General features: G+C 38.5%; 85 protein-coding genes and 1 pseudogene (1 of these 86 running past the window's edge). 80 read left to right on the top strand and 6 right to left on the bottom strand.

The window, feature by feature from the left end:
* On the bottom strand, positions 1 to 267 hold the 5' end (the start) of the coding sequence (locus CLW00_RS08060) for a thymidylate synthase (RefSeq protein WP_106133170.1). 528 nt of this gene lie to the left of the window's left edge; the window shows 267 of its 795 coding nt (coding positions 1–267); it begins with the start codon at positions 265 to 267; its stop codon lies beyond the left edge, outside the window.
* 211 nt (positions 268 to 478) lie between these two features.
* Here CLW00_RS08060 and CLW00_RS08055 point away from each other — a divergent pair, with 211 nt between their 5' ends.
* Positions 479 to 2731 (top strand): efflux RND transporter permease subunit, encoded by a 2253-nt coding sequence (locus tag CLW00_RS08055; RefSeq protein WP_106133169.1) that lies wholly within the window; start codon positions 479 to 481, stop codon positions 2729 to 2731.
* Here CLW00_RS08055 and CLW00_RS08050 read toward each other — a convergent pair.
* Complete coding sequence (locus tag CLW00_RS08050) at positions 2725 to 3804, bottom strand: endonuclease/exonuclease/phosphatase family protein (protein WP_106133168.1); 1080 nt, start codon at positions 3802 to 3804, stop codon at positions 2725 to 2727. The two genes, CLW00_RS08055 and CLW00_RS08050, sit on opposite strands and share 7 nt — an antisense overlap.
* 214 nt (positions 3805 to 4018) lie before the next feature.
* On the opposite strand from CLW00_RS08050, the gene CLW00_RS08045 reads away from it, so the two are divergent.
* Positions 4019 to 5845, top strand: coding sequence for a DUF3857 domain-containing protein (locus CLW00_RS08045; RefSeq protein WP_106133167.1), 1827 nt, complete (start codon positions 4019 to 4021; stop codon positions 5843 to 5845).
* Between the two features lie 3 nt (positions 5846 to 5848).
* Positions 5849 to 7792: a DUF3857 domain-containing protein gene (locus tag CLW00_RS08040; protein ID WP_106133166.1), complete on the top strand. Its 1944-nt coding sequence runs from the start codon at positions 5849 to 5851 to the stop codon at positions 7790 to 7792.
* Positions 7793 to 7934: 142 nt separating this feature from the next.
* Here the strand turns inward: CLW00_RS08040 and CLW00_RS08035 are convergent, their stop codons facing one another.
* Positions 7935 to 9278, bottom strand: a complete 1344-nt coding sequence (locus CLW00_RS08035) for a M24 family metallopeptidase (RefSeq protein ID WP_106133165.1) — start codon at positions 9276 to 9278, stop codon at positions 7935 to 7937.
* A 582-nt stretch (positions 9279 to 9860) separates the two neighbouring features.
* Between CLW00_RS08035 and CLW00_RS08030 the strand changes: the two genes are divergently transcribed.
* The 23 genes and pseudogenes from CLW00_RS08030 to CLW00_RS07920 all read left to right on the top strand — a co-directional run bounded on the left by CLW00_RS08030 (position 9861) and on the right by CLW00_RS07920 (position 37411).
* On the top strand, positions 9861 to 10436 hold the full coding sequence (locus CLW00_RS08030) for a DUF2911 domain-containing protein (protein ID WP_106133164.1): 576 nt from the start codon (positions 9861 to 9863) through the stop codon (positions 10434 to 10436).
* Positions 10437 to 10565: 129 nt separating this feature from the next.
* Complete coding sequence (locus CLW00_RS08025; protein WP_106133369.1) at positions 10566 to 12995, top strand: penicillin acylase family protein; 2430 nt, start codon at positions 10566 to 10568, stop codon at positions 12993 to 12995.
* Between the two features lie 3 nt (positions 12996 to 12998).
* Positions 12999 to 13373 (top strand): hypothetical protein, encoded by a 375-nt coding sequence (locus CLW00_RS08020; protein ID WP_106133163.1) that lies wholly within the window; start codon positions 12999 to 13001, stop codon positions 13371 to 13373.
* Positions 13374 to 13536: 163 nt separating this feature from the next.
* Positions 13537 to 14043, top strand: a complete 507-nt coding sequence (locus tag CLW00_RS08015; RefSeq protein ID WP_106133162.1) for a transcriptional regulator — start codon at positions 13537 to 13539, stop codon at positions 14041 to 14043.
* Between the two features lie 214 nt (positions 14044 to 14257).
* Positions 14258 to 16843, top strand: coding sequence for an SLBB domain-containing protein (locus CLW00_RS08010; RefSeq protein ID WP_245917198.1), 2586 nt, complete (start codon positions 14258 to 14260; stop codon positions 16841 to 16843).
* Positions 16844 to 16870: 27 nt separating this feature from the next.
* Positions 16871 to 18661 (top strand): ABC transporter ATP-binding protein, encoded by a 1791-nt coding sequence (locus tag CLW00_RS08005; RefSeq protein ID WP_106133160.1) that lies wholly within the window; start codon positions 16871 to 16873, stop codon positions 18659 to 18661.
* Entirely contained in the window at positions 18658 to 19743 is a 1086-nt protein-coding gene (locus CLW00_RS08000) for a DegT/DnrJ/EryC1/StrS family aminotransferase (RefSeq protein WP_342747905.1), read from the top strand. The genes CLW00_RS08005 and CLW00_RS08000 overlap by 4 nt, the downstream gene beginning before the upstream one ends.
* Before the next feature lie 11 nt (positions 19744 to 19754).
* Positions 19755 to 20897: an HpcH/HpaI aldolase/citrate lyase family protein gene (locus tag CLW00_RS07995; RefSeq protein WP_106133159.1), complete on the top strand. Its 1143-nt coding sequence runs from the start codon at positions 19755 to 19757 to the stop codon at positions 20895 to 20897.
* Positions 20897 to 22243: an MmgE/PrpD family protein gene (locus CLW00_RS07990; protein ID WP_106133158.1), complete on the top strand. Its 1347-nt coding sequence runs from the start codon at positions 20897 to 20899 to the stop codon at positions 22241 to 22243. Before CLW00_RS07995 ends, CLW00_RS07990 begins: the two co-directional genes overlap by 1 nt.
* 19 nt (positions 22244 to 22262) lie before the next feature.
* Positions 22263 to 23156: a peptidase gene (locus tag CLW00_RS07985; protein ID WP_106133157.1), complete on the top strand. Its 894-nt coding sequence runs from the start codon at positions 22263 to 22265 to the stop codon at positions 23154 to 23156.
* Position 23157: 1 nt separating this feature from the next.
* Positions 23158 to 24204: an Ldh family oxidoreductase gene (locus CLW00_RS07980; RefSeq protein ID WP_106133156.1), complete on the top strand. Its 1047-nt coding sequence runs from the start codon at positions 23158 to 23160 to the stop codon at positions 24202 to 24204.
* Positions 24191 to 25438 carry an ATP-grasp domain-containing protein gene (locus CLW00_RS07975; protein ID WP_106133155.1) on the top strand — a complete coding sequence of 416 codons (1248 nt, stop codon included), beginning with the start codon at positions 24191 to 24193 and terminating at the stop codon, positions 25436 to 25438. The genes CLW00_RS07980 and CLW00_RS07975 overlap by 14 nt, the downstream gene beginning before the upstream one ends.
* A 377-nt stretch (positions 25439 to 25815) precedes the next feature.
* Positions 25816 to 26130 (top strand): annotated as a pseudogene (locus tag CLW00_RS21840) (CatB-related O-acetyltransferase); the annotation flags it as partial.
* A complete protein-coding gene (locus CLW00_RS07965) occupies positions 26123 to 27466 on the top strand; it encodes a class-II fumarase/aspartase family protein (protein ID WP_106133153.1) in 1344 nt (447 codons plus the stop codon). The pseudogene CLW00_RS21840 and the gene CLW00_RS07965, both read left to right, overlap by 8 nt.
* Before the next feature lie 5 nt (positions 27467 to 27471).
* Positions 27472 to 28485 carry a cyclase family protein gene (locus CLW00_RS07960; protein WP_106133152.1) on the top strand — a complete coding sequence of 338 codons (1014 nt, stop codon included), beginning with the start codon at positions 27472 to 27474 and terminating at the stop codon, positions 28483 to 28485.
* Between the two features lie 14 nt (positions 28486 to 28499).
* Positions 28500 to 29444: a glycosyltransferase gene (locus CLW00_RS07955; protein WP_170073190.1), complete on the top strand. Its 945-nt coding sequence runs from the start codon at positions 28500 to 28502 to the stop codon at positions 29442 to 29444.
* Positions 29445 to 29448: 4 nt separating this feature from the next.
* Positions 29449 to 30555 (top strand): glycosyltransferase family 4 protein, encoded by a 1107-nt coding sequence (locus CLW00_RS07950; protein WP_106133150.1) that lies wholly within the window; start codon positions 29449 to 29451, stop codon positions 30553 to 30555.
* A complete protein-coding gene (locus CLW00_RS07945) occupies positions 30533 to 31648 on the top strand; it encodes a glycosyltransferase family 4 protein (RefSeq protein ID WP_106133149.1) in 1116 nt (371 codons plus the stop codon). Before CLW00_RS07950 ends, CLW00_RS07945 begins: the two co-directional genes overlap by 23 nt.
* Entirely contained in the window at positions 31629 to 32690 is a 1062-nt protein-coding gene (locus CLW00_RS07940) for a GumC domain-containing protein (RefSeq protein ID WP_106133148.1), read from the top strand. Before CLW00_RS07945 ends, CLW00_RS07940 begins: the two co-directional genes overlap by 20 nt.
* Positions 32691 to 32739: 49 nt before the next feature.
* Positions 32740 to 33792, top strand: a complete 1053-nt coding sequence (locus tag CLW00_RS07935) for a glycosyltransferase (RefSeq protein WP_211300170.1) — start codon at positions 32740 to 32742, stop codon at positions 33790 to 33792.
* Position 33793: 1 nt separating this feature from the next.
* Positions 33794 to 35056 carry an O-antigen ligase family protein gene (locus CLW00_RS07930; RefSeq protein ID WP_106133146.1) on the top strand — a complete coding sequence of 421 codons (1263 nt, stop codon included), beginning with the start codon at positions 33794 to 33796 and terminating at the stop codon, positions 35054 to 35056.
* Positions 35043 to 36131: a glycosyltransferase gene (locus CLW00_RS07925; protein WP_106133145.1), complete on the top strand. Its 1089-nt coding sequence runs from the start codon at positions 35043 to 35045 to the stop codon at positions 36129 to 36131. Before CLW00_RS07930 ends, CLW00_RS07925 begins: the two co-directional genes overlap by 14 nt.
* Positions 36128 to 37411 carry a TolB-like translocation protein gene (locus CLW00_RS07920; RefSeq protein WP_106133144.1) on the top strand — a complete coding sequence of 428 codons (1284 nt, stop codon included), beginning with the start codon at positions 36128 to 36130 and terminating at the stop codon, positions 37409 to 37411. The genes CLW00_RS07925 and CLW00_RS07920 overlap by 4 nt, the downstream gene beginning before the upstream one ends.
* On the opposite strand, the gene CLW00_RS07915 is transcribed toward CLW00_RS07920, so the two are convergent.
* The gene (locus CLW00_RS07915; protein ID WP_245917197.1) at positions 37408 to 38754 is read right to left on the bottom strand and encodes a pectate lyase; all 1347 of its coding nucleotides are present in this window, start codon (positions 38752 to 38754) and stop codon (positions 37408 to 37410) included. The genes CLW00_RS07920 and CLW00_RS07915 overlap by 4 nt on opposite strands.
* A 17-nt stretch (positions 38755 to 38771) precedes the next feature.
* Between CLW00_RS07915 and CLW00_RS07910 the strand changes: the two genes are divergently transcribed.
* From CLW00_RS07910 to CLW00_RS07760, 31 genes are all read left to right on the top strand, one after another.
* The gene (locus CLW00_RS07910; RefSeq protein ID WP_106133142.1) at positions 38772 to 40433 is read left to right on the top strand and encodes a capsule assembly Wzi family protein; all 1662 of its coding nucleotides are present in this window, start codon (positions 38772 to 38774) and stop codon (positions 40431 to 40433) included.
* A gap of 134 nt (positions 40434 to 40567) precedes the next feature.
* Positions 40568 to 41356, top strand: coding sequence for a glycosyltransferase (locus tag CLW00_RS07905; RefSeq protein ID WP_170073188.1), 789 nt, complete (start codon positions 40568 to 40570; stop codon positions 41354 to 41356).
* Between the two features lie 96 nt (positions 41357 to 41452).
* Positions 41453 to 42850 carry a UDP-glucose 6-dehydrogenase gene (locus tag CLW00_RS07900; protein WP_106133140.1) on the top strand — a complete coding sequence of 466 codons (1398 nt, stop codon included), beginning with the start codon at positions 41453 to 41455 and terminating at the stop codon, positions 42848 to 42850.
* A 202-nt stretch (positions 42851 to 43052) separates the two neighbouring features.
* Positions 43053 to 43448 (top strand): sugar 3,4-ketoisomerase, encoded by a 396-nt coding sequence (locus CLW00_RS07895; RefSeq protein WP_106133139.1) that lies wholly within the window; start codon positions 43053 to 43055, stop codon positions 43446 to 43448.
* Complete coding sequence (locus tag CLW00_RS07890) at positions 43445 to 43876, top strand: sugar 3,4-ketoisomerase (protein WP_106133138.1); 432 nt, start codon at positions 43445 to 43447, stop codon at positions 43874 to 43876. The genes CLW00_RS07895 and CLW00_RS07890 overlap by 4 nt, the downstream gene beginning before the upstream one ends.
* Entirely contained in the window at positions 43854 to 44405 is a 552-nt protein-coding gene (locus tag CLW00_RS07885) for an acyltransferase (protein WP_106133137.1), read from the top strand. Before CLW00_RS07890 ends, CLW00_RS07885 begins: the two co-directional genes overlap by 23 nt.
* Complete coding sequence (locus CLW00_RS07880; RefSeq protein WP_106133136.1) at positions 44402 to 45511, top strand: DegT/DnrJ/EryC1/StrS family aminotransferase; 1110 nt, start codon at positions 44402 to 44404, stop codon at positions 45509 to 45511. Before CLW00_RS07885 ends, CLW00_RS07880 begins: the two co-directional genes overlap by 4 nt.
* A complete protein-coding gene (locus CLW00_RS07875) occupies positions 45504 to 46976 on the top strand; it encodes an O-antigen translocase (protein ID WP_106133135.1) in 1473 nt (490 codons plus the stop codon). Before CLW00_RS07880 ends, CLW00_RS07875 begins: the two co-directional genes overlap by 8 nt.
* 75 nt (positions 46977 to 47051) lie before the next feature.
* On the top strand, positions 47052 to 47966 hold the full coding sequence (locus tag CLW00_RS07870; protein ID WP_106133134.1) for a glycosyltransferase family 2 protein: 915 nt from the start codon (positions 47052 to 47054) through the stop codon (positions 47964 to 47966).
* Between the two features lie 21 nt (positions 47967 to 47987).
* The gene (locus tag CLW00_RS07865; protein WP_106133133.1) at positions 47988 to 49109 is read left to right on the top strand and encodes a glycosyltransferase family 4 protein; all 1122 of its coding nucleotides are present in this window, start codon (positions 47988 to 47990) and stop codon (positions 49107 to 49109) included.
* Positions 49109 to 49912, top strand: a complete 804-nt coding sequence (locus CLW00_RS07860; protein WP_106133132.1) for a glycosyltransferase family 2 protein — start codon at positions 49109 to 49111, stop codon at positions 49910 to 49912. The genes CLW00_RS07865 and CLW00_RS07860 overlap by 1 nt, the downstream gene beginning before the upstream one ends.
* Positions 49913 to 50047: 135 nt before the next feature.
* Positions 50048 to 50977, top strand: coding sequence for a glycosyltransferase family 2 protein (locus tag CLW00_RS07855; protein ID WP_106133131.1), 930 nt, complete (start codon positions 50048 to 50050; stop codon positions 50975 to 50977).
* 5 nt (positions 50978 to 50982) lie between these two features.
* On the top strand, positions 50983 to 52179 hold the full coding sequence (locus tag CLW00_RS07850; RefSeq protein WP_106133130.1) for a glycosyltransferase family 4 protein: 1197 nt from the start codon (positions 50983 to 50985) through the stop codon (positions 52177 to 52179).
* A gap of 367 nt (positions 52180 to 52546) precedes the next feature.
* The gene (gene rfbA / locus CLW00_RS07845; protein WP_106133129.1) at positions 52547 to 53425 is read left to right on the top strand and encodes a glucose-1-phosphate thymidylyltransferase RfbA; all 879 of its coding nucleotides are present in this window, start codon (positions 52547 to 52549) and stop codon (positions 53423 to 53425) included.
* 271 nt (positions 53426 to 53696) lie between these two features.
* Positions 53697 to 62345, top strand: coding sequence for a PKD domain-containing protein (locus CLW00_RS21745; protein ID WP_170073187.1), 8649 nt, complete (start codon positions 53697 to 53699; stop codon positions 62343 to 62345).
* 138 nt (positions 62346 to 62483) lie between these two features.
* Entirely contained in the window at positions 62484 to 63323 is an 840-nt protein-coding gene (locus CLW00_RS07835; protein ID WP_245917196.1) for a polysaccharide biosynthesis/export family protein, read from the top strand.
* 5 nt (positions 63324 to 63328) lie between these two features.
* On the top strand, positions 63329 to 65770 hold the full coding sequence (locus tag CLW00_RS07830; protein ID WP_106133127.1) for a GumC family protein: 2442 nt from the start codon (positions 63329 to 63331) through the stop codon (positions 65768 to 65770).
* A 350-nt stretch (positions 65771 to 66120) separates the two neighbouring features.
* On the top strand, positions 66121 to 67338 hold the full coding sequence (locus tag CLW00_RS07825; protein ID WP_106133126.1) for an O-antigen ligase family protein: 1218 nt from the start codon (positions 66121 to 66123) through the stop codon (positions 67336 to 67338).
* Between the two features lie 14 nt (positions 67339 to 67352).
* On the top strand, positions 67353 to 68276 hold the full coding sequence (locus CLW00_RS07820; protein ID WP_170073186.1) for a glycosyltransferase family 2 protein: 924 nt from the start codon (positions 67353 to 67355) through the stop codon (positions 68274 to 68276).
* A gap of 4 nt (positions 68277 to 68280) precedes the next feature.
* Positions 68281 to 69504, top strand: a complete 1224-nt coding sequence (locus tag CLW00_RS07815; protein WP_106133124.1) for a glycosyltransferase family 4 protein — start codon at positions 68281 to 68283, stop codon at positions 69502 to 69504.
* Positions 69485 to 70642, top strand: coding sequence for a glycosyltransferase family 4 protein (locus tag CLW00_RS07810; protein ID WP_106133123.1), 1158 nt, complete (start codon positions 69485 to 69487; stop codon positions 70640 to 70642). The genes CLW00_RS07815 and CLW00_RS07810 overlap by 20 nt, the downstream gene beginning before the upstream one ends.
* Before the next feature lie 29 nt (positions 70643 to 70671).
* A complete protein-coding gene (locus CLW00_RS07805) occupies positions 70672 to 71769 on the top strand; it encodes a glycosyltransferase family 4 protein (protein WP_106133122.1) in 1098 nt (365 codons plus the stop codon).
* 674 nt (positions 71770 to 72443) lie between these two features.
* The gene (locus CLW00_RS07800) at positions 72444 to 73166 is read left to right on the top strand and encodes a WecB/TagA/CpsF family glycosyltransferase (RefSeq protein WP_106133121.1); all 723 of its coding nucleotides are present in this window, start codon (positions 72444 to 72446) and stop codon (positions 73164 to 73166) included.
* Between the two features lie 126 nt (positions 73167 to 73292).
* Positions 73293 to 74504, top strand: coding sequence for a GDP-mannose 4,6-dehydratase (gene gmd, locus CLW00_RS07795; RefSeq protein ID WP_106133120.1), 1212 nt, complete (start codon positions 73293 to 73295; stop codon positions 74502 to 74504).
* A gap of 104 nt (positions 74505 to 74608) precedes the next feature.
* Positions 74609 to 75178, top strand: a complete 570-nt coding sequence (locus CLW00_RS07790; protein ID WP_106133119.1) for a hypothetical protein — start codon at positions 74609 to 74611, stop codon at positions 75176 to 75178.
* Between the two features lie 18 nt (positions 75179 to 75196).
* A complete protein-coding gene (locus CLW00_RS07785; protein ID WP_146131381.1) occupies positions 75197 to 76168 on the top strand; it encodes a GDP-L-fucose synthase family protein in 972 nt (323 codons plus the stop codon).
* A 302-nt stretch (positions 76169 to 76470) separates the two neighbouring features.
* Positions 76471 to 77760, top strand: a complete 1290-nt coding sequence (locus CLW00_RS07780) for an oligosaccharide flippase family protein (protein ID WP_146131380.1) — start codon at positions 76471 to 76473, stop codon at positions 77758 to 77760.
* Complete coding sequence (locus CLW00_RS07775) at positions 77757 to 78941, top strand: glycosyltransferase family 4 protein (protein WP_106133116.1); 1185 nt, start codon at positions 77757 to 77759, stop codon at positions 78939 to 78941. Before CLW00_RS07780 ends, CLW00_RS07775 begins: the two co-directional genes overlap by 4 nt.
* A 17-nt stretch (positions 78942 to 78958) precedes the next feature.
* Positions 78959 to 80173 (top strand): glycosyltransferase family protein, encoded by a 1215-nt coding sequence (locus CLW00_RS07770; protein WP_146131379.1) that lies wholly within the window; start codon positions 78959 to 78961, stop codon positions 80171 to 80173.
* A gap of 202 nt (positions 80174 to 80375) precedes the next feature.
* The gene (locus CLW00_RS07765) at positions 80376 to 81113 is read left to right on the top strand and encodes a polysaccharide biosynthesis/export family protein (RefSeq protein WP_106133366.1); all 738 of its coding nucleotides are present in this window, start codon (positions 80376 to 80378) and stop codon (positions 81111 to 81113) included.
* A gap of 4 nt (positions 81114 to 81117) precedes the next feature.
* Positions 81118 to 83535: a GumC family protein gene (locus CLW00_RS07760; RefSeq protein ID WP_106133114.1), complete on the top strand. Its 2418-nt coding sequence runs from the start codon at positions 81118 to 81120 to the stop codon at positions 83533 to 83535.
* 518 nt (positions 83536 to 84053) lie between these two features.
* On the opposite strand, the gene CLW00_RS07755 is transcribed toward CLW00_RS07760, so the two are convergent.
* Entirely contained in the window at positions 84054 to 84293 is a 240-nt protein-coding gene (locus CLW00_RS07755; protein ID WP_106133113.1) for a hypothetical protein, read from the bottom strand.
* Positions 84294 to 84929: 636 nt separating this feature from the next.
* Here CLW00_RS07755 and CLW00_RS07750 point away from each other — a divergent pair.
* The 21 genes from CLW00_RS07750 (at position 84930) to CLW00_RS07650 (ending at position 111600) form a co-directional block, all read left to right on the top strand.
* Positions 84930 to 85550, top strand: a complete 621-nt coding sequence (locus tag CLW00_RS07750) for a hypothetical protein (protein WP_146131378.1) — start codon at positions 84930 to 84932, stop codon at positions 85548 to 85550.
* Positions 85551 to 86616: 1066 nt separating this feature from the next.
* A complete protein-coding gene (locus CLW00_RS07745; RefSeq protein ID WP_211300177.1) occupies positions 86617 to 87615 on the top strand; it encodes a mannose-1-phosphate guanylyltransferase in 999 nt (332 codons plus the stop codon).
* A 119-nt stretch (positions 87616 to 87734) separates the two neighbouring features.
* Positions 87735 to 88127 carry a four helix bundle protein gene (locus CLW00_RS07740; RefSeq protein ID WP_106133110.1) on the top strand — a complete coding sequence of 131 codons (393 nt, stop codon included), beginning with the start codon at positions 87735 to 87737 and terminating at the stop codon, positions 88125 to 88127.
* A gap of 753 nt (positions 88128 to 88880) precedes the next feature.
* The gene (locus tag CLW00_RS07735; protein WP_106133109.1) at positions 88881 to 90194 is read left to right on the top strand and encodes a nucleotide sugar dehydrogenase; all 1314 of its coding nucleotides are present in this window, start codon (positions 88881 to 88883) and stop codon (positions 90192 to 90194) included.
* A gap of 39 nt (positions 90195 to 90233) precedes the next feature.
* Positions 90234 to 91382 (top strand): GDP-mannose 4,6-dehydratase, encoded by a 1149-nt coding sequence (gmd, locus tag CLW00_RS07730; protein ID WP_106133108.1) that lies wholly within the window; start codon positions 90234 to 90236, stop codon positions 91380 to 91382.
* A gap of 254 nt (positions 91383 to 91636) precedes the next feature.
* A complete protein-coding gene (locus CLW00_RS07725) occupies positions 91637 to 93112 on the top strand; it encodes an MATE family efflux transporter (protein WP_106133107.1) in 1476 nt (491 codons plus the stop codon).
* Complete coding sequence (locus CLW00_RS07720; protein ID WP_106133106.1) at positions 93106 to 94239, top strand: glycoside hydrolase family 88 protein; 1134 nt, start codon at positions 93106 to 93108, stop codon at positions 94237 to 94239. Before CLW00_RS07725 ends, CLW00_RS07720 begins: the two co-directional genes overlap by 7 nt.
* A 9-nt stretch (positions 94240 to 94248) precedes the next feature.
* Positions 94249 to 95394: a polysaccharide pyruvyl transferase family protein gene (locus tag CLW00_RS07715; RefSeq protein WP_106133105.1), complete on the top strand. Its 1146-nt coding sequence runs from the start codon at positions 94249 to 94251 to the stop codon at positions 95392 to 95394.
* On the top strand, positions 95387 to 96385 hold the full coding sequence (locus tag CLW00_RS07710) for a glycosyltransferase family 2 protein (RefSeq protein ID WP_106133104.1): 999 nt from the start codon (positions 95387 to 95389) through the stop codon (positions 96383 to 96385). The genes CLW00_RS07715 and CLW00_RS07710 overlap by 8 nt, the downstream gene beginning before the upstream one ends.
* Positions 96386 to 96469: 84 nt before the next feature.
* Entirely contained in the window at positions 96470 to 97588 is a 1119-nt protein-coding gene (locus tag CLW00_RS07705; RefSeq protein ID WP_106133103.1) for an EpsG family protein, read from the top strand.
* Positions 97589 to 97702: 114 nt separating this feature from the next.
* Entirely contained in the window at positions 97703 to 98809 is a 1107-nt protein-coding gene (locus tag CLW00_RS07700; protein ID WP_106133102.1) for a glycosyltransferase, read from the top strand.
* Positions 98802 to 99929 (top strand): glycosyltransferase, encoded by a 1128-nt coding sequence (locus tag CLW00_RS07695; RefSeq protein ID WP_106133101.1) that lies wholly within the window; start codon positions 98802 to 98804, stop codon positions 99927 to 99929. Before CLW00_RS07700 ends, CLW00_RS07695 begins: the two co-directional genes overlap by 8 nt.
* 7 nt (positions 99930 to 99936) lie before the next feature.
* Complete coding sequence (locus CLW00_RS07690) at positions 99937 to 100491, top strand: WcaF family extracellular polysaccharide biosynthesis acetyltransferase (RefSeq protein WP_106133100.1); 555 nt, start codon at positions 99937 to 99939, stop codon at positions 100489 to 100491.
* Complete coding sequence (locus CLW00_RS07685; protein ID WP_106133099.1) at positions 100485 to 101237, top strand: glycosyltransferase family 2 protein; 753 nt, start codon at positions 100485 to 100487, stop codon at positions 101235 to 101237. Before CLW00_RS07690 ends, CLW00_RS07685 begins: the two co-directional genes overlap by 7 nt.
* Before the next feature lie 3 nt (positions 101238 to 101240).
* Positions 101241 to 102140, top strand: a complete 900-nt coding sequence (locus CLW00_RS07680) for an NAD-dependent epimerase/dehydratase family protein (protein ID WP_106133098.1) — start codon at positions 101241 to 101243, stop codon at positions 102138 to 102140.
* Positions 102137 to 102691, top strand: coding sequence for a sugar transferase (locus tag CLW00_RS07675; RefSeq protein WP_106133097.1), 555 nt, complete (start codon positions 102137 to 102139; stop codon positions 102689 to 102691). Before CLW00_RS07680 ends, CLW00_RS07675 begins: the two co-directional genes overlap by 4 nt.
* 1215 nt (positions 102692 to 103906) lie before the next feature.
* Complete coding sequence (locus CLW00_RS07670; protein WP_106133096.1) at positions 103907 to 105589, top strand: capsule assembly Wzi family protein; 1683 nt, start codon at positions 103907 to 103909, stop codon at positions 105587 to 105589.
* Between the two features lie 117 nt (positions 105590 to 105706).
* Complete coding sequence (locus tag CLW00_RS07665; protein ID WP_106133095.1) at positions 105707 to 106891, top strand: DegT/DnrJ/EryC1/StrS family aminotransferase; 1185 nt, start codon at positions 105707 to 105709, stop codon at positions 106889 to 106891.
* A 407-nt stretch (positions 106892 to 107298) separates the two neighbouring features.
* Entirely contained in the window at positions 107299 to 107907 is a 609-nt protein-coding gene (locus CLW00_RS07660) for an acetyltransferase (RefSeq protein ID WP_106133094.1), read from the top strand.
* Positions 107908 to 108370: 463 nt separating this feature from the next.
* Positions 108371 to 110287 (top strand): polysaccharide biosynthesis protein, encoded by a 1917-nt coding sequence (locus CLW00_RS07655; protein ID WP_106133093.1) that lies wholly within the window; start codon positions 108371 to 108373, stop codon positions 110285 to 110287.
* A 110-nt stretch (positions 110288 to 110397) separates the two neighbouring features.
* Positions 110398 to 111600 (top strand): glycosyltransferase family 4 protein, encoded by a 1203-nt coding sequence (locus CLW00_RS07650; RefSeq protein WP_106133092.1) that lies wholly within the window; start codon positions 110398 to 110400, stop codon positions 111598 to 111600.
* A 315-nt stretch (positions 111601 to 111915) separates the two neighbouring features.
* Here CLW00_RS07650 and CLW00_RS07645 read toward each other — a convergent pair whose 3' ends face one another.
* On the bottom strand, positions 111916 to 113553 hold the full coding sequence (locus CLW00_RS07645) for a glucosamine inositolphosphorylceramide transferase family protein (protein ID WP_106133091.1): 1638 nt from the start codon (positions 113551 to 113553) through the stop codon (positions 111916 to 111918).
* Positions 113554 to 114057: 504 nt separating this feature from the next.
* Here CLW00_RS07645 and CLW00_RS07640 point away from each other — a divergent pair.
* Positions 114058 to 114312 carry a hypothetical protein gene (locus tag CLW00_RS07640; protein WP_106133090.1) on the top strand — a complete coding sequence of 85 codons (255 nt, stop codon included), beginning with the start codon at positions 114058 to 114060 and terminating at the stop codon, positions 114310 to 114312.
* Positions 114313 to 114323: 11 nt separating this feature from the next.
* Complete coding sequence (locus CLW00_RS07635; RefSeq protein WP_106133089.1) at positions 114324 to 115103, top strand: XRE family transcriptional regulator; 780 nt, start codon at positions 114324 to 114326, stop codon at positions 115101 to 115103.
* Positions 115104 to 115343 lie beyond the last annotated feature (240 nt).

The following is a 115343-nucleotide window of genomic DNA, read 5'->3' as shown; positions in this document are numbered from 1 at the left end:
ATCGCCATTTTCGTCAGCCCACTCATCCCAGATACTGACCTTGTTATCATTGAGGTATTTGATATTGCTGTCACCATTCAAAAACCAAAGCAATTCGATAATGATCGACCTCAGGTGCAGTTTTTTGGTAGTCACCAAAGGAAAACCTTCTTGAAGGTTGAATCTCAGTTGATGGCCAAAAACGCTCAATGTGCCAGTACCTGTACGGTCTTCCTTTTTGATGCCATTGTCCAAAATGTGCTGCATCAAGTCATGGTATTGCTTCATTTTTTTCAGGGATTTTATTCTTGGCAATTTAGAAAGATATGGAAGAATAGGAAAGCTGAATTCTTATAATTTAAAATGAGCCTATGAGATTTCTTTCCTAAGTATACTCCAGATATATTCAGAGTCAAATTCAAAAAAAGGATGAGGTGATTTTAGTTTTTAAAACCTAAAAACAAACAATTTGGATTCATAGCTGTATCTTTCACAGCATATGTTTGGTAAGAAGATTTCTTTTTTTGGATTAATCGCTGCTGTATTCGTGACAGCGCTGATCCTGCTATTCCCCCCCAAAGTGGTATTTGACTACAATTTCGAAAGCTTTTTTCCTCAGGATGATGAGGAACTGTCGTATTACTTAGGGTTCAGGGAAAAATTCGGAAACGACAACGATTACTTGCTGATAGCCTTGGGTGGCCAAGAGATTTTTGAGCGCTCATTTTTGGAGGAAGCACTAAAAATCAATAACCAACTCCAAGACTTGGAATTGGTGGAGAGTACTGTTTCACTGTTGGACTTAAAGGAACCTGTAATTGGTCCATTTGGGGTGAGAAGTAGAGAGGTGTTGGACATTGAAGGGGACCTTAAATCACAGAAAGAAAAGATCATTCATTCAACCCAATGGTCTGAAAATTTGATAGATAAAGCTGCGGAGTACCTGTTGATAATTGTCAACAACAAGCAAAACATAAGTAAAGAAGATGGAGATTTACTTTTTGAGGAAATTTCAACCATCCTCAATCAAAGCAGCATCAAAGAAATAAAAACCGCCGGAAAAATCAAGGCTCAGGGTGAGTTTGTAAAATTGTTGCAGGATGAATTTGCCTTTTTCCTGAGTATTTCTTTTGTGCTTATTATTGTTTTACTCTATGTGATTTTCAGGAGTTGGTGGGGAGTTTTGATTCCACTTCTGATATTGGGGATTGGAATATTTTGGACCATGGCCTTCTCCCTGTATTTAGGGAAGCCTTTGGATGTCATGTCAGTCATGCAGCCCACCATCTTGTCTGTTATTGGTTTGGCAGCTTTGGTTCATTTTTTCAATCATTACCTAAACATGCTCCGGGAAGGAACTGATAAGGACGAAGCCATCAACAACTCATTCTCAGAATTGTCTTTGGCGGTTTTCCTGACCGCATTGACCACTTCATTGGGTTTTATGAGTTTGTACCTGACTTCAGTGCCTAGTTTGAGATATTTTGGATTGTATACAGGTCTAGGCGTATTGTTTATGTTTTTGGCAGTGGTCAGTATTGCGCCAGGGTTACTTTATTTATTTGCACCACTCAAAACTGCGAAGAATGAAAAGTTAAGAGAGCTGTGGCGTCATGGAATGCGAAATGCATTTTTGAAAGTTACTGCTCAGAAAAAGGCAATTGTCACGGTATTTATTTTGATTTCGGTAGCATCTTTTATGGCGTTAAGTGACCTAAAAGTAAATGGTTATATCCTGGATAACCTTCCAAGGAACCATGAGTTGGTTCAGGAGTTTGAGTTTTTTGATGATTATTTTGGAGGGTCAAAACCGCTGGAACTGTCGTTGGCAGTTGGGAAAAAATCCGAAAGCCTATTGGATAGAGATGTTTTGATTGAAATCGAAAAGCTTGAGAATTTTGTCAAAAAAAATTACCAGAGTGCGGTAATCCTTTCCCCTTTAGGACTGGTAAAGGGAATAAACAAAGCACAAAATTCGGGAAATGAAAATGCCTTTAGGCTTCCTTCTCGAGGGCAAATGGAAAAGGTGAGAGAATTTGTGCCAAGGGCAGTTGATGAAAGCCCGATAAGATTGATTTTAGATGGTTTCGAAGAGGGAAGACTTTCTACCCGTACAGCTGATATGGGGAGTCTCAAAAGTAAGGAACTGAAAGAGAAATTGGACAACTTCCTCAGTAAGCAAATTGATGCTGATTTACTGGAGGTCAGGCTTACTGGTACTTCACATCTTATAGATATAAGTCATGAAAGTGTCACTGATCAGATGCTGAGAGGCTTGGGGGTTGCATTCTTGATAGTAGCGATTGTAGCCGGGTTTTTATTCAGGTCATGGAGGATTTCTATGGTAGTATTGGTGCCGAATATTATCCCATTGTTGTGGATGTGTGGAGTGATATGGCTATTGGGGATTGAACTGAAACTTACCACAGCCATCATATTTACAGTAGCTTTTGGGATCGCAGTAGATGACAGCATACATTTTATGTCTAAGCTGAGGATAGAATTGGCAAAGGACAAATCTTGGCTGTATGCTCTCAAAAGGACTTATCTGGAGACTGGCAAGGCAATAATTCTTACGACAGTGATATTGGCATCTGGTTTTTCAGTATTGACACTGAGTCAATTTGGAGTCACTTTTTATTCAGGCTTGTTGATCAGTATGGCATTGGTTTTTGCGCTGTTGGCGGATTTGCTTCTTTTGCCTCTGATGTTGATACCTCTGAAAGGTATTTGGGAAAAGAAAAATCACTGATCTTCAAAAGGTGTTTTTTTTCGTAGTGGACTGTCCAGTTCAAAAGTCGCAGAAATGGGATAATGGTCAGAATAATCGACTTCCTTGTGTGTTTTGAAGTTGATAGCCTTCAATGGCTTTTCATAAAAGATATTGTCTATTCGCAGGAAAAAAAGAACCTTATTGTATGTGAATCCAAATCCGGATCCAGCACTTTCAAAAGCATTCTCCATGATTTTTCTCAAAGTAAAATAGGTGTAGCTGTACGGTACATCGTTAAAGTCCCCCATTAGAATATTGACATAGGGGCTGTTTTTCATATGTTCTTCTAGAATTCCTAATTGTGTAGCCCTTGTAAACTGTCCTCTTTTGAGTTTGCCCAAAGTTTCCCTGTAATTTTCTTTGATCCCGTCGAGGTTGTTGAGTGTTTCGGACCGGATGCTCATGGACTCAAGGTGTGCATTGTAAATTCTAATGGTGTCCTTGTTTACTTTGACATCGGCAAATATGACTCCATTATTTCTTTTAGTATCAAACACCCGTCCTTCATTGACAATAGGGTACTTACTAAAAATGGCCATTCCATAAGACTTATTCTTTGGATTTCCTTCAATGACCTGATAAGTGTGTTCATATCCCATTTCTGATCCAAGGAGTTTGATGGCATTTCTTGACGGGGTAGAAAAATCCTGATAAAATTCCTGAAAACACTTGATATCTGAATTGTTTTCCTGTACCCATTTGATGATATTCTGTGTATTTGGCTCCGTATTATTATCCCTTATAAAGGAGAATAAAGCCACATTATAGCTTAATACAGAGAGGCTCTCTTGACTGGTGCTTGGATGATCTGCCGGAATCTGAAATGTGACACCTACAAACTTCCAACCTAAAGCCAAAGCAATCAGAGGCAATAATGCGAGCCGTCTTTTTGCCAGGAGCAAACTGAAAAATAGGATTGCATTAATCACCAATAAAACGGGAATGGTAAGCGTGACCAAACCTACATAAGGGAAAAACTCCGGTGAGATGTAAACACTGTAAAACAGGATCAGCGAAATGATGAAAAATAGAGCGGTGAAGAATCTTACCATTTAGGAGTTGTTTGAAGCAAAATTATGGGTAAATGGCTTGTTAAACAAATACTGTGCAATATGCTGAACAAACAAAATATACGTAACTATTTAATGAACCGGAACCCAAAAAAACAACTTTTTAATTCAGTTTTGCTTCTTACAAATTTATTTTTTTCCAAACTCATTATTATTGAACTAAATATATACATTTGATCCATCAACCCCCACACTAATGAAAAAGGTTTTCCCTGTTTTAATAGTTTTGTCATTGTTTATTTTTGTTAGGGAATCATTTTCGCAAAACGAAGATCAGTATTATTCTACGATTGAAAAAAATGATCAAATCATTATAAATGACGATTTTTCAGTGGAATATATTTTACATGAAAAACTGACTGTTCTTAAACCTGAAGGTTGGGGGCAAGCGGTGAGAAGGATTTACACGAATCCGACAAATAGATTGATCAGTTTTGAAGCGATTGTAACTCATCCGGTTTCAGGCAAAACGATTAAAAAGTTTAAACTTAAAAACCTCACAGAAAGGACATATTTGGATGATGTCAATATTTTCACTGATTCCAAAATAAAAACCTTTGAGCCAAGCGGAATTGCTGCACCATTTGTAATTGAATTTAAGATTGTAAAGAAATCCGAGTATAATTTTTTTATAGAAGACTGGTATCCAAGTTTACACTTTAAACAAAAAGTCAAGCATGCCAATCTTAAAATAAATTATCCAACTGAAATTGGTCTTCGATATAAAATGGAGCATTTGATAGCCGAAGAGAAAATCGAAGATATTCCTTCAGGTAAATCCATTACTTGGAGTTTTGAGGATTTGCCAATTTTAGACCCGGATGAAGAAGAAGTCGCTAAAATTGTATTGGTACCGGATCAATTCAAACTGGGGGAAAACCAGGCAAGGATGGATTCTTGGGAAAATCTTGGTCGCTTTATCTATCAACTAAATGAAGGTAAGGATCAATTGCCTGAGGATTTTAAAATTCAGGTTCATAGAATGGTGGAGGGCATAGATGATGAATTTGAAAAAATGGCTGTATTATATAAGTACGTCCAGGAAAACTACCGGTATGTTGCCATTTCATTGGGTATTGGAGGTTGGGAACCAAGAAATGCGGAGGAAGTTATCAAAACAAAATATGGAGAATGTAAGGCATTGACCACACTCATGAAAGCCATGCTTCAAGAAGTTGGAATAGCATCACAATATACACTGGTATATGCTGGGTCAGATTATACAAAACTTAACGAAGAATTTCCACAGAATACGTTCAACCATGCTTTTTTACGTGTGCCAATTCAGGACGAAGTATATTGGCTTGAAACCACGAGTAGAACGCTTCCTCCAGGATTTTCTGGGAATTTTACTAAGGACAGGCAGGTGCTGGTGGTCAATGCAGACGGAGGGCTTTTGGAAAAAACTCCGGATTTCTCAGATTTCAAATTTAATTCTTACCATGGCGAATACCATGTTGACCTGAATAACATGGGTGATGGTATCATCACAGGCACTGCAAGGTTTGACGGCTTTCTTGCATTGCCTTTTATTGAATCGCAGTATTATAAAGGTGAGAAAGAATTGAAAATCAATTTGATCGAAGGGGTAAATGCCAATAACCTTTTTCTAAAAAGTATAGAAACCTCAAGTATCAATCGAAAAAACGTACCTCAGGTAATTGTAAATTTTGAAGGCTTCTTTCAAAAATATGTTCAACAAACAGGAAAAAGGATAATCCTCTCAGGGAATTTTCTTCAAGTAGATGTCAAAAAGTTTGAAAATGAAGTATTCAGAGCCCAGGAGTCGATAATTGTCAAATTGGAATCTGACTTTGAAATCGAATCAGGGGCCGGAAAACAGGTTTTTGCTAAGGATTATTTCACATATACTATGGAGGTCGAGGATGAAATAGATCAAATCAGTATCAAAAACACCCTCGAGGTCAAATTCCCGAAGGGTTCCAGTAAAGAATTAAAGGCCAGAACTTTGAATGAACTTAATCAACTCAGCAAACAATCCATTATTTTAAAAAAACTGTAAACTATGAAGAAGATTTTGACCCTAGTCTATATACTTATCATTTTCAATGCCGAGAAAAGTTTTTCTCAAGACATGAAATTTGGGAAGTTTAGTCAAGCTGAAAAAGATATTACAGCTGTGGATTTTGAGCCGGATGCAGATGCAGTGGTGCTTGAAGAATACTCGGTAAATAACTTCAATGGAGGCGTACTTCATAACCACTACCACAAAAGGGTGAAAATTCTAAAAGAAAGCGGAACCAGACATGGAAATGTTGTGGTCAGGTATTTCTTTGGTAAGTCAGGAGTCCAGAATATCAATAAGGTTTCTGCTCAGATCGTAAATTTTGATGGTGATCAAGAACAAATCATTAAACTGACCAAGAACGACTTTTATACAGTTGATGGAGGAAATGGTTGGCAAGAAATCAGGTTTACTTTGCCAGAAGTCAAAGTTGGGTCTATCTATGAATTTGAGTACAATATGCAGGATAAGGGAATATCATTTTTGGACAGTTGGGTGTTTCAAAATAGGATTCCTACTCTTAAATCAACTTATAGCATTAAAATACCTTCTTACCTCAATTATAGGCTTTTGGCACAAGGTGATAAAACCTTAAGAACAGAAGCCAAACAATATGATGGAATGTACAAGTGGGAGTTGACTGATCTTTACAGCATTAAAGATGAGCCATACATGAGCAACCATTTGGATTACCTGGAAAGGCTCGATTTTCAATTGGCAGGATATGTTTCTGCGAATACCTCAATAGTAGGAGGCAGGAGTTTTAAAGATTCCTACAGCAATTGGCAAGAACTGACAGATTTTTTGTTTGAAACCAATGATTTTTCTAGCTATCTAAAGCCATCAAAAGTCCTTATGACTTCATTTCGAAGCAATGGAGAGGAAAATACCAAAGAATTGGAGAAGGCCAAAGAGATTTATTCGTACGTACAACAAAACATCAAATATAATGATCGAATTGGCTACTATCCCAGTCAGGATTTGAAATCAACTTTGGAAAAAAAGCAAGGATCTAGGGCTGATATCAATTTGACTTTACTGGCTCAATTAAGATCAAATGGGCTGAATGCCTACCCAGTAATGTTAAGCAGTAAGGGTAATGGCAGGTCTAGACTTGTGGACTCTCCATTTTTGGACCAATTCAATCAACTCATAGTATTGACCGTTTTGGATGGTAGAGAATATTATCTAGATGCTACAAATGAAGCATATACCTTCGGCCATCTTCCCCTTATTTTCCATGTAGACCAAGGATACCTACTTAAAGAAAAGGATGCCGGATTGATATCTCTGGCATTTCATCACCGATCAGGTATCAATCAGATTGGAAATATCAAGCTGAATGAAAATGGGAAAATGCAGTCCCAAATTCATGTAAGGTTCTCCGAGTATGATGCCATTTCTAAATCTGAGCTAAAAAATGAATTGGGTGAAGCGGATTTTGGAAAGGAGATATTTGATATTTCAGGAGAGTCACTGGAAATACTTATTTCCGAAAAAGATGAGCCAAAAAAAATCATGGATGTCAATATTTCAGGAAAGGAGATAGAGTTGAATCAGCAGATGTTGATGATTTCACCTTTTACTTATGTCCGCTGGCATGAAAATCCCTTAAAGGCGGATACAAGGACATTCCCAATTGATTTACTTTATACATTTAATGACTTGTATTCTACCATCATAGAAATTCCGGAGGGTTATGAATTGGATGACTTTCCCGAACCTGTGGAAGTGGTAATCCCAGGGAATATTGCAACCTTCACTTATAAAGTTGAACCTCTTGGCAACACAGTTAAGGTTAGCAGTGGGATTAACTTTAAGTACTCATTTATCCCCGCGGCTTATTATCCTGAGTTAAAATACTTCATGGGATTGGTTTCGTCTAAGCTTAAGGAACCAGTGATTCTTAAAAAGACACAGCAGATAGCATCGGCCAAAGACTGATTAATTGCTGTATGATTATTCGCAATCATGCAGCTAATTAATTAAAAGATAGTTTTTGGCGCAGAAAGGTAAAATCAAACTACTCAAAATAGTTAGTCTAAAAACAAAACAGCCACTGAAATTTCCAGTGGCTGTTTTGCTTTTATTTAATCAAAATCAATTCCTCTTGTGGTTTGATCAGATATCTTGCTCCATCGCTGGTTACAACGGCTGTTTCTTCCACAGACATGGTTTTAGTACCGCCATCAGGCAATTTCCAAGCATGGAATCCGTCAAAAGCAAACAACATACCTTCTTTAAGTGGCTTCATGGCAGCGGGTCTCACACTTGGGTCAGGAAGGTTTCCAGCACCTAGATTTGGACCAATATCGTGCGCCACGTAACCTACAGGGTGACCTGTACTCCACATAACATACTCTGATCCCCTTTCGTCCATCCACTCTCTTTGTGCCTTATCCACTTGATAACCCAGCACGCCAGGTTTCATAGCAGCCAAGGCAATCCTGTTACCTCCAATAGAAGACTCAAAGTAGAATTGTACAGAATCAGGTGCCGCTGTCTCACCATCCCTGAGCACATAAGCAAATCGCTGTATGTCCGATACCCACATGTCATAAACTCTGATGCCGAAGTCAGTCTGAATGACATCACCTGGCATTATGACTTTGTCTGTAGGGTGGGAGTGACCTCGGTCAGGACCTGAATTCACACTTGGGTTTTGATCGGGAGACCAACCGTCTTTTACACCATACTCCTCCATTTTTTTCTTCAAAAATTTGGCAACATCAGCATCAGTGGTTTTGCCAGGAACGACTTGATTGTATGCTTCTACTTGCCACTGCGCTGTCAGTTCAGCAGCTTTGGTCATGATTTCTACTTCGGAGGGAAGTTTTACGGCCAAGTATTCATAAATCAATTCTTCCGCTGATACCAATTTGCTGGCATGATTACCCAAAGCCTCTTCCAAAGTCTTTCTTTGGGTATAGCTCAACCCATCAGCCAAAAGCTCTTCAAAAGAACTGTTGATGGCTATCTTCTCAAAATTTTGTCCTTTGATGAACTCAGCACCTTGTAGGATAGCTGATTTTCCCCTTTCGACGGGAATTACCTCATCATGAATTTTCAATTCCCCAAGCGCTGTTGCTTCGCCTACTGGAGAAAATACTTTTGAGATGGCTTTGTCACCTTCTAGGTAAAAAAGAAACAAGGCAGTTCCTCCCGCATTTTCTCCACCTACATGATGTGCAATGGGGTCATTGTTGTTTTCTCTGCAAATAATTACCCAAGCATCTATTCCAGATTCTTTCATGGCTTGGGGAAGTAGTTTTTCCAATCTTTCCTTCCTGATTTCAGGCCAAGGACTTGGACCTGTGAATGGACTCTCCACTTTTACTTCAGCGGCCTCATTACTTTGGCAGGAGATGAAAAATGTTGAAAGCAAAGTAAGGATTAGGGCTGAGCTTAAACTGTAAAATTTAATTTTCATTTGATTGTAATTAGTTTTTGAAGGTAAAATGGAACGCCCTGACACCCTGATCAATGTTGAGGCATTTACCTACGTGATCCTGTTTGTATGGGATTATATGGCATTTCATTTTCGCTTATTTGGTGAATAGTCTCAATATTCTGAAAATTAACAATATCCTTAGCAGATTTAAAAGTCTTTTGTGTTGATTGATAATATTTTTGTTTCGGATGATTCCAGTTTGCGTCACCTAAATTTTATGCACTAAATGCATGAATTCTAGAACAAAAAGCCAAGTTCATGTCATTTATTTTTTAATTATATGCATTTAAACTAAAGATATACAGTTATTTAGAAATTGGTATTTGAGGTGTTGGTGTAATTTATAGAGTTTTCCTGAGCCTCAATAGGTTTTAAAGTATAGAAGTTAACATCAGTTATTTTTCTCAAATTCATAACTATTAAAGTTTTGATTTTAAAGTGTATACCTTTCAGAGGTAGCTATCACGGTTGTGTAAAGATGCTTTGGGATAAATGCGCTTTGGAATGATTTTGGAAAGTAATTCAAAAATTATTTAACTTAGAATCGTAAAAACGATACTTATGAAAAACACCAATCTTTTAATGAACATCGCCTTGGCATCTGGATTTGCTTTTCTCACTGCATGTGGCGGCGGACAAAACAATGAAAGTAATGAAGTAGTGGAAGAAACTGTAACGGAAGAATCGGAAACTGCTCAAAGACCAAGCCCCTTGAGGAAATTAGAAGGGACGATTGGGGATGCTAAAGTAGAAATCCAATACGGAGCACCTTCAGTAAAAGGAAGGGTAGTATGGGGAGATTTAGTTCCTTACAATGAAGTTTGGAGAACTGGAGCAAACGAATCTACTTACGTGGATTTTGACAAAGATGTAATGGTGGAAGGTTCTGAACTCAAAGCTGGAAGGTATTCTTTGTTTACAATTCCAAAACAATCAGGAAATTATACAGTGATCTTTAATTCTGAATGGGATTTGGAACACGGTCACTTCCAATACAAGGAAGAAAATGATGTTTTGAGGGTTGAATCTACTCCTGAATTTGTGGACCAAAGCCAAGAGCAATTGACCATAGCTATAGAATCACCTGGCATTGTGGTCAGATGGGAGAAATTGAAGCTTCCAATAGTTATAGAGTAGTTGAGATAATTAACATTTCGATCCCCTTTGCCACAGCAAAGGGGATTTTTTTTTAATTATCTTATGAGTAAAGTATTAGGTAATTTTATTCTTTTTAAATTCAAGCTCTGTTTTATCAGTTCATCTCCTATGCGTTACTTCGCTTTCTTAGTTTCTCTTCTGATCACGCTTTCACTGGGTGTTGCCCTTTCTATTCAATTTGGCTCCGTTCCTCCATTGGGCAAACTACTTGATCCCAATCAGGGATTTTGGCAAAATTCATATTCCGAAGACCACAAACGAGATAAAAGTATTAGGCTTGTTGGCCTAAAAGCACCTGTCAAAGTGCAGTACGATGAGCACTTGATTCCACATATTTTTGCAGAAAATGAAGAAGACCTTTACAAAGTACAAGGTTATGTGACAGCCAAACACAGGTTGTGGCAAATGGAATTCCAGACCATGGCTGCAGCTGGCAGGATATCTGAAATAGTAGGCTCAATAGCGCTGGATGTCGATAAGTTGGCGAGAAGAAAAGGCTTGCCGTTTAGTGCGGAAAATGCCATGTCATATATCAAAGAGAGTGACCCCGAAAGTTACCTTTTGGTACAGTCTTATACAGATGGAGTCAACCAATATATCTCCGAGCTGAGTTATTCGGAATTACCCTTAGAATATAAAATCCTCAACTACAGGCCAGAACCTTGGTCGATTTACAAAAGCTTTCTGTTGCTAAAGTATATGGCGGATATGCTGGTCGGAGATGCCGACCTGGAATTCACCAATCTCAGAATCATTCTCGGGGAAACCTTGCTGAATGAGTTGTATCCTGATTTTCCTGAAGACAATGATCCAGTAATTGAAGCGGGTAAAAAATGGGATTTCACAGCTCTGGAGGTAGTAAAACCAGATGGTCTAAATTATCCTGATGAAAAAATAATCGTCTCCACCCTTCCTCAGCCGGAAGATGGTGTAGGTTCAAACAACTGGGCAGTGGCGCCTAAAAAAACCAAAAACGGTAAGGCACTGATTGCAAACGATCCGCATTTGGGACTTAACCTGCCTTCCCTTTGGTACGCCATGCAACTGAGTACTCCAAGCTATAAGGTTAAAGGAGCCACTCTTCCCGGAGCTTTGGGGATTATTTCAGGGTTCAATGAAAGTATAGCTTGGGGGGTTACCAACGCCACAAGGGATACCAGAGATTGGTACAAAGTCCAATTTAAAAATGAAGAAAGAACGGAATACTTGTACAATGACAGGTGGATTAAAAGTAACCTCAGGATTGAGGCCATCAGGGTCAAGGGACAAGCTACCTTTTATGATACAGTAGTCTATACCCATCATGGCCCGGTGGTGTTTGATAAAAACTTCCGCGGAGAAAGACAAGATGTCAATTTCGCACTCAAATGGACAGCACACATGGAATCCAATGAGCAAAAAACCTTCTTAATGCTCAACAGGGGAAAAAATCATCAGGATTACCTTGACGCCTTAGACCATTATACCTCCCCCGCTCAAAATTTTGTTTTTGCTTCCAAAGAAGGAGATATCGCCATGAAGGTGCAAGGTAGATTTCCTCTCAAATGGGAAGGACAAGGCAAGTTTCTAATGGATGCCAACGACCCAAGATTTGAATGGAAAGGTTATATTCCTTTTGATCAAAACCCGGCGACACTAAATCCTGCCAGAGGGTTTGTTTCTTCTGCCAACCAACATTCTGTTTCTGAAGATTACCCTTATTATGTTTTCGACAAGTCTTTTGAGCATTATCGAAACAGGAGGTTGAATGACCGTCTAAGGGAAATGGATAACCTTACCCTTGATGATATGAAAGCTTTGCAGTTTGATTCCTATCACCTGCATGCGGCTGAAGCTCTTCCTGTCATGATTTCCTTATTGGAAGCGTCAATAACCTCTACCGATTCCGCAAAAGTAAATCCGTATTTGGAAATGCTTTCAGGCTGGAATTTCAACACATTTCCCAATCAACAAGAGCCGGTATTGTTTCAAATTTGGTGGGATAACTTGTATAGATCCATTTGGTCTTTTCTTGATCAGGATAATGTACCGGTCATCTATCCCAACAAATATCAGACAGTAAAATTGCTGAATGAAGATCCAGAAGGCAACATTTTTGGGAAGTCGGGGAAACCAACTCTGAAAAGTGCAAAAGATCATGTCACCGGAAGTTTCCAAAGTATGTTAGAGAAAATAGAAAAATGGGAAAGTGAAAACGGAAATGAAGAATACACTTGGGCGGCGTTTAAAAACACAAGCATCAACCACTTGGTACCAAACTTTGAGTCATTTAGCAGAAAAGGAATCTATACCGGAGGAGGATCAGGGATCCTGAATGCCACAGGTTCGAGACATGGTGCGAGTTGGCGTTATGTCGCTGAAATGGGCGATCAGGTCACCGCTTTTGGTATTTACCCAGGTGGACAATCAGGAAATCCAGGAAGTAAGTACTACGATAACTTCATCAAACTATGGGCAAATGGTGAGTATGTCAACTTTAACTTTAGAGCGCAAGAAGATACTCAAGGTGTTATATTTTCAACAGAGTTCAGTAATTAAACCATGATAAAATCTTTTGTATTAGCCATTCTGACATCACTTGTGGTTTTGTTTTTAGGAAAACTTGCGCCATACTGGGTTTTGATGCTTCTCGTTTCCTTACTGGCCATAGCCATTAATCCGAGACCATGGCCAGCGTTTTTTGCAGCTGGTTTTGCATTTGGTCTGACTTGGTTTGTCTTGACGATCTGGATTTCTGTCCAATCTGAATCAAATCTACCCGAACAAATGGCGGTATTGATGGGTGTGAAAAGCGATAACTTTCTTTGGTTGGTTACTGGCATTTTGGGGTATTTGATAGGAGGATTTTCTGCCATGACAGGTTCCCTTTTTAGGAAAATATTTGAACGAAAGGATATGGGGATCTATAGAAGTTGATACCAAAAGCCAAATGTTTTTACAGTTCTCTAAAAGTTATAAAAAATATAAAAAAAGTTCTGTTATAAACGTTCGCTTGCCTTCATAATAAAAACAGCTGAAAAAATTTTGCTTTTGAAAACTAGACGAGTACTTTTGTTGCTCATTTCCCAGCGCCATTTTTATGTTAGAATCTTTAATCACATCAAAGACTAGGCTAAAGCTTTTGGTCAAATTTTTTATTAATGAGAATAATCAAAGTCACTTAAGAGGTCTGGCAGATGAGTTTGGAGAATCTACCAATGCTATCAGAAAAGAACTGAATCACCTTACCGAGGCAGGGTTTTTGGTGAAACAGTCTGAGAAAAATAAAATAGAGTACAAAGCCAATACCGATCACCCTCTTTATCAAAATCTTCATGAACTCATAAGGAAATACCTTGGCTTAGACCGGTTGCTGGAAGCTATACTGGAGCGTATGGGAGATGTGTCGCAGGTAGTCCTTACGGGAGACTATGCCAATGGAAATAGCAGCGGAGTAATTTCTGTAGATATTTTGGGTCAAAATCTGAATGAAGCTTACCTCGAAAAGCTAAGTGTCAGAATAGAAAATCTGATCGGGAAAAAAGTGGATTTCAAAATCAGTCAAGGGGATATTGATCCGAAAGGGCTGATTTTATATACCAAGTAAAAGCTTACTGAATCTGCAGTAAGAAGGATTGCTAAATGTAGAATGTCAAGTGCAAAATTGTGACTGAAAGGGCGAAGCTGTATCCAAACGTCATTATTACCCAAAAAATCTAATATCTTTAAAAAAACTACGTTAATTCGTGAAAACATCGAAAATATCTATGCAAGGATTTTTCCTAAAGAAAGAATTTCTATTTCTGGTTTTATCTTTTGTTATGTTAGTTCAATTGGGATATTCTCAGTCTATGAACGACATTCAAAACCTCAAAGTTGATAACCTTTCAGATGCCCAGATTGAGCAATTGATCAAGCGTGCAGAGTCTGCCGGAATGAATGAATCCCAGTTGGAAGCTTATGCCAGAGAGCGAGGAATGCCTGCAAGTGAAGTAGGCAAACTCCGTGATAGGATACAGCAATTGAGATCTGGAATCAGGCCAGGGCAGCAACAGCAGATGAGGCCAGGTCAGCAGGCAGGTCAGGTCAGGCAGATTGCAGGATTCAATATGAACCCGGCGCTTTTTGATTCTATTCGTCGGGCAGATCCATACTTTGACCTTACTCCGGAACAGAAGAAAATCTTTGGATACAAGCTTTTCCACAACAGAAGTTTGACTTTTAACCCAAGCCTCAATATCCCAACTCCGGGCAGTTATGTGATAGGGACTGGGGATCAATTGATTATTGATGTCTATGGAGCTTCTCAGCAGTCTTATGAATTGACCGTGACAACGGAAGGTAGAATTATGATCCCAAACTTGGGTCCGATTTCAGTCGGTGGCTCCACAGTAGATGCGGCAAGACCAAGGATCAGACAACAGCTTGCTAAAATATATTCAGGTTTGCTTGGAAGCAATCCCAATACTTTTCTGGAAATCAGGTTAGGAAATATCAGGTCAATTTCAGTTTCAATGGTAGGTGAACTGATAAAGCCCGGAACCTATACTTTACCTTCCTTTGCTTCTGTTTTCAATGCTTTGTATGCAGCTGGAGGACCAAATGAAAATGGAACCTTTAGAAACATACAAGTCTATAGAGACAGCAAGTTGATAGGCGAAGTGGATATTTATGATTTTCTAATAAAAGGAGAACACAGCACAAATGTCACCCTTAGGGATAATGATGTTGTGATAGTGCAACCATTTAGAAACAGAGTTGAATTGAAGGGGCCTGTCAGGAGAGAAGGTTATTTTGAGATGAAGCCAGAGGAGAGTGTATTGGACCTTATCAATTTTGCAGGTGGTTTTTCTTCTATGGCATACAAAGAGCGAGTGACTATTCGAAGAGCCACGGGTGAACAAATGAAAGTTCATGACTTAAACACAGAGAACTTTTCCAGTTTCAGTTTACAGGATGGAGATGAAATTACAGTAGGGGAGCGCCTCAACCGCTTTGAGAATAGGGTTCAGGTTTCCGGCGCTGTTTTCAGGCCTGGAGAGTTCAGTATTCCTGAGGAAGGAATGGGTATAAGGACTTTGATAGAAAAAGCTGAAGGATTAAGAGGGGATGCATTTAGTGGACGTGCTATATTATATAGGACCAAAGAAGATTTGACCTTGGAATCGAGGTCCGTAGATTTGAAGGGAATCTTGGACGGAACTGTTCCTGACATTGAATTACGAAGAGAAGATGTATTGAGTATCCCAAGTAGGTATGATTTGAAAGAAGAATATTATGTCAGAATTACAGGTGAAATCAATATCCCCGGTGCTTATGCCTATGCTGAAAATTTAACCGTTTCCGATTTGGTTCTAAAAGCAGGTGGTTTCAAAGATGCAGCTTCAAATTCTTATATAGAAATTGCTAGAAGGGTAAGAAATGATATCTCCGGAAAAATTGCTGAGATTATCAATATCGATGTGGATCCACAACTCAACCTCAGTTCGGAAGATGCCTCGGTTATCCTTCAGCCATTTGACCATATTTTTGTAAGAAGAAGTCCGGGATTTCAGAGAGAAAGGATAGTAGAAGTGCAAGGGGAAGTTTTTTACCCGGGTGAATTCGCGCTGAGTAATGCTAATGAAAGGATTTCTGATTTGATCAGAAGAGCAGGTGGATTGAATCAATTTGCCTATCCAAAAGGAGCGACCTTGATCAGAAGGACGGAGTATTTTCAACCTTTGACAGAAAGTGAAATCAAGGAGCAGAACCTGAGATCTGTAGTAGCCAAGCTGACGCGAGAAGGAATGAGTCTCAGTGAAGCTGAAGACATAGCTTTAGAAAGAATTGAAAAGAGGTTGTTGGATAAGGAAGAGGCAAAGGTCAAAATGGAAGAAAAGGAAAAACAGACCTTGGCTTCAAGATTCCGTGCAGAAAGGCTCCAGGATGTTTCGGTAGGAGATACTTCTTTGGTTCAGTATGAGTTTAAGGAGCAGGAACTTATTGGTATCAACCTAGGTACTATTATGGCAAATCCTGGTTCAGCCCAAGATTTGATATTAGAAGAAGGTGATATCATTAGCATTCCAAAAGAGCTTCAGACAGTAAGGATGCGTGGTGAAGTATTGTTCCCAACGACAGCAAGGTACCAAGAGTTGAGAGGTTTTAAATCCTATATTTCCCGTGCAGGTGGATTTACAGAAGATGCCAGAAGAGGCAAATCTTACGTGGTTTATGCCAATGGTGATGTACAAAGGACCAGGAAATTTTTGTTTGTTAAATTCTACCCACACATAGAACCAGGTGCTGAGATCATCGTGCCTCAGAAGCCAGAAAGGCAGCCAATGACGCCGCAGGCATGGATTGGACTGGCTACCAGCATGGCCACATTGGCCTTATTGATCAGTAATTTCACAAATAATTGATTTCTCAGATTAGTAGCAAAAGATTAAATGAAGGGTAGCAATTCTGGCTCGTTCAGGTATTTTCGTTATTTCTATTCCAAATTAAGGTATAAGGTTTTTGTTGCCTTGATTCTGAGTTTGGCTGTGGGTGTGTTGGATGGCTTTGGCCTTGCCATGTTTTTGCCACTACTACAAATGGTAGGAGGTGAGGATGCTACTGCATCGGGTGAAGGCCTGGGTGGTATGGAGTTTCTTGTTTCGGGATTAGATAGCATAGGGGTTACACTCACCCTTCATTCTGTCTTGATCATGATTTTGATCTTTTTTGTATTCAAAGGGGTGATGAAATTTTGTCAGGGCTATTACAATGTACTCACGCAGCAATACTTTATTCGGAAACTCCGCCTACAAAATGCAAAGATGTTGGGGAATTTTTCCTACAAGTCTTTCGTGACCTTGGACTCGGGAATGATTCAGAATACCATGGGGGGCGAAATGGGAAGGGTTTCTACTGCCTTTAAAAACTATTTCAGTGCCATTCAATCAGGTGTCCTGGTAGCTGTTTATCTTGGATTGGCGATAATTACCAACTTTCAGTTTGCGATTCTTGTGGCAATAGGAGGAGGTTTATCTAATTTGGTATACAACAGGATATACAAAAAGACCAAACAAACATCCAAAAAGATCACAAAAGGAGGACATGTTTACCAAGGTCTATTGATTCAAAATGTAGCATTTTTCAAGTATTTAAAGGCTACAGGTTTGATGGATCTGTTTTATGCTAAAATGAAATCAGCCATTGAATACATAGAATCGAGCAACAGGAAGATAGGCTTTTACAACTCCTTGGTAGTCGCTGCAAGAGAGCCGCTTGTGATCACCGTTGTGGTATTAGTCATACTTATCCAAGTAAATGTATTTTCACAAAACATTGGGGCGATTGTCCTGAGTTTATTGTTTTTTTACAGATCTCTTAACTCACTTGTGGAGCTGCAGAATCATTGGAATAATTTCCTAAATGTGACCGGTTCTCTTGACAATGTAATTGCTTTTGGAGAGCAATTGAAAAAAGCCCAAGACAGCAATGGTATTGAACCCTATACAAACCTCAATAGGACAATTGATTTGGAAAATGTGAGCTATGGATATAACGGTGAAAATGTCATCAATAACTTAAACCTGGTTATTGACTCTAAAAGTACTGTTGCATTCGTCGGAGAAAGTGGGAGTGGCAAAACCACATTAGTCAACCTCATTGTCGGGCTATTTTACCCTGATTCAGGAGAAGTCAAAATTGATGGTGTCAATATCAAAAACCTAAAGAAAGAGACATATCAAAGCAAAATTGGATATATATCCCAAGATCCTGTGATATTCAACGATTCAATTTTTAACAACATCAGTGGTTGGGCTGAAAAAACTCCTGAAAACATCAATAGATTTTGGAATGCTTTGGAAAAAGCCGCAATTGAAGATTTCGTCAGGACTTTGCCTGAGCAAGAGAAGACCCTTTTGGGTAACAATGGTATTCAAGTAAGTGGAGGTCAAAAACAAAGGTTGGCTATTGCCAGAGAGCTATACAAAAATATTGACATTTTGGTCATGGATGAAGCTACTTCAGCCTTGGATTCCGAAACTGAGAAAATCATCCAGGAAAACATCGATCACCTCAAAGGGAAATTGACCATTTTAATCATTGCACATAGACTTTCCACCATCAAAACATCGGATAAGATCATCTTGTTGAAAAATGGTGAAATAGAAGATCAAGGCTCTTACAGAGAGCTGATCTCAGGAAGTAAGCGATTCAATAAAATGGTTCAAATGCAAGAAATATGAAAATGATTCCAGTAACGAAGCCTTTCTTGCCTCCCAAAGCGGAGTATGACAAATACCTGGAGGGTATATGGGAAAGAAATTGGTTGACCAATAATGGTCCATTGGTAGGTGAGCTTGAATCGAGCTTGAAAGAGTACTTAGGTCTTCCATACTTATCATACTTAGGGAATGGCACCGTTGCCTTGCAATTGGCCATAAAGGCATTGGAACTTAAAGGTGAGATCATTACCACTCCTTTTTCCTATGTAGCGACTACGAGTTCAATAGTCTGGGAAGGCTGCAAGCCTGTTTTTGTGGACATTGATCCGGACACCTTCAATATTGATCCGACAAAAATAGAGGCTTCAATAACACCCAAAACCTCTGCAATCCTAGCCACACATTGTTTTGGGAATCCTTGTGAAGTAGAAGTTATTGATGCCATTGCCCAAAAGCACAACCTGAAGGTGATTTATGATGCTGCCCATTGTTTTGGAACCCTTTACAAAGGTCAAACTATTTTCAATTGGGGTGATATTTCCACAACAAGTTTTCATGCTACCAAACTATTTCACACCATTGAAGGTGGTGCCATTTTCGCCAAAGATGAAGAGTTGAATAAAAAGATCGCCTGGATGAGAAACTTTGGCCACCACGGACCGGAAAAATTCTACGGGGTGGGCATAAACGGAAAAAATTCCGAAGTGCATGCAGCCATGGGCCTGGTCAATCTCAAGCATATTGAAGGAATTCTTGCCGCCAGAAAACGTCAATCGTACTTTTACGACTCTTACCTGGATTCCACCTCTATCAGAAAGCCTAAAGTAAGTGAATCCACAGGTTTTAATTATGCCTATTATCCAGTGGTTTTCAATTCATCTGAGGAAATGATGAAAGTCAAAGCCGCACTGGAAGAACAGGAGATTTATCCCAGACGTTATTTTCACCCAAGTTTGAGTTCCTTGAATTACGTGGAAAACATCCCTACGCCTATCTCAGATGAGGTTGCCTCAAAGATCCTTTGCCTCCCGATTTACCATGACCTTTCAGAAAGTGATCAACAAAGAGTCTGCGGTATTATTTTAAAGCAGTTAGACAGTTAAACAATATAAAATTGAAACATAATTCCCACCACAAGGATTTTAGTTTTTTAAAGGAACCGGTTACCTTCAATAAGTTTACGGATAAAAAATTGCTTCAGTATTGTTTGGGTGCAACCCTGTACATGCCCGGGACAAAAGATATCCTACAAAAGATTTTGGCGAAATCACTTCACCCTCTGACTTCAATGGTGATGTGTTTTGAAGATGCTATCAAGGAGGAAGATGTACGCAATGCGGAAGAGAATGTACTGCGCCACCTTTCGTCTATCTTTGATGCCATACAGAAGGATGAGATCTCAGTAGATGATGTTCCTTTGATATTTTTGAGGGTAAGAAATGTGAGTCAGTTTGTGGGTTTTGTTTCCAAACTCAGCAAAGAACAGGCTGAAGTCTTGACCGGCTTTGTTTTCCCGAAGTTTTATTCCTCCAATGCAGACGTATATCTCCAAAAGCTGAAAGAGATCAATGAAACCCTTGGGGTATCTCTTTACGCCATGCCGATCCTGGAAGGAAGATCGATTGCTTACAGGGAGTCAAGGGTGGAGGAACTTAACCTGCTTTCCGAAAAGGTTTTTGCCTTCAAAGAACTGATATTGAACATCAGAATAGGAGGGACAGATTTCTCCTCGATCTTTGGAGTAAGAAGAAGTATCAATACCTCGATTTATGATATTCTTCCTGTCAGGGACTGCATATCCGATATTCTCAATTTTTTCAACAGAGACACCATAGATTATACCGTGTCAGCGCCAGTATGGGAATATTTTCTTGCTTACAAAAAAGATAATCTTGAAGAATTACTGCAGAAGAATATCAACCACAACCTATTGAGCCGGAGTACCATTATCAATGATGCCATTGACGGATTGCTCAGGGAAATCCTTTTGGACAAGGCAAACGGATTTGTGGGCAAAACGATCATCCACCCATCCCATATTAAGTTTGTGAATGCCATGCAGGCTGTCACAAGAGAAGAATTCGAAGATGCCGAGCAGATACTCCAAACCAACGGAGGAGTAATCAAAAGTGCAAAGGCCAACAAGATGAATGAAATCAACCCGCATAGAAGCTGGGCCAAGGGAGTAGTCTTGCGTGCAGAAGCCTACGGGGTGATTGAGGATGAAAATGATTACCTGAAATTAATGTTAAGCTGATGCCAACCGTATCTGATATTTTTAGTGATTACCTATATGGATTCCATACGTCCGGAATCCTTCAAAAAGACCTTGAAAAAGCAAAAGCATGTTTAAAGGATTACCTGGGAGTGACCATAGGGGGTGCCAATGCCTTGTTCTCGAAACATCCGGATATTTGCTTTTTACTGGAAGGGGCCAGCGGAGAGAGCAGTGTAATAGGAACGGGTAAAAATTCAAGCTTGCTGAATGCCGCTTTGATAAACGGTATTTCCTCACATTACCTTGAACTTGACGATGGTTTTAGGTTTGGGATGGTACATCCTGGAACCGTAATTTTTTCTGCTTTATTGCCTTTGGTTGAACTGAAAAAGATTTCGGGGCTCGAATTCCTGAAGGCGACCGTCCTGGCTTACGAAGCCTGTCTAAGACTGTCCAAAGCCATGCAACCAAGGCTGAAAGAAAAAGGACTGCATGCCACAGGTGTAGTGGCCGGTGTCGGGGCAGCGCTTGGTGTAGGCTTTGCTTTGGGTTATTCCAAAGATCAGTTAAAATCTGTACTTGCAGCTGCAGCCACAAGTTCATCCGGGATCTTGGAAGTGATCAGGGATGAATCCCAATTGAAACCTTTCAACAGTGGTCAGGCTGCAATGAATGGCCTGGCGGCAGGTTTGTCCGGTAAAGCCAATATGATGGGGCCAAATGACGTACTGGGTGGCAGTCAGGGATTTTTCTTTGTCAATTCCGATGCTTCGGGAGTAGATACACTAATGGAGGAAAGCAGCGAGGCATTTATCCATAGTATTTATGTCAAGCCTTACGCGGCTTGCAGACATGCGCATGCACCGGTTGAAGCTGCCCTGTACCTGAAAGAAGAACATGGATTAGATGTTGAAATGATTGAAAGCGTCAGCGTCGAAACCTATAAATTTGCTGTGGTACTGCATGACCATCAGGAGGTCGGTTCTCCTGCTTCTGCAAAAATGAGTACCCCTTACGCTGTGGCTGCGGCCCTTGTTTTCGGGAAAGTGGGAATGGAACAGTTCAAAGAAGAAGCAGTAAAAGATGAGCGTGTTCAGACATTGTGCAAAAAAGTCAGCGTATATGAGTCTGCCGAGCTTTCTGCTCAGGTTCCAGCCAAGAGAGCTGCGATTGTCAGGATAGGATTGAAGGGTAATTTAACTGTTGAGCATAAAATTGATTTCCCCAAAGGAGAGCCGGAAAACCCAATGTCTAACATTGAAATGGATGATAAATTTTCCTCTTTGATGGATTTTGCAGGAGTTTCCAATACTGCTCAAGAGGAAATCCTGACCATTGTAGACAGTCTTGAAGACCGAATGAAAGAGTTGTTTGATTATTTGTAGAATTCCAGAATTAATAACGATGGAAAAATCAAGAGAATTTCTGAAAAAAATAGGGATGCCGATAGGGGATGCATACAGTTTGCCATCTTCCGAAAAGCGCTTCAGGGATGGGGCTCAATACCGCTTTGAAGTACCCGGGATCCAAGGTCCGGGCTCTATGAAAGCCTTGCTGGAGGAGACCGAAAGGTTGGGGCTGACCATCCACAGGGTGACCCAAACCAAAGGCATCATGATGCTTACTGATGAAGAGATTTTAAAGATGGTAGACCTTGCAAGTCAATATCAAGTGGAATTGGTACTTGCAGTCGGTCCAAGAGCGACCACAGACACAAGTGCTTCCGTCAATACCCCTGAGGGGCAGCGTATGGGATACAGGTTGCGTGGGCAGGAACAGATAGTACGTGCCATGGAAGAAATCCGTCGTGCTGTAGCTTTGGGCTGCCATTCATTTTTGGTTTATGATGAAGGTAGCTTATGGGTATTCAATGAAATGCGCAAAGCTGGTGAAATCCCTGAATCCTGTAAATTCAAAATTTCGGCCCATGCCGGACACGGCAATCCATGTTCGGGCAAAGTCCTGGAAATGATTGGTGCTGATTCCATGAATCCAGTGCGGGATATACAGATGCAGATGCTTGCTTCCCTGCGTCAGGGCATAGACATACCCATTGATGTACATACAGAAAACCCGGCATCTACGGGAGGGTTTATCAGGCATTATGAAGTCCCTGAAATGATCCGTGTGGCATCTCCGATATACCTCAAAACAGGTGGTTCAGTTGCCAAAAACCATAGCTGGGATACCAGCGATGCAGATGCAAGACAGCGCGCCAAACAGGTCAGTCTGGTGAAAAGGATGATCGATACGTATTACCCTGAGGCGATAGCTTCGGCTAAAGGGAGCATAAAATAATATGGCTTTGGTCGAAGTAATATGGATCAGGGAAGTCATTGAAAAGGTTCTTTTAAAATTTGACGTTCCTTCTGACGAAAGGGCAATAATTAGCGACAGCATCCTTCATGCCCATCAAACCGGGAAAGATACACACGGGATTTCAAGACTGCCCATTTATGTAAAAAAGATAAAGAACGGCAGCTTGCTGGCCAAAGCTGATATCGAAGTGGTCAAAGATACGCCTGTGGTAAAAACCATAAACGGCAACAACGGTTTTGGACAGGTCATTGCCGACTATGCAGTGCAGGACGGCATAGAGAAAGCCAGAAATTACGGAATTGGGATAGTAGGAGTAAGAGAAAGCAACAATTTCGGAACGATTGCCTATTTTTTGGAACAATGCACCAAGCAACACATGATCTCCATAGTGATGACCAATGCAGCACCTGCCATTTCCCCCTGGGGAGGTGAAAAGGCAATTTTTGGTACAAATCCGATCGGTTTCGGTTTCCCGACACCGCAGCCCTATGCAGATATAATTTTTGATATGGCAACAACGGTCGCAGCCAGGGGGAAAATAAGATTAGCGGCCAAAAACCAGAAGGAAATTCCATTGGGATGGGCTTTGGACGAAAACGGTATCCCTACAACAGACCCCGCTGAGGCCCTGAAAGGCACACTTCTTCCCATTGGTGGGCACAAAGGAGCAGGCCTTTCGATGATGATAGACCTTTTTTCGGGACTATTGACAGGGGCAGGTTTTGCAGGAGCAGTAAAACCACTTAATACGGAGGGTGAACATTCCGGCAACGGCCATTTCTTTATGGTATTGAACCCCTTATTTTTTATGGAAAAAGAAGAGTACGAAGAAAAAATCAGCCATTTTATCCAAACAATAAAGGCTTCAGGTGAAAAAAACACTGTTTTTTATCCTGGTGAGAGGGCACACAAGACGCAATCGGAAAGGGAAAACAGATTTGAATTAAGTGAAAAAGTATATTCAGAAATATTGACTTTGCTGGCTGAACTGAATATTGAAATAAAAACGACTGATGACATCAAGTAATATAAACGGCAAACCTGTGGCAATTGTCCTTGGAGGGACAAACCCCCATAAGCAGCTTATTGTCAATTTGAAAGAGAGAGGGTACTTTACAGTTCTTATAGATTACCTGGAAAACCCTTCTGCAAAAGAAGTGGCAGACCATCATGTTCAAGAGTCTACCTTGGATAAAGATAAAGTACTTGAAATCGCCAACCAATTTCAGCCAAAACTTATATTGTCAATTTGTATTGATCAGGCGAATGGGGTTGCAAGCTATGTTTCAGAAAAACTTGGCTTACCTGTTTTGCATAGTTTCCAAAGTACAAACCTGATAAACAACAAACTGAATTTGAAAAAATTCTGTGTTGAAAATAAGATCAATACCGCACCATTTATTGAAAAGTTCTCTATTGAAAACTTGAAGGTTCTCAATCTTCCTTTGGTTATCAAACCAGTTGACACCACCGGTTCAAAGGGTGTTTTGAAAATTGAAAATCTGGAAAACTTGTCCCAAATAATAGACAGGTCCCGGAGTTTTAGCCCTTCACAATCAGTGTTTATTGAGGAATTTGTCGAAGGTACTGAGGTGCAGGTGGATTGTTTTGTCATCGATGGCAAAGCAACTACTGTCATGTTCAATGTTAAAAATAAGCTAAAAACTGGGGCTGATGCTGTTATGCAGTCAATTGGGTCCACCTGTGTGCCCAAGAAGTATTTTTCGAATGCTGTAACAGAAGAATTTTCTGACATAGCCCAAAACATCGTAAATGGATTGTCTTTGAAATCAGGTCCTTTTTTTTTTCAGGCATTGATAAAAGACCAAAAAGTATATCTTATAGAATTTGCCCTAAGGATAGGAGGTGGTTTAAGTTACAAAATTATCCCAACAGTAACAGGATTTGATACCTTGCAGGCAAGTTTGGATGTGTTGTTAGGACTATTGCCAAGATTACCCGAGTCCCAAAACCAGGCTGACTATTTTGCTACCAATAATATATATGTAGAACCTGGGAAATTCGGGGAAATTGAATTTGATACGGGTATGGACCATTCATTGATTGAATTTTTTATTCCCTATAAAACCAAAGGGGCAGTGATAGGTGCCGAATTTTCAAGTAACAATAGAATTGGTGCTTTTATAACCAAAGGCAAAAGCATTTCTGAATTAAAGGTCAAAGCCAAACAAGTCTATGGCAGTTTCAAAGTACTCGATGTAAATGGTAAGCAACTAAACCATATTAACCTCAGACCTTAGGCATGGCAGAAAACTTCATACATCAATCAGTGAAAATTTATCTTGAAACTGACATTAGGTCAAGCTCTATAGGGGAGAACTCTTCAATAGGTGACCATAGCCAGGTTCATTCAAGTAAAATTGCGCCTTATGTAGCAATCAATAAAAGAAACCTAATTCAAAAATCTGATATTGATTCATTGACCTACACTGGAGTTAATACAATCATTAAACATGCAGAAATCGGGAAATTCTGTTCTATTTCCTGGAATGTTTCCATAGGAGGAAAGAATCATTCTTTTGACCTGGCTACCACCCATTCCAGATGGTGGTTTCAGAAGCTGTACTCGGGAATAAGCGAAAAACCTACAGAATATGAATCCTCCCCTAAGTGCAGCATTCAAAATGATGTTTGGATTGCTGCCCATGCAATAATAAACAGAGGAGTGACAATAGGTCATGGCGCAATTATTGGCGCCGGCGCAGTAGTGACCAAGGATGTGGAGCCATACACGATAGTGGCGGGTGTCCCTGCAAAGCCAATCAGAAAGAGGTTTCCTGAACATATCATTGAATCATTATTGGAAATAAAATGGTGGGATTGGCCATTGGAGGTGATCAAATCAAATTTAGAGTTGATCTATGCTACCAAAGTAGATGAATCAGTAATTGAAAAACTTAAAGAAATAGCAAAGAATTTAAAGGATGCCTAGCTCAATATTAGACTCAGATTATTACAAAGATATGTTTGGCACTGCAGAAATGCGTGCTGTTTTCAATGACCACAGCAGGTTACAAGCCTGGATTGTCACCGAAATCGCCCTTGCTCAGGCTCAGGAGAAACTCGATATCATTCCTGCAGGCATAGCGGAAACCATTGAGAAGTCGGGGAAACCTGAAAACCTGGACCTAGCGGAAATGAAAGCTGAGTTTGATAAAGTGGGTTTTCCCATACTCCCGTTTGTCAAGCAGCTCAACAAAGCCTGTGGCGCTGAAGCTGCCCGATGGATACATTATGGAGCGACTACTCAGGATGTTTTAGACACCGGCATGGTTCTTCAGATGAAAGCGGGTTTGGTGCAGGTTGAAGACAACCTGGATGGGATTATTAAGGCTACAGCTGAGCTTTCAAAAAAGCATGCTAAAACTGTCATGGCGGGTAGAACATTCCAGCAGTTGGCGGCACCCATTTCATTTGGTTACAAAGCCGCGGTCTGGCTGGACGAAATGCTACGCCACAGGGAGCGGATTCAGTCATTGAAAGAAAGATTGCTGGTTGGACAATGCGCAGGAGCTGTCGGAACCTTTGCCACCTTGGGTGACAGGGGAATTGAAGTGCAGCAAATCATGATGAAGGCTCTCGGGTTAAAAGCCCCGGACATTACATGGCATACAGCAAGGGACAGCTGGGCTGAACTTGTGTCTGTTTTTGCATTGATGGCAGCAACTTTTGCCAAAATCGCTAATGAAATCGCAATTTTGATGCGCTCAGAAGTAGGTGAACTGAGTGAGCCATTTGAGGTGGGCAGGGGAGCCAGTACTACCTTACCACAAAAAAGAAATCCGATTTCCTGCGAGCCTATCATTGCCATTGCACCTAAACTGCGTGAACTTGTGGGCTCTCAACTGACAGCAATGATCCAGGAACACGAAAGGGGAGTGGGACAGATGAATATAGAATGGATGGTGATTCCTGAGGCATTTGTGCTGATGTCGGGATCCTTGAAACATACGCGTTTTATTCTTGAAAATTTATGGGTAGGTGAAGCCACTATGAGAAAAAACCTGGATCTGGGAGGAGGTCTGTTGATGTCGGAAGCCGTGATGATGGGATTGGCTCCCAAAGTAGGAAAAGCGAAGGCACATCACCTGGTTTATGCCGCAGCAAGTAAGGCACACGAGAATAAAACAACCCTAAAAGAAGCCCTGATGCAGGAAGCTGAAATAACAGCTGTGCTTTCAGCGTCTGAAATTGATACATTGATTGACCCGGTAAACTATCTGGGGGTATCAGAGAAAATGATAGATCAAGTACTGAAAAAACTATAAGCAGGATGGCTAAAAGATGGATAAAAAGACCTGAAAACTCCACTTGGGGAGATTGGGGAGAAGACGATCAATTGGGCAGACTGAACCTGATCACTGCCGAAAAAGTAAAACAAGGTATAGCAGAAGTAAAGGAAGGATTGACTTTTTGCCTGAGTTTACCACTTGATTATCCTGGCGGTCAGGTGATCAACAAGGTGAGGTTTCCTCCCGTATTGAAGCCCGTTATCCGCAATAATGAACCCTACTTCAATTATTTTTGGAACAAAACCGATCCGAATCATACCGATATAGGTTCCGATGACGTGGTGTTGTTGCACACCCAATACTCCACCCAATGGGATAGCTTGGCGCATAGAGGAGCATTATTTGATGTAATGGACAGCGGTGAGCCCCAAGCCGTTTATTACAATGGATTCCGTGTCGGTGAAGATGTAGTCATGAACGACAAAAATGAAACCAAAGCCAAAGCCCTGGGAATGGAAAACATGGCCTTTCATGGTGTGCAGGGAAGGGGCGTATTGGTTGATCTATTCAGTGAGTTTGGAGAATTCCCGAGGAAAGAGGTGGGATATGACGATTTGATGAGATTGATTGAAAAACAAAAAGTTGAAATTGAGGAAGGGGATATTTTATGTTTGTGGACTGGGCTAGATCAAATGATACTCAGGATGAAAGGAAAGCCGGATGAAAGTATAACCAAAGCCTGTGCTGTTTTGGACGGCTTTGACCCCAAATTATTGCAATGGATCATTGACTCAGGTATTTCGGCCATTGCTTCTGATAATCTGGCTGTAGAGGCTGTTGGTAAAAAAGTGCCTGAAGGGAAGCAAGGAAGTAATTTGCCCATCCATGAACTGTGTTTGTTTAGGCTTGGCGTTCATTTAGGTGAATTATGGCAGTTATGTGATTTGGCTGGATGGCTAAAGGCCAACAACAGAAGCAGGTTCTTACTGACCGCCCCACCGCTGAGACTTACGGGAGCTGTAGGTTCCCCACTTACACCTATAGCGACTGTTTAAAAAAAATCAAAAAAATGAGTTATACCCCATTGCAGAATCCCGTACCGATCAAAGACCAAAAATGGCCTGATGGAACTCAGCCTTTGGTAACTACCCGGACTATGACTTACAATCATGTCAATTTTATTGATGAGTGTATTGAGGGGATATTGATGCAGGAAACGACATTTCCGGTACAGGTTCTTATCCATGATGATGCCTCTGATGATGGGACTGTAGAAAAGCTTAGGGAATATGAGAAAAAATATCCGAATGCGTTAAAAATATATTTTCAGGAGGTTAATTCTTACAGATCCCCAAAAAAGAAAGCTTTACGCGAACCTTTTTTCAGTCAGATCAAAGGTAAATATCTAGCCCTATGTGAAGGCGACGATTATTGGACGGATGCTACCAAATTGCAGAAACAAGCTGAGTTTTTAGAATCTCATGACGATTATGTGATTGCTTACCATGATGCAGTAGTAGTCGATCCAGAAGGGAAGCTTTTGGAGGATTCCAAAATGAGTGACGAAAAAAAGAAAGATAGCTCAGCTGAGGACCTGATTTCGGGAAGTAGCCACATCCTTACCCTCTCTATGATGTATAGAAATATGGGGAATATCAGAGAATCTTGTATTGAAGCCAAATATATCAAGAATGGAGATAACCTACTCACTGCTTTCTTGGGTCAATTTGGTAAGGGAAAGTACATGTCAGATATCAAGCCAGCTGTATATTTAAGACACTCAGGAGGAATATGGTCGTCTCTTTCTGAAAAAGAAAAAGAGGCATCGAAGTTAAATTCATACTTTTGGATGTACCAGTATTTCAAGCGAATAGATAATCCAATTGGAAAAAGGGCTTACTTCAAAAAGGTAGGTCAATTGATGAACAAGACTGACGATGAGTATAACCTGATAATGGTGAAAAAGGGCTTCTTTTCAAAAATTGTCTCATTTATAGCAAGAATTTCAAATTAATATCTTGAAAGTACTCATTATCAACAAACACATCTCATATGCCTTAGGCGGTTCTGAAATGCAGTGTGATTTGATAGCTAAAGGCCTGAGTCAAATTGGCCATCAAGTGGTCTATGGCGCTGTATCTCTTCCAAAGGATTTTGAACCTTCTTTTTCTTACAATTACACCATTGTTGATTTTGACAAAAGCAGTAGGGTTTCCGTGAAAGGTTTTCTTGAAAAACATAAACCTGATGTGATTTATTGGAGGTACAATAAACATGGGTTGGACAAGATCATTCCTGTTGCAAAAACATTGGATATCCCTTTTGTGTATGCAGTTTCTCATATCAATGACGTCACTAGGTTTGCCTACAAACCCATGAAACCTAAAGGTCTCAAGGGGAAATTGAAAAGTAAACTAAGTATACTGAAACAGAAACTTCAGTCAGCAAGACAGTTCTCTTACCTGAAGGATATTTCCGGACTCACTTCATTGAATTCTGAATTCATTGGAAAATTGGAAGTTCCTTTACAGAAGGTGATTAAGAATGCAGTTACTAAAGTAACGGAGCCTTTTAGCAGCGAACAGCCATATGTGGCATGGGTTTCCAGCATAAAAGCTTCAAAGCGACCTGAAGCATATATTGAATTGGCCAAGAATTGTAAGGATTTGGAATTTTTATTCCTCATGATCGGTCCGATCCAGCAGCAAAGTTATGAGCAAGTTGTTTCGGAGGCTGAAAGCCTGCCTAATTTCCATTATCTAGGCAAAAGAACACCAGAAGAAGTCAACGGTATTTTAAAGAACGCACAATTACTGGTGCATACCTGTGAACCAGAGGGTTTTGGTAACAATTTTATTCAAGCTTGGATGCAGGGCATTCCAACAGTTAGTCTCAGTTTTGACCCTGATAATATTATTCTTACGGAAGGATTGGGATTTGTGTCAGGTACACAAGATCAAATGCAAAAAGATGTGAGAAGGCTGTTGGAAGATGCCAAGCTCAGAAAAGAAATGGGCAGCAAAGCAAAAAAATATGCAAGTCAGCATTTTTCTGAAGAAAGACTGAGTGCAGAAGTAGAGGAGTTTTTAACAAAGATTGTGGATGAAAATCGTATACATAGCTAGTTCAATTATTCCTTCCAGAAATGCCAATTCCGTCCATGTCATGAAAATGTGCCATGCCCTGGCAAGAATTGGACACGAGGTTACTTTGATAGTCCCAAAAATCCAAAGTGATTTGTATGTTGAGGACGTGCACGCATTTTACAATGTAGACCATTTGTTTGAAGTAGTATATGCCAAATGGCCTGCATACAAAGGAAAGGCATTGAGATTTGCATTGGATGCTTCGAATATTATCAAAAAGCTAAATCCGGACTTTATCTATGGACGTAGTTTTTTATGCTGTTTTGTCTGTTCTTTATTGAATAAGGTGCCAATTGCTTATGAATCTCACTATCCCATCAAAGATGAGAGCGCTTTAAATGATTATTTTTTCAGAAAAATGATCAAAAGAAGCAACTTTAAATTTTTGGGTGTCATCACAGATTCCTTAAAAAAACACTATACCAATAATTACCAATTGAGCGATAGTCAAGTAGTTATCCTGCCTGATGCCGCCGATCCCACTTCAGCCGAAATACTGAACGGCCAGCCTGAAGAAGATAAAATCATCAAGGTAGGTTACGTTGGGAGTTTTTATAAGGGTAGGGGTATAGAGACTATTTTGAGCTTGATTGGGCAATGTCCTCACTACAGATTTTTATTGGTAGGAGGTTCTCCTGAACAAATTGCTGAGGTGAAATCCCAATTCAATGAAAGTGAAAATGTAACTCTTTACGGATATCTCAATCACAAAGAAGCTGAAAACATCAGAATGAAATGCGATGTACTTTTGGCTCCATATGAGACAGAGGTCAGTACTGCCGGAAAAGTAAAAACCGGAAAGTGGATGTCACCTCTTAAAATCTTTGAATATATGGCGGCTGGAAAAGCAATCGTCTGTTCTGATTTGCCTGTGCTGAGAGAAGTATTGAATGAACAAAATAGTATTCTTGTGAAAGGGAATGACATTTCTCAATGGATATATGCCTTAAAAAAACTAGAAGATGCTGAATTTAGAGCTAATTTAGGCGACAAGGCAAAAGAAGATTTTCTTACAAATTATACCTGGGATGCTAGGGCCAAAAAATTAATCGATGAAACAAGAAGAGCTTAGGCTTTCCGATGTCCTGAAAGCCATTTTAGAAGGGAAAAAAATCATAATCATTTCCCTCGCCGTTGCTTTGGTTTTGGCAATCATAAATTTTGCCACAACTCCAAAAGAGTATATTACCAAAAGCACATTACTTCCTGTTGTAGAACAATCCAGTAGGTTACCAGGTAATCTGGGCGGCTTGGCTGGTTTGGCAGGTCTAAATATGCCTACCAACCCCGGTAGTTCCATTCCGCCAAACCTTTATCCTGATGTGGTAGCGAGTACGCCATTTGGCTTGTACTTGATCAAGCAGGAATTTTATTTTCCTAGTGTAGGACAAACATTGACGCTTGAGGAATATTTTGTCAGACATCAGGAAGTGAGCCTTTTGCAAACAATTTTCAAATTACCGGGCAGGTTCTTTTCGCTTTTCAAAAAAAGCGAACCCAAAAAAGATGCGGTAGAAAGTACTGAGCAAGTTCAAGAGAAAAAGGCCAACAGGAAACTCTCCGGAAGGGAAAATTCCGCCATCTCTCAGATCAGAAGCAGGGTAAGTGCCGAAGTGGATATGTCTCTTGGAATAGTGACGGTTCAGGTCAAAATCCAAGATCCACAAGTAGCTTCTAAATTGGTAGACCTTACTTATGAATACTTGTCTGAATATGTGATCAACTACAAGTCAAGTGCTGATATCAGAAACTTAGAATTTATTGAGGAGCGATATGATGAGGCAAAAAGGCAGTATTTCAAGTCCCAGGATGATTTGGCTTCTTTCAGAGATAGAAATCGTAACATTATATCAGCTGCTGCTCAAGTAAAAGAGGAACAACTCAGAAATGAGGTATCTATCTATTTCAATGTGTTTAATAATTTGGCTCAGGAAGTAGAGCAGGCTAAAATCAGAGTGCAAAGGTCAGTGCCTGTGTTCAATGTGCTTGAACCAGCCTATGAACCTTTGAAAGAGTCAAGTCCTAAATTGGTTTTGAATATCGTCGTGTTTCTGTTTTTAGGCTTTGCTTTATCAGTGGCCTATATTTTATTTTTCAAGCCTATTAAAGAATAAATTGGGCTTAAAGAAGCAAGAGTTTTTTTTCCTGATCAATTCTCTCCGTTTGGGAGGGGCAGAGAAAAACTGTGTCAACCTGGCCAATGCGTTGACAGAAAACGGTCATAAAGTAAGTATCATTGTAATGGAACTTAGAGAAGCCGTATTGGCTGATAACCTATCGCCGGATGTCAGTGTGATCAACCTTGAAGTAGCCCATGCACGACAGTCCCTTTTCAGGTTAAAAAGTACCATTGAAGCAAATCAAATACGCCAAATCTTGGTATTTACTTTTCAGCTCTCAGTCGTTTTGGTTTTGATCCGGAAATTATGGAAAATGGACCTCCATATCGTAGCCAGAAGTATCAATAGTCTTGGAGAAAAATTCAAACATGAGAAAAGTTTTTGGCACAAATGGGTCAGTCAATACCTGATTAAAAGGTGGTTTTTTGATGTAGATCATATCATTGCCCAATCCACGGGGATGAAGAATGAACTTGAATCCCTCAAAGGAAAGAGTGAAGTTCCTGTCACGGTAATATTTAATTTTCTGGATCAAATTCCAGTTCAAACGCAGCCATTGAATACTGAAAAGAGCAATATGGTTTTGTTTGTGGGGAAATTGAAAGCCCAAAAAAACCTGTTTTTCTTGATTGATGCATTTGAAATCGCATTGAAGTCGAATCCAGACTTACAGTTATGTCTAGTTGGTGATGGAGATCAAAAGCAAGACCTCGAAAATCATGTATTTTCCAAAGGCTTGGAGCATAATGTCAGTCTTGTGGGCAAGAGCCAAAATGTAGCCCAATATTACAAACAAGCGCTGGTTTGTGTACTAAGTTCACATTATGAAGGCTTTCCCAATGTGTTGATTGAAGCCAATTCCTATGGTTTGCCAGTGGTAAGTCTAGATTGTCCAAGCGGTCCATCTGATATCATACTTCCCTATATCAATGGAATCTTGGTAGTGGAAAGTACCAAAGAAGCTTTCGCCGCGGCCATCATTGATGCCATACAATATGAATGGGAAAAAGAAGCAATATCAAGGTCTGTTTTTCGATTTTCTAAGGAAAAAGCTGTTGAAGCTTATTTGCAAATTTTACAACGTCCTTTAGCCTGATATGCTTTTAAGGTTTAAGATCATAGATGTCCTCAATGTTTTGATACTGGCCTATCTGTTGGCATTGTTCTTCCTGTATCCTTATGGCTTACCTCTTATTGGCTCCAATAACCTCAGGGTCTCTGACCTGTTTGCTTTCCCTATTTTGGGTTTGGCGATTATCTTACTGGTACATAAAAACAAGGTATACCATTACCCGATTCTCAATTCTTTTGTGCTCCTATTTATATTGTTTGAGCTTCTCTACCCCATTTTAGGTTTATTTGTTGGTTATGAGGGGCTTGGAGCCATTGGAAATACCTTGCGTATGGCCTTGATTTGGTTGCCTTTTTACCTATATATTCTCCTTTCTGAGCCACCTAAAGTGCTGGAGTTAGACAGGTTTTTAAACAAAGTCTTGAGGTACAGTATTGTCTTGAACATCATCTATGGGGTCATTCAGATCGCGGTTAGGATCAGGATGCTGCCGTATTCATTTTTGATCACCAAGCACCTTGAGCCTTTTGCAGTGGACTCGCACTTCAGGGTAGTGGATGGGATTAGGGCATCAGGATTTTTTGTGAATACGACAGGTTTATCAGTGTTTGCCATTTTATCCATGAGTTATTTTCTCGCCAGCTACATAGGCAAAAGGAATAGCTGGGATGGGGCATTTGTGCTTTTAAGTTTCCTGGCCTTGGTATTGACCACTTCAAGGGCAGGCGTGATTACGGCAGTTATCATTTTGACCGTGGGTTGGATTTTTATACCCAATAGAGGAAAGTTGGTAAGTATTCTCATATTCCTTTTAATGGGCGTTGTGGGTTATTTTATCATAGATTTATATGTGGGTACGGATGTGTTATTTGGTAGATTCACAAGGATCATAGAGGGCGGTGCAGCTACTGATCGCTCTTTTTCTCACCGTACCGAAAGACTGTGGCCAAGGGTCTTCCAGGCACTTGAATCATTTGAGTTTGGCACCTTGGTGAATGCTGTCAGCAAGGTGGGCTTGGTGGATTCCGGATACCTTACCTATTATGCTCAAGGCAAATGGCCATTTATTTTGGCCTTGATTATTTTTCTTATCGGTACATTGATCAAGTCACTAAATATATTTGTGGATCGGGCCAACTGGGCAAATTTCCTGGTGTTGGCGATAGTCATTTACCTAAGTTTCACCATGGTAGTGCTTAATCCCCTGCGTTCTCCTTTTGTAATTTTCTTTTTATTGTTTGGCCTTTGGATGGCCGAATCACATAAATCTCAACATGCAAAAAATTAAAGTTCTATATATTGTTTCTACCCTTGAATCCAAAGGGCCGACCAATCAATTGTTTTACCTTATCAAGTACCTGGACAGAGAAGTCTTTGATCCTATGATTTTGACCCTTTCTCCTGAACCCAAGTCCTCAATGAAAGCATCTTTTGAGAAGGAAGGCATTGATATTCAAACTTTGGGAACTGGAAGATTGTCTGGGATTTTGAAGAACAAGAAAATCCTAAAACAAATACTACAGAAGTTTAAGCCTGATATTATTCAATCTATGGGTATCAGGGCTGATGGATATAATGCAGGATTTGGCTCAGAATTTAAGCGCATCACCACATCGAGAAATTTCCCCTTGGTGGATTACGTCCAAAAATTCGGGAAAATCAAAGGTTTGCTCATGGCCAAAATGCATATTGCTTATTTTAAAAATCTGGAAGTGGTGGCCTGTTCTATGAGTATTTTCAAGCAGCTTTCTGAAATAGGAGTGTCTAGTACTACAATCCAAAATGGTGTGGATTTGAGCCGCTTTTCTCCTGAATCCATTACTGAGATGAAAAATGAAAGTACTGTAGATGAAAAAATCGTATTTGTGACTGTCGGAAGCCTTATTTTTAGAAAAAATAACTCCCAACTTATTCAAGCTTTTAGCGGACTTGGGGAGGATTTCAAACTGATTGTGGTGGGAGACGGTCCTGAGTCTGATGATTTGAAATCCTTGGATAAGCTTGGAAATATTGAATTTGTAGGCCATCAGTCTGATGTGAAAAAATATCTTCTGGAAGCTGATGCTTTTGTTTCTGCTTCTAGAGCTGAAGGCCTCCCCAATGCAGTTTTAGAAGCGATGGCCTGTGATTTACCTGTGATTTTGTCCGACATTCCACCTCATCGGGAATTGGTTGAAGGAAGTGAATTTGATACTTTTTTATTCAACCTAGATGATGTAGAAGACCTGAAAGAGAAAATTCAAATTTTCTCCAAGCAATTGCATGGCTTAGGTGGAGTAGCAAGAGGTTTGGTTTCAAAAAGGTTTGCTGCAGAAGTAATGTCAAAAAAATATCAAAAACTCTATTTACAAGTTTCAAAGTGAGGTATTCAAGGAAAGAAAGAATAATTGCAAAGTATCTGTCAGCTTTTCCCGGGGCAAAGCAATTTCTGAAAAAGACATATCAAAAACTAAACTTTATCCTTTACCGGCCCAGCCATACGCATAAGAGTTCCTGTGCGATAGGTGCTGCTGAGGATGGTGAAAAAGAAACATTTTTTGGGTATTATGACAAATCGCCGGAAAGTCAATGTGGCACCTATCTACTCTATCATTCCACTGCAAGGAATACCAAAATGTTGCCTTCTGGCAGAGAATCTATCGAGGTAGTATGCCAAAATCTTGGAAATGATGAAGTCATTTACAGGAATATTACTTTGGCGTACAACTGGCAGCAAGGTGCAAGGTTGCATTGGGTAGGTCCAAAGTCTTTTGTTTTTAATGTTTTTGAAACAAATTCCGGATATGATGCCATACAGGTGACTATCGATGAGGATGGTGAAGTAACTGAAAGTAGGCTGGGTAAACCTGTTTATGAAAGTATTGAAAGTGGATTTCTCAGCTTGAATTTTGAAAAACTGAACAAATTGAGGCCTGATTATGGATACAGGTGTCATGAGGTGGAAAGAGAGCTAAGTTTGAGCGAAGAAGGTATTTATTTTAAAAATAAGAATGCAGAAGAATGGCGTGTTCTGGTCAGTTTGGAAAGTATTCTTAAAAAGTATCCCATCAAAACCGGGGGGGATGTACTTTCAGTGGCTCAGAGTTTTCAAAAATTCAACCACATTATGGCCAACCATCAAGGCGATAAGTTTGTGTTTCTTCACCGTTATTTTTTGGATGGAAGAAGGATTGACAGGCTATTTTGTTACAATATGAATTCTCAGAAAATTACGCTTCTGAATAAAGATGAGATGGTTAGCCATTATTGTTGGAAAAATTCATCTGAGTTGATTGTGTACATGAGGGATGAAGCCCTTTGCGGTGACAACTATTACCTGGTCAATGCCGATACTGGAGAAATTCATACCATGAAAGACCTTCAGGACAAGTTTGGTGATGGGCATCCACAATCCTTCAATGAAAAGTTTATGGTGTTTGATACCTATCCCAACAAGTCAAGACTCAAAGAATTGTTCTCTTACCATTTCTCCAACGGAGAGATCCTCAAACTGGGAGAGTTTTTAGAGACATTGAGTTATTATGGTGAAACAAGGTGTGACCTTCACCCAAGAATCAACCTAAAAGGAGACAAGGTCTATTTTGATTCTGTCCACTCAGGCAAAAGGCATCTGTGGTGGATTGATTTGAATCAAAAGGTTTAGGGAATATAAGCTACTATTTCATTGAGGTAAAGTTCCAAATAAGTGTAGTATGAGTTTTCTGCTACTTTAGCGCCATCATCGGGGTCATTCGGGTCTAATCCTCTTGCAATCTCCCATTCGTCAGGAATCCCATCTCCATCTGAGTCTTTAGGGGCTTGGCCGCTTTTCAGAACCGGCCATCCGCCGACATCTTCCTGTGAATCAATAATGCCCTTGTTGCCATATGTGAAAGTTCCTTCTTGGACTTCATAACTGATACGGGAATCGATCTCATCTCTGCAAAAACTCGCCCCGCTATATTTCAACACATCAGCAAATGCCTCTTGGGCTGTTTGAGTGCCTTGGATTTGAAATGGAAAAGGCGAGGAAGCCCGTGCATTTCTGATGTTTTCACCCCTTACAGGCCCTTCCCAATTACCTCCTAACCAATTACTCTGCGAGGCCTGTTCATCTCCAAAAATAAAATTTCCATCAATAAAGAATTTGCCTTTTGGTTCCAAGACGCGCAATATTCTATATTTATGCTCTTCCTGTGTAGCAGGCCCATGTTTAAAATAATTATTGACTATATTGTGGTTGCCTTCTTCACCACCATGCATAGTGAAATTCACCCAATTGTAGATAACGTTATTTCTAAAATCAACAATTTCCTGCTTGGGTTGTTTATGGTACCGAGCACCATTAAACCTTGGTAGTCTGGCAAAGTGATGGGCTATCAGGTTGTGGTGAAAAGTCGCTCCTCTTCCGCCAAAAATCCCTCCATAGCCATGAGGGCCTGAACTGTGATAGGAGTGATGCAATGCCTCTGTGATCATACACCATTGCATTGTAAAGTTTTGATTGTCATAAAATGACGCTACTTCATCATTGCCCCAACTGACAGAACAATGATCTATAATGATGTTTTTTTGTTTATTGCCCGCAAAAGCATCATACTCTCTTTTGCTCCGATCACCCACTCGGATCCGTATATAACGAATAATGATATTACTGGCCCTTACAAGAATCGGATGGTTTTGAACAGTGATGCCGTCTCCCGGAGCAGATTGGCCTGCAATAGTCAGGTTCCCATTGGTGATAAGAATTCTTTTCTCCAATTCGATGTTTCCGGCTACGCTAAAGACCACAGTTCTTCTTCCGGAAGCTTCCAAGGCCTCCCTAAGGCTGCCTTCTCCACTGTCATTCAGATTGCTGACGGTGTACACCTTGCCGCCTCTACCGCCTGTAGTATGTTTGCCATAGCCGTCTGCAGTTGGAAAAGCCAAGGGTTTTTGATTTTCTTGGGCGTTTATATCTGTAAATAAAAAATGAAGGATTAAAATGATGAAAAGCCTTTTATACATTTCTAACATATTTTAGGATGAGTTTTTATTCTAAACTTTCTATTTGTTTTGGTTTCGCCATGTTGCTCAACTTTCAACTTTTGGCTCAAGTAACAAATTTGAATTTACCAATTTTTGACGAATACTTTAGAAGGGAACAAATCAAAGGAAATATTATGCCAGATTTTTCCTTCACAAATAGACCTTTTCATTTAAATAAAATAGTAAGTAACCATACGGTAAATGACAGCCTGTATAAGGAATTTACAGTTGCTGATGGCATTTCCTTCTCTCCACTGGTGAGCAAGCTTGTCTTTAATTCAAAGAGACCTTATGGCTGGGGAATGGGTTTGATACAACCTGGTGTGGGGTTTCAATTTTACCAGAATCTGGGAATCAATTATGAATCAAAGTGGCTCAGTGTCAGGTTGTCTCCTGAGATACTGGTAAACCAAAACAGACCTTTTGAAGGGTTTCCGAATGATTTTTCCGATAGGATCACCAGAGAAAGATTCTTTTTTTGGAATAACGGGGATTTTCCCGAGAGATTCAATGAAGGTTTTGCTTTCAGGCCCTGGCTAGGCCAATCTTCAATTGCTTTAAAAATCTGGAAATTGTCTTTGGGAGTTGCTACCGAAAATATTTGGTGGGGGCCAGGTCAGTTCAATTCACTTTCTTTTAGTAATAATGCGCAAGGTTTTCCCCACGTGAAATTAAGTACCTCAGAGCCAATTCCATTTTTTCTTGGAAATATTGAGTTCAACATATTGTCGGGAAGGATCGAGGATTCGGGTTTAGCCCCTTCTCAGTTTTCAAATTTGAACACACGGTTTTTTCGGGAATTTTCAGGAGATTGGAAATACCTTAATTCCATACTTTTTTCTTATAATCCAAAATGGATCAAAGGCCTACATCTTGGTTTCATCAGGACCAATCAGCAATACAGTGAGTTTATGACCAATTCCTTTGGTGATATTTTCCCGATCTTCAATGCTTTTCAAAAAGTCAACTTCGGGTTTGACAGAGATGAAGAAGGCAGAGATCAGCAATTGATTCTTTTTGGAAGATTGGTCATTCCATCAGCAAAGGCAGAACTCTACACGGAGTACGGCAGAAGAGACCATTCGTTTAACTGGAGAGAAGCCATCATCAACCCGGAGCATGCAAGGGCTTTTCTTTTTGGATTCAATAAATTAATTGATTTGCCTCAATCAAAATATGACCTTCAAGTCAGGGGAGAGGTGGTACATCAACAAGAATCAGTGAACAGGTATATCAGGTATCCGGGATTGCGTGGAAATCAAACTTGGCATACACACTCGCGTGCAAGGGGATTTACCAACTACGGCCAAGCACTTGGTGTGGGCATCGGTGTGGGCTCCAATTCGCAGACAATGGAGTTTGCCCTTGTAGATGGACTCAACAAAAAAGGGATTCTCTTAGAGCGCTTAGAAAACCATCAGGACTTCTACTACCGGGCTTTTGGACAACAAAAGAGGGTAAAACCATGGGTTGATCTTAGCCTAGGTCTTCTTTGGGATCAAAGATGGAACAACTTTATTTTTAGCTCCAAGGTGCAAATGATCAATGCACACAATTACCAATGGCAACTCGCGGATGGCAGGCAGGAGGCTTTTACCAAAGGTCAAAACCTTTTTTCTGTCTTTTCGAATGTTCAGATGGTCTATATTTTTAAATAAAAATGCGAAAATATATAATGAAATGTAGCGTTCTCATGAAAACAACCGTAAAGATAAGTAAACAATTGACCGTAGTTTTTCCGATTTTAATCTAATAATCATAGATTTACATTATGAATAAATTTTCTTGTTTAATGTCTTTCTACCACAAAGACAACCCCATTTTCCTAAATGAGGCTTTTGAGAGTTTAAAAAACCAAACTTTACCTGCTTCTGAGATTATTTTGATTCAAGATGGGAAAATTACCTCCGAGCTTGAAGAGGTGGTTACTTTTTGGGAACAAGAACTCCCCATCAAAAGAATAATAAACACTGAAAACCTAGGCTTGGGCTATAGCTTGAAGCTTGGACTTAAGTCATGTTCTGAGGCGCTTGTAGCCAGAATGGACGCCGACGACATATCACACCCTAAGAGGTTTGAGCTTCAGTTTCAATACCTTCAAAGCAACCCTCAAATCTCTGTGGTAGGGAGCTGGATTGCTGAATTTTCTGCAGAAGTAGACAATATCAATACTTACAGGACATTACCCTCAGATCCCGAGGACTTGTTTAAGTTTGCCAAAAAAAGATGCCCGCTCAATCATCCTACCGTAATGTACAGGAAGGATGATATCCTTTTTGTAGGGAGTTATGACAATTTTAGATTTCAACAGGATTATCACCTTTGGGGCCGTTTACTGAACTCTGGTTTTAAAATAGCCAATATTCCAACAGTGCTGCTTTTCATGCGTGCAGACAATGAACTGTTTGGAAGAAGGGGTGGAGTTGAATATTTTAAAAATGAAGTGGAGGTTCAGAAGGACTTCTTGAGAATTGGATTCATATCACAGATAGAGTTTTTTAGAAACTATTTTATCAGAGGCAGTGTACGCGTTCTACCTAATTTCTTAAGAAAATATTTTTACCAATTTATTTTGAGGTAATTCAAGCCAGTTTTGTTAATATTGAGTCCCATTTAAACAGACGTGTTTTTTACTCTTGGTCGTAGAGTTTTTAATGATAAACAATCAAAAATTAAAATGAAGATTTCTAAAATTTGCTGTATTGGTGCAGGGTATGTTGGCGGACCTACGATGGCAGTGATTGCACAAAAATGCCCGGAAGTAAAAGTCACAGTAGTTGATATCAACCAAAAAAGAATTGATGCGTGGAATGACGAAGACCTGGACAAGCTACCCGTTTATGAACCAGGTCTTGATGCAGTAGTAGCCGAGGCAAGAGGTAGAAATTTGTTTTTCTCCACAGATGTAAACAAAGCAATCAAAGAAGCCGAAATGATTTTCATATCGGTAAATACACCCACCAAAACTTACGGAGAAGGCCGTGGAATGGCAGCTGACCTCAAATGGGTAGAACTTTGTGCAAGGCAAATTGCAGCCGCTTCTGATGAAAACAAAATAGTAGTAGAAAAGTCCACGCTGCCTGTAAGGACCGCTCAAGCTGTGAAAGATATTTTGGATAATACCGGAAACGGATTGAAATTTCAGATCCTTTCTAACCCTGAATTTCTGGCTGAGGGAACTGCAGTAGAAGATCTCTTGGATCCGGATAGGGTATTGATCGGTGGAGATAACTCTCTTGAAGGTCAGGAGGCTATAGAAGCCTTGGTGGAAATTTATGCCAAATGGGTGCCTAGAGATAGAATTTTAACTACCAATGTTTGGTCATCTGAATTGTCTAAATTGACTGCAAATGCCTTTTTGGCCCAGAGGGTATCTTCTATAAATGCGATCTCTGAACTATGTGAAGCCACTGGCGCGGATGTGTCTGAGGTGGCCCGAGCCATTGGTGCGGACAGCAGAATCGGATCAAAATTCCTCAAAGCTTCAGTAGGCTTTGGAGGTTCATGCTTCCAAAAGGATATATTAAACATGGTCTACATCAGTAGGAGCTATGGACTCCATGAGGTGGCAGATTATTGGGAACAGGTCATCAAAATGAATGACCATCAAAAGGCAAGGTTTGCCAAAAATATTATCAAATCACTCTACAATACAGTGAATGGTAAGAAAATCACCTTTTTGGGCTGGGCTTTCAAAAAAGATACAAACGATACAAGAGAATCCGCAGCCATCTACGTGGCAGATATCCTGGTCAGCGAACAGGCAGAGATCTGTGTATATGACCCTAAAGTAAGTGCAGAAAAAATTTATGCTGATTTGGATTATTTGAATACCCGTTCTTCTGAAGAGAACCGTAAGTATGTCAAAGTAATCAATGATCCTTATGAAGCGGTCAAGGATTCTCATGCAGTGGCAATCCTGACAGAATGGGATGAGTTTGTCGGTTATGATTGGCAAAAGGTATATCATTCAATGTTGAAGCCGGCACAAGTCTTTGATGGTAGGAATATCCTTCATCATGAGGAATTAAAAAGAATGGGCTTCAGGGTCCAAGCGATCGGAAAGGATACTTAATCCAAGAAGTATAAACCCTCTAAAGGCGCCAAGACACAAAGAAGCTAAAGGTATTTGTGGTTCTTGGCGCCTTTTTTTTGTCATTTATCCTGACCAAGACAGCAAAACAATCGGTATTGTGCCTTAAATGTATAAAGAAGGCTTTTTATCATGCTGAAAAATTATTGAATCTAATTACCTTTGTTCATATCACTCTAAAATAATGGTCGAACTATTAGAATTCCCAAAAATCTTAGATCCCAGAGGTAACCTTACTTTTTTGCAATATGCTGATCAAATACCCTTTGAAATGAAAAGAATTTTTTGGACTTATGATGTGCCAGGAGGAGAAATTAGAGGAGGGCATGCCTACAAAAACCAACATGAAGTGATCATCGCCCTCAGCGGCAGCTTTGATGTAGTCATTACCCATCCTGACAATTCTATTCAAAAATTCCAGTTAAACAGGTCTTACTATGGGCTGTACGTTCCTGCCATGGTTTGGAGGCATATGGAAAATTTCTCCACTAATGCCGTAGGATTGCATTTGAGCAGTTCGGAATACAATGAAAGTGACTACATCAGGAGCTTTGATCAATTTGCAAGTTTAAAAAAATGAAGCACACCACTGTATCAGACTGTAAGCTAATAGATCTCCCCAAAAATCACACGATCAAAGGAAATATTACCGCCATCAATAATGGCATAGAGGTTCCTTTTGATGTGAACAGAGTGTACTATCTCTATGATATTCCAGGGGGAGAATCAAGGGGAGGTCATGCCCATCGCGCACTTCAGCAGCTGATTGTCGCTGTAAGTGGCAGTTTTGATCTTACCATTGATGATGGGAATGAAAAGAAAACTTTCCAGCTCAATAGACCATATATTGGTGTTTTGATGCCTCCGGGGCTGTGGAGAGAATTAAACAATTTTTCCTCAGGTTCTATTTGTTTGGTATTGGCATCTTTGCCATTTGAGGAATCAGACTATATACGTGAATATGACGATTTTCTAACTTACAAAAATGATGATTCATCCATTATCTGATGTCCAATCAGCGCATATAGGAACTGGCACCAAAGTATGGCAGTTTGCAATTGTTCTCAAAGGGGCTGTTATCGGGCAAGACTGTAATATAAACTGTCACACCTTGATAGAGTCCAATGCGGTAATTGGTGATAGGGTTACGGTGAAACCAGGGGTTTTTATATGGGATGGGGTCATTTTGGAAGATGATGTCATGGTGGGGCCCAATGCCACTTTTACCAATGACAAATGGCCCAAATCAAAAAATGCCTCTTATACCCAATTGCCGACAAAAGTAAAAAGGGGAGCAAGTATTGGAGCCAATGCTACCATACTCTGTGGAATTGAAATAGGGGACTTTGCCATGATTGGAGCAGGCGCCGTAGTTACCAAAAACGTACCTTCTAGGGCTTTGATGGTAGGTTCACCTGCCAAAATCGCCGGATGGATGAACGAAGATGGGACCAAAATGCAACAGCAAGGAGATCATTTTGTAGATAATAAGGGAAATAAGTGGTCGGTGATTGACAGTGAATTAAAAAAATTATGAAAATACCTTTTTTGAATTTTGAACCCGCTCATACTTTGATCAGAGCGGAAATGGAAAAAGCCTTCTTGTCTGTCTATGATAGCCATTGGTACATCATGGGCAAGCACTTGCAAAAGTTTGAGGAAGAGTATGCCACATTCAATCAGACCAAATATGCTATTGGGATGAGTAATGGCTTGGATGCCTTGTATTTGGCACTCAAAGCACTGGGTATAGGTAAAGGGGATGAAGTAATTATGCCTTCAAATACCTTCATAGCAACTGTGATGGCGACCTCCTTTACGGGGGCAACACCTGTTTTTGTCGAACCGGACCCTCAGACCTATTTGATTGATCCTTCTAAAATTGAAGAAAAAATAAGCCCTAACACCAAAGTCATCATCCCTGTGCATTTGTATGGGCAAATCTGTGCGATGGATCAGGTCATGGACATTGCAAGGAAACATGGTTTGTTTGTGATTGAAGACAATGCTCAAGCTCATGGGGCAGCTTATAATGGGAAGTTGGCAGGAAGCTTTGGAGATATCAATGCCACAAGCTTTTATCCAGGCAAAAACCTAGGGGCGCTCGGTGATGCAGGTGCCTGCACTACTGATAATCCTGAATTTGCTGAAAGTTTAAGGGTTTTCAGAAATTATGGAAGCAATGAAAAGTATGTACACAAGGTAGAAGGACATAATATGCGCTTGGACGAGCTTCAGGCAGCGCTTCTTTCTGTCAAATTAGCCAAATTAGATGCCTGGACGGAACAAAGGAGAAAAATTGCCGCTCAATATGACCAAGTCTTGAGTGGTATTGGAGATTTGATCTTGCCAAAAACTGCGGATAAGGCTACCCATGTTTATCACTTGTACGTGGTCAGAACCAAACACCGGGCAGAGTTGCAGGATTTTCTACAGGCGAAGGGTGTCGGTACCTTGATTCATTATCCTACTCCACCACATTTACAGCAGGCCTATCAACACCTAGGTTACAAAAAGGGGGACTTCCCCATTGCAGAAGATTTAGCAGATACAGTAGTCAGTTTGCCTATTTGGCCGGGGCTAAAAGAAAGCGATATCACATATATTGCAGCATGCATCAGTGAGTTTTTTGAGAATGTCTGAGCAAAAATCCTCTTATAAACAGATTTTAAAAGCCACCTCTTTGTTTGGAGGTGTTCAGGTGTTTAATATTCTGATCACCATAGTCAGGTCAAAAATAATCGCCATCCTACTAGGCCCGACGGGTATAGGGATAGTAGGATTGCTGACCTCTACGACCAGCCTTGTCAGTTCTATGACCAACTTTGGTTTGGAGACCAGTGCGGTCAAATCTGTAGCTGAAGCACACGGCAATGGCAATACTGAAAGGTTGGCCAAGACTGTTACGGTTTTCAGAAAGCTGGTTTGGGCAACGGGTTCATTGGGTGCTATATTGACGGCTGTATTGTCTCCTTGGCTGTCTTTGCTGACCTTCGGGGATAAGTCTTATACTTGGGCTTTTGTCTTTTTGTCCATCACCTTATTGCTCAATCAGCTTACGATAGGCCAAAATGTAATCCTGCAAGGAACGCGGCAGTTGAAGTACCTCGCTTCTGCAAATATGCTTGGATCTATTCTTTCTCTGTTGATCACAGTGCCGCTTTATTACTTCTTTGGATTGGAAGGGATAGTTCCCGCTCTTATTATCATGGCCTTGGCCACTTTTACCGTTGCTTCTTACTTCAGCAGGAAAGTTAAACTCAAGTCTATCCAAATTTCCTGGCCTGAGGTCAAACTGGAAGGCAAAGGAATGATGAAGCTTGGCTTTTTCTTCAGTTTGAGCACCTTGTTGGGGGCTTTGATCTCTTACTTGCTGAGAATATATATCAGCAATACCGGGGGAGTGGATGACGTAGGGCTCTATACCGCAGGTTTCCAGATTATTGGCACTTATGTAGGTTTGGTCTTTACTGCAATGGGTACGGATTATTTCCCGAGACTATCTGCAGTAGCCGATGATGATCAGAAGAGAAATTCCCTGGTAAATCAACAAGGGATAATAGCACTCCTTATTTTATTCCCGATCATTGTGGCATTTATTTTCTTTGCTCCTTGGGTGGTCAGGTTGTTGTACTCGGCCAAGTTTGACCCCATCAATGGCATGATCATTTGGGCCGCTTATGGCATGTTTTTCAAAGCCATCAGCTGGGCGATAGCATTTCAGTTTTTGGCAAAAGCCAACTCACGCCTCTTTTTCTTAAATGAATTGGTTGTGAACTCTTATTTGCTCTTGTTCAATATCATTGGCTACACTTACTATGGGCTTTTGGGCTTGGGGATTTCTTATCTTATCACTTACTTGATTTATCTTGTTCAGGTCTTTTGGATTACCAAAGCCAAGTTTTCTTTTCAGCTCAGCAAGCCGCTTTTGAAAATGTTTTTGTGGGTGATTGTGATAGGGGCTGTCTCTATAGTGCTGGTGAATGTGAATATAGGCCAATTTGAATATGTCATTTACTCTATTTTCACCCTTGTGGTGAGTATATATTCCATCAAAAAACTCAATCAATTGACAGGTTTGATTTCTTCGATTAAAAACCGCTTTTAAAAATAAATATCAGTGAACTCGCTTTGGCACATCGATGCCAGACCGTATTCCAATTGCATTATAATAGATAGTTTGATGAATGAAAATTCTTGTATATCAATAGTAGTCCTCACATACAATTCCGAAAAGTTTGTAGAAGAAACTTTGGACAGCATCTATGACCAATCCTATCCAAATATAGAATTGATTGTCGCGGATGATTGCTCTTCTGATCGCTCAGTGGAACTTGTACAAAAGTGGATTGGAGGCAAAAAAGAGCGATTTGTCAATTTCAGGCTGATTGCTTCCCCAAAAAATACCGGAACCAGTGCCAATTGCAACAGGGGACTGCATGTTGCCGCTGGGGAATGGGTAAAGTTTATTGCCGGAGATGATGTTCTTCATACGGATTTTTTTACCCGGATGTCCCCCTTGCTCCGCAATGAAAAAGTCAATGTCATAGCAGGTGAGGTGCATACTTTTGAGAATGATATTTCTGAGGCACAGTTTAATTGGCCTGATTTTGATTTCCCGACTGACCTGAGCGTGCAGAGACGCAGGCAGCTGGTGAAAGGCCTGCTTTTGGCTCCATCTGTGGTAATCAGAAAATCCAAAATAAGTGAGCTGAAAGGCTTTGATGAGAAGTTTAAGCTCTTGGAAGATGACCCAATGTGGTTCAAACTCACTTTAGACCACAACCTCTTTTATTTTGCTCAAGATTCCATCGTTTATTACAGGCAGCACTCAGAATCTGTGAATTCTATTGCAGCAAGGGAAATTTATTACCGAAAGCCGATTTTTCTAAATGATCTGATCAATTTTGGCTATGGTATACGTGTACCTGCTTTGGCGAAAGAGGGGCTTTGGGCTCACGTTATTTTTTTATATTTGGGGCTTCTTTGTGAAAACCTTATTTATAAAAATGGATCCAAATTGGACAATATCTTGAATAGAATTTTAAAGAAGTTTGTTCTTCTTTTCCACCGAATTTATGTGAATTTACCCTACTAGTTTATATTTATTATTATCATCATGTCTAATCAAAAAAGGGTATTTATCTTATTGAGATCTTTGGATGTATTTGGGGGGACAGAAATCCAAACATTGAACCTAGCCAAAGCATTGATAGCATCAGGATATGAGGTTGCACTTGTGTTGTATTTTGAGGTTGAACCTCAGTTGAAATCCTTTTTTGAAGATGAAGGAATCCAACTCAAGCAACTGAATATTGATTCATCGAAGGGTCTGGGAAGGACTTTTTCTGAGATTACAGGATTTTTGAAGAAAGAAAAGCCTGACATCGTGCATATCCAATACATGAACCCCGGTTTGATCCCTATTTTGGCAGCAAAATGGGCTTCTGTCCCGATCATTATCGGGCAAATTCACCAACCGGCTACATATTACAAGACCTTGCACAAGCTTTTTGTCAAGATTGCAGATAAAATGTGTGATTATTTCATGTCTGTGTCTTTAAATACACAAAAAAGCTGGTTCCAAAAAGAGTTTCTTTATCAGGTTGGTCAGCCTTTTGAGAGAAACTTCACGATTTATAATAGCCTCTACAATATATTCAAACCCAATGAGGCATTGTTATTGGAAAAGAGGAATGCCAAAAGAATTGAATTGGCTGTAGTCGGAAGATTAAGATGGGAAAAAGGGCAGATCTTTGCCCTTGAGTCATTTGTGGGGGTATGCAAGAAGCATGACAATGTACACCTACATCTTGTGGGAGTAGGGCCTGATGAAGCGTTTTTGATGGAAAAATGTCAAGAACTTGGCATTGCCGATAAAGTCACTTTTCATGGGCAGCTAGCTCCTGCCAAACTGAATGAGTTTTACAATAACATTCACCTTGTTATAGTTCCGTCCAGGTTTGAAGCCTTCGGATTGACCGCTATAGAAGCCATGTATTTTGAAACGCCTATAATCGCCACCAATGTCGACGGCCTCAAAGAAGTAGTCAGAGAAGGGGTAGATGGCTTTCTAGTGGAATTTGGAAAAAACGAAATCTTGACAGAAAGAATTAACTTGCTGATTGAGAATCCTCAAATGAGAATAGATATGGGGATTGCATGCAGGAAAAGAGTAGAAGATAATTTCTCATACGAAAAATATAATCTTATAATTAAAGATTTTTATTCCCGATTATAATGAAAAACACAGAATATCCTTTAGTTAGTGTACTGTTCATTACCTATAAACGCTTTGACAAGCTTAAGGAAACTTATGATAATTTTGTCAAAAACTGTACTTATCCTAATCTGGAACTGATAGTGGCAGATGATGGCAGTCCGTCCAAGATTCAGGATAAAATCAAGACCATTCATTTTGATAAATATTGCTTATCCCCTCAAAACAAAGGGCTGGGTTTCAATCAAAACCAAGGAGTAGAAGCTGCTTCCGGTGATTATATTCTCAACCTTCAGGACGATTGGAATCTTTTACACCCCTCTGATTTTCTGCAAAAAGCTGTCAGCTTACTGCAAGCTGAACCAAAGATTGGTTTGATTAGGTTTTGGGGTGGTCAACCAAATATCCAACAATTCAGGAAGCAAGCCTTTTCTCTTGATTCTCTGGACTACATGTTGTTTGAAGGTGATAAATCCCTAAAATCAGAAGAGGCTTCCAGCTATGTGTATTCAGATCGGCCTCACCTGAAAAGGAAAATCATTCATGAGGAGATCGGGATGTATACTACCGAAAAGCTGCCTGTTCTTAAAGTAGAACTCGAATTTTGCAAGCGTTTTGAGGCAAGTAGATTTGATGCAGCTGTCATTTCAGGATACGAGGACTTGTTTGACCATACCGGTCTCGAGGATAGTTTCAATGTAGAGCAACAAAAAGAAAATTTCAGGAACAAAATCAACCAAACACCGATTTTGGGCTGGATGTGGAGGGCTTATGTCAAATTCCGTTATGGTCATCAGGAATATCAAAAGTGGATTAGAAAATGAAACTAGTTTCGCATTTAAATCTTTATTCTATTTGTAGAATAAAGATTTAAAAATGTTATTGATTTGTTCCTTAACATTGTAATCAATAAATATTCCCAGTGTTTTCGCTTTAGACAAACGGAAAAATTAAACTTAATGGAAATATCTGTAGTCATTCCTTTATTCAATAAAAAGGATACCATTATTAATACGATTAAAACATCCCTTTCACAATCTTTTCTTCCCAAGGAAATTGTTGTCGTGAATGATGGCAGTACAGATGGATCTGAATTACTGGTAAAAGAATTTGATCATCCATTGGTAAAGCTAATTCATCAACCAAATCAGGGAGTCTCAGTGGCGAGAAATAAAGGTATTGAGGAAGCAAGTGCTGAATGGATAGCTTTTTTAGATGCTGATGATGTTTGGTTTGATCACTATTTTGAAAGTCTTGCTCATTTGAACCGAAATTATCCGCAAGCCAACATATTGGCTACCTCATATCAACTGGAAAATCATCTTGGTGACAGAGCAAAATTAATTTTGAATAAAATACCTTTCGAAGGAGAGTTTGGAATCTTATCTAACTATTTTGAAGTGGCAGCATGCTCTCATCCACCAATTTGGTCTTCCTCTGTAACCGTTAGGAAAACAGCAATTCAAAAAATCGGGGGCTTCCCCAAAGGAATTAAATCCGGGGAAGACCTAATTACATGGGCCAGGCTGGCTATTGATAATGAAATTGCATATTCTTTAAAATCTGGTGCTGTTTTTGTCCAAGTAGCATCTCATACTTATGATGATAAACCAAATAGAATTCCTGAGGAACCGGATTATGTTGGAGACAGTTTGATTAAGCTATTGCAGGAAAATAAAAAAAATAAAAATTTGAGAAATTACATTGCGCACTGGGCGAAAATGAGAGCCTCTATTTATCTCAGACTGGGCAATAAAGGTAAAGCATGGAATGAAATCAGAAAATCGCTCTCCTTTGATGCTACCAATAAGAAATTATATTTTTATTTAATTTTGTTGATTTTTCCTGAATCTATTACACGGAAGTTGTTCAAGTCCTTTGCTGCTTAAATAAAATGAAAAAGATAGTCTTTTTACATACAGACTTTAGAATTTATTGGCCTGCAAGGATCAATAATCTTTTTTCCTACCTTACCTCATTGGGGTTTGATCTTCAGGTGATTGAAATTTCGGGTTTAGGAAGTAATTATCATTTTGCTAAAAATCCAAAGCAGGCGGATTTTTGGGAATGTTTGTTTCCGGATAAGAGCCTACAAGATTTGGACCCAACTGAAATCAGAAAAGCGGTATTAAAGCGCTTGGAAGAGATAAAACCTCATGTCTTGATTACCGGTGCCATCGCATTTCCTTCCGGTGCTACTGGAGTTTATTATGCCAATAAAAATCAAATCCCTTTGATCGTTTTCGATGATGCTAAATTAGAAGATGTCAAAAGAAATTTATTTGTTAACTGGGTGAAGAAGCAGCTTTATTCAGGGGTAGATGCTATATTTTGCCCTGCATTAGGCTGGGAAAGTACCTTCAATTTTTTTGGTTTTGGCCAGGAAAGACTTTTTTACGGAGTAGATGTAGTGGACAATGATTTTTTCATGAACAACAAAGATGTGTCGGAAAATAGTCCGGTGATTTCAAAAAATTATTTTTTGAACGTTGGAAGACAAGTAGAAAAAAAGAATCTCTTGATGTTGTTGACAGCTTACCATCAGCTTACACAAAAAAATGAAAATGTTCCTGACTTGGTTTTGGTAGGGGATGGGCCAAAAAGGCAAGAACTTGAAGGGTATATTAAAAAGCATCAAATGAAAAATGTACAGTTGCTTCCATTTTTTCCCCAAGATACAATTAGAGAAATTTATAAAAATGCCAAAGCATTTGTTTTACCCAGTTCATTTGGGGAAACGTGGGGCTTGGTCATTAATGAAGCCATGGCCTCGGGTCTTCCCGTAATTGTAAGTAATAAAGTCGGCTGTGCTGGAACATTAGTTCAAAATGAAGTCAATGGGTTTGTTTTTGATGTAGCGTCCAAGGACTCCCTTGTTAAAGCCATGCAGCATTTCATCATGCTAAATGAGGATCAAACACGTGAGATGTCTGATTCTTCCCGGAATATTATCAAAGATTGGGGATTGGACAGGTTCAATGAGGGTATGATAAGTGCCATTACATTTGTCACACAAACCCCAAAAAGGAAAATTTCTTTTTCAGGAAAATTGATAGCAAATTTTTGGCTTGGAAGGTATAATGCACTGTAAGTTGAAGTTTTTAATATGATTATCCGCAATCATGCCACTAATCAATTAAACGAGGGTTTATTGGCAAAGGGATACTAATAGATATTGGATATTTATAGATATTGGATATTTATAGATATTGGTTCGAAATCACAGGTTAATTCTATTATTTAGATTCTACTGGCATGAAAGCGGATATACATAATTTCTAATTTTTCATGTTAAATTTTCATAAGTAAATTCTCTTTCCACCTTGTTTTCTCTTATTTTTCCCGAACTGATCTGTCAATCCTTGAAAATCTAAGGTCGAACACCATAAATATTGAGACCTACTCAGTCAAATTGAAAAAATGTACTTCTTTTGTAAATCATAAATAATACCATCTCAATGAAAGGAATTGTGTTAGCAGGAGGGTCTGGTACCAGACTTTATCCTATTACCAAAGGTACTTCCAAGCAATTATTGGCCATATATGACAAGCCAATGATTTATTATCCGCTCTCAGTATTGATGTTGGCAGGTATAAGGGAGATATTGATCATCAGTACCCCTCATGACCTACCAAACTTCAAGATGTTGTTTGGGGATGGTTCGGACCTGGGTTTGCAAATCCAATATGCAGAACAGCCTAGTCCGGATGGCTTGGCACAGGCTTTTATCATAGGAGAAGACTTTATCGGCAAAGATCAGGTATGCCTGGTGCTGGGAGATAATATATTCTATGGTCAGGGACTGACTGACTTATTGAAGAGTGCGGTAAAAGCAGCCAAAGAAGATGACATGGCCACAGTTTTCGGTTATTATGTGAAGGATCCACAGCGATACGGAGTAGTGGCTTTTGATGCTGATGGTAAGGCCACAAGCATAGAAGAAAAACCCGAGAAGCCCAAGAGTCATCATGCAGTGGTAGGCTTGTATTTTTACCCAAATTCTGTGGTAGAAATAGCCAAAAAAATCAAGCCAAGCGAAAGGGGAGAGTTGGAAATTTCCACTGTCAATCAAGTGTATTTAAATAATAATGAACTGAGGGTAGAACTCATGGGTAGGGGCTATGCCTGGCTCGATACCGGTACACATGAGTCCTTGTTGGAAGCCTCCAATTTTATTCAGACTATAGAGCATAGGCAAGGCTTGAAGATAGCTTGTCTGGAAGAGATAGCCTACGAAAAAGGATTTATTGACCTTGAAAAGCTGAAAGGTTTGACAGAAATATACCAAAAAACGGCCTATGGGGCATACTTGAAAAGTAAATACTTTCCTGAGTAAAAAAACGTAAAAAATAGCCTAATATTTGTGGTCATAAGGAAGATAGATAAAATCTTTACATGCAAACCGTAAATTCGGCCTGCTTCGATTTGATTTTAAATAAAAATGGTTTTCCTTAGGAGAATGATTGCCTCAAAAGAAATCAATGGTACATCGAGGTAAATTAATGGTCACCTGCAATTTGATTTATAGATACTTTAAAGTGTTGAGGGATATCCCGTCCCTATATTTACGAAGCTTATTCCAAGGGTTTGGATCAGCTTTGTTCTTGATGTGTATTTTAATGGTTCTTGGATCAATAGATGTCCAGGGGCAACAACGGGTTCCACGGGTAGGTTTTCCTTATTGTCAAACATTTGTAGGAACTGAAAACAATTTACCCAGGTTTGAAGATTTGAAGAGTGGAGGTGACTTTCTACTAACAGGCGTGTCCGCAAGTTTGACTCAGACTGACACTGTACAAACCAATGGTTATTTTTATATAGATATCCCTTTTTTTCCAAGAAACGGGATTCAAGTTTCTTTTGATTATTTCATATATGGAGGTGTTAAAGGGCCAACTCCTCTTTTACCAAATGGCTCATTAGGAGCTGATGGCTTAACTTTTTTTATGTTCGATGGTAGATATGGGGATTTGCCTCCTCCAAATACTTTTAATATTGGTGCAACAGGCGGGGCTTTGGGATATGCTTCGAGACTAAAAACTGTTGGAGGTGTAACATCTGTTATTCCTGGAGTTTCTGGAGGATACATTGGCTTAGGCATTGATGTTTGGGGGAATTATTTAAGTTTGGAAGATAATTTTGATACAGTCGATGGCGATGGAAACACTGTCTTTAATAGAAAACAAACTGGGATTCCATATTTTGATAATCCACATGGTTTACCTTCTTTGGCACCTTTTCCTCAAACAGTTGCAATAAGAGGACCGGAAGATACTCAATATGACATTCCTGCACCTGTTGGTAATTATTATGTAGACGTATTTAATAGAGATAATAGATTGTTGAATAATGATAGAACTGATGATTGTTTTAGTGCTGATTATAGAAGGGTATATTTAAGCTTAGAGCCCATAGGTACCGGAGGCTATACCTTAACTGTTGAGATGTTGTTCGGAAATCAAATAGTTACTATTTTAAGTCAGCCTTATAATTTCGAACCCCCACCGGTTATAAAACTTGGGTTTTCTGCTGCTACTGGATCAGAAGTAAATCATCATGAGATTAGAAATTTAGCTGTAGGTATTTTTGAACCTGATCCACTTACTATTCCAATTGCAGAAGATACTGAGATTAGGGCTTGTGAAGGTGATGAAGTTGAGTTTGAACTGCCTCTTGATAGAATCTTAAGCCCAAATAGTTTTATTCAATGCATTGAATTGTTCTTAACAAGACCAGACCCTGTTAACGCTCAAGACGGAACTGCTTTACATTTGAATTGTGCGGAAAATCAAAATATCTGTAATGTATGTTTAAATATTGATTATACTGAAGGATTGGTAGTCCCAAACTTCGGGACATTTTATGTGGAAGATATAGCCGATGATGTGGATTTAGAAAACTTAGGCGATGAAAAGGTGACAATTAGATTTGTCCCATTTGAATTAAGTCCTACTAGGTTAAATTCGGGTTCTATTTTTTATACCGTAACAGATAATTTTGGAATTACATCTAATGCCGCAGAATTTAAAGTTATCATTAACCCAATTCCTGAATTTGTTACAGATCCTGTTGTTGAAGACCCGACTTGTGATGGGCAGAGCGACGGAAGGATTACCGCACAAGTACAAAATTTGGTTGAGGGATTTGAACATGAGTGGTTCTTTGAAGATTTTCAAGGAAATCGTGTAGAACGTGGTCCTCAAGAGGTAACAGCTATGGTTGATGGTACTGCTACATTTACCATTAATGGCATAAGCACGGGGGATTACTTTTTAGTAGTAAGAAATCCTCAAAGCAATCCTGGGGAAGATGACTTTTGTGAAGATGAGTTGAAGGCAATTGCTGTTACAAATGAACTGGGAACTCCTGTTGAAGTCGATCAAGATAGATTTGAAATATGTGAAGGTGATGAGGTGAGGGTAATAGCTACCCTTGGAGGCAATACTACTGTCTCGCCAGGAATTACCCCGGTATTTTTATGGTACAATACTTCCGATACGTCAAATGATCCGATTGTTACTTCAATAGATACTCCTGTCACCATTGATGGAGCAGTTTATACTGCAACTACTGATGGAGCATTAATGATACAAGGTCTTAGCTCTGCCGGAACTGGACCTTTAGAATATGATTTTTATGTTCAGGTAAGAGAGAGCAGGGCAGGAGACGCCGATCTTTGCGAGATAGGTGGAGAACTTGATGTGGCGTTTTCAGTAGGTGTTTACCCCGAAATCACTTTCAATGTATTGTCAGAGCAGGAAGATTGGTGCCTGGATAATTCGGGTAGTATCAACCTAGTAGCCAATAGAGGTAATGAATCGGTTTCCAGTTATACTTTATTGGATAGAGATCTTGCCGAATTAAGACCCGCTCAGGGATCAGGCGAGTTTAACAATCTACCCAAAGGCGAATACACAGTCAAGGTTGAAGTTATCGAACCTTTTTGCGAAGATTATTTTGACTTCGAAATCGACGGTCCCGAGGAAGAACTTAGCATCACTGTCAATGCTGATGATCCTACCTGCGAACTAGATAATGGCTCGATAACTTGGGAAGTGTCGGGAGGAAATGGTGGCTATGAAATGGTGTCCATTGAAGGCTACCCAAATGGAATCACTCCGACAGTAACCCAAACCGGACAATTCGGGGAATTTTTTACAATAGAAAATCTTATCTCCACGGATAGTCCCTACACTTTGAGACTCACCGTTAAGGATAGCGAAGGTTGTACCATTCCTGGAGATGGAGAAATAGCACCTCAGGTTCTTCCTTTTTATGAGCTTGAAGATCAGGTAATATGCATAGATGGTGGCACAAGCATTACACCTGATGCTACGTTATCGGGTTCACCTAACCCTGGGACGGTTTTCAGATGGTTTACGGATTCCGGAGCTACAGAAGAAATATTTCCAGGTGTAAATGCAACTATAGGAGCTGAATTTGAAATAAACAGCAATACAGGTGAATTGAAAGTAAAGGAATTTGAAAATGATGGCACTTACACTTTTTATATGAAGCCTGAAGTGCTTAATGGCTGTGATATGCCTGTAGTTGATGTTACGATAACGGTCAACCCTCTGCCAGCACCGGTTTTTGAAGAAATCGAACCCACATGTTTTGGATTGTCAGATGGTAAGTTAAGGTTAGTGTCAGGTGGTCAGGCGGAATATTCTTATGAGTTGGTGGGCTCTTCAGTGACCTTTGATGGGACTGATTTTGATGGTATCCCAGCAGGTGATTATATCATCAGGGTGACCAATACTGTCACTCAATGTACCATAGACTTCCCCGGGCTTATGGAACAACCTGATCTTTTGACCATTCAGCAGGTAAGTCTACAAGACCCGACTTGTGGCTTTGACAATGGAGTTATAGCATACAGCTTTGCAGGCGGAACAAGTGACTATGAGGTTTTCCTGAATGGTCAACTTGTAACCACCCATACTGAGACTGAAATGAGTGCAACCCAACAAATCACAGATCTGGCGGGAGGAAGCTATACACTAAGGATTGAAGATGCCAACGGTTGTTTTGCGGAATTCACATTTGATATGTCTCCTCTGGATTTCCCGCAGTTTGCAGTGACTGATGCTGTTATCTGCGAGTTGGATCCCACTTCAGCAAATAGAGATTTTTTGACTGCTACTGTCAGTCCTGTTGTGGTCAACTTATCCAATGCTGTACCTTCTTATGCATGGTATTATTTGGATGGCGCAGGAAATGAAGTGCAGATCCAAAACGGATCAACTGTCTTCGGGGCCAATGCGACCATTGATGGATCTGCCAACCTGAGTCTTCAGGGTTTGGCTGCCAATGCAGATCCTTACATTGTTTACCTCAGGGTTACGGGTGATTTTGTCTGTGACAATTCACTGATTCCTTCGGAAATATTGGTCAACCCGCTTCCAAGCCCTGTTTTTGTAGTGGAGGATGCCACTTGTTTCGGAGAATCTGATGGACGACTTGTTTTAGACTCCGATGGTTCTGACGATTATACTTACGAGTTGCTTTCTTCTGGGATTGCCTTTGACGGAACTTCATTCGATGGATTATCTGCCGGCAATTACACCATAAGAGTGACCAATATTGTAACGAATTGCTTTGATGATTTTGTCCTGACAGTTGGGCAGCCGGATCAGTTGCAGCTTTTGGAAGTGGAATTAGTGGATCCTACCTGCGAAATTGACAACGGAATACTGAGATATAGATTCATAGGAGGGACAGGAGATTACACTGTATTTTTAGATGGAGCTGAAATAGGCGTCTTTGAAGCCTCTCAGCTTGATCAAGTGCTGGAAATCACAGACTTGGCAGGAGGTACTTATACCCTGTCTATCGTTGACCTCAATGGTTGTGATGATGAGTTTGAGTTTACCCTTAATCCAAGAGAATTGCCTGAGTTTGCTGTGACTGACGCTGTCATTTGTGAATTGGATCCATTGGACCCAGAAAGGGCCTTCCTTACAGCCACCGTTAGCCCAGTGACGGTCACCCTTTCAAATGCAGTACCTGTTTACAATTGGTACTACCTTGATGGCGCAGGAAATGAAGTTCAAATTCAAGATGGAGACTTGGTTTTTGGTGCTGCAGCCAGCATCAATGCTGCTGGAGAACTTTCTTTGCAGGGACTGGAAGCCAATTTAGAGCCTTATATGGTGTATTTGCAGGTAACAGGAGACAATGTCTGCGATAATTCCTTGATTCCCTCAGAGATTTTGGTCAATCCGCTACCGGCACCTGTGTTTACAGTAGAAGACGCGAGTTGCTTTGAAGGGTCGGATGGAAGTTTGATTTTGGAATCAGGCGGTTCTGATGATTATACTTATGAAATTCTATCAAGCACTGTAGCTTTCGATGGAACTGCATTCGTCAGATTACCGGCTGGAGTGTATACAATAAGGGCCACAAACTCAATTACCAATTGTTTTGATGAGTTTGAATACGAAATCAATCAACCAGAGGAGCTTTTATTGCTTGAAATTGATAGTGAGGACCCTACTTGTGGTCAGCCAAATGGAGAAATCTCTTTCCGCGTTACCGGAGGCACACCGGATTATAGTATCAGTATCAATGGGGAGGACCTGGGAAGCTTCGAACATAACATTTCTGGTACAGGAAGGATATTTGTGAGGGGTTTGGAACCTGGAACATATACTGTCAGCGTGATCGATGACAATGAATGTGTAGCTGAACAAGTTGATTGGATTACCTTGACCAACAATGATGGTGAGGAAGTGACCGCCATTCCTGATGAAATAATCATTTGTGAAGGTGGTGTTGCAGTGCTTGAACCAGAAATCACCGTTGGAGGTGGTCTTACACCTACACTTACTTGGTATTTTGATGCTAATTTGACGGAGCCCATTGCTGCAGGTACAGATGCTGAAGGCGTAGACTACAGCTTTGCCGCTGACGGATCTATGCAGGTTTCAGGATTGGCAGAAGGGAATTACGAATATTTTGTCAGAATCGGTGGAGATGGAATTTGTGTTACTTCCACCTTTGGTACTGTTGAAGTTTTGGCACCGCTTCTGGCAGATGTAGAGGTAGTGGACATTATTTGTTTTGGGGAAGAAAATGGCGTTATCCGGGTTACTGACCTAAGTGGTGGCACAGGTGATTATGATTTTAGCTTAGATGGTACTAACTGGCAGGAAGAAAATGAGTTTACCGACTTGGCTCCAGGTACCTATACCGTTTCTATCAGGGACAATAGTCAGTTGGAAGGTTGTATTTTGGAAATTCCTGGTGTTGAAATAGCATCACCTCCAGGTCCTATTGAGTTGATAGATTTTGAGCGATTTGCAGAAAGCTGCGAGGATGCCAATGGTGAGATTTTCAATATACAGATATCCGGAGGCTGGGGAGCTTATCAGCACGAATGGAGAAAAGACGATCCGCTTACAGGTCCAAGTCTTACAGGTAGCCTTACCGAAATAAGAGACTTGGAAGCGGGTATTTATTATTTGATTGTTACGGATGAAAAAGGTTGTGAAGCCATTTTTGACTTTGAGATACTTGTAGCGCCGGACCCTCAGTATATAGTCCTGCCTCCAATTGATGAATGTGAGGGCAATGATGTCCTATTGGCACCGCTGCATGTAGCAGTAAATCCCAATACGCCTTCAGCCAGGACCAATGTCTCTTGGTATAAAGGAGCCAACCAAACTGGTTTGATCGAGGAAGGGGTAGATCCGAATGATGCTGGCGTTTCCTATACAATAGACGATTCAGATTATTTAAATCCGAAATTGACCATCAGTGGATTGGCACCTGGAACATATACCTATTATTTCTTTGTAGAATGTACAGGAGATGAAATGCCAATATCGGTAAGCATTGATCCAACTCCTGATGTTGTTTTTGAGACATCCGATGAAACCTGTTTTGGAGACAATGACGGTAAGATCAGAATCTTATCCGGTCACCAATCTGGCCACCAATACACCATTGGAAATACAAGTTATACCGCCGAAGAACTTGAAAGTCAAAATTTTGAAGGAGGCGTTTATGATATCGAAGTGCTTTCTACTAATGGATGTTTCCAGATTGCCCAAGTTGAAATAGAAGCAGCCACTGCATTGACTTTGGATCTGGTTGATTTCAAAAATGCTGCCTGTGGGGTAGATGATGGATTTATTGAGGTAAGAGTCGGAGGAGGAAGGGCACCTTATGAATTGTTGCTTACCGAAACCAATTCTGGAAATACAAGCACACTTACAGGCAATGGACCTGAATTCAAGTTTGACAACCTTAGTCAGGGCAACTATACGGTACAGGTGATAGATGATTCAGGCTGTGATACTGTATTGGCCAATCCAATTGAAGTGGAAGATGGCCCTTCAGAAATTCTCCTGGATGATGAGTACTTTATTTGCGAAGATGAAGAAATTGAACTTAGCCCAGGAGTAAACCCAGCCAATGCCAATGCCAGGTTCAATTGGTACCTCAACAGTGTCAGTCCGGCAAATGCGATCAGTGATGGGCAAACCATCAATGGAGCGACTGTGAGTATCAATAATGACGGATCAAGATTTGGAGTTGCAGGTCTTACCTTGTCTGATAGCCCTGTGAGGTTGTTTGTGACGGTGGAAGGACCTGGAATTTGTGAAGGAGATGTTGTAGAAACGAGGATTGTTGTCTTGGGAACTCCGGAGGTGACTGCTAGCAAACAAGACGAAGTTTGTTTTGGAGATTTAGGACAAATCTTCCTAAGCCCTGCGGCAGGTTCAGGCCAATTGGAATACAGTGTCAATGGAGGAAATTTCCAGACTTACAATAACAATGTGATCGAAGATTTGACACCGGGTGATTATCAAATAACCGCCAGAAATCAAGGCGGATGTGCGGTTGATCTACCACTGATAAGCATTGAAGGACCAACTGAAGCCTTGAGAATTGAGGATTTTGGAAATGTCGGTGCCAGCTGTGAAGAAGACAACGGTGTCATTTTCGGAGAAGTCTTTGGTGGAGATTTGCCTTACATACTTCAAATAAGAAGTGGAGGTCAGCAAATCAATAAGCCGATTGACTGGGACAATGGAAGGTTTACTGTATCTGAACTGGCTCTGGGAACCTATGAAATTACAATTATTGACAGCAGGGGTTGTGAGATTGTTGCCGGAACAACAGAAGTGACGGACGAACCAACACCAATTGCTGTAGACAATGTGACTATTTGCGAAGGTGAAGTCGCAGAGCTTCGCCCTTACATACCAGGAGTGCCATCTAGTCCGGGCTTCAGGTGGTTTATGGATGCTTCAAAAAGTACTGCGATTCCTGTGGGAACCAGTCAGGCAGATGGTAAAACCTTCGAACTTTCCAATAATGGTGTACTGAGAATCAGTGGCCTTAGAGCTGATGAAGCTCCATACAACTATTTTGTGGAGTTGGCTTTGAGTGGATCCTGTGAACTGGAACTTGCAGAAGCGATTGTGGATGTAAATCCATTGCCACAACTTAGAACCTTCAACCCATCTCTTGTCTGCGATCCAAATGAGACAGTGAATTTGACGAACTTTATTGACAATTTTAATCCGAACGTTTACGATTATGAAGTTGTGTCTCCGAGTGGTTCTATCATGAGGCTTGATGAACTGGCAACAGTTTCCTCTTCCGGGACTTATATTGTGAGGGCTAGTTTCAAAAATAGCAGCTGTTTCACCAATCAGGAGCGGATCATTGTCAGGATAGCAAATGAGGAACTTTCTAGCTTCTTCAACTATGAGTTGGATTTAGGCGGAGGCACAATCGCTGTCAATGAGGATATAGGAATTGATGAGGAAGTATCTTTCAAAGACGATACCTCAGGTGAACCAATCGCATGGGAATGGGATTTTGGAGATGGCAATACTTCTACAGAACAGAATCCAACCCACGTCTATACTGAAAAAGGAGCTTATACCATCACTTTGACTACCTATTCCGCTATAGGTTGTATAAGTGTATATCAAAGAGTGATTGACGTATTTGATGATTACCTTATCATCTTCCCCAATGCATTTACCCCAAAAAGAGAGGATGGCAAAAATGTCTTGTTTTATCCAAAATATAGGGGTTTAGCTGAATTGAAGGTCTATATTTTCAATACTTGGGGAGACCTGATATATGAGTCGGAGAACTTCGAGCAAGGAGGTTGGGATGGTATGTTGAATGGTGAAGAAGTGCCAAATGGCAACTATGTTTACAAAGCAGAATTCATGTCCAGAGGTGGAGACAGGGGTACCAGAACGGGAGTTTTCATACTAATCAAATAGGTTATATTTTTATATTGAGCGTTTTTTTATAGATAAAATCTATTTTATAGAATTTGCAATCAATGTTTATTGAACTATATTTGGCATCTTATTTAAAACGAAAAATTTCATATTACTCTTATCGCCCTAGCTTTAATTATGAGCAATTTTAAAAGGACCAGTTCCAGAAGGGGAATAATGTTTCTCCTGTCATTATCTTTCTTAGTTATCTCATTTAGTTCATGTGTTTCTAACAAAAAAATCATTTACCTACAGAACCAGGAACAATCAGCAGCACTAGATGACGGTCAAATGATCAACTATGACCTCTTAGAGTATAGGTTACAGTTCAATGACATTATTGAAATCCAAGTATTGACTATCGAAGACCTAATGAAAAACGGGTTTAGTCTAAGTGATCAGATGCCAGCCATGAATATGGGTATGCAAATGGGGCAAGGCGGAGGAGATATATACTATATGACAGGTTACTCCGTTGATAAAGACGGGAATATCAGGATCCCGATGCTTGGCAATGTCAAGGTCACTAACCTGACAATAGATGAGGTAAGAGTTTTGATTGAAGAACAATTAAGAAGATATATCAGCTCCGAATTTTTTGTAAGAGTAAAGCTTGGTGGTATCAGGTACAGTGCTTTGGGAGAATTTAGAAAGCCTGGGAAATATGTGGTTTTACAGGATAGGATGACCATTTTTGAAGCTATTGCACATGCAGGCGACATTACTCCTATTGGTAGAAGGGAAGAAGTTGTCCTTATAAGACAGTTCCCCGAAGGTTCTAAAATATTTAAAGTCAATCTATTAGATAGAAATATTATTAATTCTCAATTCTACTTTATACAACCAAATGATCAGCTTTATGTAGAACCATTGAAAGTTCGTGAACTCGGCGCGGGAGAGAATGCAGCACAATCACTTACCCTTATCATATCTACATTTACCTTCGTAGCCTTGGTTTTAAATCTCTTAAGTAATTAATTACAATGAATAATTCATTTCCAAATAGTCCTCAACCCCAACATCCTGCGTTCAATGTTCCGCAAGGGAATGATGATTTTGATCTCAAATCAATCTTGTTTTCCTATATCAAGTATTGGCCGCATATCCTTGTTTGTGTAATATTAGGAGGGGTAGGCGCATATTTTGTCAATAAATACACCACTCCTGTTTATTTGGTTGAAGCCACAGTAGTGTTGAACGATGAGAAGCCGGACCTTACTTCTGAGCTTTTCTCTGCTACTACGTATTCCGGACCTAAGACAAATACAGAAAATGAGATGGGTATTGTCAAATCTTTTGCTGTAGCGGAAGATGCCCTATCTAAGTTGAATTTTAATGTGTCTTACTTTAGGAAAGATTTTTTTGGATTTAATCAGATTTACGGAAATACTCCTGTCTATGTAAATGTAGACTGGAAGCATCCCCAAGTGACAGATGGCAAAATCAGGCTTATTGTTCTTGACCAAGATAGCTATCAGCTTGTTGTAGAAAAGGATGGCTTTTATATATACAACCCTACAGATCCATTTTACAAGACTAGCTTAAATAATACAAGTGTTCTTGAGGGTGTTTATAAATTTGGGGAAGAGGTATTGGGAGAATATTTCAAGTTTACCATCTCGAATGTAAGCAGTGTCGCTGGAGATGAATTGTATGTCCAATTGATGGATACCAAGACCTTGGCTATAGGCTACATGAATAGATTGAATGTGGTGCCGATCAACAAGCAAGCTTCTATCCTAAAATTGTCAATCCAGACACCAATCAGAAAGATGGGTGAAGATTACCTCAACAAATTGATGGAATCTTACCTTGACCGTGAGTTGCAAGAAAAAAACAGGGTTTCAGAAAGTACTATCAGTTTTATAGAAACCCAGTTGTCAGGAATCACAGATTCTCTTTCCTTTTTTGAAAACAGGCTTCAAAAATATAGAAGTGACAACCGTGTTTTTAACCTAAGTCAAGAAGGAAACAGGGTTTTTGAAAATCTTGTTGAATTCGAAAATGAAAAAGCCAGGTTAGAAATTACCTTGAGATATTATTATCAATTGAGAGATTACCTGACCAATGAGAACCTAAATGGTACCATGGCACCATCAATTGGAAGTACAGGTGATGCACTATTGAACACTTTGGTAGCAAACCTGATTGAACTCCAAGCTGAAAACATCCGACTTTCAGCCAATTTCTCCGATGAAACCCCAGCTGTAAGAGAGCTTAGGTTGAGAATTCAAAATACCAAGAAAGTGCTGAGTGAGAATGTCAATTCTTCTATCAGGAACCTTGAATCAAATGTAGAGCAGCTTGACCGTAGGATCAATGTATTTGAGAAGGAAGCAAATGCACTTCCTGAAACAGAAAGACAATTGGTAAGTATCCAAAGGCAATTCAATATCAATGAAAGTATCTATGTATACTTATTGGAAAAAAGAGCTGAGGCAGAGATTCAGAAAGCATCAAACTTCCCTAAAAATTCAACTCTGGATTACGCAAGGGCCCAGTTTAGGCCGGTTTCTCCTAAAAAATCTGTTAATTTCCTTATTGGTCTTGGAATAGGCCTAGGTTTGCCTTTCTTATTGATTACGATTAAGAATATTCTTAACTCAAAAATTGATGATCCGAAGTTCCTGGAAGTGAAAACAGGTACTCCATTCTTGGGAGTAATCGGCAGGAGTAAACTTGACAGTGCAAGAGTAGTATTTGAAGCACCAAAATCAGGAATTACCGAGTCATTCAGGTCTTTAAGATCAGACATGTCATATCTTGCTCCTAAAGAAGGTAATCTAACGGTCTTGTTTACCTCATCCATTTCCGGTGAGGGTAAGACATTCTGTGCGATCAATATGGCATCTGTTTTTGCCTTGACCAATAAAAAAGTAATGCTAATCGGTCTTGATTTGAGGAAACCAAAAATTGCCTTGGATTTTAACCTGACAAACGAAATTGGTGTAAGTACCTATCTAAGTTCCAATATCCATTGGAAGAATGTGGTAAGCACTACAGATCACCCTAACTTGGATGTTATCCTTTCAGGTCCTATTCCACCAAACCCTGCAGAATTATTACTTCAGGAAAAGTTTGGAATGATGCTAGAAGAGATCAAGCAAGAATATGATGTTGTCATCTTAGATTGTCCGCCGGTAGGTTTGGTTTCTGAAACCAAGGAATTGTTCAAGTTTTCTGATGTGAATATCTTCGTATTTAGACATAAATACTCTGAAAAAGGTAATTACAAGATTTTGGAAAACCTCAAGCAAAAAGGAGAAATCTCTAAAGTATATACCATCTTGAATGATTTCACTGTTGAAAATAGTTACGGATACGGATACGGTTATGGATACGGTTATGGCCAAGACTATGGTTACTACGAGGACGAAACCAAATCCAAGAAGAGGAAAAAAACTAGAAAAGAAACCGTTGCTTAAGCGATTTTAATTGTCAATACCTTCATGGATTTAAGTCATGAAGGTATTGATTTTTTACATTGATAATTGGCTGAAACATATCATTGATGTCCCAAAACACCTCGAATTGGGATCTCAGTTCTTTTATTAAGTTTTGCAAGTTTGTTTGTTTTTAGATAGCTAAAAATCAAGCACATGCATTTATGTTTGAGTAAAGAAGTCCAGTTGATTTACAAAAGACGGCGGAAGCGCATTTGATGAATATTGAATTGAAGATAAATCAAGCTAAAAAAGCCCGTCATTATGCTGAACTTATGTTTGATTGGCCTACTTTTGTAGGGAACAGTGGGAAACAATTTAAAGAATTATAAATGAGAAAGGTCATTGACTTTTTCAGAACCGAGGTTTACATTCCGGATGAAAAGTTTAAGTTTTTTTTCCGGTGGATGTTTATCTGCAGTGGAATTGCTTATTTGAATTATGCGATCCCATTTGCACCAGATACTTTATTTGGCTTCAACTGGACAGGTATAGCTTGGATAGTTATGCTATGCATTATTTTTCTTGTGATTTTCCGTATAGAGAGGCCAACGTTCCCATTTTATTTCTGGGCGCCATGGGTGATTTATATGATAGGAAGTGTGATCGCTTCATATTCTTTTGTGGGCCTTCAGCTTACCTTTCAATACATGATTCCAATTCTTGTAGGAGTCATTGCATCTTCATTTTCGTATTCTTGGCCAAAGATATTTTGGTTATTTCAACAGCTTTCTAAGCTAGTTGTATTTATTTATGTTCTTTTTCTCGCCTATTACCTGACTACAGGATATGCTGCTCACATGCCTACCACCCCAATGATATTTATTGTCTTGGGTTCGATCTGTCTGGGTAGCTATTATGTACTTAAACAAAAATTTTACCTTTTCATCTTCTTTATCTTGTTTATCATGCCATTTGTCAGTGTGACAAGGATGGCTTTATTGGTGTTTTTGGTGACTTTCGTATTTCATTTCTCAAACAGTAGTATCCGAAACAAGATCATTTACGGATTTTTAGGTCTTGGACTCGGCTTGATTGTCTTTACTTCGGAAGGATTCCAGAAGAAAACATTCTTTGAAGGAGATGGAGAATTGTCAGAGATAGGACTGGACTTGTACGATAACGAGCAGTTGAATAACAATGGACGGAAAGCTTGGCAAATATCCCTAGCTCCAGGTCTTGCCGCAAACCCTATTTGGGGAAATGGTCCACGAGCAGACAATGCGGTTTTGAAAGATATTATAGGGGAGGGCTCTGCAGAAGCACACAATGATTACCTTTCAGTGACTTACAATTATGGCGCGTTTGGCCTTACCTTGTTACTGATAGGTATTATATCCACATTTCTGTTAATATTCAAGAACTCATTTGCACAAACAAATCCTTTAGGTAAAATCATATTTGGTTCTGTACTCACATTGTTTTTTGGGTATATGCTGTTTATGGCTACTGATAATATCTTAAAATACACAATCTTTTTCCCTAATTACTTCTATGCCCTAATTGGAATAACCTTCAGCATCCATAAGAAGGGCTGGTCTTATTTATGATTTTTTCGCCGTCTATGAATATCAGTGTCGTAATACCGCTTTTCAATAAGGCCAATTCAATATTGCCGGCAATCAACTCAGTGCTTTCTCAGACTTTTAAGCCTAAGGAGCTGATCGTGGTGAATGATGGCAGCAGTGATGGCTCTGAAATACTGGTGGAAAAGGTTGAAAACCCTATCGTCAAGTTGATTCATCAAGCCAATCAAGGTGTGTCAGTAGCAAGGAATGTGGGTATTTCAGAAGCAAAAGGGGATTGGATAGCATTTTTGGATGCGGATGACTTATGGATGCCTGATTTTCTGGAATCCATAGCCAAGCTTCATGCCCAATTCCCCGAAGCCGAGGTTTTGGCAACAGCTTATGAGTTCCTTTACGCCAATGGAACCAAAAGTAATATTTCTTTGAATAAGCTACCATTTGAAGGCGATTCAGGTTACCTGACAAATTATTTTCATGTGGCGGCAAGTTCACACCCTCCAATATGTTCTTCAGCCGTTGCTGTCAAAAAATCTTCCATGGATCATGTCAATGGGTTTCCTGTTGGTTTAAAATCTGGTGAAGACCTGATCACTTGGGCAAAGTTGTTTCTGGATTTTCAGGTAGCCTATTCCCGAAAAGTTGGCGCCTTATATATCCACCAACCTGCCAATTCAGGGATTTCATTTTCCAGAGAGCAAAAACATGACCCGGTGGGAGAATCTCTTTTATCCCTAAAGGAAAAAGTGAAAGATCCGGAAAAAATAAAAGGGTTAGATTTATACATTGGAAGATGGTTGAAGTCCAAATCGATGATTTTGTTGGAAATAGGTGAGAACCGTTTGGCTCGTAAAAAAATTCTTGAAGCTTTTTCTTTTTCAGATGAAAAGTTAAAATTGATGGCTTTGCTATTCATCTCGCTTTTTCCTGTTAAGATCTCTAAGTTTATACTTAAAAAATAGACAAATGCATATTGTTTATATTTCCAGAGAATATGGCGAATCTAAAAGAGGTGGTGGCATAGCTACCTATATACAGCATATTGCAGATGGCCTTATTGCAAAAGGGCATCGCGTAACAGTGATTACAGCTTCTGATAACACCAAAGAAGAAAACATTGAACTCAGGGATAACCTTACCTTGATTAAGCTTTCAGCGGGTGATTTTCATGTTCAGGATGCTGAAAAGGCTGATTTTTCCTTTCTCAAAAAATTCAGGCTTTTTTATAGGTTCTATTCTTTCAGGAAAAAAATCAAAGATTGTATCAAAGGTCTCAAAGATGTTGATATCATTGAAGTCCAAGATTACGGTGCTGAGGCACTTTACTTACAGGACCTTAAAATCCCTTTGGTCATCAGGTTGCAGACCCCGTCTTTATTGGATAGAAAAACCCAAAAAGTAAAGAAATTTACATTCAAAACCATTCCGGATTGGTTTGTTGGTACATACGAAAACCGGTTGATACGGAAAGCCAAATATATCACTTCCTGTTCCTTGGCCCTAAAGGATTGGACAGTAGAACATTTGGGTTTGAATGCCTCCATCGTAGAAGTTATTTACAACCCTGTCAACCTCGCCACCATCAACAATGCTGATTATTTGCCAAAAAAAGACTTATTTAGTGTTGTATATGCAGGGACAGTTTCTCAGGAAAAGGGGGTAGGGGACTTGGTGAAGGCCATTCAGATTTTGAGGGATCAAGGAATGGATGTTACTTTGGAGATTGCTGGCAAACTTGGTTCCTATGGTAAAAAATTAAAGGAAACAATAGAGGTCAACGGTGCCTCATGGTTTACCTTTCATGGACATTTGCAAAAAAAGAACTTAATTAAATTGTATCAAAGCTCAAATGTTGCTTGTTTTCCATCTTGGTGGGAAGCAATGGGTATAGTTTGCGTAGAAGCCATGTATGCCGGACCCGTCGTATTGGGAAGTAATTCAGGTGGAATGGCAGAAATAATAGATGAAGGTAAGGACGGTTTTCTTGTTTCTCCAAAGTCTGCGGAACACTTGGCTGAGCGAATTAAGTTCATTCATGATCTTTCGGACGAAGAAAAAGTGAAAATCTCTCATGCAGCTAAAGAAAAAGTTATTAATTTGTTTAGTCTTCAATATTTGAGTGATCAGACAATCAATTTTTATGAAAAAGTTTTAAAAGATTATAGAAAGCATGAAGATCCATTGGGTTAATCCATCCTTTTTAGACTACAGGGTTCCTCTCTATAAAGCCATCAATGAACTGGCTGATGGGAATTTTCATGTTACCTATTCCAAAAATCGGGTTCCTGAGAGAATTGTAAATAAAATTGAAGCTGCATTAGGGGAAAATGCCCATGGCCTGAGTGAAGAGAGAATCATACAAATAGGCAAACAGGGAAACTTTGCCAATCAAGGTGTGAATATCCCTTTGCAAAAAGGATTAATAAAGGCAATCAGCAGTGTCGAGGCAGATATCATGATTACTGAAGGCTTCTTTCAGTGGGCACCTTTCGCTGGATATGTCTCAAAAAGATTGAAGATTCCTTTGTGGGTGGCATATGAAAGGACAAAGCATACAGAACGGTTTTGCCCTTTCTGGCGAACAGCCTACCGTAGGGTTTTTGATAAAATGGTCAATGGCTACCTTGTCAATGGTAACCTTACCGAAGAATACCTTGTAGACAACCTAAAAGTCAATAATAAGCCTATTGTAAAAGGCTGTATGTCTGCTGACAGTGAAGGACTGGCCAATCAGGTCCGCCAAATGACTGATGAATCAATTCAGAAATTCAAGAAAAAACTTAATCTTCAAAAAGGATTGACCTTTCTTTTTGTAGGTCAACTGATTGATAGAAAAGGAGTATTGCCACTATTGAATGCCTGGCAAAAACATGCACTCATGAACCCGGAAGATAACCTCTTACTTATCGGTACAGGAGACCAAGAACAAAGCCTAAAGCAAAAATTTGAACACCTGCCTTCTGTGTTTTTCTTGGGGTCAATAGACTATGATCAGATTTATCAATACTATGCTGCAGCCGATGTTTTTGTCATGCCTACCCTTGAAGACAACTGGAGTTTGGTTGTGCCGGAAGCCATGGCCTGTGGTCTGCCCGTGGCTACGACTTTTTACAACGGATGTTATCCTGAATTAATTACAGAAGGTGTAAATGGTTTTGTTTTTGACAGTTTGCGTGAAGAAGATATCATCCGCACCCTGCAAGCATTCAATGTCATGGACCTCAATTCAATGGGAAATAACTCAATAAAAATTGAATCCAATTTTTCAACTCAAGTCGTCGCTGAAAGAATCTTCCAAGCCATGCAGGATTCTTTCAAACTTAAATAAGGGTTTTTTACTGATTACTATATTTCTCAATGTCCAAGGATAAACCCAAAATACTTTTTATACTTCACTATCCACCTCCCGTACATGGTGCGGCCATTGTTGGGCAGTATATCAAAGAATCTGAATATCTGGAGGGATTTATAGAAGGAAGGTATATCAACCTGAGCACTTCAGATTCAATAGAAAACATAGGCAAAGGCGGTTTTAAAAAACTGATGTCCATACTGAATGTGTATTGGAAATCATTCTACCAACTGTTGACTTTTAGACCTAAGTATTGCTATATCACCTTGACTGCTTCCGGTGTAGGCTTCTACAAAGACAGTCTTATAGCCCTGATGGCCAAAGTCTTGGGCGTGAAAACGATTTATCATTTTCATAACAAGGGTGTTAAGTCCTGTCAGCATAAGGGCTTTGATAATTTGCTGTACCGCCTGGTATTTAATAAGTCAAAAGTTATTTTACTTTCTGAATTGTTGTATGATGACGTCATCAAATACGTAAAGAAAGATCAGCTGCATGTTTGCCATAATGGCATTCCTGATTACAATTTAAGCGCCTCACCAAAGAGTATAGCTGATTCTCCAAAAGTCAAAATACTGTTTATTTCTAACTTGATCAGAAGTAAAGGAATCATAGACTTGTTGCAAGCACTATCAATGCTGAAAGAAGCATCTTATGAACTTACTATTGTAGGGGCTGAGGCTGACATCAGCAGTCAAGAACTCACACGCAATATTGAAGATTTTGGTATACAGGACAAAGTGAAATATTTGGGCAAACGATATGGAGAAGAAAAATTCGAACTTTTGTCCCAAGCCGACCTTTTTGTATTCCCGACCTATTACCACAATGAATGCTTTCCGCTAAGTATTTTGGAAGCCATGTGTTTTGGTTTGCCAGTTATTTCAACATTTGAGGGAGCCGTCCCTGATTTGGTATTGGATGGGAAAAATGGATTCATCGTTTCGCAAAGAGATATTCCACAACTTGCAGCTGCCATCAAACAGCTCATTTCAGACAAAGAATTGAGGCAGGAAATGGGAAATTTTTCCCGCAATTACTTTCTGGAAAATTTCACCTTATCAGTATTTGAAAAAAACATAAAAGAAATTTTGACAACTTGATTTTTAGATTCATAATCTATTGAGTTTTCGCTGTTTCTTTAATTTGTTAAAACAATTTCCTTAAAAAAAGCTTATGATGATGTGCAGCCAAATTTGTACATCTTCAGGTCGTACCTATTTATGAATCCTAGTATTGGAGTAGGTAAAATGTAATCTGCTGACCTAAAAAACTGCGTAAATCTAATTGGAAAGCGTGGGAAAATTTAAAATGCGTAGTTTTGAGTAGATATGCGTAGTGTTTAACATTGTAGTACAAAGCATGACTATCTGCTATGTAGAATTGTTTTTTCTAAAATTAGCAGGGTCTTGGTAAAAATAGTTGACAAAGAAATTGATTCAAGTAAATACCAAAAATAGAATATTTAAAGATGTCGTTTTGATGATATTTCTAGTTTTGGAATGCTAATTTTATTGAAAAACTGGAAATATTTCTATTCCATGTAAAAAAATGCTGATGCTTAAAGTCTTAAAATCAGGGAATTCTTCAAAGTTTTTGCTTTTATATTGTAGAAATACATAAATTTAAGCCTACATAAATGCAAAAAGGTGTATTAAGTACTGAACTATTCCCCTTTCAAAAAAAATATTAAATTTGCAAAACCAATATTATCCGTAGAGTTCAAAATCACCGGAAAATACTAACTTGTTTGAGGAGCTTGAGGATCTAAATATTTATGAAATTGAAGTTTTTACATTATAATATTAGTACCGATCTTCCTGAAAGTTTAGAGGGGGACAAACTCCTTATTAACACAATCAATCCGCATTCTTATTGTATCGCAAAAACAGACTATGAATTTGAGAAATCTCTCACGACTTGCGATATCCTAATACCCGATGGCGTCGGGATTGTTCTTGGATTTAAACTGCTATATGGTAAGAATATCAAAAAAATATCAGGTTATGATCTCCACATGCATTACCTCAATTTGGTAAATCAGAAAAAAGGTAAAGTTTTTTATTTGGGATCTTCGGATTCCACACTCCAACTGATCCAACAAAAGGTGCAGGAGCAATTTCCGGATGTTGAAGTGGCCTCATTCAGTCCTCCTTACAAGCAGGTGTTTTCTGAAGAAGACAGTGAATACATGCTTCAAATGGTCAATGAATACAAGCCGGACGTATTGTTTGTAGGTATGACAGCACCTAAGCAGGAGAAATGGGCATTTCAGTTCAAAGATAAACTGGATGCTAGCGTGATCTGCTCAATAGGAGCGGTTTTTGATTTTTATGCGGGCACTGTCAAAAGACCAAGTAAGATTTGGATCAATTTAGGTTTGGAATGGTTCCCAAGATTGTTGCGTGAACCCAAAAGATTATGGAGGAGAACCTTTATTTCCACACCATCTTATATCATAGATATTTTTTCTAATAAAATTCTTTCCAGAGAATTGTAATTTTTCTCAAGATTAAGATAATCTGGTTTGCAAACCCTTGTAAAAACATCTTTATTTGGTGTCCTATAGATTTATAACTTTAAAAAACTCATTTAAGTCAATAATGACTTATATATTTCATATAATATGCAGAAAACGGCACTGATAACAGGAATCACAGGGCAAGATGGAGCCTATTTGGCAGAACTTCTTTTAGAAAAAGGATACAAAGTACATGGTATTAAAAGAAGATCCTCATTATTCAATACAGATAGAATAGATCACCTATACCAAGATCCTCATGTGAACAATCCCCAATTGATCCTTCACTATGGAGACATGACCGATTCCATGAATCTTACCCGTATTATACAGGAAACACAACCGGATGAGATTTATAACCTTGCGGCAATGTCACATGTGAAAGTTTCTTTTGATACCCCTGAGTACACTGCCAATGCAGATGCCATCGGAACATTAAGGATCCTTGAAGCAGTTAGGTTGCTTGGTTTAGAACAAAAGACCCGAATTTACCAAGCTTCCACTTCAGAGCTTTATGGATTGGTACAGGCGGTTCCACAATCTGAGTCAACTCCTTTTTACCCAAGGTCACCCTATGCTGTAGCCAAACTTTATGCCTATTGGATTACTGTCAATTACAGAGAGGCTTACAATATGTATGCCTGTAATGGTATCCTTTTCAATCATGAATCGCCCTTGAGAGGTGAGACTTTTGTGACCAGAAAAATCACACGTGCTGTTGCGAAAATTACGCTGGGAATTCAAAAAGAATTGTACATGGGCAACTTAGATGCTCAGAGGGATTGGGGACATGCCAAGGATTATGTGTATGCCATGTGGAGAATTCTTCAGCAGGATACCCCAGAAGATTACGTGATAGCAACAGGGACTACTACCAAGGTGAGAGATTTCATAGCCATGGCATTTGATGAGGTAGGATTCAGCCTAAGATGGGAAGGTGAAGGAGTAGATGAAGTGGGCATATTGGATGCTGTAAACGTAGAAAAGTTTGAATCCGCAACTGGCCTTGAATGGGGTGCTGATTATGCCAATTCTGAATCAGATGATTCTTCAGAAGCAGGAAAAAGAGAATTAGGGAAAAATAACTTTATCCCCTTGAACAGTGTTCTGGTGAAAGTTGACCCGAGATATTTCAGACCTACTGAAGTGGAATTGCTTATAGGTGATCCTTCCAAAGCCAAGACCAAACTCGGATGGGAACCCAAATACGATGTACTTGCTTTGGCTCAGGAAATGGTAGCCTCTGACCTCAACCTATTCAAGAAAGATTTGCAACTTCAGATGGCAGGTCACAAAATATATTATCAAGAAGAATAAAAGAAATACTCAGCAGGATGTTATATTTACATCACCCATACTTAATCCTCCGCCTAAAACGGTGAACCCCAAATTTCTTTTAGTCAAAAAAATACTAATAAATTATGTACAAGAAATTCTTGATTGCCCTAACTATGTTTGCTGTAGTAGGAATTGCTGAAGCGCAGGTAGAATCTGAGACATCCGAAACAGAAGAAAAAGTTTCCTTAAGGGATTATGTTGTCCCAAAAAAATCAGCTTTAGGTATTCGTTTTGGTTACTTTAATTCCATAGCGGCATCTTATCAGCAATTTATTACCGATAAGTCAGCGATAGATGTTAATTTTGGATGGAGACCTTCAGGTGGTTTTGTGAGATGGGCTGAACCTTTCACAAGACTTGGCGGTCATGCCACTTATCAGAGGATGTATCCCCTTGATGTGAGAAAAGACGGTACCATCCATTTCTTTTGGTCTGTCGGTTGGCATGCCGGCGTGGTGGAATGGGTAGATGTTGAAGACAGTAGAGGTCTTCAGACTGGTCCATTGGTAGGAGTTGGGCTTGATCTTAGGTTTGAGAAGTATTCTATCAACCTAGGTGTATTGCCAGGATGGGATTTGCCGGGAGGTAATCTTGATCAAGCTGCATTCTTTATGAACAAAGGTTCTGGCGTGGCCGTAAGGTTATTGTTTTAAAGCATAAATAACAAAGCATTGAGTAATTTAAAAATTTTTATAGCCGGTCATAGAGGTATGGTCGGCTCTGCTGTTTGGAGGAAACTTGCAGCAAAAGGCTATACAAACCTGATCGGTATGGGCAGCAAAGAATTGGACCTGCGTGACCAATCGGCTGTAAATTCCTTTTTCAAAGCGGAGCAACCTGATGTAGTCATCGATGCAGCGGCAAGGGTAGGGGGTATCTTGGCCAATAATAACTACCCTTATCAATTTTTGATGGAAAACCTTCAAATACAGAATAACCTCATCGATGCGGCCCTCAAAGAAAATGTAGCCAAATTTATATTTTTAGGTTCTTCCTGCATTTATCCCAAGTTGGCCCCACAGCCACTTAAGGAGGAGTACCTGCTCACCTCATCCTTGGAGCCCACCAATGAATGGTATGCCATCGCCAAAATTGCAGGCGTGAAGGCTTGTGAGGCAATCCGTAAACAGTATGGGAAGGACTTTGTGTCTCTTATGCCTACCAATCTTTATGGCCCATTTGACAATTTCGACTACGAGACTTCACATGTCATGCCTGCCATGATCAGGAAGTTTCATGATGCTAAAAATTCAGCCCAAGACGAAAAAACCGCTCCTCCTGTGACCTTGTGGGGTTCTGGTTCGCCTATGCGTGAATTCCTGCATGTCGATGACATGGCTGATGCTGTTGTCTTCGCCTTGGAAAATCAGCTGGCTGAGCACCTGTACAATGTGGGTACAGGAACAGATTTGAGCATCAAAGATTTAGCCACGCTGGTACAAAAAACAGTAGGGCACCTAGGTGAAATGGTATGGGACAGCAGCAAGCCTGACGGTACCCCGAGGAAATTGATGGATGTTTCTAAATTGCAAAAGGAAGGTTGGAAATATCAGATTCCACTCGAAGAAGGGATCAAAGAAACATATGCTTGGTTTCTGACAAATCAGGCTAACTTTAAGCAAGTGAAAATAGATACGCTCTAAAGCCTTGGGTTTTATGATAGTGCGCTGCATTGCTGTTTAACTTAAGTTTTTATGGCAATGAGGGTTTGGATAAAAAGCTGTTTTTGGTGGACAGGTCCCAATCAAAAAAGTGTCCGACCTGACGGATATAGTATCTATGAATTTCAATTAGTATTCAATTAGATTGTAAAGTATTCCTGAAAAATACTGGCATCATTCTGTCTATACATATTGTGCTTTTTTTAAAATTACTTATTCAAAAATTCGAAAGGTACCCCAAGTTACATGGGGTACTGATCAGCCTGAGCCAATCCTCTGTATTTATGAGGTTGGCATCCGGATCATTTTGGAATGCCATCCTGAACTTCTTTTCCAAAGGCTTCTCCTTTTTAGGGACTATAATCATCATCCGATTGATCGGAAGGGAAGCTTTTGGTGAGTTTGGTCTTCTGAATACCACTATTTCGATGTTTGGGATGTTTACTGCTTTTAGTATTTCTCAAACAGCCACCAAGTACATTGCCCAATACAGAAATTCTGACAAAGAAAAGGCCAGTCGGATTATAGGGATATCCTTTTTGTTTTCCGGCTTGGTAGGATCCCTGGTGTTCTTGGTCGTAGTTTTTTTTGCCAAATCCCTTGCTATACATTCTCTGGGAGCCCCTCATCTCCAAAGTAGCCTTCAATTGATGGCCCTCGGAGTCCTTTTCGGATCCCTTAATGGTGTTCAAAACGGAATCATTTATGGATTGGAGGCTTTTAAAGTCAACACCTATCTGGGGATATTCCTAGGTTTTGTGCTTACACTTATCAAGGTGCTATTGACCTACTATTTCGGATTCTTTGGTGCAGTAGTCGGAATGACCCTAGAACCCGTCATCACTTATGTGATTACTTTCAAAATCACCAAAAACCTCATGTTCAAGGAAGGCTTGACCGTCAGGTTCAAAGGTTCATTGCAAGAGGCCTCCATACTTTTCACGTATTCCCTGCCTACAATCCTCTCAGGTTTGTTGCTGATTCCTACCCAATGGTATGTGATGACGCTGTTAGCAAGAGAAAACAATGGCTTTTTCGAACTTGCGGGCTACAATGCCTCCTTGCAATGGTTCAATGTTCTGATATTTGTGCCCTACATCGTCATGGCTGCATTTCTTCCCGTTTTCAGTGACCTGATTCAACAAGAAAAATTAAGCCAAGTCAATAGGGTAGTGAAAAATACTGTCGTTTTGATTTTAGGGATTTTTGTTCCGCTTTCGGCTGTATTTTTATTCTTTGGGGATAAAATAGCATTGATCTATGGTAGCGAGTTTGGAGGGGTTGGGTATTTGCTGGCACTTTCAATTATAGCCATGATACCACAATCTTTGCTTCTGATTTTTAGTAATTTAGCTGCCGCTATGAATCATCTTTGGTTTAGTTTTTCAGCCCAACTCACTTGGAGTGTGGTACTGCTTTCATTCTCTTACCTCTGGCTGGGATTTGGGGCAGAAGGTTTGCTTTATGCCAGGTTATTGGCTTTTTCTGTCCAACTCCTCGTTTTTCTCATGTATTATTTTTGGTGGAGAGCTAAATTTAAAAAGAACTCAGGTGTAAACATGATACGCTTATGAAAATTGCTTTGGTCACTTATTCACTCATGATTGGAGGGATCGAAAGGGTTATATTCAATCAGGCAAAATTGTTTCAAGAGGCCGGTAATCAGGTGATAGTGGTCGAGACCCAAAAAAAAGGTCTTTGGAATTCATATTTTCTCGAAAGCGGCATTGATGTAAAAACTTTTGAATTGAGCCCTTGGATTTCTAAGGTTGGCCATACCAAGAAGCTGATACAGTTTTTGAAGGACTATGATGTGATTTTTATTCATGATAGCCCATTTGTACAGGCAGGCATTTCAACCCTTCCGGATACTATTTTCATTTTCTCTGTCCTACATTCCATTTTGGATTCTATGTTGGACAATGCAACAGCCAACCTGAGCGCTGTCAATAAGATCATCACGGTCAGTCCTTTCCTCAAAACGCTGTTGGAAGAAAAAAGAAATGTGCCCTCTGAGAAAATTCAATGCATTCCCACCTCGGTAATCAAAGAATCAGGGATTTGTACAAAGCAGAAAACAAAAGTAGGTAAGAAATTCATATACGTAGGCAGGCTTGAACATACCGAAAAAGCGGTTTTGATTTTACCGGATATCATCCGAAAAGTGATGCAACATGCTGAAATAGACTGTTTACACATTTATGGGGATGGTTCTGATAAAGTGGAATTGGAAAGTAAAATTCAAGATTATGGATTGGGAGAAATCATAAAAGTAAAGGGCTATTTGCCTTATGACAACCTATACCAGACCTTGCAGCAGTACGATTTTATGATTCTCCCCTCATTTTTCGAAGGGCAAGGGCTTGTTGCTCTTGAAGCCATGGCGCAGGGTGTTATCCCTGTTGTCTCTCGCCTAGAAGGTAGAACAGATGCTTGGATTGAGCATGGCAAAAGTGGGTTTTTATGCATTCCGGGAGATCCCGATGATTTTTCAAAAGTGATCATCGACATGTTGCAAAGGTCTGATTTGCACATTATTTCAGAAAATGGGAAAAATGTAGTGCGCACAGGCTTTACCTTGGAACATATGAAATCGGCTTATGAGGAACTCATTCGCATAGCACAGCTCAAGGAAATACCCACCCATAGGAACCAAAACATAGACTTTCAACTTTTAGGGGATCTGCCCCGAATACCTTATTTGATGGTGAGACCTTTTAGGAAATCCTTAAAGTTATTGGGACTATGGAAATGAGAAAGTTTAAAATTTTAATGATTGCGCCATCATTTCCTCCTTATGAGTTTTCGGAGGCCTTGGTCAATGCTAAACTTTGCCTGGCCTTGATGGAGTCAGGTCATACCATTCATGTCATCAGTAGGCCAAGTGAGCAATTTTATACCAAAGACTGGTCCTCTGTATGGGAACCACTGAAAGCCATTAATTTTTATGTAGACGAAACCCCGGTTAAGCCAATTCAAAGGTATTGGGAATTGTTTCAAGCAGTTCTTTATTTCAAGCTTCCTTTAGAAGGAGTCAGGTGGGCAAGTAAGGCAGTGGACTTGGGGCTTGAACTGCATCAAAAACACAACTATGACCTTGTCATGAGTAGGATGCCTTCCAATATTGCACATCTTGTCGGAGCCAAAATAAAGGCTTCAACTGCTTTACCATGGATTGCCAATTGGAATGATCCTACAGAAAATATCAGGCCTGGCATGAATTTCCAAAACAGGTTTCAATCTTACCTGATCAATCGATTTGTCAAGACTAGTTTCCGGAATGCTGATTTAAATACCTTCCCTTCTCAATTGCTTTGGGAGCACTACAATGAAAAGATCATCAAGACCAAGACAGATAAAGTAAAGGTCATCCCCCATATAGGAATACATGCAGAGGACTTTGATGTGAACCAAGCACCCGGTAAGCCAATTTCTATTTGTCATGCGGGAAATATGCTTTCCAATGTGAAAGCCTTGAAAGTACTCAAAGCCTTTTCAAAAATTAAACATGAGGATAGATTGGCATTCCAATTTCATGTTTTTGGTGTAATAGACCCAGAGATGCCAGGGCAAATCGAATCCTTAGGGCTTAAGGAAGAGATTTTCTGTCATGCACCTAAGGATTACTTCAGTATGCTCAAGAGTTTGGCTGGTTTCGATTACTTGATGATTTTGGAAGCCCCTTATCCCAAAGGGATTTTGCTTTTGAGTAAATTATCTGACTATGCCTCCATCCAAAGACCAATCGTAGCCATATCCCCCAAAGTAGGGGTGATTGCAGATTATTTGAATGAATATGGAGGAGGACTGATCCTAGACAATCAGGATGAGCATGCGATTTACGAAGGGCTTAGAAAAATTATTTCAAAGGAAATTTCTATTGAAGGTTCCAAAGCCCTTAAGAATGTCTTTAGTCCAAAAGTAGTGGTCAAGCAGCATGAAGAGAGTTTTTACAGGTGTCTAGGTGATAACAAAAAATTAGTATAATGTGAATTTTCTACATATATCTAGGGATTATAAACAAACTTAGTTCTTTGGAAATTTACTAAACTTGTATTGGGGCTCCGAATAAAATAAGTTTTCTATATTTGTCCGATTAAAATATTGAATCTATATGAACAAAGCAATTCAAGCGATACTTTTTGTATTACTCATCGCATCCTGTGTACCAAACAAGCGGATTATATACATGCAGGATTTGGGAGATACTTTTCCGGTGTACGAACCTGGGGTCTTGGTAGAAAATACGGCAGAAGAATACTTATTGCAGTACAATGATGTGGTGGATATTAACATCCAAACAACTTCAGAAGAATTGAATGCAATTTTCGGTATAGCGGCATCCAAAAATCCTCAGTTAGCAATGGCAGGACAACAGAACATAACTGCTGGAGGGGATATATTCTTTATTACCGGTTATACAATTGATGAAAATGGTATGGTAGAACTACCATTAGTTGGGGAGGTTAATCTTAATAACCTTACTACCAAGCAAGCAAAAGAGCTTATTCAAGAAAAAATGCTTGAGTATGTCAACAAAGAAGATCTTTTTGTAAGGGTAAGATTGGGGGGAGTAAGGTTTACGACTTTAGGAGAATTCAATAGAAACGGTAACCATATTATTCTTCAAAACAGAATCAATATTTTTCAGGCCATTGCCCATGCAGGTGACATGACTCCTGTAGCCAAAAGGGACGAAATGGTCTTGGTCAGGCAATACCCATCAGGGACCCGTTCATTTAGGATCAACCTCAATGACAAGCGCTTGGTGGAATCTGAGTTCTTCTTTCTAAGGCCCAATGACATGCTGTACGCAGAACCCATGAAAGTCAGGGAATTGGGAACTGGTGTGAACTTTGTGCAGACCTTCCAACTAGCCGTAACCACAATATCTGCGGTACTTTTAGTCTTAAATGCAATAAACTAAGAATATGAATAACCAAAATACGACTACTTCTCAGGTGGAAGAAGATGAAATAGATTTGATGGACATATTCTTCAGGATACTGAAGGTTTGGCCTTATATATTACTCTCGATTTTTTCAGCACTTTTGATCGCTTTTATATACTTGAAAATAGCCATCCCTCAATATGAGGTAAGCTCTAAATTTTTTATCAAGGAAAAGGAATCCCCCTTTGGCTTATTTGCTGAAGCAGGTATGGGACTTGGACAAATGGGGGATGCCGGTCTCAACAATCAGATGATTATCCTCAAATCAAGACCCATAGCAGCGGCGGCCTTATCAAGGGTGAATTTTGAAGTTGATTACTTCCAAAAAGGAATACTTGCGACCCGAGAAGTTTATAAAAACACGCCAATTACAGTAGAGGTCGATTGGAATCATCCGCAATTGTGTAATGGTGATATTCAGATTACATGGGAAAATGAAAAAAGCTTTTCTATCAAGTATCTCGATGACGAATATAGACAAGTTTTTCCTGGTGAGGAGGCGTATAGAAAAGCGGAAAAACCACTCAGTCCAGAAAGGGTTTTTTCTTTTGGAGAAGAAGTAGTTCTGCCCGGTAATAAATTTATGATCGAACTTACAGGAACCCAAAAGTCAGGAGAGATTATCATTCGAGTAAGAGACAGAAGAAGTTTGATAGACCATTACACCGGAGATGCCCTTTCAGTAGCTCCCATGGATAAACAAGCCACAATCGTCAAACTTACCCTGAGGGTGATCAATCAGGCCAAAGGAAAAGACTACTTGAATGCCTTGCAAACTGTGTTCTTGGAGAATGAACTGGAAGAAAAAAACCTCACCGCAAGCAATACCATAGACTTTATTGACAAGCAAATTGTGGTCTTGACCGACTCTCTCCTGTATATCGAAAACAGGTTGCAGGACTTCCGATCCACCAATGCCATTTATGATATGAGCAATGAAGGCTCGGTGATTTTTAACCAATTGTCTGAATTGGAAATTGAGTTGAGCAAAGAGCGCTTCAAGCGGAACTATTACGGTCAATTGCAGCGCTACTTGGAGACAGGTTCTTATAACCAAATCGTGGTGCCTTCCGGAATGGGTATAGAAGATCCTATTTTGAATTCTTTGATCATGAACCTGATCGAGTTGCAAGCAGAGAAATCGGTGCAATTGTCAAGGTTAAGGGAAAATGCACCTCCTGTTCGGGAATTGAATTTGCAGATTACCGACCTCAATAAATCCATTCAGGAAGTACTCAAAAATGTAGATTCCAATGCTGCTTTGATCATATCAGATTTAGAATCCAGGATTTCAAGGATAGAATCCTCCTTCAGTAGTCTTCCGCAAACGGAACAGAACCTGATCCGGATTCAGCGGGAGTTTACTTTGAATGAAGGTCTGTACACCTACCTGTTGCAAAAAAGGGCTGAGGCTGCCATTACAAGGGCCTCCAACCTTCCCAGCAACAAAATCATAGAAGATGCTGAAGCGGATTTAAACCCTGTAAGTCCAAAGCGCTTGTTGACCTACCTGATCGCAGTGATACTAGGGTTTATATTTCCTGTGGGGTTTGTGTTTGTCAAGGATTTCTTGAATACCAAGATCGAAGATCCCAAAGAGCTGGAGACCAGGTTAAAAGTACCTCTTATTGGAATTATTGGAAGAAATAGCAGTGATGATGGAATGCCTGTTTTGAATAATCCAAGGTCAACGGTGACGGAGGCTTTTAGGAGTTTGAGGGCTGACCTGTCCTACCTATCTGACAATAAGGACAAGTCGACACTGTTGTTTACTTCAAGCATCTCGGGTGAGGGTAAAACCTTTATTTCGATCAATATGGCCTCTGTATTTTCCCTGATGGGTAAAAAGACGGTGTTGATTGGACTGGATTTAAGAAAACCTAAGATTGCAGAGGACTTTGGAATGATCAATGACCTGGGGATGAGTACCTGTCTCAGTACAGATATGCCATGGCAGAAAATAGTAAAACCATCGGGTTTTGAGAATTTGGATGTGATCTTATCCGGTCCAATACCTCCCAATCCTGCGGAATTGTTGTTGAAGGATAAATTCGCCAAGATTATGGATGAAATCAAAGAAGCCTATGATGTGGTGATTTTGGATTGTCCTCCGGTGGGTTTGGTGTCTGAGACCAAAGAGCTTTTTAAATTTTCTGATGTTAACTTCTACGTTTTCCGTCAGGAGTACTCCCAAAAAGGGAATATCCAAATCCTCAACAACCTTGTTGAAAAAGGTGGCTTAAAAAAGGTGTATGGCATCTTAAACGATGTTCACGTCGATACAGGATATGGCTATGGTTACGGTTATGGCTACGGCTATGGCTATGGTAACAACAGTTACGGCTACCACGAAGAAGTACAGTTGCCATGGTGGAAAAGGGCGTTGAAGAGGAAGTAGAGGAGTTAAAGGTTAATTGTTGGGTTTGTGGTAGTGTGGGGGCTGTCTTCTTTGGACAGTTTGACGAACTGACGAACTGATGAATTGATGAACTGGGGAATTGATGAACTGGGGAATTGGGGAACTGGGGAACTGATGAATTGGGGAATTGACGAACTGATGAATTGATGAACTGGGGAACTGACGAATTGGGGAACTGATGAAGAGGGGAACTGACGAACTGATGAATTGATGAACTGATGAATTGACGAACTGGGGAACTGGTTGTAAATTGTTAAAACTTGCCCCGGCGAATGTCGGGGAGTTAAAAGTTGGGTTTGTTGTAGTGTGCGGGCTGTCCTTTTTGTGTAGTTTGGTGGATTGATGAATTGGGGAACTGGGGAATTGACGAAATTTGCCGCCGTGAGTGTCCTCACTCATGGCCATTTAAGCGTTTGGGACCTTTAATACGCATAGGTTCTTAATTTTTTTTATTTTATTCTACTGTGTTCAATGGTATTTCTGTCGTATATGGACTTTTAATAACCCTTTTGAGCTATAAGCTCAAGAATCATAAATCCGAAGGCACAACCTTCGGATAACGCAGCACCTTTACCAATTAATGGATTTTTTATCATCCTTCCTCCATCCAGACCTTCGGGGTTTTGGAAACCCCAAAGGTCAGGGACTGCTAACCTTTGAGGTCTTTTTTGGACCTCGAAGGTTTTTTTGTCAGAAAAAGTAGAAACAATTTCGCCGCCGTGAGTGTCCTCACTCATGGCCAATTAAGCGTTTGAAATCTTCAATACGCATAGGCTCTTATTTTTTTTATTCTACTGTGTTCAATGGTATTTCTGTCGTATATGGACTTTTAATAACCCTTTTGAGCTATAAGCTCAAGAATCATAAATCCGAAGGCACAACCTTCGGATAACGCAGCACCTTTACCAACAAATGGAATTTTTAGGGCCTAAAATAAAAAATAAGCATTAAGAGTATCAATTCGCTTTAGTCCTTAGACTTATTTCTACTGTATTTCAATCATATTTCTACTGTATTTCAATCATATTTCTAAAGTATCCCAATTCTCTTCGTTCTCGGGATCTACGTTACACTTCGATTTCAATCGTATTTCTTCTAAACGGCGTAGATTTTTAGCTGGAAAAATAAAAAAAATTCAAAAAAATACAGGGATCTTTCATATTTTTAAAATGCATAAATGTTTGTTTAAAATTTCATTTGAAACATTAAATCCTGAAAAATGCTTTATAATGTTGTCTTTGAATAGAGTTTTATCTCTGTTTGAATTGGTTTTGGGTATAGTTCTTGTTTAATTTTCTTTAGATCAGGTTTATTTCTAAAATATTTGAACTTGGTCATTTTTAGTAGAACACAATTGTAAAACCACATTGATATTGAATACGATGACAAGCATTTTTAATTATTTTTCCATTGTCTTTTCCGGGTACCAAAGGAAAAGCAAATCAATCAATGGGGTCAAGGTTCATTTTAAATACAAATATGGTACTGAGTTATTTAATCCCTTTAAGATTCTGCAAGATCAATTCTTCAAACTCCAACAGGTCAAGGAGGAGTTTGTGTTTGATGTGCCTGATTCCAACTATTCGGCTGATAAAATCTTAAATAGAATTGAGCAGAAAAATCCCCGGGTATCATGTTGGTCCGCTTGGGTGGAAGGGTATCTTGAAGTAAATCGCTATGTGGTCAAAGAAGGCGACCGAGTCACCTCTTTTTATATCTTTTTTTTTGAGGGGGAATTGCTGGCCTTTTTACATAAGAAATATGACTACGGTAGGGAGAGAAAAACAATTATCGAATCTGAAATCATGAAAGGAGCTGATAAGCGTGAAGTGGATTTCAGCAATGAAGATGAACCTATTGTATTCAAGATTCATGATAAAGGAATATATGTAGAAAAATTTGTGCATACCCATCTTTTCTTTGTTGCAGATACCCACAATTTTGAGAAAGTCTGTAAGCAAATGAATGGGTTCTTGGAACAAAAAATTACCTGATATATTAATCAAAAGTTCAAAATTTACACACCCAAATCCTTCGCTGATCAGATCTGAAAAAAAAATCTTAAAAAAATGAAGTACCAAAAATGGTTTTTATCACTTGAATAATGTGGTAAATATCCAGTTTCAAGCATTTGAAAAAAAGAAGAACTCAAATATGTTTTCTCCTCTCTTAAATTGTAAAAAACAAAGGCAATTTTAAAAATTGGCCTGTTATATTTGCAGCTGAATTTGACCCATTTTTGATACGAGTGATCTTTTTGGCAAACATTGGGGTGCCATTTATTTATTGCCAAATCACCTGTATTTATGTTTCACCTTTCGCTAAGTCCTCAAATGGGACTGAAAGGGCGAAGCTCCGCCAAGAGGGGAACAGTTGCTCAGTTAAATGTTGGGTTGATTGTGGGTGTTGGGAATTGATGAATTGACGAACTGACGAACTGACGAACTGAGACCAGAACACCAAACCTTCAACTCAGTATTAACCCCAATCTGAAATCTAAGATCTACAATTTTGGTGTTAAAGTTTGGCCGGATTGTGGGTGTTGGGAATTGACGAACTGATGAACTGATGAACTGACGAACTGAGACCAGAACACCAAACCTTCAACTCAGTATTAACCCCAATCTGAAATCTGAAATCTAAGATCTACAGTTTTGGTGTTAAAGGTTGGGTTGATTGTGGGTGTAGGGAACTGACGAACTGACGAACTGAGACCAGAACACCAAACCTTCAACTCAGTAATGACCTCAATCTAAGATCTACACTCTACAATTGTTGTGTCAATAGCGAAGCTTATCTGCGTTCATCTGTGATATCTGCGGGAAATAAATACTTTCAAATAAGCAGGGGTCAGTTAATATCAAAGTGAATTTACTTACCCGATCATTTACTTTCAATCTTTACAATCTTCAGAAACTTTAAATTGAGACTAGAAAATGGTAATTAATAAGTTGACAGTTAAAAGTTTATCTGCCCGTTTATTAACCTTTAACCTTTAACTTTTAACCTTTAACCTTCAACCCTCAACCCTTAAAACCTTCAATCACCATGTCTTCCCCAATCAAAACAATAAATGTAATTCTTTCCGGAGGGGTAGGGTCAAGGTTATGGCCACTTTCTAGAAAAAGCAGACCCAAACAGTACCTTCCGGTTTTTGAGGGGGAAACACTTTTTCAAAAGACTGTGGTCAGAAATAGGAATTTATGCCAAGGCTTGATACTTGTCGGCAACAAAGAGAACTACCAGCTTTCACGCGAAAATCTGAAAGTTTTGGGTGTAGATCATTATAATGAGATAATCGAAGCTTGCCCACGCAACACGGCTGCCGCAATTGCTTTTGCCGCACTCTCTGTGGATGCCGACGATATTTTGTTTGTGACGCCCTCAGATCACCTGATTGCTGAAGGGGATGCTTACGCAACAGCTGTCAATAGAGGATTTGAATTGGCTGCCAATGGACATATTGTGACTTTTGGTTTGAGGCCAAGCCGCCCCGAAACGGGATATGGCTATATTGAAGCGCAAGGAGAGGAAGTAAAGAGTTTCAGGGAAAAGCCTAATTTGGATACTGCAGAGTCTTTTTTGAAAAAAGGCAACTTTTTGTGGAATTCGGGAATGTTTTGCTTTCAGGCCGGTGTCTTCTTAGAAGAATTACAAAAAATGGAACCTGAAGTCTACCATGCGTCCAAAGCGGTATTTTCAAATTCCAAAGATGGTTTTCTCGATTATGACTTGTCCATGCAAATTCCCTCCATTTCTGTAGATTATGCAGTAATGGAAAAAACCAAAAAAATCAAAGTTGTACAAGCTGATTTTCAATGGTCTGACATGGGTTCATTCGAAAGCATTTATGACTATTACAAAAGTGTAGGACATCCCACCGACAGTAATGGCAATATGGTCATAGGTTCCGATAAACATACTGAATTTGTAGGATTGAAAAACACCCTGCTTATCCATACCCAAGACGCAATCCTGGCACTCAATAAAGACAATGCCCAGGATGTAAAGAAGGTATTTGAGAGGTTGGAAAGGGAGAATAGGGGGTTGGTGGACTAGGGCAAAGTTTAGTGCTTGGGGATAGCCTTGATTGTTGAAAGTTAAAAGTTAAAAGTTAGGTCTGTTAGATTGAAGCTTTGATATTATTGGGAAGTATAAACAATTTAAAGTGAATTGTTTTGGCAAGGATTAATTGTTTTGAAGATTTAGAAATTTGGCAATTGGCAAGAACTCTTTGTCAGATTGTCAGAAAATTCACTCTAAAACCTGCTTTCTCAAAAGATTTTAAATTTTCATCACAAATAAACTCAGCTGCAGGATCAATTATGGACAATATTGCTGAGGGATTTGAAAGAGATGGAAATAGAGAATTTATCCAGTTTTTATATATAGCAAAGGCCTCTAATGGTGAAGTCAGGTCGCAATCTTATCGTGCATTAGATGCAGGGTTTATCACAGAACCGGAACAATCAGAAGTCTTAAAAATCACTGATAGTTTGAAATTCAAAATCAAGACATTGATTACAATTCTAAAAAATAGTGATGGTAAAGGATATAAGAATAAACAGTGAAAGATTCTTTGCCTGTTTAGCTGGATAAAAGTTAAAATTGTTAAAACTTGCCCCGGCAAAAGTCGGGGGGTAGAAAGGTTAAAGGTTAAAATGTTAAAAGTTGGGTTGATTGTGGGTGTAGGGAATTGATGAACTGACGAACTGAGACCAGAACACCAAACCTTCAACTCAATAATGACCTCAATCTAAGATCTAAAATTTTGGTGTTAAAGGTTAAATGTTAAAAATGTTAAAAGTTGGGTTGATTGTGGGTGTAGGGAATTGATGAATTGACGAACTGAGACCAGAACACCAAACCTTCAGCTCAGTATTAACCCAAATCTGAAATCTGAAATCTAAGATCTACAATTTTGATGTTAAAGGTTGGGTTGATTGTGGGTGTAGGAAATTTGATGAATTGATGAACTGACGAACTGAGACCAGAACACCAAACCTTCAACTCAGTATTAACCCCAATCTGAAATCTAAGATCTACACTCTACAATTGTTGTGTCAAAAGCGAAGCTTATCTGCGTTCATCTGCGATATCTGCGGGAAATAAATACTTTCAAATAAGCAGGGTCAGTTAATATCAAAGTGAATTTACTTACCCGATCATTTACTTTCAATCCTTACTATCTTCAGAAACTTTAAATTGAGACTAGAAAATGGTAATTAATAAGTTGATAGTTAAAAATTTATCTGCCCGTTTATTAACCTTTAACTTTTAACCTTTAACCCTCAACCATCAACCCTCTATCAACAACAAAACATATGAACCTAACACCACTTAAAGACTCCAAAATCGCGATCATTGGCTTGGGCTATGTAGGCTTACCTTTGGCGGTGGCTTTTGCTGAAAAATTCCAAACTGTAGGTTATGATATTCATGGCCAAAGGGTGGATGAATTGCAAAAAGGCAGGGACCGGACTTTGGAAGTAGAAGACGCTGAATTGCAAGCGGTACTGGTCAACAGTCCTGTAGCTTTGGAGGAAAACAAAAAGGGCCTTTTTGTAAGCGACGATATTTCAGCCATTTCTTCCTGCAATATATTTATTGTAACGGTTCCTACACCCACAGACAAACACCATAGGCCTGTACTGACACCCATGATCAAGGCATCTGAGATGATCGCCAGGGTCCTGAAAAAAGGAGATGTGGTCATTTATGAATCCACTGTTTACCCAGGTGTCACCGAAGAGGAGTGTGTGCCAGTCTTGGAAAGAGAATCAGGTTTGGTTTTCAATACTGATTTCTTTGCAGGTTATTCCCCAGAGCGTATCAATCCTGGAGACAAGGAACATACTGTCACCAAAATACTCAAAGTCACTGCAGGTTCTACGCCTGAGATAGCGACTTATGTAGATGACTTATACAAGTCAGTGATCACTGCAGGTACCCACAAGGCTTCCTCCATCAAGGTAGCAGAAGCGGCCAAAGTGATCGAAAACTCACAGCGGGATATCAATATTGCCTTTGTAAATGAGCTCTCCAAGATATTTAACCTACTAGGGATAGATACCCAGGAAGTCTTGGAAGCGGCAGGAACGAAATGGAATTTCTTACCCTTCAAACCCGGTCTTGTTGGCGGGCACTGTATCGGCGTAGATCCCTATTACCTGGCACAGAAAGCACAGGAAATGGGTTACCATCCTGAGATCATCTTGGCAGGAAGGAGACTGAACGATTCCATGGGCAAACATGTGGCTACTGAAGTGATCAAACTGATGATGCGCAAGGACTTGAAAGTAATAGATTCTAAGGTCTTGATTTTGGGTTTCACCTTCAAAGAAGACTGTCCCGATGTAAGGAATACCCGCGTGATAGACATTTACCAGGAATTGAAGTCTTTTGATATGGAAGTAGATGTATACGACCCTTGGGCTGATCCAGAGGAAGTCAAACACGAATATGGCATTGATTTAATTAACAACAACACCAAACAAAATCTGGATCAGTATGCAGCCATTATCCTTGCCGTAGCCCATAAAGAATTTAGGTCATGGGAGGTAGAAGCTTCAAAAAGCCAAGTGGTATATGATGTTAAAGGAGTACTTGCAAAATCAAAAATAGACAGTCGCCTTTAATTTAGGTATAAAGAATAACCTTAGTTTTTTAAAATATTCATGAAAACAGCATTAATTACAGGAATTACGGGTCAAGATGGGGCTTACCTTGCGGAACTACTTTTGGAAAAAGGGTATAAAGTTCATGGGATTAAAAGGAGGGCTTCACTGTTCAATACAGATCGGATTGACCACCTTTACCAAGATCCACACGAAAAAGATCCTAGACTGGTCTTGCATTATGGAGATATGACAGATTCTATGAATTTGACAAGAATTATTCAGGAAACACAGCCAGATGAAATCTATAACCTTGCTGCTATGTCTCATGTGCAGGTATCATTTGACACCCCTGAATATACGGCCAATGCTGATGGTATAGGAACTTTAAGGGTTTTGGAAGCTGTCAGGTTGCTTGGCTTGGAAAAAAAGACGAAAATTTATCAAGCATCTACTTCTGAACTATATGGGCTGGTACAGGAAGTCCCACAAAAAGAAACGACTCCATTTTATCCACGCTCTCCATATGCTGTTGCAAAGCTATATGCCTATTGGATTACTGTAAATTATAGAGAGGCATATAATTTATTTGCTTGTAACGGAATTCTTTTCAACCATGAATCTCCGCTAAGAGGTGAGACTTTCGTTACCCGCAAAATTACCAGGGCAGTATCAAAAATTGCTTTAGGTTTACAAAAGGATCTTTTTATGGGGAACTTGGATGCAAAAAGAGATTGGGGACATGCCAAAGATTATGTCATGGCCATGTGGCTGATTTTACAGCAAGAACAAGCAGAAGACTATGTAATAGCCACAGGTGTTACGACAAAAGTGCGTGATTTCGTCAATATGGCATTTGCCTGTATTGGTTTTTCTCTTCGCTGGGAAGGACAAGGTGTAGAAGAAGTTGGGATTTTGGAAACTGTAGATGAAGCTAAATTTGAATTATCTACAGGGATGGTAGGACATAGTTTAAATATACCACAATTAGAAACGGTTTTGGTCAAGGTGGATCCAAGATACTTTAGGCCAACAGAGGTGGATCTGCTTATCGGAGATCCTACCAAGTCAAAATCAAAACTAGGATGGGAGCCTGAATATGACTTAAAAGCCTTGGTAGAAGAAATGATGGTAGCGGATCTAAATTTATTTCAAAAAGATATTGAATTGGTGAAGGCGGGACATAGAATTTTGAAACAGACTGAGTAAATCATTCAAACATTAGATAAATTTAATAACACCTCTGTTAAATAACTGCTATCATCAGTGTTTAATATATATGTGAGAATCATTTGTAGAAAAATTTCCCACATAACTATATAGAATTTTTTTCTTTTCTTAATTAATACAAGATTCCCGTTTAAATTTAAACTTAATAATCTAGATCAATTACTTTTTAATCATTTAAACTATTGTCTTCTTCAAAAACTATAGCTAAAAACACTTTATTCCTTTATTTTAGGATGTTTTTAGTAATGGGCATTACACTTTACATGTCCAGAATTGTTTTGGAGCAGCTTGGAGTGTCCGATTATGGTATTTATTCCTTAGTAGGGGGAATTGTCGCTTTATTTGGTTTTTTAAATTCTTCTATGTCTTCGGCAACGCAAAGATATCTGGCGTTTGATTTAGGGAAAAAAGATGAAAAAAAGTTACAAAAAACTTTTAGTGTAACTTTAACAATACATTTTGCTATTGCTTTTATTATTTTATTTTTCGCAGAGACAATAGGGCTTTGGTATTTGAATTATCATGTTGTTTTACCTCCGGATAGACTTTTTGCAGCTAATATTGTCTATCAATTTTCTGTTCTTACTGCTTTAATAGGTATTATTCAGGTGCCTTATGATTCGCTAATTATTGCCTACGAGAAAATGAATATATATGCTTACATAAGCATAGTTGAAGTATGTTTAAAATTAGGTTTGGTTTTTCTTTTGGTCGTTTATGGTGGAGACAAACTGATTGCATATTCAGTAATGATTTTTTTAGTTAGTTTCATTGTTAGGATTGCATACCAGGTTTATTGTAGAAGAAACTATACAGCAAGCAAATATAGTTTTAAGTATGATAAAATTTATTTTAAAGAATTGATTAATTTTTCTGGATGGAGCCTGTTTGGAAATTTGGCAGTGATTTTAAAAATTCAGGGGATTAACGTGATATTAAATTTATTTTATGGCCTTGTGGTAAATAGTGCATACGCTCTTACTCAACAAGTGAATACTGCAGTCTACTTATTTATCACAAATTTTCAAAAGGCTGTAAATCCTCAAATTATTAAAGCTTATTCTTCCGATGATATCTCAAAAATGCACCATTTAATACTAATTAGCTCTAAGTACTCTTATTTTTTAATTTTTATAATCACGATACCAGTCATTTTAAACATAAACTATGTTTTAAGTCTATGGCTCAAGGTGGTTCCTCCACATACAAATGTTTTTGTAATTTTGATTCTTATATCATCTCTTTTTGAAAGTATGTCTGGTCCATTAATTAAAGGAATTCAATCTTCAGGTAAAATTAAGAATTATCAAATATTTGTTTCAATAGTATTTATGGCACCTTTTCCCATTGCCTACTTCTTGTTATCGGATGGCATGGCTCCTGAGTCAGTGTTTTATTCTATCGTTGTTTCTCATTTTTGCGCACTAGGGATACGTTGTTATTTTTGTCAAAGACTTATTGGTTTAAAGATTATTAAATTTATAGAAGAAGTAATTTTTAAAACAATTTTAGTAACATTTTTATCCTTGTTAATATTATTCTTGTTTGGTTGCTTTAATTCATACACACAAAGTTTTTCAAATTTTTTAATTGACACTCTAATTATAGAAGTGGTTGTTATACTTGTTGTATTTTTGATTGGTATGACTAATATTGAACGTAAAAAAATATTTTCATTTATAAAATCTAAAGTTTATCCATTATGTTAATACTTTTAATTATCTCAATTTTTTTAAATTTTTTAGTATTAAAACTAGATATAATTCCTTACATCACTAACGTTTTTCAAAAACGAAAGCTGCGAAAAAGAAAAGTTGTCTTTGACAGAGCTGTTTTTGAAAAAAAAGTTTATAATGCTTCGATAGAAACAATTAAGGGTACGAAAGTAAAAATGCAATGGACTGATACAGATGGATTCAGTAATAATATTGTTAATATTTATTTAAATAAATACAATAATAACTTTAGAAAGTATAATTATCCACGGGCTTTGCTGATGTATGGTTTGTTAAAATATTCTATAAGTAAGAAGAACGATACAGGTATTTCGGTAGTTAGGGATGCATTCGACAAATTATTAGATGCGAAAGGGAACCCAAAATTCAATTTAGATAAAGTGGATCAGGCGATTTTTGGCGTCGTAGCTGTTGATCTTTATACAGTTTTAAACAATAAAAAATATTTGAATTTTGCTTCTATTATTTACTCCTATTTAGAAGAAAATTATTTGCGTAATAATAATGTAATTTTATACAGACCAAATATTAGATTCTGGTTTAATGATGTTTTAGGGCAAACTATCCCTTTTTTAGTTTCTTATTATACAATAGCTGGAGAGAAACGAATTTTGGATATAGCTAAAAGCCAAATGAATGCTTTTATTAAACATGGAATTGATAATCATACATTTTTACCATCCCATGGATTCAATTTGGATACTTATACTAAAATTGGTTCAATTAATTGGGGAAGGGGAATTGGTTGGTATTTATTAGCATTAAATGCATTGCATAAGCTAGATGGAAGTTATATGAAGGAGTATAATGGATTAATATACACTTTAAACAAGTTGAAATTGAATAATATTTGGACGCAATTTCCTGGAAGTGATATTAATTTTGATGCAAGTACTACCACTATGATGCTTTATTGTTTTCCTGAAGAATTGGTTGATGTTAATATTGTTTTAGAAACTTTAAATAATTTCACTTCAAAAGATGGTTTTATATTACAAACTTCTGGCGATACTAAAGGATTTAATAATTATTCAAGATCTTTTGGGAAAAGTGAAATATCTCAAGGTATGCTAATGGCATACTTAAGTAGAATCAAATAGAAACTTATTATGAAAATAGGAATAATTACTCACCCAATAATTAATAACTACGGTGGTATTTTGCAAAACTATGCTCTCCAGCAAGTTTTAATTGAATTGGGGCATGATGTTTATACAATTGATAGAATTCCAACTACACCTATAAAAATTAAAACTTTTTCATTTGGCAAAAGATTTTTATTAATGTTAAAAGGAAAGAGTGTAAAATTAAGAGGCTGGCTGACCAAGGAGGAATCAGATTTGATAAATAGAAACACAAGAAGTTTTGTTAAAGGCCACATAAAGCTTACAGAAAGTTTTTCTCAAAATTCTAAAATTAACCAGATTCACCAAAAATATATGTTCGATGCATATATTGTTGGAAGTGATCAGGTATGGAGACGAAGTTCTGTCCGTGGAAATAATCTTGAATTTTTAGATTTTCTCAAAAATAATAATCAAGTAAAAAAAATAGCATATTCTGCTTCTTTTGGTGTTTCAAATTGGGAATTTACAAAAAAGGAAACAGAAAGATTCAAAGATTTGATTCAATTTTTTGATGGAGTATCAGTAAGGGAAGATGATGGTGTAGTTATGTGTAAAAAGTTTTTAAATGTAGACGCTAAGCATTTAATTGATCCATCCATGTTATTAAGTAAAGAAAAATATCTATCTCTGCTAAAAAAACGCAATTTTAAACAAGATAAAGAAAGATTATTTGTTTATGTGTTAGATCGTAATCAAAAGAAAAATGATATTATCAATGGAGTTAGTGAAGCAATAAAGTTAAAGGGATTTGAAGTAATGCCAAGTCAAAGTTTTGCTTTAGAAAATGAAAAAAGTTTTGATTTAGAAAAATGTATTTTTCCTGAGGTAGAACAATGGATTGAGGGTTTTGCAAATGCAGAATTTGTAATTACTGATTCATTTCATGGTACTGCTTTTTCTGTAATTTTCAATAAGCCATTTCTTGCAATAATCAATGAGAAAAGAGGGGCTTCGCGATTTTATTCTTTACTAAAAACTTTCGGTTTAGAAAATCGATTAATTACAGAAAATAGTTCTAATTTCTTGGAAGTAGCAAAAACTGAAATAGATTTTTCTGACGTAAACAAAATTTTGGAACTAGAGAAAGAAAAATCAATTCGTTTTTTGAATGATATTTTGAATGACTAATATTTATCTATCGATTATAATTCCAGTTTATAACGTTGAAGGGTATTTACGAAAATGCATAGAATCAATCATTTCTCAAGATTTTCAAGATTTTGAATTGATCCTTATTAATGATGGAAGTACAGATGGTTCAAGGGAATTATGTGAACAGTATGCCTTAAATGACAATAGGATCAAAGTCTTTCATCAAAAGAACTCAGGTGTCAGTGTCGCGAGAAACTCAGGCTTAGAAAAAGCGCAGGGAGAATTGATTTGTTTTGTAGATGGAGATGATGAAATATTTCCAGGATCTTTAAATGCTATTTTCAATTCCATTGATAAGAGCATGATTGAAATGATAATTGCTAGGTCTTTTAAATTTCAAAATGGAGATATTGAAGAAGAAAAATATAATTTTGATCAATCTTACTTTAAAAAACAATTTGAAGGCTTTGATCTTATAGTTGAGAAATCATATTTAAGGGGCTCTGTATGCGGTTGTATTTTTAATCTTAATTTTTTAAAAAAAAATAGAATTAAATTCCCTGAGGGTCTAGCAAATATGGAAGATAGTATTTTTATTTCTTTAGTACATCTTTACATAAAACAAATTATTTTTGTTGATCAAAAATTTTATTTGGTAAAAGAGCGGTCTGATAGCGCATCAAGGATCTGGACCTTTGATAAGATTTATAATTTAAAAAATAGCATTAGTTTTATAAATGACTTTTTAGCTCAAAATTCAAAATTAAGTTACGAGCAAATTAATATATTGCATTTTTCAATATACAATTCTGTTTCTACTATTTTTAATAAATTAATTTATTCGCTTACATTTAAAAACTATCTTAAAATATTAAGTTTAATTAAGAAAGAGCTTAAAGGAGAAATAGATACTGGAGATATTCGTATCAATAAAGGTAAAATTAAATTATTAAATACTTCATTAGTTTTATTTTCAATTATTGTTATTTTAAATAGAAAAATCCGAATTTTTTTTAATATAGGATAAGTTTGAAATAATTTTTACAGTAAATCTTGTCCCTTAATTTTCTTTAAAGCAGCATATTTTTGATACTTAAATTGATAATAATTAATGACTGATATATTTACATATTTATTTTATTTAAGCTTGATGTCGTTTGTTTTTTTTACAAGCTTTTATCTTAGAAATAAAAAAATAAAGTATAAACAATTTGAATTTGATATTTTTTATATATTAATTCTGTTAGTATTGTCATTTTTTATAGGTTTTAGATTTGAAGTTGGTGTTGATTGGAGTGGTTATGTTTCTATTTATCATTCAATATCTTCAAATTCGAAATTTAATTATTCTCAACAATTTTATGAATTAGGATTTTACAGTCTTAATTGGTTAATGGGGGTATTTGATTTAGGATACCAAGGTGTATTTTTTATAATGGCGTTTATTTCTTGGTACTTTTATTTTAAGTCAGTTCCTAAATATATAATACCATTTTTTGTTTTTTTTCTTTTTTCCGAAGAATATTTTTTTTGGGGAATGAATGGTGTTAGGCAATTTGCTGCCATGGGGTTATGGGTTTTTAGTGTTAAGTTTATTGTTGATCGTAATTTTAAATTATTTTTATTGCTTGTTTGTGCAGCGAGTTTATTTCATTCAACTTCTTTACTTCTTATACCCTTTTATTTTTTACCCTATGATAAGTTATACAATCAATTTTTCTGGATTCTTATTTATGGGTGTTCACTAATACTTTTTATTTTTATAGATCTTTCTATTATTTTTCAAAATTTTGAATTGCTTTTCTTGTCATTAAGTAAAAATATCGGTGTTATTGATAGGTATGTAGGTTATGTAGATAGAGGTCAGATAACTTCACAAGATGTAAGTTTAGGATATGGATTTGTATTTAAATTAGTAGTTAATTTATTTATAATAGTGTTTAGTAAAAACCTAATTAAATGGCAGCCTAGTCTTAGACCATATATTGTACTTTTTTTCATAGGTGCTATACTTTTTAATGTTTTTTACGAGGTTAAATTGATTGGTAGATTATTTAGTTATTTCTTAATTTTTAGGCCTCTATTGTTGTCTTATATTGTTTACTATTTATATTTTATAAAAAGAAAAAGGTTTATTTCTCTTTTAGTTATGTTTTTGTATATAATAGTATTTCTTGGGTCAATGTACGGAAATTCAAATATGTGCTGTCCATATCAAATTTCCTTTTAGGGCTTACTAACATTTTTTTTGTAAGAATTAAATTTTTGAAATTTTACAATCAACATATTTAGATTCTTATTTAGGAATTTCAAATCATTTGCAAAATAAATGTAATAAGGTAAAATGGTAAAGAAATTGTGTTGTATATTTAATATTGCTTCTCATTATAGAGAACCGATTTATAAAAAAATTGACGATCAATTTGATTGTGATTTTTTCATTGGCGATAATGTAAAGACTCCTCTTAAAAAGATGAGTTATCAGAGTTTACAAGGGTTTAAAAAAACGTTAATAAATAAATATATCTGGAATTTTTATTGGCAGAAAGGGATTGAAAGTACGTTTTCTTCAAAATATAGTGATTACATTATTACAGGTGACCCTTTTTGTATATCTAATTGGATTCTTTTGATTTACTGCAACCTAACTAAAAAAAAAACTTTCTTATGGTCACATGGATGGTATGGTAATGAATCTTTTTTAAAAATAATAATCAAAAAAATCTTTTTTAATTTAGGGTCAAAAGTCCTTCTTTATGGTAATTATGCTAAAGAATTAATGTTAAAACAAGGTTTTAAAGAAAAGGATTTAGTAACTATCTACAACTCACTGGATTTTGATTATCAAAATGACATTTACCTTAATTTAAAAAAATCAACTGAGAATTTTAGTTTGTTCAATAATGATTTTCCTACAGTTATTTATGTAGGTAGAATTCAAAAAGTAAAAAAAATTGATTTTCTTTTTAAGTCTGTTAAAGAATTGGAGAAGCATGATATTAAATGTAACGTACTTTTAGTTGGCAAAATTGTAGATGATTTCAAATTAAGTCAAATTGTAGATGAGTTGGATTTAAAATCTAGGGTGATTTTTTATGGTCCATGTTTTGATGAGGAAAAATTAGCTAGTTTATTTTACAATTCGCATGTTTGTGTATCTCCTGGAAATGTAGGATTAACCGCAATTCATAGTTTGACTTATGGGACACCTGTGATAACACACAATAATTTTGTAAATCAAATGCCTGAGTTTGAAATAATAACTGAGGGGTTTACAGGTAGTTTTTTTGAAGAAGATAATATTCAAAATCTTGCCTTTATTATTTCGAAATATTTGAATGTTTCTTTAGAAGAAAAATTAAGTCTTTCGGATAATCGCAGAAGGATAATTGAAGAATATTACAATTGTAATTTTCAGATAAATGAACTTTTAAAGTTAATCAATGAATAAAGTAAATATAAGTGTTTGCCACATTATCGATTCAATAGAAAAATCTGCTGGTGGCACTTCAATGTATGTCAAGCAGATTACTGATAGCATGGATAATGAAATTGATTTTTCAGTAATTTCGAATTATTCTGTTGACCCTGTAAATTTAAATGAAAGAGTAAATGTCGAGTTTAAAAACTTAAAACAAGTTTTAAGTGAAATTCCGGAAGTTTCATCAAATAAACCAAGCCTAATCCATATTAATGGTTTATGGAGTCCAATTTTAAATATTGTGGGGCTAAAGGCCAAAAGGTTAAAGATTCCTTATGTAGTTTCTCCGCATGGAATGCTTGAACCTTGGGCTTTGCTGCAAGGAAAGCATAAAAAAAAAATAGCAAGAGCTCTTTTTCAAAATAAGGTTTTAAACAATGCTGCTTGTTTGCATGCAACTTCTTCTACTGAGGCTGAAAATTTAAGGATATTGGGATTTGTAAACCCAATAGCGGTCATACCTAATGGAATAAATGTTTCTGAGATTGAGCCTAGTTTCCATTCAAAAAAAGGAAAAAAAACAATATTATTTCTTTCAAGAATCCATCAAAAAAAGGGGATTGAGCTTTTGATTGATAGTTGGAAAAATATCGATGAAAAATTAAAAAAAGACTGGGTAATTAAGATAGTCGGAAATGGCGAAAAAGAATATATTAATTCATTAAATAAAAAGTTAAGTAATTTCAAAATGAATGATCAAATTGAAATCTTAGGACCTATGTTTGATAATGATAAAGATGAAATGTTTAAAAGTTCCGATTTATTTATTCTGCCAACTTACAGTGAAAATTTTGGGATTGTTATAATTGAGGCTATGGCATATGGATTGCCTGTAATTACAACAAAAGGAACTCCTTGGTCAGAGTTGGAGACTTATAATGCAGGCTGGTGGGTAGATACTAATATTGAAAGTATTGAAAAGGCTCTAGTTCAAGCAATGACTAGTAATCATAGTTCACTATTAAAGATGGGTAAAAATGGTAGAGATTTGGTTGAAAAAAAATATGCTATTAATAACATACGTAGTAAAACTCTTCGATTGTATGAGTGGACCCTAGGTTTAAGAGAAAAGCCTGATTTTATTATATAACATACTTATGAATAAAATTAGTCTTATCAAGTTTGATAATAGCTTTTATAAGCCAGGTAGTAAGGTTAAGATTTTACTTTGGTATTTAGTAAATATGTTTTTTTTTAAGTCAAGTTTTATTTTTCCTTCAAAATTTAAAACTAGAATACTAAGAATTTTTGGAGCTAGCGTTGGGAAAAATGTACTAATTAAGCCAAACGTCAATATCAAATATCCGTGGTTTTTAGAAATTGGAGATAATGTGTGGATAGGTGAGCAGGTATGGATAGATAATTTAGCGATGGTCTCCATTTCAGATAACGTATGTATATCTCAAGGAGCTATGTTACTTTGTGGAAATCATAATTATAAAAAAGAAACTTTTGATTTGATTATAGGAGAGATTTTATTGGAGGAAGGAGTCTGGATAGGAGCAAAGGCTGTTGTCTGCCCAGGAGTTAAATGTTTTTCGCACTCTATTTTAACAGTTGGGTCGGTTGCAACTACTAATTTAAATCCATATAGTATTTACCAAGGTAACCCGGCATTAAAAATAAGAGAAAGGAAAATTTCTTCATGTTAATTAGTTTAATTACAGTTACATATAATTCTGAGAAGACATTACTTGAAACTATCAAAAGTGTAAAAGCACAAAATTATCATAGTATTCAATATATAGTAATAGATGGGGCTTCCACCGATGGTACAATTAATTTGATAGAGAATAATAATGATGTAATTACAACTTTTAAATCAGAACCTGACCAAGGTATATACGATGCAATGAATAAGGGTATTCGGTTGGCTACAGGTGATATTGTAGGCATAATCAACTCTGATGACTTTTTTTTTGATAATCAAGTTTTGTCAACAATAGCAAAGGAGTTTGAAGATCAGGAATTAATGGCAACAATAGGAGATATTGTATTTGTTAATTCTAACGACGAGAATAAGATTATAAGAAAATATTCCTCAAAAAAATGGAGCCCATCTAAATTTGCATGGGGTTATATGCCTGCCCATCCTTCTTTTTTTGTTAGAAGAGACCTTTTTGATCACCTGGGCTTTTATAAAACTGATTATAAAATAGCGGCAGATTATGAATTGTTGATAAGGTTTTTACTCAAAAATAGTATTAATTGGAAGTATCTTCCATTAATAACTACAAAAATGAGAATGGGAGGGGCAAGTACAAGTGGATTAAAAAGCTTGATCACTTTAAACAAGGAAATACTTCGTGCGTGCAAAGAAAACGGCGTTTACTCCAACTATTTGATGATATATTCTAAATATTTTTTAAAACCTTTTGAGTTTTTGTTTACAAAATAAAGAATGAAAATTTTCTTAACCGGTTCAACTGGCTTTGTTGGACAAAATCTCCTTGCTTCTTTACAGGATAAAGAATTGTTTGAGCTGATTCCGGTAAGTTTAAGGGGAGGTATTCCAAGTGAAATTTCACCTGCAGAGGTATACATTCACCTTGCAGGTAAAGCTCATGACCTAAAGAATACTTCTGAGGAAAGTGAGTATTATAAGGTGAATTTTGAATTGACGCAGCGTTTATTTGATATTTTCCTTGCTGATAAAGAGGCAAAGACCTTTATTTTTATCAGCTCTGTAAAGGCTGTTAAAGATCAGCTTAAGGGGTCCTTGACCGAAGATATGGTATCCGACCCGCAGACAGCATATGGCAAATCCAAACAGATGGCCGAAGAGTATATCTTGTCAGGGCTTCCTGATGATAAGTTTGTATACATTCTGCGTCCTTGTATGATCCACGGACCTGGAAACAAAGGGAATCTAAACCTCCTGTATTCTTTGGTTTCAAAAGGATTTCCTTGGCCTTTGGGTGCTTTTGAGAACCAAAGGTCATTTTGCAGCATAGACAATCTGGTATTTGTATTGGAGGAATTGCTTAGTAGGAGTGATGTGCCTACGGGTGTTTACAATATTGCTGATGATAATTCTTTTTCCACCAATGAATTGATCGGGCTGATCGCAGAATCTCAGGGCAAAAGGCCTAGGGTTTTAAAATTCTCACAAAATACTATCAAAGGACTTGCAAAGATTGGAGATGTTATAAAACTACCTCTGAACACAGAACGACTGGAAAAACTTACGGAATCATATCTGGTAAGTAACCATAAATTGAAAAAGGCAATAGGGAAACCACTTCCAATTAACGCCAAAGATGGCCTATTGAAAACCTTTAAATCATTCGAAAGCAAATGACACGCATTTTTGATTTCTTTTTTTCCCTCATAGGACTTATACTTTTGAGTCCATTGATAATTGTTCTTTTACTTATTGGAATCTGGGATACTGGTTCACCTATCTTTTGGCAGGAAAGGGTAGGTAAAAATCAGAAGCCTTTTATGTTGGCCAAGTTTAGGTCCATGCATATCAATACCCAATCTGTCGCTACCCACCTCGCAAATCCTAATTCCATTACGCCATTTGGGAGCTTTTTGAGAAAATCCAAATTGGATGAATTGCCTCAGTTATGGAATGTATTGGTAGGAGACATGAGTTTGGTTGGGCCAAGACCCAATTTACCAAACCAACATGAGTTGATCAAGGAAAGGAAAAAACGAGGGGTCTATGCCATCAGGCCTGGAATTACAGGTTTGGCTCAAGTCCAGAAAATTGATATGTCTACCCCCGAATTACTGGCAGTAACCGATGCGCAGATGATCGCTGAGTTTAATTTCATTTATTACTTCAAATTTATTTTTATGACCGTCTTTGGAAAAGGATCAGGAGATAGGGTTAGGAAAGGATGAAAATACGATTAAAATCGAAGTGTAACGTACATCCCGAGAACGAAGAGAATCTGTGTAAAGTTGAAATATGATTGAAATACAGTAGAAATACGATTGAAATAAATAGAAATCGTAGTGTAATGTAGATCCCGAGAACGAAGAGAATCGGGATAAAATTAAGAACCTAGCGTATTGCAGGTTCTAAAGGCTTAAATGGCCATGAGTGAGGACACTCACGGCGGCGAAAGAAATAAAGTAGATATATTGTGGAAATACAGTAGAAATACAATAGAAATAAGTCTAAGGACTAAAGCGAATTGATGCTCTTAATGCTTATTTTTTATTTTAGGCCCTAAAAATTCCATTTGTTGGTAAAGGTGGTGTGTTATCCGAAGGTTGTGCCTTCGGATTTTTGAGTCTTGAGCTAAAGCCGCTGTTAGTGTCTTCACTAACAGCTCAAAACCTAAAGTGCTCAACCTTTAATTTCAAAAATGGCCCCTGAGAGTAGTCCTAGAGTACACCTGCCGGCCTCACAATTCGTCAATTCGTCAGTTCATCAGTTCGTCAGTTCCCCAGTTCATCAGTTCGTCGATTAATCAATCCACTAAACTACACAAAGAGGATTACCCGCACACTACCACAAACCCAACACTTAACCCCCCGACATTCGCCGGGGCAAGTTTTAACTTTTAACCTTTTACAGCCAGTTCCCCAGTTCATCAATCCCTCACTTCGTCAATTCATCAATCCACCAAACTGCACAATGAGGACAGCCCGCACACTATCACAAACCCAACATTTAACCTTTAACTTTTAACCTTTTACAGCCAATTCCCCAATCCCCCAGTTCGACAGTTCCCCACTTCGTCACTTCGTCAATTCCCCAGTTCATCAGTTCATCACTTCGTCAGTTCATCAATCCACCAAACTGCACAATGAGGACAGCCCGCACACTATCACAAACCCAACATCTAACCTTTAACTTTTAACAATTTACAACCAGCCCTCCACTTCGTCATTTCCCCACTTCGTCAATTCCCCAGTTCCCCATTTCGTCAATTCCCCAGTTCATCAATTCCCCAATTCCCCAGTTCATCAGTTCATCAATTCGTCACTTCATCAGTTCCCCAACTCTCCCATATTTAAATTTCAACAAAAATAAACTACCTTTATATGTAAATTAAGTGTCATAATAATTTTCTAGTTCACCATTCCGGGGACTCAATTCATCAAAAGATGTCATATAGACTTAGATCTATTTTACTTTTCATATTTGGTCTTCAGTTATTTTCCCTGAATGCCCAGCAAATTCCTGCCGGTTGGACCATAATGGAAGAAGTAGCGCGAAGAAATGCCTTGTTGGATACCAGCACGTCAAGTGGGTATTCTTTCCTTTTGCGGCCATTGGATTTGGAATATATGGACTTGATGGACTCTACCTTTTTGGTGAAAGAATTGGTGAGTGGTGGAAAGAAAAAAGATTTTTCAATTGGGCTATTGCCCCTTTATCAAAATGTCAAATTTGTTACAGGAAGGACTTATGGACTAAACTTAGGTGCCATGAGCAGAACAGCTGGTTTACAGTCATATACTTCTGCCGGGATCTATATGAAGTATAAGTTTTTACACCTTCAGGTACAGCCTGAATTGATTTCTTCGCAAAACAGTAGTTTTACTGGTTTTGACCCCCAAGAATCTACACGGATCAACAACTTGTATTTTTCAATTTTAAGAAGGAGTAACCAACCCGAGCGCCCACATGGAGGGGCGTATTCAAGAGCATTTCTTGGCAATTCCTCACTTACAGCCCGGATCGGCAGCATTGAGGCAGGTCTGTCTACCGCTGGATTGTTTTGGGGACCGGGGCAATTTGCAGGATTGATTTTTGGGAATGCAGCACCTAGTTTTCCTTACTTGACTCTGAATACCTTCAAACCTGCAAAGACCTTTTTGGGAAACTTTGAATTTCAGATGATTTCAGGAGTCATCAGGACCTATGAAGGTTTGCTTTCACAAAGTCCAGAGCTCAACAACATTTCAAGAGGTGAAGGTCCAGGAGACAAGTATGTGAATGCCTTGTCTGTCACTTACTCTCCCAAATGGATACCTGGCTTGCATGTAGGGGCCAACAGAATTTTTCAGGAATCATTTACAACATTGGGAAATGATTTTATCAGTCTTTTCCCAGTCTTTATGGGGATTACCAAAGAAAGCACCTCCATCCTTGAAGAGGAACAAGTTACAGGACAGATCGACCCTGATGACCAGCAAATATCTGTATTTGCTAGGTACCAGTTTAAAAAAGCCAAAGCTGAACTTTACTTTGAATATGGACGAAGAGACCATAACCTCAATTGGAGGGAGTTTATTTTAAATCCCGAACATGCCAGGGCTTATTTATTTGGCTTTAACAAGCTGTTTGATTTGCCAAACGGGGAGCATATTCAGGTAAGGTCAGAGATTTTACAGCAACAAGAGTCTATAAACCGATCAATAAGATATTTATCTGGCTTTGGAGCTTCTTGGGCTACTCATTCCAGACAGTATGGTTTTGGAAATCTCGGTCAAAACTTCGGCAGCAGTATCGGTACGGGCAGCAATTCGCAGACCATGGAAGTTTCCTGGGTTAAGGGTTTTTCCAAATTGGGATTGCTACTTGAACGTGTAGAGCGCAATGCTGACTTTTTTTATGCAGTATCCACTTTTGCACCTGTCAGCAAGCCATGGGTGGACCTTAGTGGGGGAGTGATATTTGCACACCATTGGCAAAACCTTATTTTTTCAGGAAGACTACAGGCTATCAGGGCCTACAATTACCAATGGCAGGGAAGTTTTCCTTCAGAAGCTACTTTGTTTCCCGCTTCCAATCAAAACAAAAATTCTTTATTGGGCCTGATGAATATGGTGTATCATTTTTGAGGTTTCATAGTGTTGTTTAGAACTTGGGGCTAGAGTAGTTTGAATTTTACTGCCATTAAATCTAAATATGTTTGTTACAGGCTTTAAAATTGATTTTTTTTCTAATATTTGTAAGTTATGCAACAAGAGAAAATTTGGTTATCTCCTCCCCATATGGGAGGCTCGGAGATAGATTATATACAGGAAGCATTTGAACTCAATTGGATCGCTCCTGCAGGACAAAATTTAGATAAGTTTGAAAGAGACTTAGTAGCCCGTATTGGCTGTGGAAATGCTTTGGCGATGACTTCCGGCACTGCTGCGATTCACCTGAGCTTGATTTTGATGGATGTGCAACCTGGAGATTATGTACTCTGCCAATCCATGACTTTTTGTGCTTCAGTCAATCCTGTAAGATATCTGGGAGGTATTCCAGTATTGATTGATTCAGAAAATGAAACATGGAATATGGATCCTGCTTTGCTGGAGCAAGCGATTCAAGATTGTATGGATGGCAGCATAGTGGAGAAAAACCCATCTCTTAAAAGTCTTGTTGGAGATTCCCCTGCAAAAAAGCCAAAGGCAATTATCCCTATTCATTTGTACGGAATGCCGGCAAAGATCGAAGAAATCTGTGCGATTGCCGCTAAGTATCAAATCCCAGTTTTAGAAGATGCCGCTGAAGCTATTGGGTCAAAAGTAGATGGGCAGCATTGTGGTTCATTTGGTGATATAGGAGTGGTGTCTTTTAATGGAAACAAAATCATTACCACCTCAGGTGGGGGAGCTATGTTTTCAAAAAATAAGTCATGGATTGACAGGGCAAAGTTTTTATCCACTCAGGCAAAAGAAAACAGGCCTTATTACCATCACGAAGAAATAGGCTACAACTACCGTCTCAGCAATGTGCTGGCAGGAATTGGAAGGGGGCAGTTGGAGGTTCTTGACCAAAGGGTGCAGTCAAGAAGGGCTAACTTTGAGTACTACCAAAATCAGTTGGGGCATCTACCGGGCTTTTTCTTCTTGGAAGAACCGGAAGGATTCTATTCAAACAGGTGGTTGACCTGTATCCTGATTGACCCAAAATTGTCAGGCGGAGTAGACAGTGAGCAGGTTAGATTGGCTTTGGAAAAAGAGAATATTGAATCCAGGCCTCTCTGGAAACCAATGCACAAGCAGCCTGTTTTTAAAGATTTCCCTTTTTATGGGAGTGATATCGCTGAGCGCCTTTTTGAACAAGGTCTCTGTCTACCTAGTGGTTCAAGCCTTTCTGAAAAAGATTTGAATCGGGTTGTCACTGTCGTGAAGTCTATTATAATATGAATATCCGCAATTAGACCACTAACGAATAAAAAAAGGGTCATAGATCAATCTGATATTAATAGGTTATGATTATCCGCAATTATGCCACCAATCAATTAAACGAGGTTTTTTTGGCAAAGGGATACTAATAGATATTGGCTTAAAATCGTTGGTTTATTCCAGTTTCATGATTCTACTGGTAAAAAAGCGGATTTAAGGTTAAAGCAAAGTTGAAAGTTTGGGTTTTAAGATTTAAAGTGGAAGAGTCCTGAAAAAATATTTTACAATACTTTTAATGTAATTAAAATACGTAAAAACCCGCTTTAAATACATTTTTGTTGAAAATCAGAAAATAAATCCCAAATCCTTACGTAATTTCCGTCAAAATAGATAATATTAGAAATGTTTTTCACCCAAAAGAAAACAATATGTATATCTACGGCGCCTCAGGACATGGTAAGGTAATTATAGATATCATTGACTCCTATGAGAAAATTCATGGAGTTTTTGATGATGATCCTAACAAAACTGACATCCTTGGTTATCCCATTATCGGAGCCATTCCTTCTAATTTTAGGTTCAGGTCAGATCTTTTTATTGCGATCGGAAATAATGCCATAAGAAAACAGCTTGCCCTCAACCTTACCGGGAAAGTTAAATTTGCCAATATCATACATGAATCAGCGATCTTTTCGAAAAGAGCAAATCTGGGAACAGGCTGTGTAGTTATGGAGGGAGCGATAATCAAAGTCTCATCGGTCATCGGTAATCAGACCATCATCAATACAGGGGCATCCATTGATCATGACTGCAATATTGGTGACTTTGTGCATATTGCTCCGCAAGCCACGCTTTGTGGAGGTATACAGGTAGGGGAGGGGACCCTGATCGGTGCCAATGCCATCATCCTTCCTGGGGTAAAGATTGGTCAGTGGTGCACGATTGGTGCAGGAAGCATCGTCAACAAAGATGTGCCTGACAATTCTTGTTGGATAGGCAACAAAAACGTAAGTCCTTTTGAAAGAATTCTGCCTTAGATTTTAGGGATTCTGTTCTTATTACTGATTGCTTTTTTCGCTTATCTTTTAAAGTTTAGCCTAATTAGATTTATAGTTTATCTAATAATATTTGTAAACATAAAAATCTGACTGGTAGGTATGTAGGTTTTTGTATACGCTTAAATATTTTGGCATAGAATTGATGTAGAGGTTAAATACCTATTAATCAACAGTTTGTATTTGAGTTTGGCATAGTTTTCGTAGAGATTGAAAAGATGAGGAGCAAATTGCATGTTCAATTGTTTTTGTTTTGATCAAGAAATTTTACGTTTTACTATCAAAATTCTGCATTTTATTTCATTATTAATATAACTATTTTGTGTTTTAATTATGTATTTATGTATTAAAAGTTTAAGGATTGTTTTATTGTCATTTTTTAATTCGGATTATAGTTATTTGTAAGGATAAATATCTTTACATTTGAGAAGTAAATAAGAAGCGAATGAGTTTTTTACAGGATTTAAAAATATTGCCAAGATGGTTTATTATACTTTTAGACCTTATTCTGGTCTTTATTGCTTCAGTTTTTGCCTATTTTCTAAGGTTTAATTTTGAACTGAGTGCTGAAAACCATTATGGGCTTTTGCCAAGTGTATCGGTTTTTGTGATACTTGTCTTAGTCTCCATGATGATTACAAAGTCGTATGCGGGAATTGTTCGGCATACCTCAATCAGGGATTTGAGTGTCATGCTGTACACTTTGTTTTTCTCATTTTTCTTGTTGCAGTTCTTCAAGTACCTAAATGTTGTCCTCGAGCTTGTCGATCCCACCAATTTCTTACCTGCTTCAGTGGCCTTGATTGGGATTTTCTTCTCTTTGGTCTTGCTGGTAACTTACAGGTTGATGGTGAGGCAAGTGTTCCATCACGCGAGAACAATCAGTCTTAGAAAGCAATATATCAATGTGGTGATATTTGGTGCAGGAGAAGCGGGCTTGCTGACCTACAAATCATTGATGAATGACCCAAAAACACTACAAAACCCTGTGGCATTCTTGGACGATGATTCTGGGAAGGATGGGAAATTGATAGATGGTAAAAAGATACTCAGAGGACTTGAATCCTTAGAAAAACTCAAAGCAGAAAAAGACATTGAAGAAGTGATCGTGACAGTAAGGAACCTGCCTTCCAAAAGATTGGTGGAGATTACTGATGAATGTCTGCGATTGAAATTGAAGTTAAAAACAATCCCTCCCATGAATGAATGGATTCATGGTTCATTGACTACCGGAGATATCAGGGATGTTAAAATTGAAGATCTTCTGGGCAGAGACGAGATTGTCTTGGAGTCACAGGAAATCATTGACTTCCTGGAAGGAAAAGTGGTATTGGTAACAGGGGCTGCTGGATCTATAGGAAGTGAGCTATGCAGGCAAATAAGCCAAACTAAAGTCAAGAAACTGATTCTATTTGATATTGCAGAGTCACCATTGTACGACCTGGAGCAAGATTTTAAACTGACCAGCAATTTTGTTGATAAAAAGTTTGTGGTCGGGGATATTCGGGATAAGCAAAACATGGAAAGCTTGTTTGAGCTTGAGAGGCCTCAGGTGGTTTTTCATGCTGCAGCTTACAAACATGTGCCTTTGATGGAGGAGTATCCACATCAGGCTATCAAAACAAATGTGATAGGTACAAAAAATATAGCGGACCTATCTGTTGCTTATGGTATAGAAAAATTCATCCTGGTAAGCACAGATAAAGCTGTCAATCCTACCAATGTAATGGGGGCAAGCAAGCGGTTGGCTGAGATGTACATTCAGAGTTTGAACCAAAAAATCTCGCAAGAAGGTCTGAGTGAAGGTACAAAATTCATCACGACTCGTTTTGGAAATGTATTGGGGAGTAATGGTTCTGTGATACCACTCTTTAGGAAACAATTGCTGAAAGGGGGCCCACTCACTATCACCCATCCAAGGATCAACAGATTTTTTATGACAATTCCTGAAGCATGTCAATTGGTCATAGAGGCCGGAGTAATGGGTAATGGGGGTGAAATATTTATTTTTGATATGGGTACACCTGTTAAAATTGTTGACTTGGCCCGAAGGATGATAAAACTATCAGGAAAGGAACCTGAAATAGACATCAAAATTGTTTTTACTGGCTTAAGACCAGGGGAGAAATTGTATGAGGAACTTCTCAATGAAGAGGAAAAAGTAATGCCTACCCATCACCCTAAAATCAAGATAGCAGAGATGATGGATATAAATTTTGAAGAAATAAAGATAGGCGTGGGACACTTGTCAGACTTAGGTCGTCTTGGAGATGATTTCGAAATAGTGGTTAAGCTAAAAGAGATGGTTCCTGAGTTCAAAAGCAATGTGTCCAAATATTCGGTCTTGGATAAAATTGATTAAAAATTCATTGAAAATTCCTTTTCTATGTAAATTATGTTTTACATTTGCTTAAAATATGCACTAAAACGTATTATATTTGTTTGTGTTATTAAATTTTAGTTAACAGGTTTATGAAAATTTTAGGATCTTTTTTAACTGCTTTTGCCGTCTGTTTTTTAATCACTCCTATATTAATATTCTTTTTAAAGAAATTGGATGTGATAGATTCTCCCGGTGGTAGGAAAATACATAGTAACAAGATACCCTCTATGGGAGGTCTAGGCTTTGTGATAGCGACTCTTTTCAGTTTGTTTATTTGGATGGATTACAGTCAGCTACTTGAATTAAGGTTTATTTTGGCCGCCTTATCTTTGATGTTGTTTGTAGGTATCAGGGATGATTTGGTTAATTTGACCGCCTGGCAGAAGCTTGCATCCCAATTGGTCGCCACATTTATAGTAGTGGTCATGGCAGATGTCAGGATAACCGGTCTTTACGGATTATTTGGCGTATATGACTTGCCATTGGTTCTGAGTTATGGGCTTTCATTCTTTACCGTTATTGTTTTGACCAACGCATTTAACCTAATTGATGGCTTAGATGGATTGGCTGGAACAGTATCAGTGATTGCATTTACGTTTTTGTCTTGGTGGTTTTATTCAGTAGGACAGACCTCATTTGCGATTTTAAGTTTGACCCTTACAGGCGGTGTTTTATCCTTTTTGATATTCAACTGGCATCCAGCTAAAGTATTCATGGGTGATACAGGCTCCCTTTGTCTAGGCTTTGCATTGGCTACTTTGGTAATCCATTTTATTGATATGAATGGACACTTATTAGATGTGGAGGGTTTGAAATTTAGAGCTCCGATAGCTGCAGGCATTGCTTTGGTGATCATTCCGCTATACGATACAGCTAGGGTGTTTTTCCGTAGGGCTTCAAATGGAAAGTCCCCAATGGCACCTGATAAGAGCCATGTGCATCATTTTCTAATGAGAGGTGGCCTTAGACACGATCAAGTATCCTTGCTCCTTGGTTTTATAAGTATTTCTTTTATTGCTTTGTCAGTATTAGGATCAGGTTTTTCTGATTATGTAATGATACCTGCCCTTGTTTTATTGGCTGTTTTACTTGGCTATAGATTGGATTCTGTAACCTTAAAAAGAGTAAGAAAAAGATCAAAGCAGACAGCTTCCATTTTAGCTAAAAATTTCCCTATTGAGCCACTACTGAACAGTCAGGATGTGGAACCAGAAACTAAGGAAAGCAAGCCTAGAAGGAGAACTAGAATAAAATCCAAGATACTGGAAAATATAAAATTGAGTGATAATTAATTCCTGAGTCTACACCAAGAGCACTTGATTTAATACATTCTTTCGGCAGTTCGTGAATTTGCAATAAGCAGGTTAGTTTCTTTTCTGTCATTCAGGCACCTATAGACACCTGCTTTACATGAGTATGATTGTACAGGCTACGGCGCAGATATTTTCATGGATGACTGTTTATCCTCGGCAGTTACAATCAGTATCTGATATCAATCATTTTCTAAAAAGTATTCCGTTGACATTACCATCATTGTCTCTATATACAGATCACTTTTTTTCATGCTGAAAAGACTCAAGACTACCGAAGTCAGCATGGTGTAAAACCTATTTTTTTGAATAGGCATAATCAATAATAAAGATGTTTTTACCTTGGTGCAGGTGATGAATACCAGATAGTCCTTTTTTGAAATGTGGCAATACTTCGATCACATCTTCTTCCACATAATGCTCTAAATTGAGCTCTTTCACCTTGTTTATTTTTAGTCCATATCCGTAGATTCCTCTCACATTTTGCTGTGATGGCCTATAAAGCTCACCATTATAAGTGAAAAAAGGACCACCATTTCTCGCTTTTCTTGAATCCAGGATTACCGGATTTTGTCTATGTTCCTCTACTTGATTGAGTTCGAGGGAATCGATTTTATAGATGTGAAGCTCCGTACAATGATCAAATTCCTCTTCCTGCGATTTGCTTAAAAATAACCACCTATCTCCATTTTGATCTTCTAGGTAATTGACGTCTGCAATAGACTCCCCTTCAAAACATGTTTTGTATAATTCCCATCTATGAGGGAATTCCAGACACTTGTACACTTCAAGCCTGTTTGTCAAGGCAGATTCAGGAATCATATAAATATTTCCATCCTCCTCTATTATTTGAGGGTAAGAATAATGTTTTTCCTGATTGATAACTTCAGTGATATTTTCTAATTTATTTCCTATCAATTCCCCACAGCTGATAGAAGCCTGACCACTGTCATAAGAGAAATTTTCAAAAAAAATGTAATTTCTTGATTCAAATTCAAATAAATGGGGATCCGCCCAAAATGCGTTTTGAGGTACATTCAGTTCTTTGGTTCTAAACAATGGACTTTGTAAGAAATGCCCTTTACCGACTGCTAAAGTCCAAGTGTGTAATTTTGCATTGAAATTTTTACTTACAAATTCGGCCTTTTTCTTTTTGACTAAGTAATTATAAAAGACCCATAGGTATGCCAAGGTGTCCTTTAATCCGGGACGTCTGTAAAGGGGGTAGTGATAAGTTTGAGATTCTTTGGTTTCAAACCTGTCGTTTTTTAAGAGTCTCAGGTACTTCAACAAAAGTACAGAGGAATACATTTGTGCCCTCCTTCTATTTTTGATCATAGAAAACTGATTGTTGAAAAATGCCTTATCAATTATTTTCCCTCCGTCCAGCTCACTATTCAATTGTTGCAAGGTAATACCCATGACATCTTGCTTTAACCTTGCTTCCCAAAAACCAGCTGGACCTCCGCGATTGACGTCGTTGTCAGCATGATGGAAAGACCAGATTCCATATTTTGCTACTTTAAAAATCTCTCCTTTTATTATTCCAAATTCATGTCTTAAAAGTAAATCAAGGCCATAAGGACTGATTTTTTCACATTCTGAATGATCAAAATAATCTACAAAGTTCTTTTTAGTGGGATTCAGGGGGATTAGTGGCAAAGTTTTCAGGTAGCTGAGCACCCTCTCCGTATTTGAGAATTTATGAGCTTTGAAAAAACGTTCTTCAAGATGTATTTGCCATTTGTAAAGGAAATTGAATGGCTTCAAATAACTTAATAATCCTTTTTTTGGTGCTTCTTCAAATTGCCTTCCATCTGTAAATAAACAGACGATGTCCAATTCAGGCTCCTGAATTATCTGATCAAATATTTTTAATTCCCAATCCTCAAGTTTTTCAAGTGGTTTTGTAAGAATGCCGATTTTAATTTGCATTAGTAATTTTAGAATATTTGAGATTTTAAAAGTCATTGTATAAATATAAAATCCCAAGAAGGAAGAAATTTATACTGATGTTGGAATCACCAAATCTGACCGAGTCAAAAATATGAAAAAAAACAAAACTAAGGCTTACTCCTAGGAAGTATTTAAACTTGCTTTCAACCTTTGGGAATTTTTGAAGAGGGTGATTTTTTTTTGTATAGGTCGAACAAAGGAATATAGACTGAGGTAAATATAAATAGTAAGAGACAAAGTTTACAGCTTAAAAGAGCTTGATATTTATCATTTGTGCTAGCAATTAAAATTTTAGAAAGGAATAGTCGATTCTTTAAGTGACTGAGAGAGACCTTTTTTTAGAATAAGGGCTAAAAAAAGGTGAAACAATTATTTTTTGTGACAGTATATGTCGATATAGTGTTAATTTTAACAACATGTATATGTTATTTAAAATAACATTATTACTTTAGCTTCTGTTATCGCACTTAAAATCAAACACTCATGGAAACAGAAGCAAACATCAGCATTACCCAAAAGGAACTTCCAAGTGGCAACTGTCAGGTCAAGTTTTTTATAGAGGATGACAAGAAACCTATGTATGGATACCTATTGACAGATGAACCCAAACCTGTAGGAGAGATCATTGCAGAGATTCAGGAAAGGATGTACAGGAGAAAGATGAAATCCTCTACCAATCCTATTTCTCTTCAGAATCCGGTCAAAGAAGACCATAATTTTTATTTGTACTCAGCCTAAAACCAATCACCATGCTACTAGCCAAAAACCTCAGATACCTCAGGTCTGAAGTGGGGATGACCCAATCGGAGCTTGCCGAGAAATTAGGTGTGCAGAGAAGTATGATATCAGCCTATGAAGATGGGCGTTCGGAACCCAAACTTTCAGCTTTGGAAGTGATTACGGGTACTTTTGGCATCAGCTTGGATGAACTTTTGCATCATAATATCCAGGAAAAGGGTAGGAAGGTCAATCAGCAGAAGCAGATTAAAATACTAACCATCGCAGTGGATGACAGTGACAAAGAGAATATCACCATGGTACCACAAAAAGCCTCAGCGGGATATCTCAACGGTTTTGCAGATCCGGAGTACATGGAATCCCTGCCTCAGTTTCACTTGCCCAATTTATCCAAAAACAACACCTACCGTGCCTTTGAGCTCAGTGGTGACAGTATGTTGCCCTTGGTAGCCGGAACCATTGTCATCGGTGCTTATATAGAGCAATTGAGCCATATTCAGAGTGGCAAAACCTATGTGTTGGTCACATCCTCCGAAGGAGTGGTATACAAGCGGGTTTTCAATTACTTGGAAGAGAACGGGAAGCTATTTATGGTGTCAGACAACGAACACTACAAACCTTATGAAGTAAAGGGCGAGGATGTGTTGGAAATTTGGGAAGCAAGGGCTTTTATAAGCACAGATTTCCCCAACCCCAAAGACAAATCGCAACCAGTGAGTTTGGATGATATTTCGAATATGATTTTAGATTTGAAGGCAGAGATTACGAGGATAGGGGAAAAGCAAGGATGAAATTGTAGAAATACGATAGAAATAAGATTGAAATCGAAGTATAACGTAGATCCCGAGAACGAAGAGAATCGGGATAAAATTAAGAACCTATGCGTAGTGAAGGTCCTAAACGCTTAAACCCTACTCACAACGGCAAAATCCCCTGCACCCACAATCCGCCCAACTTTTAACATTTTTAACTTTTAACAATTAACTCCCCAACATTCGCCGGGGCAAGTTTTAACAATTTACAACCAGTTC

It is taken from the genome of Mongoliibacter ruber, assembly GCF_003003005.1.
GTDB lineage: Bacteria > Bacteroidota > Bacteroidia > Cytophagales > Cyclobacteriaceae > Mongoliibacter > Mongoliibacter ruber.
This window is presented reverse-complemented; position numbering and strand designations above follow the sequence as displayed.

Excerpts from the sequence above, each read along its gene's own strand:
- CLW00_RS08055 (WP_106133169.1), top strand. The coding sequence starts at position 479 with ATGTTTGGTAAGAAGATTTCTTTTTTTGGATTAATCGCTGCTGTATTC.
- CLW00_RS08050 (WP_106133168.1), bottom strand. The coding sequence starts at position 3,804 with ATGGTAAGATTCTTCACCGCTCTATTTTTCATCATTTCGCTGATCCTG.
- CLW00_RS08045 (WP_106133167.1), top strand. The coding sequence starts at position 4,019 with ATGAAAAAGGTTTTCCCTGTTTTAATAGTTTTGTCATTGTTTATTTTT.
- CLW00_RS08040 (WP_106133166.1), top strand. The coding sequence starts at position 5,849 with ATGAAGAAGATTTTGACCCTAGTCTATATACTTATCATTTTCAATGCC.
- CLW00_RS08035 (WP_106133165.1), bottom strand. The coding sequence starts at position 9,278 with ATGAAAATTAAATTTTACAGTTTAAGCTCAGCCCTAATCCTTACTTTG.
- CLW00_RS08030 (WP_106133164.1), top strand. The coding sequence starts at position 9,861 with ATGAAAAACACCAATCTTTTAATGAACATCGCCTTGGCATCTGGATTT.
- CLW00_RS08025 (WP_106133369.1), top strand. The coding sequence starts at position 10,566 with ATGCGTTACTTCGCTTTCTTAGTTTCTCTTCTGATCACGCTTTCACTG.
- CLW00_RS08020 (WP_106133163.1), top strand. The coding sequence starts at position 12,999 with ATGATAAAATCTTTTGTATTAGCCATTCTGACATCACTTGTGGTTTTG.
- CLW00_RS08015 (WP_106133162.1), top strand. The coding sequence starts at position 13,537 with ATGTTAGAATCTTTAATCACATCAAAGACTAGGCTAAAGCTTTTGGTC.
- CLW00_RS08010 (WP_245917198.1), top strand. The coding sequence starts at position 14,258 with ATGTTAGTTCAATTGGGATATTCTCAGTCTATGAACGACATTCAAAAC.
- CLW00_RS08005 (WP_106133160.1), top strand. The coding sequence starts at position 16,871 with ATGAAGGGTAGCAATTCTGGCTCGTTCAGGTATTTTCGTTATTTCTAT.
- CLW00_RS08000 (WP_342747905.1), top strand. The coding sequence starts at position 18,658 with ATGAAAATGATTCCAGTAACGAAGCCTTTCTTGCCTCCCAAAGCGGAG.
- CLW00_RS07990 (WP_106133158.1), top strand. The coding sequence starts at position 20,897 with ATGCCAACCGTATCTGATATTTTTAGTGATTACCTATATGGATTCCAT.
- CLW00_RS07985 (WP_106133157.1), top strand. The coding sequence starts at position 22,263 with ATGGAAAAATCAAGAGAATTTCTGAAAAAAATAGGGATGCCGATAGGG.
- CLW00_RS07980 (WP_106133156.1), top strand. The coding sequence starts at position 23,158 with ATGGCTTTGGTCGAAGTAATATGGATCAGGGAAGTCATTGAAAAGGTT.
- CLW00_RS07975 (WP_106133155.1), top strand. The coding sequence starts at position 24,191 with ATGACATCAAGTAATATAAACGGCAAACCTGTGGCAATTGTCCTTGGA.
- CLW00_RS07965 (WP_106133153.1), top strand. The coding sequence starts at position 26,123 with ATGCCTAGCTCAATATTAGACTCAGATTATTACAAAGATATGTTTGGC.
- CLW00_RS07960 (WP_106133152.1), top strand. The coding sequence starts at position 27,472 with ATGGCTAAAAGATGGATAAAAAGACCTGAAAACTCCACTTGGGGAGAT.
- CLW00_RS07955 (WP_170073190.1), top strand. The coding sequence starts at position 28,500 with ATGAGTTATACCCCATTGCAGAATCCCGTACCGATCAAAGACCAAAAA.
- CLW00_RS07945 (WP_106133149.1), top strand. The coding sequence starts at position 30,533 with ATGAAAATCGTATACATAGCTAGTTCAATTATTCCTTCCAGAAATGCC.
- CLW00_RS07940 (WP_106133148.1), top strand. The coding sequence starts at position 31,629 with ATGAAACAAGAAGAGCTTAGGCTTTCCGATGTCCTGAAAGCCATTTTA.
- CLW00_RS07930 (WP_106133146.1), top strand. The coding sequence starts at position 33,794 with ATGCTTTTAAGGTTTAAGATCATAGATGTCCTCAATGTTTTGATACTG.
- CLW00_RS07925 (WP_106133145.1), top strand. The coding sequence starts at position 35,043 with ATGCAAAAAATTAAAGTTCTATATATTGTTTCTACCCTTGAATCCAAA.
- CLW00_RS07915 (WP_245917197.1), bottom strand. The coding sequence starts at position 38,754 with ATGTATAAAAGGCTTTTCATCATTTTAATCCTTCATTTTTTATTTACA.
- CLW00_RS07910 (WP_106133142.1), top strand. The coding sequence starts at position 38,772 with ATGAGTTTTTATTCTAAACTTTCTATTTGTTTTGGTTTCGCCATGTTG.
- CLW00_RS07905 (WP_170073188.1), top strand. The coding sequence starts at position 40,568 with ATGTCTTTCTACCACAAAGACAACCCCATTTTCCTAAATGAGGCTTTT.
- CLW00_RS07900 (WP_106133140.1), top strand. The coding sequence starts at position 41,453 with ATGAAGATTTCTAAAATTTGCTGTATTGGTGCAGGGTATGTTGGCGGA.
- CLW00_RS07895 (WP_106133139.1), top strand. The coding sequence starts at position 43,053 with ATGGTCGAACTATTAGAATTCCCAAAAATCTTAGATCCCAGAGGTAAC.
- CLW00_RS07890 (WP_106133138.1), top strand. The coding sequence starts at position 43,445 with ATGAAGCACACCACTGTATCAGACTGTAAGCTAATAGATCTCCCCAAA.
- CLW00_RS07885 (WP_106133137.1), top strand. The coding sequence starts at position 43,854 with ATGATGATTCATCCATTATCTGATGTCCAATCAGCGCATATAGGAACT.
- CLW00_RS07880 (WP_106133136.1), top strand. The coding sequence starts at position 44,402 with ATGAAAATACCTTTTTTGAATTTTGAACCCGCTCATACTTTGATCAGA.
- CLW00_RS07875 (WP_106133135.1), top strand. The coding sequence starts at position 45,504 with ATGTCTGAGCAAAAATCCTCTTATAAACAGATTTTAAAAGCCACCTCT.
- CLW00_RS07870 (WP_106133134.1), top strand. The coding sequence starts at position 47,052 with ATGAATGAAAATTCTTGTATATCAATAGTAGTCCTCACATACAATTCC.
- CLW00_RS07865 (WP_106133133.1), top strand. The coding sequence starts at position 47,988 with ATGTCTAATCAAAAAAGGGTATTTATCTTATTGAGATCTTTGGATGTA.
- CLW00_RS07860 (WP_106133132.1), top strand. The coding sequence starts at position 49,109 with ATGAAAAACACAGAATATCCTTTAGTTAGTGTACTGTTCATTACCTAT.
- CLW00_RS07855 (WP_106133131.1), top strand. The coding sequence starts at position 50,048 with ATGGAAATATCTGTAGTCATTCCTTTATTCAATAAAAAGGATACCATT.
- CLW00_RS07850 (WP_106133130.1), top strand. The coding sequence starts at position 50,983 with ATGAAAAAGATAGTCTTTTTACATACAGACTTTAGAATTTATTGGCCT.
- rfbA (WP_106133129.1), top strand. The coding sequence starts at position 52,547 with ATGAAAGGAATTGTGTTAGCAGGAGGGTCTGGTACCAGACTTTATCCT.
- CLW00_RS21745 (WP_170073187.1), top strand. The coding sequence starts at position 53,697 with ATGTGTATTTTAATGGTTCTTGGATCAATAGATGTCCAGGGGCAACAA.
- CLW00_RS07835 (WP_245917196.1), top strand. The coding sequence starts at position 62,484 with ATGAGCAATTTTAAAAGGACCAGTTCCAGAAGGGGAATAATGTTTCTC.
- CLW00_RS07830 (WP_106133127.1), top strand. The coding sequence starts at position 63,329 with ATGAATAATTCATTTCCAAATAGTCCTCAACCCCAACATCCTGCGTTC.
- CLW00_RS07825 (WP_106133126.1), top strand. The coding sequence starts at position 66,121 with ATGAGAAAGGTCATTGACTTTTTCAGAACCGAGGTTTACATTCCGGAT.
- CLW00_RS07820 (WP_170073186.1), top strand. The coding sequence starts at position 67,353 with ATGAATATCAGTGTCGTAATACCGCTTTTCAATAAGGCCAATTCAATA.
- CLW00_RS07815 (WP_106133124.1), top strand. The coding sequence starts at position 68,281 with ATGCATATTGTTTATATTTCCAGAGAATATGGCGAATCTAAAAGAGGT.
- CLW00_RS07810 (WP_106133123.1), top strand. The coding sequence starts at position 69,485 with ATGAAGATCCATTGGGTTAATCCATCCTTTTTAGACTACAGGGTTCCT.
- CLW00_RS07805 (WP_106133122.1), top strand. The coding sequence starts at position 70,672 with ATGTCCAAGGATAAACCCAAAATACTTTTTATACTTCACTATCCACCT.
- CLW00_RS07800 (WP_106133121.1), top strand. The coding sequence starts at position 72,444 with ATGAAATTGAAGTTTTTACATTATAATATTAGTACCGATCTTCCTGAA.
- gmd (WP_106133120.1), top strand. The coding sequence starts at position 73,293 with ATGCAGAAAACGGCACTGATAACAGGAATCACAGGGCAAGATGGAGCC.
- CLW00_RS07790 (WP_106133119.1), top strand. The coding sequence starts at position 74,609 with ATGTACAAGAAATTCTTGATTGCCCTAACTATGTTTGCTGTAGTAGGA.
- CLW00_RS07780 (WP_146131380.1), top strand. The coding sequence starts at position 76,471 with ATGAGGTTGGCATCCGGATCATTTTGGAATGCCATCCTGAACTTCTTT.
- CLW00_RS07775 (WP_106133116.1), top strand. The coding sequence starts at position 77,757 with ATGAAAATTGCTTTGGTCACTTATTCACTCATGATTGGAGGGATCGAA.
- CLW00_RS07770 (WP_146131379.1), top strand. The coding sequence starts at position 78,959 with ATGATTGCGCCATCATTTCCTCCTTATGAGTTTTCGGAGGCCTTGGTC.
- CLW00_RS07765 (WP_106133366.1), top strand. The coding sequence starts at position 80,376 with ATGCAGGATTTGGGAGATACTTTTCCGGTGTACGAACCTGGGGTCTTG.
- CLW00_RS07760 (WP_106133114.1), top strand. The coding sequence starts at position 81,118 with ATGAATAACCAAAATACGACTACTTCTCAGGTGGAAGAAGATGAAATA.
- CLW00_RS07755 (WP_106133113.1), bottom strand. The coding sequence starts at position 84,293 with ATGAGTGAGGACACTCACGGCGGCGAAATTGTTTCTACTTTTTCTGAC.
- CLW00_RS07735 (WP_106133109.1), top strand. The coding sequence starts at position 88,881 with ATGAACCTAACACCACTTAAAGACTCCAAAATCGCGATCATTGGCTTG.
- gmd (WP_106133108.1), top strand. The coding sequence starts at position 90,234 with ATGAAAACAGCATTAATTACAGGAATTACGGGTCAAGATGGGGCTTAC.
- CLW00_RS07725 (WP_106133107.1), top strand. The coding sequence starts at position 91,637 with ATGTTTTTAGTAATGGGCATTACACTTTACATGTCCAGAATTGTTTTG.
- CLW00_RS07720 (WP_106133106.1), top strand. The coding sequence starts at position 93,106 with ATGTTAATACTTTTAATTATCTCAATTTTTTTAAATTTTTTAGTATTA.
- CLW00_RS07715 (WP_106133105.1), top strand. The coding sequence starts at position 94,249 with ATGAAAATAGGAATAATTACTCACCCAATAATTAATAACTACGGTGGT.
- CLW00_RS07710 (WP_106133104.1), top strand. The coding sequence starts at position 95,387 with ATGACTAATATTTATCTATCGATTATAATTCCAGTTTATAACGTTGAA.
- CLW00_RS07705 (WP_106133103.1), top strand. The coding sequence starts at position 96,470 with ATGACTGATATATTTACATATTTATTTTATTTAAGCTTGATGTCGTTT.
- CLW00_RS07700 (WP_106133102.1), top strand. The coding sequence starts at position 97,703 with ATGGTAAAGAAATTGTGTTGTATATTTAATATTGCTTCTCATTATAGA.
- CLW00_RS07695 (WP_106133101.1), top strand. The coding sequence starts at position 98,802 with ATGAATAAAGTAAATATAAGTGTTTGCCACATTATCGATTCAATAGAA.
- CLW00_RS07690 (WP_106133100.1), top strand. The coding sequence starts at position 99,937 with ATGAATAAAATTAGTCTTATCAAGTTTGATAATAGCTTTTATAAGCCA.
- CLW00_RS07685 (WP_106133099.1), top strand. The coding sequence starts at position 100,485 with ATGTTAATTAGTTTAATTACAGTTACATATAATTCTGAGAAGACATTA.
- CLW00_RS07680 (WP_106133098.1), top strand. The coding sequence starts at position 101,241 with ATGAAAATTTTCTTAACCGGTTCAACTGGCTTTGTTGGACAAAATCTC.
- CLW00_RS07675 (WP_106133097.1), top strand. The coding sequence starts at position 102,137 with ATGACACGCATTTTTGATTTCTTTTTTTCCCTCATAGGACTTATACTT.
- CLW00_RS07670 (WP_106133096.1), top strand. The coding sequence starts at position 103,907 with ATGTCATATAGACTTAGATCTATTTTACTTTTCATATTTGGTCTTCAG.
- CLW00_RS07665 (WP_106133095.1), top strand. The coding sequence starts at position 105,707 with ATGCAACAAGAGAAAATTTGGTTATCTCCTCCCCATATGGGAGGCTCG.
- CLW00_RS07660 (WP_106133094.1), top strand. The coding sequence starts at position 107,299 with ATGTATATCTACGGCGCCTCAGGACATGGTAAGGTAATTATAGATATC.
- CLW00_RS07655 (WP_106133093.1), top strand. The coding sequence starts at position 108,371 with ATGAGTTTTTTACAGGATTTAAAAATATTGCCAAGATGGTTTATTATA.
- CLW00_RS07650 (WP_106133092.1), top strand. The coding sequence starts at position 110,398 with ATGAAAATTTTAGGATCTTTTTTAACTGCTTTTGCCGTCTGTTTTTTA.
- CLW00_RS07645 (WP_106133091.1), bottom strand. The coding sequence starts at position 113,553 with ATGCAAATTAAAATCGGCATTCTTACAAAACCACTTGAAAAACTTGAG.
- CLW00_RS07640 (WP_106133090.1), top strand. The coding sequence starts at position 114,058 with ATGGAAACAGAAGCAAACATCAGCATTACCCAAAAGGAACTTCCAAGT.
- CLW00_RS07635 (WP_106133089.1), top strand. The coding sequence starts at position 114,324 with ATGCTACTAGCCAAAAACCTCAGATACCTCAGGTCTGAAGTGGGGATG.